Below are 113,234 nucleotides of genomic sequence, written 5' to 3' on the forward strand. Positions count from 1 at the left end.
CCATTTCAGACATTGGCCCGCAGCCACGAGACCACCTGATGTCCGACTCAAAAAGTCAACAAAATCAGGCATCTTCTGTCTGAAAATATCCCACGGGGTGAGGAGGATCAGAAAAAGGTCCAGCGGACCTTTTCCCACCGAACCCCCGGCCTTGAGGCGCTACCTAGCCGCGCAGCTCCGCCGCCATCTGGTCGCGCATGACGAATTTCTGCGCCTTGCCGGTCACGGTCATTGGCAGTTCCGCTTTGAAGCGGATATAGCGCGGCACCTTGTAATGCGACATCTGACCTTTGCAGAATTCGCGGATCTCGTCCTCGGTGGCGGTCAGGCCGGGTTTCAGCACGATCCAGGCGCAGACCTCTTCACCGAATTTCGCGTCCGGCACACCGAACACCTGAACCATCTGCACGGCGGGGTGGCGGAAGATATATTCCTCGATCTCGCGCGGATAAATATTCTCGCCGCCGCGGATCAGCATATCCTTGACCCGGCCAACGATGGCGCAATAGCCGTCGGCGTCGATGGTCGCCAGATCGCCGGTATGCATCCAGCCATCGTCATCCACCGCCTCGGCGGTTTTGCCCGGCTCGCCCCAGTAACCGCGCATGACGGAATAGCCACGGGTGCACAATTCGCCGGTTTCGCCAATACCGACGGTGCCGCCACGTTCGTTGACCAGCTTGACCTCAAGATGCGGATGGATGCGGCCCACGGTGGACACGCGCTTGTCCACCGGATCGTCGGTATGCGACTGGAACGACACCGGGCTGGTTTCGGTCATGCCATAGGCGATCGTCACCTCGCGCATGTGCATGTCGCGCTGCACGCGCTTCATCACCTCGATCGGGCAGGGCGCGCCCGCCATGATGCCGGTTCGCAGCGAAGACAGATCGTGGCGCACGAAACTTTCGGCATCCAGCATGGTGGAAAACATCGTCGGCACGCCATACAGGCCAGTGCAGCGTTCGTCGGCCACCGTCGCCAGCGTCACATCGGGGTCAAAGCCCTCACCGGGAAAGACCATGGTCGCGCCCTTGGTGACGCAACCCAGCACCCCCATCACCATGCCGAAACAGTGATACAGCGGCACCGGAATGCACAGCCGGTCGTTTTCGCTGAACCTGATCCGGGCTGATACAAAATTGGCATTGTTGACGATATTGGCATGGGTCAGCGTCGCACCCTTTGGCATCCCGGTGGTGCCGGATGTGAACTGGATGTTGATCTGATCCTCGCGGTTCAGCATCGCGGTCAGAATGTCCAGCCGCGCGGTATCGGCAGGGGTGGCGGCCAGATCGGGGAAGTTCAGCATCCCCGGCGTTTTCGTATCGCCCATGCGCACCACCATGCGCAGATCGGGCAGCTTAGCCGAAACCAGCGCACCGGGCGCCGATTGCGCCAGTTCCGGGCAGAGATCCTGCAAGATGCCGATGTAATACGACGCCTTGAACTTGTCCGCCGTAATCAGACAGCGCACCCCCACATGGCGCAGCGCGAATTCCAGCTCGCCAATGCGATAGGCCGGGTTCACGTTCACCAGAATCGCGCCGATCCGGGCGGTGGCGAATTGCGTCAGCACCCATTCGGGACGGTTGGGCGCCCAGATGCCCACCCGGTCGCCCCGCGCAATGCCAAGGTTCAACAGGCCCGTGGCCAGCCGGTCCACCGCGTCGGAAAATTCGCGCCAGGTCATGCGCAGATCGCGGTCGGTGAACACCAGCGCCTCGCCATCCGGGTTGGCGGCAACGGTGCGGGCCAGAATATCGGGGATGGTGTCGCGCAGCAGCGGCTGATCCGTGGCACCCTTGACCCTTGCCTCGCCGCCCGGACGTGGCGCTTCACCATAGATCATGATCTCCCCCTCTGCTGATCCGCGCATATGCTTGGCCGAACAGCACCAAAGTGCAAGAGGCTCAGCCCATCCCGCGCCGCATCAGGTAAATATCCATGATCCAGCCGTGGCGGGCGCGCAATTCGGCGCGGGTCGCGATGATCTGTGCCGCCACATCGGTCAAAGGCCCGGCGATCAGGGTTTCCTGCGCCATGCCGACATAGGCCCCCCACCAGATGTGGATGCCGGCCGGGTCCAGCACCGAAAACGCCCCGCCCGCATCCAGCATCACCGCCACGCTGCCCGCATCCCCCGGCCAGCCATGATCGCGCAGCCGACGCCCGGTGGTGATCGTCACCGCGCCCCCCAGCCCGTTCAGCGGCACGCGATGCGCTGCCGTCAACAGGTGCAGGCTGGTGATGCCGGGGACCACGGTCACGCGCAGAGCCTCCAGCCGCGCCGCGATGCGCAGCGTGCTGTCATACAGCGACGGATCACCCCAGACCAACAGCACCGCCTGCCCGCCCTGCGGCAGATGCGCGCGCAGCGCCGCCAGCCAACGCCGCGCGATTTCGTCGTGCCAATCGTCCACCGCGCCCCGATAATCGGCGCGGCCATCGCGTTCGGGCATGTCGAACTCGGCCACCGGCACCGAGGCGGTCAGCACAGTAGCCAACACCTGATGGCGCAGATCGGCCAGATCGCCACGCTCGCCCGCCTTGCGCGGAATCAGGATCAGATCCGCGCCGTTGATGGCGGCGACGGCGGCACGGGTCAGGTGATCGGGATTGCCCATACCGATGCCGATCAGTGCCAGTTCGATCATTCGCTTGCCCCTTGTGCCGCGCGGCCCTACCGTCCTCGCTATGCAATTCACCGACGCCGACCGCAACACCCTGTCCGCCGTCATGCGCTGGCGGCGCGACGTGCGCCATTTCCGCCGTGACCCGGTGCCCGGCGCGGTGCTGGACCGGCTGCGCGGGGCGATGGACCTATCGCCCTCGGTCGGGAATGCGCGCCCGTGGCGGGTGATGCGGGTGCAGACGGCGGCCCTGCGCGCCGGGGTTATCGAGGAATTCACCCGCTGCAATAACGAGGCAGCGGCGGGGTATGACGACGCGACGCGCGCCGAATATCTGCGCCTGAAACTGGCCGGGCTGATTGAGGCACCCGAGCATCTGGCGGTTTTCACCGACCTGAACCCGGCAGCGGGGCGCGGCCTTGGCCGCCAGACCATGCCCGAGACGCTGGCCTATTCAACGGTGATGGCGATCCATACGCTGTGGCTGGCGGCGCGGGCCGAGAATATCGGGCTTGGCTGGGTGTCGATCCTTGACCCTGTGCGGATGGCCGCGATCCTGAACGTGCCCGAGGGCTGGCGCTTTACCGCCTATCTGTGCCTTGGCTATGCGGCGCGGGGGGATGACACGCCGCTGTTGCATCGTGTGGGGTGGCAGGAGAATGCGGCGACGCGGTGGGATGAGGTTTAGCGTGTGCCGTGGCAGTCGATCTCGACTTCGGCATCATGCAGCATTTGGCAAAGCCGGGGCGACTCGCGGCCAAGGTCGGTTGCAATGTCACTGCACTCGCGCAGCTCACCATTTTTACAAATCCAATCAGAAATCAGATCCCAACCCTTCACTTTAAAGGGAATGCCATCTTTACAAACCATTTTAGCTTGGCGTCGGGTGATGTCCCCATTACACACCAGCCTCGCATTCCAAATCTTACGTTCATCCAAATTGCAGCTTGAGAAGTTTGAGCTATCACCACAATTCACCAAGACACCAATTATCTTGGCATTTATATTGGCGGCATCCGACATTTCACTCATTTCTTTAAAAAAATAAATTAACCCCAGCACGATCATGGGTATTGATAAAAAGCAGCAGATACGCCAAATAATCGCCCGAAGATGTGACAGATTATCCCACACCCAACTCAGCAATTCCCGACCTGCACGCAAGAAACTATTTAAGACCCGCACCGCAGCGCCCCCTCAAGCCCCACCATACAAAAACGGCGACCCAATCGGATTGCCGCTTCTTTTATACCTGACGCCACGCCTTATGCCGCGCGGTGCAGACGGTCCACGAACAGGCCCGAATCCTTGTGGCGGTGCAGGGCCTTGGCGATGGCCAGCGCGGCCAGATCGGCCAGCGGCTCGATCAGGATGACCAGCATATAGGCGGCACCAAAGGACAGCACATCGCCCATGACCTCGGACCCCTGACCATAGATCGCCCAAAAGGCGACCCAGGCCACGATCCCGCCCTGATAGGCGGCGGACAATTTCAGCACGTCGGTATAGCCCAGATCGACATAAGCCTTGTTCGCCGGGATGATGCGGCGGGCGATCATATGGATCGCGAACAGCGGGAACAGCAGCGTGGTGACATTAACGAAATACATCGGCAGGTCAGAGGGCGCAAAGAACAGCCCCTGCACCAGCAGACCGGCGGCCAGACCGACGGCGGCAGGCCCCGCCCCCAGAATCAGCAGCAGGGTGGTGCCAAGGATCATGTGAACCTCGGACACGCCGACAGCGAAATGCGGCAGCACTTCAAAGCAGACAAAGGTGCCGATCAGCGCCAGAACCGAGCGCGCCGCAAAGGACGGCAGGCTGTGGGTTTTCAGATCATCCGCGATCAGTTTCAGCGACACGCCCGCAGCGGCGGCGGCAGTGCCGTAAGCCAGGGCCATTTTCGCGCCATCAACGACGCCGGGTTCGATATGCATCACGCTCTCCTTGCCGTCCCACCGACGGCGGTTGCTGTTTCGGGCGTCGGGCCGGTCTCCTGGCTTGCGGGTCTTGGCGTGCTGCCGCCTTCCCACCTGATATGGCAGTGGCATGATGGCAGCCCGCTGTCCGCTTACAGTCGCGGGGGCGGCTGGGGAATCGGCAGATGCCTTCACCCCATTCCCGTTTCGCCCTTTCGGGCACCTGACAGGCCAGCTTTGGCAGGAAAGCCCCGTTGGATCAAGCTTTGACCGGGGCGATCAGGTGAAAGAACGTCCCCGTCACGGTGCCACGATGCGAGCCGGTTTCCGGCACGGCGGCGCCTTCGGCATCGGTAACGTGGGCCAAGGGCTGGTCGGGCTGGTCGATGATGGTGGAATAATGGAACTCATGCCCCGCCAGATGCGCGCCCGCCGGGTGGCCGGGCATGGGCGCGATCAGCTCGGCCCGGCGATAGCCCAGATGCATTCGGCGCTTTTCATAGCTGGTCACAAGGCCCAAAAGGCCCGCCATCCGGTGCCGGGTGCCGCTGGCGTCGATCAGCCCCTGACCAAGCGCCATGTAACCGCCGCATTCGCCATGCACCGGGCAGGTTTCGGCGTGGCGGGCAAGGGCAGCGCGGAAATTATCCGCCGCCGCCAACTTGCCGGCGTGCAGTTCCGGGTATCCGCCGGGCAGCCAGACCAGATCGGCCTCGGGCGGCGGTTCATCAGCCAGCGGTGAAAACGGGATAATCTCGGCCCCCGCCGCGTGCCAGCCCGCGACAAGATGCGGATAGGCAAAGGAAAACGCCGCGTCCTGCGCCATGGCGATGCGCTGCGCCGGGGGGCGCGGCAGGGTGCCGGGCGACAGGGGCGCAGCAGTGCGGGCAGCAGCGCGGATCGCGCCCAGATCGACATGTTCGCGCAGAAAGGCGGCATAGCCCGCGATCGCCGCATCCAGATCGGGGTGTTCAACCGCCTGCACCAGCCCAAGGTGACGCTCGGGCAGGGTCAGATCGCCGCGCCGGGGCAGCGCGCCCAGCACCGGCAGGCCCGCCTGCTCCATCCCCAGCCGCACCAGCCGTTCATGGCGCGGGCTGGCAACGCGGTTCAGAATGACCCCGGCAAAGGGCAGATCGCGGCCATAGGCGGCAAAGCCCATCGCCACCGCCGCCGCCGATTGCGCCTGACCGGACACGTCAATGACCAGCACCACCGGCCAGCCCATCAGCGCCGCCAGTTCCGCGCTGGACCCGCGCCCGGCCTGCCCCGACTTTGCCACGCCATCGTAAAGGCCCATCGAGCCTTCGGCCACGATCAGATCGGTGCCTGCCGCCTGCGCCGAGATAACCCCCAACAGCCCCGGCCCCATCGCCCAGGTATCCAGATTGAACGAATCGCGCCCGCAGGCCGCGCGGTGAAAGGCCGGGTCGATGTAATCGGGGCCGCTTTTGAACGGCTGCACGGTCAGCCCATCCTCGGCCAGCGCGCGCAGCAGCCCCAGCATCACCGTGGTTTTCCCGGTGCCAGAGGCGGGGGCGGAAATCATCAGGCCGGGCGTCATTCGCGGCTGTCCTTATAGATCGAGGTCGCGGATTGCGGCCGGAACCGGCGGTCGTAATCGGGGGCGTAGAGGCAGCTTTCCGCAAACCCCTCGGCCGCCAATGCCGGGCCGATGAGGATCAGCGCGGTGCGCTCCATGCTGCCTGCGACGGCGGTTTCAACGCCCGCCAGCGTGCTGCGGATGATGCGCTGATCGGGCCAGCTTGCGCGCCAGACCACGGCGACGGGGCAATCCGGCCCGTAATGCGGGGTCAGGTCAGCGGCGACCTGCGCCAGATTCTGGATCGACAGATGCACGGCCAGCGTCGCGCCGGTTGCGCCGAAAGCGGCCAGCGTTTCGCGCGGCGGCATGGCACTGGCCCGGCCCGGCGTGCGGGTCAGCACCAGCGATTGCGCGACACCCGGCAGGGTCAGTTCCGCCCCCAAGGCCGCCGCCGCCGCCGCAAAGGACGGCACGCCGGGGGTGACGGTGTAGGGGATGCCAAGGGCGCGCAGACGCCGCAACTGCTCACCCATCGCCGACCAGACCGACAGATCGCCGGAATGCAGCCGCGCCACATCCTGCCCTTTGGCGTAGGCGGCGCTGATTTCCGCGATGATCTGATCCAGCGACAAGGGCGCAGTATTCACGATGCGCGCGCCGGGGGGGCAATGGGTCAGCACGCCTTGCGGCACCAGCGATCCGGCATAAAGGCAGACCGGGCAGGCGGCGATCAGATCGCGTCCGCGCAGGGTTAACAGGTCGGGCGCGCCGGGTCCGGCGCCGATAAAATGCACGGTCATGGGCTGTCCTTTCGGGCTATGGCGCAAGTGGCGCGGCGGTCGGGCGAGATGACGCGCGGTGCCACCAGCCGCGCGCCGGGGCCTGCGGCGGCAAGGGCTGTGGCCTCGGCCACGGACCCGGTGGCGCGGGCGCGCAGGCTGGCGGGGGATTGCGTCGGTGTGTCGGCAGGCAGGTCGGTCACGGCGATCACCGGCAGACCAAGCGCGGCCAGCACGGCGGCCTTGTCGGCCACGGTGGCGGCATGGGTGGGCGTCAGGCCACTGGCCGCGATGGCCGCGCCCAATGCCCCGCGCAGGGATGCCGCATCCGCCGCCGAGGTAAAACCGAACCCCGCCACGATCACGACGACACCTGCCGATATACAGCACTGGCTGGCGCAGCCACGCCGCCCGGCAGCAGCGCGCCTTGGCGATGGCGCAGGTTGGCCGCGATGGTCAAGGGGGCAAAGCGCGCCACGATCACAGCAGCGCCTGCGGACCTGTGACAATGCGCAGTTGCGCCTGTCGCAACGCCCGGTCGAACCGCATAAGCCGCCCCGCCCCGCAGCGACACGGCTTGGCCGCCCCGCAGGCTGACCGCATCTGTCATATGTGCAAACACAGCACCACCCGCAGATATGCGCCAGTCGCGCCGATTGCCCGCGATGCCAGACACACACTCTGAACCCGTCGCAACGCGCGGATCTCGGACCGCACAGGCCGCCCTGCCCCAACGGCGCAGACTGGCCGCGAGGCACCCTTCAGCCCTGTTGCCACGCGGGTTGGCCGCCTCTGCCGCCCATGCAAGCCCCGCCATGATCACAGCACCACCGACCATTGCACGATGGGATAAGACGCGCGCCAGCCGCGCAACCGGCCCAGAGGCGCGGCCTCGGCCATGTCAACGCGCAGCAGCGCCCCGCCATATGCGGCCTGCGCCTGCACCAGCAGCGTTTCCGATTCCAGCGTCACCGCATTGGCCACGATCCGCGTGCCGGGACGCAGCGCCGTCAGCCGCGCCAGCAGCGCCGCCGACAAGCCGCCGCCGATGAACACCGCGTCAGGATCGGGCGCGCCGTCCAGAACCTCGGGCGCGCGGCCCTGACGGATTTCCAGCCGGTCCACGCCCAAGGCATCGGCATTGGCGCGGGCGCGGGCGGCGCGGGCGGGGTCGGCCTCAAAGCCGATGGCGCGGGTCGAGGGATGGGTCAGCAACCATTCGATCCCGACGGACCCCGACCCCGCGCCGATGTCCCACAGCAATTCGCCGGGACGCGGGGCCAGCGCGGAAAGGGTCAGCGCGCGGACCGGGCGCTTGGTGATCTGACCGTCATGATCGAACAGATCGTCCGGCAGGCCCGAGACGCGCGGCATCACCGCGCCATCGCCCGCCACCCGAACCGCCACGGCCACCGGATGCGCCGCATCCAGCGCATAATCCGCCGCGCGGGTGTGGCGCACCCGTTCGCGTGGACCGCCCAAACACTCCATCACCGTCAGATCACTGTCGCCAAAGCCCCGCGCCACCAGCAGTGCCGCCAGTTCCGCCACCGCCGCGCCATCGCGCAACAGCACAATCAGCCGGGCACCGGGGGCCAGATGCGGGCGCAGCCGGGCCAGCGGGGCGGCGTGCAGGCCAAGGCAGGTAACGCCTTCGATCCCCCAGCCCATCCGCGCCGCCGCCAGCGAAAAGCTGGACGGCGCGGGCAGCACGCGCCATTCCGCTGGCTCCAGATGCCGCGCCAGCACCGCGCCCGCGCCAAACCAGAACGGATCACCCGAGGCCAGCATCACCACCCGCCGCCCGCGATGCGCCAACAGCAGAGGGATGCCATCGGCAAAGGGCACCGGCCAGACCAGCTGTTCCCCCGCGCCAATACCCGCGATCAGGTCCAGATGGCGGGCCGCACCGGCGATGATTTCGGCGCCCTCGATCGCGGTGCGGCTTGCGGGGGGCAGGCCCTCGGGTGCATCTTCACCGATACCAATGATGGTCAGCCACGGATCAGCCATGCAACGCATCCTTATTCTGGGCGGCACGCTGGATGCCAGCGCCCTGGCCACGGCACTGGCTGAACGCGGGGCCGATGCGATGCTGTCCTATGCCGGGCGCACGCGCAACCCGCGCGCGCAGCCGCTGCCCATGCGCATCGGCGGCTTTGGCGGGGCGCAGGGGTTGGCCGATTACCTGCGGCGCGAAGGGATCACGCATCTGATCGACGCCACCCATCCCTTTGCCGCTGCGATCAGCCGCAATGCGGTGGCGGCGGCGCAGATCACCCAGACGCCGCTGATCGCGCTGACCCGCCCGCCCTGGCAGCCCGGCCCCGGTGACAACTGGCGCATCGTGCCCGACATCGCCGCCGCCGTCGCCGCGCTGAGCGGGCCACCCCGGCGCGTGATGCTGGCGCTTGGGCGGATGCATCTGCCCGAATTCGCCGCGCAGCCGCAGCACCATTATCTGCTGCGGCTGGTCGATGCGCCCGATCAGCCGCCGCCCCTGCCCCACCATCAGATCATCGTGGATCGCGGACCATTCACCGTGGCGGGTGATCTGGCGCGGATGCGCGACCACGGCACGGAAATCATCGTGGCCAAGAATGCCGGTGGCCGTGGCGCGGATGCGAAACTGGCGGCGGCGCGGGCGCTGCGCCTGCCGGTGATCCTGATCGACCGCCCCGTCCTGCCACCGCGCCCGCAGGCGGTCAGCGTGGCCGAGGTGCTGGCGTGGCTGGATCATCCCGCCGACCTTGGGGTGTAAAGCCAGCGGCCCACCATCCGCGTCTGCGACGACCCGACGATGACCATGGTGCGCATATCGGCCATCTCGGGGCGTGCCTCGGTCAAGGGAACCACGCGCAATTCCTCGTCCGGGGTGGTCACGGCGCGGGCGAACAGCACCGGGCGGGCGTCGGCGCATTCATCGCGCAGCACCTCCAGCGCGCGGGCAAAGCCTTGGGGGCGGGATTTCGAACGGGGGTTATAGAACGCCATGGCGAAATCAGCCTGCGCCGCCAGCCGCAACCGGCGTTCGATCAGCGCCCAGGGCTTCAGATTGTCCGACAGGTTGATGGCGCAGAAATCATGGCCCAAAGGCGCACCGGCCCGCGCCGCCGCCGCCAGCATGGCGGTGATGCCGGGCAGCACCCGCACATCCAGATCGCGCCAGTCCACCGGGCCGCGCTCGACCGCCTCGAACACGGCAGAGGCCATGGCAAAGACCCCCGGATCGCCCGAGGACACCACCACCACCCGCGCCCCATCCGCCGCCAGTTGCAGGGCGTGGGCAGCACGGTCCAGTTCCACCCGGTTATCGGTCGCGTGCAGGCGCAGCCCGTCGCGCGGGGCCACGCGGGCCACATAGGGGATATAGCCGATCACATCCGTCGCCGCCGCCAGTGCCCCGGCCACCTGCGGCGTGACCAGCGCCTCATCCCCCGGCCCAAGACCGGCGATGGCGACCCAGCCCCCGCTCATGGCCGCCGCCCCTGACCATGGATCAGCAGGATCGAGAAATAGGGCGCCACGCCATCAACCTGCGCCAGCGGGCGCACGGTCTGACCGGGCATTTGGGCGTATTCGATCAGCCAGGCCTGATCCATCCGCCCCGCCGCCACGATGGCGCGGCGCAGCTTGGGCAGGTTGCGGCCGATCTTCATCACCACCAGCGCATCGGTATCGGCGATACGGCGGGTCAGTTCAGCTTCGGGCATGGTGCCCATGGCGACGGTCAGCACATCGTCGCCCCATGTGATCGGCTGGCCGGTCGCCGTCCACGCCCCCGACATGCCGGTGATGCCCGGCACCACCTGCACCGGCACCAGATCGCGCAGCCGGGTATAAAGATGCATGAACGAGCCGTAAAAGAACGGGTCGCCCTCGCACAGCACCACCACATCCGCGCCGGATCGCGCCAGTTCCGCCAGCCGCTGCGCACAATCGGCATAGAACGCGGCCAAGGCGGCGTTATAGCGTGGATCGCTGACCGGGATTTCCGTCGTCACCGGGTATTCCATCGGATGTTCGGTCGCGCCCGCGTCCAGCATCCCCTCGACAATCCGCCGCGCCTGACCCATGGCTCCGGCCTTGCGGAAATAGGCGACATGGCGCGCGCCCCGGATCAGGCGATCGGCGCGCACGCTCATCAGATCGGCGGCGCCGGGGCCAAGGCCGACGCCGTGGATGGTGCCGTGAGTCATAACTGCGACGCTCATTCGGCGCGGCTCGCCAATGCGTTGATCGCGGCCACGGTGATGGCGCTGCCACCCAGACGCCCGCGCACGATGCAGCAGGGCACCGGCTGCGCATCCCACAGCGCATCCTTGGATTCCGCTGCGCCCACGAACCCGACCGGACAGCCGATGATGGCGGCCGGGCGCGGACAGACCGGATCTTCCAGCATGTTCAGCAGGTGAAACAGCGCGGTCGGCGCATTGCCGATGGCGACCAGTGCACCCGCCAGATACGGACGCCACAGCTCCAGCGCCGCCGCCGACCGGGTGTTGCCCATCTGCGCGGCCAGACCGGGCACGGCGGGATCGTGCAGCGTGCAGATGACGCGGTTGTCGGCGGGCAGGCGCGGCCGCGTCACCCCTTCGGACACCATGCGCGCATCGCACAGGATCGGCGCACCGGCCTGCAAGGCCCCCCGCGCCACCGCCACAAAGCCCGGCGACAGGAACACATCGCGTTCCAGCCCGACCAGACCGGCGGCGTGGATCATGCGCACCACCACCTGTTCGGCATCCGCGTCAAAGCGCGCCAGATCGGCCTCGGCCCGGATGGTGGCAAAGGACTGGCGATAGATGGCCGCGCCATCGGTTTCGTAGGTGTAAGGCATCAGTCATCTCCGAAACGGGCAAGCACTTGGTCGGGCGTCAGACCCGTTTCCACGGGCGGATCGCATGGGCGGGCGTTGAAGGCCAGATCGAACGCGCCGTCGCGGCCCGTTAAAACGACATCGGCGGCGCGGGTGCGGGCGCAGCCCTTGGCGCAGCCCGACACATGCAGCCGCCCCTGAATATGCGGCGCCAGCGCCAGCGCCATACCACGGGTTTCCACGCTGGCCTGCGGGCAAAAGGGCGCACCGGCGCAGGCATCCACGCGCATCGCGGCGGCACCGGGGGCGGCGAACAACCCGAACGGCATCGGCCCGGCATTGACGGCCGCTTCCAGCACCATGATGCGCCAGGGTGTGATCCGCAGCCCCAGGCAGACGCTGCGCGACATCATCGGGTTCAGCAGTTCAGCCTCGATCTGGCCAAAGGCCGCGCCGATGGCCAGTCCGGCAGACGTTTGCCCCGGCACCATGGTCGGGCGTGGCAGGTGCGGGCGCGCGCCGGTATCGGCCCATGCGGGCAGCGCGGCACAGTGGCGCGCCATGCGCCCCGCCCCGTCGCCGCCACTGTCCACGAACCAGCGGGCCAGCGCGATCAGAGCATCCACCTCGGCCCCTTTGGTCAGGGTGCAGCCGGTGGCGCGGCCATCGGCGCGCAGAATCAGATCGCCGTTTTCGCCGCGTTCGATACGAAAATCCGCCGAATCCTGCGTCAGAATCGGCGCGGGTCCGGCATCCACGGCAAAACCCACCTTGGCGGGCAGGCGCGGCAGTTCCGCCAGACGCGCCATCAATTCGGTCGAGATGCGTTCGCTGTCATCCCCCGCCACCCAGTCGGGCGCGGTCAGGATGTTGCGGCGCATCTCGGTTTCAACATCCGGGTCCAGCAGGTCCAGTTCGGCCAGCGTATCCTGTAACTGCGCCAGCTGGTCGGGCCGAACGCCGCGGATCTGCAAATTGGCACGGCTGGTCAGGTCGATCAGCCCGGCACCATGCGTCCGCGCCGCCACCGTCAGCCAGCGCGCCTGCCGCCGCGACAGCCGCGCCAGACGCGGGCGCACCCGCACCACCAGCCCGTCACCCGATTCCATCGGTCGCAACGCGCCGGGGCACCAGCCCTTGACCACGCCGTTCATCCCGCAAGCCCCGCAATGACCGAGTTGCGGCGCGTCTGCCACAGCCCGGCATCATACAAGGCCGCAAAGCGCGCCCGCATCGCGGCCAAAGCCTGCGGATTGGCCTGTTCCAGAAAGGCAAGGATATCAGGATCGCCCAAGGTGGCCTCGTGATACAGATCGAACAGATGCGGCGACACCGCCCCCGCCAAATGCGCAAAAGCGGCAAGATGTTCAAGCGTCGCCGCAATTTCCGCCGCGCCGCGAAACCCGTGCGGGATCATGCTGCGCAGCCAGGCCGGATTGGCGGCGCGGGCGCGGGTGACGCGGGCGATTTCCTCGGTCAAGGTGCGGGCGCGGGGGGCGGCGGGGTCGCGCGCATCCAGATGATACAATGCCGCCTGCCCGCCCGTCAGCGCCTGTGCCGCAGCAAAACCCGCCTCGTGCCCGGCATAATCGGCGGCCAGCAGCAGGTCGGTTTCGGGCAAATCCTGAATGTGGACAAAAGCCTGCGCCGATGCCACCCGCGCACGGATGCCCTGGGGGTCCGCCGCCGCGCCCTCGACCGGCCAACTGGACGCCGCCAGCCACGCCGCCCCTGCCTGGGCGCGGCCCGCATCGGTGTAATCCTCGGTGGCATCGCCCAGCCCCAGGCCATAGGTCCCCGGCGCGGGGCCATAGACGCGCGGGCCGGGCGCACGGGCATAGGGGTTCCAGTCGGCTGCTTCGTCCCGCGCGGCCAAAGCGCGCACCGCCTGCTCAAACAATGCCGCCAATTGCGGAAACACATCACGAAACAGGCCGGATACACGCAGCGTCACATCCAGCCGGGGCCGGTCCAGTTCCGCAAGCGGCAGGATTTCCACGCCCGACACCCGTTCCGACCCCTCATCCCAGACCGGGCGCGCGCCGATCAGATGCAAGGCCATGGCAAATTCCTCGCCCGCGGTGCGCATGGTGGCACTGCCCCACAGATCGACGATCAGCGCGCGCGGCCAGTCGCCGTGGTCTTGCAGATGCCGCCGCACCAGTTCGTCGGCCAGCCGCACAGCCTGCGCATGGGCCGACCGGCTGGGCACGCCACGCGGATCGACGGAAAACAGGTTACGCCCGGTCGGCACCACATCGCTGCGCCCCCGGTGCGGCGAACCAGACGGCCCTGCTGCCACCCGCCGCCCGGCCAAGGCGGCGCGCAGGCCCTCGGCCTCGCCGGGTGCCGCGCCGTAGATATGCAGGCCCTGCCCGAACTGGCTGTCCTTTACGTCGCAGACGAAACGGTCGATCCGGGTGATGGCCTCCGTCAGATCAGCCGCCGCGTCCAGTGCCAGATCATCGGCAAGGCCCACCGCCTCGGCCTCGGCGCGGATGTCGGCTTGCAGCCGGTCGCGGCGCGCCGGGTCCAGCCCGTCGGCGTTCGAGAACTCGTCCAGCAGCGATTCCAGCCGCCACAGGCCCGCGCCCTGCCCCGCCGTGACCTGCGGCGGCGGGATATGGCCCAAGGTCACCGCGCCGATGCGGCGTTTCGCCTGCGCCGCCTCGCCGGGGTCGTTGACGATAAAGGGATAGATCACCGGCAGACCGCCACTCAGCGCCTGTGGCCAGCAATTGCCCGACAGCGCCACCGATTTGCCCGGCAGCCATTCCAGCGTGCCATGCGCGCCGATATGGATGATGGCATCGGTGCGGCTGCGCAACCACAGGTAAAAGGCGACATAAGCATGACGCGGCGCGCGGGTCAGATCGTGATATTCGGCATCGCGCGCCTGCGGACGGCCGCGTTCGGGTTGCAGCGCGACCATCGCCCGCCCTGCGGGGATGGCGGCAAAGTGGAAAGCCCCGTCACGGCAATCGGGATCATCTTCGGGTTCGCCCCAGACCGCCGCCAGATCATCGCGCAACGCCTGCGGCAAACCGGCCAGCGCGGCGCGGTATTCGGCCAGCGGCCAGGTGATGCGCGCCTTGGCCAGCCCCGACAGATCGCCAGGGTCGGTTACGTCATAGCCCTGCCCGGCCAGATCACGCAGGATCGCGCGGGCCGATGCCGGCGCATCCAGCCCCACCGCATGGGCCATGTTCCAGCCCTTGCCGGGATAGGTGGACAGGATCAGCGCCGGTCGCCGCTGGCCCGGCGGGACAGCCAGCCGCAGCCAGCCGGTGACGCGATCCGCAATCGCCACGATGCAGGCGGGGTCAGGGTGATGTTCTGCGCGGGCGAACTCCAGCGCGGCATCGCGCGGGGCCAGCCCCTTAAAGCTGGCCACCCCGGCAAAGATGCGACCATCCACCTCGGGCAAAACCACATGCATGGCCAGATCGGCGGGCGACAACCCGCGCGCCGCGATCTGCCAACGGTCGCGGTCATTGGTCGCCAGCGCGATCTGAAACACCGGGGCGGGACCATCCAGCGGGGTCGCCCCATCATCACCGCGCGCCGAAAAGGCGGTGGCGTTGATGATTGCGACAGGGTTCAGGGCCGCAACCTGATCCGCCAGCCATGCGCGCGCCTGCGGTTGTTTCAGAGACGGCACAAACAGCGACAACACCGCATAGTTGCGCGATTCCAGTTCCGCCGTCAGCGCGGCAAAAGGGGCGGTGTCGGCGGCGGCCAGATAGGCGCGGTAGAACACCAGCAGGATCAGCGGTTTGCCGGATGGCGCAGGGTCGATCACACCACGATCCGGGTGCCAGCCGCCAAATTCAGGCAGCGCGGGCACAGATGCCGCCTGCCCCCCGGCCAGCAGGGTCAGCGCGGCGCGGGCGGCCTCGGCCCCGCCTGCCTCGCACAGACGGGAAAGCGCGCGCAGGGTCGGCACCGGCAGGGTGGACACCGCATCAAGCTGTGGATCAGGGCGGCCATCAGCGGGCAGCACCGCCAGCGCGATATTGTGTTCCACAGCCAAGGCCCGCACCACCTGCAAGCCATAGGCCCAATAGGATTGCCCCCCGATCAGCCGGATCAGGATCGCCCGCGCATGGGCCAGCACCGTATCGGCATAGGTATCGACCGACAGCGGATGCGCCAGCACCGACAGGTTCAGCAGCCGCGTGGACGGCAGCCCCGACCCCTGCCAGCCTGCCGCGAAAGCCCCCAGATCGCTGTCGGAATAGGACAGCACCACCAGATCGGCGGGGGTTTGCCCCGGATCGGTGGGAACCGCCGTTTCCTCAAGCCCGTGGCTTTCGCGAAAGACGACATGCATGGGCGGGTCAGGCCCCCAGCCCGGCGCGGATCGCGGCCTCGTCCACGCGGTCATGTTCGGCGATCACCACCAGCCGGGTGCGGCGCGGTTCATCGGCCGCCCAGGGCCGGTCAAACTGATAGCGGATGCGCGATCCGACCGCCTGCACCAACAGCCGCATCGGCTTGCCGGTGACGGCGGCATAGCCCTTGACCCGCAAAATATCGCGGGCGCGGGCCAGATCCTCGATGCGGCGGGTCAGATCGGCGGGATCGGCGATTTCGCCCATCTCGACCACCACGGTGTCGAAATCGTCGTGTTCGTGATCGTCATGGCCATCGTGATGGCTGGGACGAGCGTCCAGATCATCCTCGGCCGCGGCACCAAGGCCCAGCAGAACACGCGGATCGGCGGCGCCTTCGGCCACTTCGATCACCGGCACCTTGCGCTTCATTTCGGCGGCGATCACGGCGCGCGCCGCCACCACGCCATCAGGACCGGCCAGATCGGGTTTGGTCAGCAGGATCAGGTCGGCGCAGGCGATCTGATCCTCGAACACCTCGGACAGCGGGGTTTCGTGGTCGATGCTGTCATCGGCGGCGCGCTGCGCATCCACCGCCGCCACATCGGGGGCAAAGCGGCCCGCCGCCACCGCCTCGGCATCGGCCAGCGCCACCACACCGTCCACGGTGATGCGCGACCGGATCGCGGGCCAGTCAAAGGCGCGCAGCAGCGGCTTGGGCAGGGCCAGACCGGATGTCTCGATCAGGATGTGGTCGGGACGCGGGTCCAGCGCCAGCAGCGCCTCGACCGTGGGGATAAAGTCATCGGCGACGGTGCAGCAGATACAGCCATTGGCCAGCTCGACGATGTTTTCCGCCGGGCAATCGGGGATGGCGCAGCCCTTCAGGATTTCGCCGTCGACGCCCAGCGTGCCGAATTCATTCACCACGACAGCCAGCCGCCGCCCGCCGGAATTGCGGATCAGATTGCTGATAAGCGTCGTCTTGCCTGAACCAAGAAAGCCGGTGACGACGGTAACGGGGACTTTGGACAGATCGGACATGTCAAACCTCTGGTGGGATACGGGCGATGCAGTGTTTGCGAAACAGAACCGGGCGGGCACGCCATGGCACCAGCCCGTCAGGCGTATCGGCATAGGCGGCGGCACCGGCCAGCAGATCGGGCAGATCCCGCGCCGGGTCGATGTCGCCGTAAACATAGGTCCAGCGCCCCGGCCCGCGCAGCGCAATGGTGCAGCCCCGGTTGCAGTTGGACAGGCAGTCCACGGCGGTCACGCGCACACCGGGCGGCGGCGCATCGGCCAGCGCCGCCAGCAGATCGGCACCCGGACGGGTTTCACCGGCAAAGCCGGGGGTCTTGCAGGTGGCACAGACCAGAATTTCAACGCCGGACATGCGGCCCTCGGGGTCGGGGGACAAGGGGAACGATGGCGGGCGCCGCACAGGGAACGACCCGTCACCGGCACACCCCGTCCGGTTTGCGTCTTGCGCTGGCAGGTTTCCCGGCTTGCGGATTCAGGGGCGCATCTGCCCCAGCGGATCGTCGCCTTCCCAGCCGGATGGCCAGTGGCCCGAAGATCCTCTCCGGTCACGGTCGCGGGGGCGGCCCGGCTGCGGAGAAACCCCGCGCCTGTTCCCTTTCCACCTGTCTGCGACAGGTCATGCGCCAGCAATGTCTGCGCCGCCCCGCCGCCCAAGTCAAGCGCCGTCCACAGATTGGCGCCCACAGACGGGCAGGCGCGATCAGCCCCCGCGCAAGGCGGACAGGCCGACGCCGGTGGCCTCAAACCCGCCATCCGCGGCGATCACCTGTCCGGTGACATAGGCGGCGGCATCAGAACACAAAAACCCGATCACCGCCGCGATTTCGCGTTCCGAGCCATAACGGTTCAGCGGAATCGCATCGTGATAGGCGGCGCGGATCTCGGGGGTATGCACCGCCAGCGCCAGCTTGGTGTCCACCGGCCCCGGCGCGACGCAATTGGCGCGGATACCGCGTTCGCCCAGCTCGGCCGCCTGCTGGCGGGTCAGGTGGATCACCGCCGCCTTGGACGTGCCATAAGCTACCCGCAGCGTCGAGGCACGCAGCCCGCTGATCGAGGCGATGTTGACGATGGCCCCGCGCCCGTCGCTCAGATGCGGAATCACCGCCTGCGAGGTCAGAAACACGCCATCCAGATTGGTGTCCATCACTGTGCGCCAGGTCTGGAAATCGGTTTGCGCCATGGGCCGGAAATCGGCCACGCCAGCATTGTTCACCAGCGCATCGACGGCGCCGAACGCCGCCACGACCTGCGCCACCATCGTCGCCACCTGATCCGGCTGCGACACGTCGCAGATGACCGGCAGCGCGCCGTCCAGCCCCTCGGCCGCCTGTGCCAGCGCCTCGGCGTCGCGGTCGATCATGGCGACGCGGCGGCCCTCGGCCAGAAACGCTTGGGTGGTGGCCAGGCCGATGCCGCGCGCGGCGCCGGTGACGATGGCGGTCAGGGTCATGTCATGCTCCGATCAGGCGGACGAGGATTTGCGACATCTGCGGAAAGGCGGCGACGACCGCCAGCCCGATCAGGCTGGAAATCAGGAACGGCACCGCACCCCGCGCCACCTTTTCAATCGGCAGGCGGGTGATGTTGGCGGCGACATAAAGGTTGATCCCCACGGGCGGCGTGATCAGCCCGATGGCAAGGTTCACCATCAGCAAGACCCCGAACCAGACCGGATCCCAGCCCATTTCCCGCACCACCGGCATGAAGATCGGCAGCGAGATGAACATCACGGTCACCGCATCCATGAACATGCCCGCGATCAGCAGGATCACCATGATGACCAGTAGGATCACCCATTGGTTATCCGACAGACCCAGCAGCGCGCCGGAATAGGTGCCGACCAGATCCTCGACCGCGACGACCCAGCCGAACAGGCTGGCATAGGCGACGATCAGCATCACCACGGCGGATGAGGCCGCCGCATCGGCCAGCGACTGATACAGCCCGCCGACCGTCAGCGTGCGATAGATCAGCCCGCCGACCAGCAGCGCATAGACGGTGGCAACCAGCGCCGCCTCGGTCGGGGTGAAGATGCCCGAATAGATGCCGCCAAGGATGACGGCGGGCGTCATGAGCCCCCAAAAGCTGTCGCGGAACGACAGCCACAGCCGCGCGCCATAGCCGCGCCCGGCATAGGGATCGGGGCTAAGCCGGTCCAGCGCCGCACGCCCGGTGCCGGTTTTCTTGGCAAAGGGCAGCACGGCCAGCATCAGCAGGCCCATGAACAGCCCCGGAATGACCGCCGCTATGAACAGCCGAGAGATCGAGGTTTCCGCGATCACCCCATAGATCACCAGCCCGATGGACGGCGGAATCACGATGGAAAACGCCGCCCCCGTGCAAACCAGCCCGGCGGCGAAGGCGCGGTCATAGCCGTCCTCCTCCATCGCGCGGATCAACATCGGGCCGATGGCGGCGACAGATGCCGGGCCGGAGCCGCTGACCGCGCCCCAGAACAGGCAGACGACCGTGCCGACGACGCCCATCCCGCCAGGCAGATTGCCGATCAGCACGCGGAAAAACCGGATCATTCGTTCGGCGATGCCCAGACTGCCCATCAGCGACCCGGCAAGGATAAAGAACGGCACTGCCAGCAGCGAATATTTGGCGATGCCGGTGGCGATCAGATCGCCCGCCAGTTCCAGCCCAAAGCCGATCTGCCACATCGCATAGATCGCCGACAGCCCCAGCGCAAAGGCGACCGGCAGGCGCAGCGCCAGCAGCAGGAAAAAGGCCAGCACCATCTGCGTGCCAGCGGGGATGCCCAGATCAAACATCAGGCACCTCGTGCCGGGCATTGTCCGGGTCGCGGAGTTCGGTAATCGCGTGCTGGACATATCGCAACAGGATCAGCCCGAACCCAAACGGCACCGCCGCCTGATAATACCATGCCGGAACACCAAGCGCGTAGGATGTCATGCCGCTGCGCAGCAGGTTTTGCAGCACCTGCCACGAAAACCACGCCGACAGCACCAGCAGCAGGCAGGACAGCACCATCGCAACCACCACCGCCGCCTGACGCGCGCGTTTGGGCAGCATATCGACCAGCAGGCTCACGGCCAGATGCTCGCCCCGGCGGGCGGCGATGGCGGCGCCAAAGACGGTCAGCAGCAGAAAGCCATTGGTCAGCAGTTCCTCGCTGGCGGCCAGCGAATAATTGGTCAGATAGCGCACCACCACATTGGCAAAACCGACAGCGGTCATGCCCAGAAACAGCAGCGCACAGACGATCTTTTCCGCCTCGTTCAGCAGGAAACGCATGGTTGGTTCTGTCCCCACAGCGGCAGGCCTGAACGGCCCGCCGACATCAGATCAGGTCACAGGGTCAGTTCACGGCGGCAACCGTATCCTGAAACGATTTCACCAGTTCCGGCCCGACCCGCTCGGCCCAGGTGTCGAACGCGGGCCGAGTTGCAGCGCGGAAGGCGGCCAGTTCCTCGGGCGTGGGCTCATGCACCTCCATCCCATGTTCACGCAGGAAGGCGACGCCCTCGGCGGTGCCCTCGCGGCTGATCTGGCGCTGCCATGCCATCGCCTCGGTCGCGGCCTCTTGCATCTGGCCCTGAACCTCTGGCGTCAGCGAGTCCCATTTCGCCTTGGAAATGCCGAGGAACAGCGGGTCATAGGAATAATGCCAGGTCGTCATGTATTTCTGCATCTCGTAGACCTGCTGCGGGATGATGACCGCGCCGATGGGGTTTTCCTGCCCATCAACGACGCCCTGCTGCAAGGCGGTCAGGGTTTCCGACCATTGCATCTGCTGCGGATTGGCCCCCAGCGCGTTCATGACGTCGATATACATCGGCCCCGCCACGCGCAGGTTCAGGCCGCGCATATCCTCGGGCGAGCGGACGGGGCGCTTGTTATTGGTCAGTTCACGAAAACCGTTTTCGCCCCATGCCAGCACCTTGATGCCTTTGGACAGCAGGATGTCTTCGATCGGCCTGATCGTCTCGCCCTGCGTGGTGGCATCGACCTGATCGTAGTTCGCATACAGATAGGGCAGCGAAAACACCGCCATTTCCGGGGCCAGTGGCGTAACGTTGATGGCCGATGTCACCACCAGATCCAGCGCGCCGCGTCCGACCATTTCCGCCTGCCGCATCTGATCGCCGCCTGACAGTTGCGCATTGGGGAACACCCGCACGTTATAGGCCCCGCCGGTCTTTTCCGACAGCAGCTCCCCGAATTTTTCGGCCCCCTTCTGCCATGTCGTCGTATCGCCAACGTTATGCGACAGGCGCAGCGTTTCGGCCTGCGCGCTCAAGGCCATCAGCGCCGAGGCCGCCAGCGCAGCCAGACTGATCCGGGTCAGATTCATGCGGTTTTTCCTCCATCCATGCGGCGCTATGCGCCGTAGCGGACAGCATTCCCGATAGCAGCCCCGGCGACAAGCCGCAAAGACGCGATCCGCCACAGCCCACATATTGCGCACCGCCCTAGCGCGGCGACACCGCAAAGGCCGGCATCCGTTCGCCTGCGGCCACCGCCGACAGGAAACCGCGCGCGCAATCCAGCGCCTCGCGGATGGTGACATCCATATCCAGATAGCGATAGGTGCCCAGCCGGCCCACAAAGGTCACGCCCGGCGTGGTTTCGGCGAGGGCAATGTAATCGTCCAGCAAGGCTTTTTCCTGAACCAGACGGATCGGGTAATAAGGAATGTCATCCGGCCCCGCCGCCCGGCTGAATTCGCGGTAACAGACGCTGCCCTGATGGCTTTCCCACGGGCTGAAGTGTTTGTGTTCGGTGATGCGGGTAAAGGGCACCTCGCGGTCGCCGTAATTCATCACCGCGCAGCCCTGATAATCGCCGTCATAGTCGAACCGTTCAAAATCCAGCGTGCGATAGCCAAGCCGCCCCAGCCGGAAATCAAAGAACCCGTCCAGCGCGCCGGACCAGAAGACGTGATCCGCCTCGGCCTGCATGTCAGGGGTAAAGGGCGTGTCCAGATCGACGGTGATGCCCGGATGATCCAGTATCCCCGCGATCATATCGGTATAGCCGTCGCGTGGCATACCCTGATATTTATGAAAGAAATAGTTGTCGTCGTAATTGAACCGCAGCGGCAGCCGCTTGAGGATACTGGCGGGCAGATCGCGCGGCGAACAGCCCCATTGCTTTTCGGTATAGCCCTTGAAGAACGCCTCATACAGCGCCGGGCCGACAAAGCGCAGCGCCTGATCCTCGAACGTCCGCGGGTCGGTGATCGAGCGGTCGGCCTGTTCGGTTTCGATAAAGGCCCGCGCCTCGTCGGGGCGCATGGTGCGGTTGAAAAACTGGTTGATCGTCAGCAGGTTCACCGGCAGCGAATAAACCGCGCCCTGCGTAGTGGATTTCACCCGGTTCTGAAACGGCATGAAGGTGGCAAAGCGGTTGACGTAATCCCACACCTCGGCATCGTCGGTGTGGAAGATATGCGGGCCATAGACATGCATCATCACGCCGGTTTTCGCATCGCGTTCGGTGTGGCAATTGCCACCGATATGGCTGCGGCTGTCGATGATACGGCAGTTGTGCCCCGCCTCGGCCAGCCTGCGCCCGATCACCGCGCCCGACAGACCCGCGCCCACCAGCAGAATATTCATACCGCCCCCCGTTCTTTTACAGCGGCTTTCCCGCCCGTTCGCCAGCGGGGGCGACTGTGGCGCAATCGCGCGCCAAGCGCAATCGCCGCATCGGCAAAACCCGACCCCGACAGGCCGGGCAGCATTTCAGGATCGTTGCCTGACCACGCGGCGGCATGTATCCAACGCGGATGGCAAATAAAGGGCCGATATGTTTTCCTTTTTCAATGCGCCGGGCCGGTTCTGGCGCGGTAATCTGCATGGGCATTCCGACAGGTCGGACGGGCTGCTGACCCCGGCCGAGGTCTGCCGCCGCTATGCCGCGCAGGGCTATGATTTCACCTGTGTGACGGATCATTTCATCGGCTTTTTCGGCTATCCGATAACCGATACCACCGGCTGTCGCCGCGATGGTTTTACCACGCTGATCGGGGCAGAGCTGCATTCCGGCGCGATGGAAAACGGTGAGCTGTGGCATATTCTGGCCGTCGGCCTGCCGCCCGATTTCCCCCCGCCACAAGCCCCTGATCTTTCCGCCCGTCCGGGGATGGAAACCGGCCCGCAGATCGCCCGACGCGCACGGGATGCCGGGGCCTTTGTCGCCATCGCGCATCCGCAATGGTCGGGCATGACGCTGGCCGATGCGCGCAGCATCGACGCAGCCCATGCGGTCGAGATCTATAACCACGGCTGCGGCAATTGTCTGGATCGCGGCGAGGGCGGGGCCATCGCCGATCTGCTGCTGTCCGAGGGGCGCGACGTCATGCTGATCGCCACCGATGACAGCCATTTCACCGAACCCGACCATTTCGGCGGCTGGGTCATGGTCAAGGCGATGGACAACACGCCCGAAACGCTGCTGGCGGCGCTGAAGGCCGGGCATTTCTATGCCTCGCAAGGGCCGGAACTGCGCGGGATTACCATGGCTCCTGATGGCGTCACCGTGGATTCCAGCGCCGTGCGCAGCGTCATCGTGCAGGGTCAGGGCAGTGCCGCGGCCTCGGTGCATGGCGACAGCCTGACCCGCACCACCGTGCCGCTGGCCCGTCTGCGCGGATCAGGCTGGCTGCGGGTAACGGTGATCGACGCTGCCGGGCGGCGGGCGTGGTCGAACCCGTGGCGGCCCTGATGCACGACGCGATCGCCCATTAAAGCATCCCGCCATTAACCTGCAACATAGCCTGCGGCTTTGAAGTAGTTCCAGCATTCGTCCGGGCTGAAGAGATCGCAGACATGGCCGATGGCGCGGAAGATGTCGGTGAAGGTTCTGGCGCCGATCCTGCGCGGATGGGCCTTGAGCTTTGAAAATATGAGGGGGCGAACGCCACGCGTTCGAGTGAGCCCCCGATTGATCTCGATGGGGTTGAGATCGGGCGAATATGGCGGCAGGAACAAGAACCAGCAGCCGACGTCGCGCAGCGCCTTTGCGGCGGCGGCGTTTATTAGCACAGCACAAATGCCACGCGATTGCGGCTGATGCCGGGCGATCAGGTGCGGGACCGCCGCTGCCTGCCGCCGCTGACAGCGGAAGGCGGTGCGGGCCGTGGCGGCGGATTGGCCTGTGCCGCCGGTGATCGGCTGCGGCACAGGCGCGGGAACAGGCGCAGGGGCAAGCAGCCTGTGCCCGCCAAACCCGTGTTACGCCTGATCCGACAAACAGGCCCAAGGCATCCGGCAGCCCGATCCGCCGGGCCGGATGGCAAAGCTTGCCGCCATCACCGGCCTGCTGACCGCAAACCCCGGCGTGGACCTTGTGATCTGCCAGCCCGGCGCGGAAACCACATAGGCGCGTCTCGGCGGGTGACATTTGGCATTTTGCAGTCCGCTGGATCACCTGACGCCGCGCGCCGCTCTGACCCCGGAACCAGCAAAAGACAATCAGAACCATGCCGGTTTTGACAGCACGCCTGGCGCGGCGCCGGGGCAGCCACACCGCAGGGGCAATCAATCGGGCTGCTGATCGGCTGTGAACGGGCAGCGGCCAAACCCGATGGGCCGCCCCCGTATTGCCACCACTCATGCCCGCACCCTGACGGCGCAGGGCGTGTGGAACCAGCATCGGGGATCGCGAAATCGCGCTGCTGTCAGGGCTGATCCGCCCGTCAGGCCGTCGCGGGCTGAACCGCCCCAACCCCGCTTAACGGCGCGGCGAAACAGGCTGACACCCCGCCCGGCGTGGCGACGGGCGGCGGCAATTCGCGCTTGCAGCGGTCCATCACCAGCGGACAGCGCGGGTGAAAGGCGCAGCCGGGCGGCGGGTCGATGGGGTTCGGGATTTCGCCGGTGACGGGGGTGCGGCGTTTGCCCGACATCGCAAGGTCCGGCACGGCGTCCAGCAGCATCCGCGTATAGGGGTGCTGGGGCGCGCGGAACAGTTCCTTGCCGCCCGACACCTCGACCAGACGGCCCAGATACAGCACGCCGATGCGGCTGGCCATGTGGCGCACCACCGACAGATCGTGGCTGATGAACAGATAGGTCAGGCCCAGTTCGTCCTGCAAATCGCGCATCAGGTTCAGGATTTGCGCCTGAACCGAGACGTCCAGCGCGCTGGTCGGCTCGTCGCAGACGATGAACTCGGGCTTGGAGGACAGGGCGCGGGCGATGGCGATGCGCTGACGCTGGCCGCCCGAAAACTCATGCGGGAACTTGGCCGCGTCCGCCGCCGACAGACCCACGGTTTCCAGCAGGCGCGACACCTCGCGCCCCACATCCGCCCCATGAGCGGTGCCAAAGGTGCGCATCGGTTCAGCGATGATCCGGCCGACGCGCCAGCGCGGGTTCAGGCTGGCGAACGGGTCTTGAAAGATCATCTGGAACCGCTTGCGCAGCCGACGCATCTCGGACGGGCTGGCGGCGGTCAGGTCGTGGCCATCGAACAGGATGCGCCCCTCGCTGGCCGGAACCAGACCGACCAGCATCTTGGCAATCGTCGATTTGCCCGAACCGGATTCACCGACCAAGGCAAAGGTCTCGCCCTTGTTGATCTCGAAGGACACATCGGCGGCGGCGGTCAGAAAGGCGTGGCCTTCGCGTTCCAGCACGCGGTTCAGCCAGGGCTTCGACACATCGAACCGGCGGGTCAGCCCCTGAACTTGCAGCAGCGGCTTATCCATGTGGCACCTCGTCATAAAGCCAGCAGGCCACGCGCCGCCCGTCACCCCGGTTGATCGGGTCGGGGCGATCGACGCGGCAGCGGTCGAACACACGGTCGCAACGCGGGTTAAAGGCGCAGCCGGGCGGGATGGCGCTCAGGCGCGGCATGGCGCCGGGGATCTGCACCAGGCGGTCGCTTTCCTGCGCCAAGGTCGGAATCGACCCCATAAGACCGCGCGTATAGGGATGCTCGGGCCGTTCGATCACGTCATGGACGGGGCCAATTTCCGCGATCCGGCCCGCATACAGCACCGCCACCCGGTCGGCGGTTTCGGCGATGACGCCCATGTCATGCGTAATCAGCATGACGCCCGCGCCGCGTTCGGCCGTGACCTCTTTCAGCAGGTCGATGATCTGCGCCTGAACCGAAACGTCCAGCGCGGTCGTCGGCTCATCCGCGATCACCAGTTCGGGCTCAGCTGCCAGCGCCAGCGCGATCACCACCCGCTGCCGCATCCCGCCCGAAAAGTGATGCGGGTAATCGTCGATCCGCCGCGCCGCCGCCGGGATACCGACTCGATCCAACAGGGCGATGGCGCGCTGCCGTGCCTCACCCGCCGACACCGGCAGATGGGTGCGGATGGTTTCCGTCAACTGTCGCGCCACGGTGTAAAGCGGGTTCAGGCTGGTCAGCGGGTCCTGGAACACCATGCCGATGCGCTTGCCGCGTATCTTGCGCATCGCCTCGGGCGGCAGGTTGTTGATGCGTTCGCCCTTCAGCCGGATTTCGCCGCCCGCGATCCGGCCCGGAGGCTCCAGCAACCCGATGATCGCCGCGCCGGTCAGCGATTTGCCCGCACCGGATTCGCCAACGACGCCCAACACCTCGCCCGCCGCGATGTCAAAGGACACGCCGTCGATGGCGCGCAAGATGCCGCGACGGGTGGGAAACTCGACCACCAGATCGCGGACGGAAAGAAGCGGTTCGGTTTTTGCAGATTCAGGCATCAGCGCAGCCTCGGGTTCAATGCGTCGCGCAGCCAGTCGCCCAGCAGGTTGACCGACAGCGACAGGGCCAGCAAAGCCAGCGCCGGGAACAGCAGAATCCACCACTCGCCCGAGAACAGATAGCCTTGGCCCACCCGGATCAGCGTCCCAAGCGAGGGCTGCGTGGGCGGCACGCCGACGCCAAGAAAGGATAGCGTAGCCTCGGCGATGATGGCCAACGCAAGGCCGATGGTGGCGATGACCAGCACCGGACCCATGACGTTGGGCAGAATATGGGTGACGGCGATGCGGGCCGGATGCACGCCGATGACACGGGCGGCCTGAATGTATTCCTTGTTCTTTTCCACCATCGTCGCGCCGCGCACGACGCGGGCGAATTGCACCCAATCCGACAGGCCGATGGACACGATCAGCACCCAGATCGCCATCTGATCGCGCATCGCGGGCGGGATAAACCCGCGCGCCACGCCAAAGATCAGCAGCGCGATCAGGATCGAGGGAAAGGACAGCTGCACATCTGCGATCCGCATCAGCAGGTTATCGACCCAACCGCCCCGGAACCCGGCGATCAGCCCCAGCCCGATCCCCAGCACCATCGCAAAGATCACCGCCGAAAAGCCGACGAACAGCGAAATCCGCGCACCGTAAAGAATAGTCGAAAGGATGTCGCGGCCCTGGTTGTCGGTGCCCATGATGTAAACATTACCGGTGAAATCATTCGGCTGCATCGGGCGGCTGAACCCGTCCATCAGGTTCAGGCTGGCGGGGTTGAATGGGTCATGCGGCGCGATCCATGGCGCCAGCGCGGCGGCCAGAATGATCGCCAGCGCCACGACAGCGGCGACAATGGCCACCGGCGAATGTCGGAACGACCACATCACATCGCTGTCCCACATGCGGGCAAGTCGGGATTGTTCGGACATCTTGCCCCCTTAATGCGCTGACGCGCGATCCACGCGCAGGCGCGGATCGACGGCGTAATACAGCATGTCAACGATCAGGTTGATGACGACGAACACCAGCGCAATCATCATCAGATAGGCCGCCATCACCGGCACATCCACCGCCTGAACCGAGTTGATGAACAGCGCCCCCACCCCCGGCCATTGGAACACGGTTTCGGTGATGATGGAAAAGGCGATGATCGACCCCAGTTGCAGCCCGGTGATGGTGATGACCGGCACCAGCGTGTTTTTCAGCGCATGGCCGAAATGGATGGCGCGCTGCGACAGGCCCCGCGCGCGGGCGAATTTGACGTAATCGGTGCGCAGCACCTCAAGCATTTCGGCGCGGACAAGGCGCATAATCAGCGTCATCTGATACAGGCCCAGCGTGATCGCGGGCAAAATCAGCGATGCCCGGCCGGATGGCGTCAGAAAGCCGGTGGTCCACCAGCCAAGCCGCACGGTTTCCCCGCGTCCAAAGCTGGGCAGCCATTGCAGTTCCACCGCAAAAACCCAGATCAGCAAGACGCCGATCAGGAATGTCGGCAGCGACACCCCGATCAGCGACACCGACATAATCAGGTTCGACAGCCAGCCATTGCGGCGCAGCGCGGTATAGATCCCAAGGCCGACGCCCGCCAGAAAGGCCAGCGTGCCCGACACCAGCGCCAGTTCCAGCGTGGCGGGCAGGCGCGACAGGATCAGCGGCAGCACGGGTTCGCGCAGACGATAGGAAATGCCGAAATCACCCTGCACGGCGCGGGTGATAAAGTTCCAGAACTGCACGATGATGGGATCATTCAGCCCCAACTGGTCGCGCAGCGCGGCACGGTCGGCGACGGTCGCCTCTTGTCCCAGCATGGTGGCGACAGGATCGCCGACAAAGCGGAACAGCGAAAACGCCACCAGCGCCACGACCAGCATCACCAGAATGGATTGCGCCAGCCGCCGGATGGTAAATGCAAGCATGTTTGCCTCGGGGTAGGGGGCCGCATCAGCGCGGCCCCGCCTGGGTCAGATTGTCAGTCGATCGAGACCGCCGGGATCGACGGCTGGTTTTCAGGATGCACGTCGATATGGACGCCCTTGCGCGTGGCATAGGCCAGCACCTGATTATGCACGTTCAGCAACACGCGGTCATCCTGCACCTGTTTCCAGATCTCGGCGATGGTGTTGTTACGGTGCTGTTCGTCCACATCCGAGGACAGCGATTCGATTTTCGCATCCACATCCGCGTTGGAATAGTTCGACGCGTTCCAGCCGCCCAGCTGATCGGTGGTGGTGTGAACAAGGAAGTCGAACACATACTGGCTGTCGAACGGCGGCACGCCCCAGCCCATCAGATAGAAATCCGTATCGCCGTTCTGAACCAGCGGGAAATGCAGGTTACGCGACTGCGACACCAGATTGGCGCGCACGCCGATCCGGCCCAACATGCCGACATAGGCCTGACAGATCGCCTCGTCGTTCAGGTAACGGTCGTTGGGGCAGTGCAGATCAAGGCTGAACCCGTTGGGATAGCCCGCATCCGCCAGCAATTGCTTGGCGCGGTCGTAATCGGGGGCGCCATACGCGTTCAGTTCCTCGGTCCAGCCGTTCACGAACGGCGGCACGGCAACGCCCGACGGGTCGGACTGGCCGCGCATCACCACCTGCTTGATCGCATCGCGATCCAGCGCCAGCCAAAAGGCTTCGCGCACCTCGGGCTTTTTGAACGGGTTTTCCGTGGTATCGCCCGAACGCAGCTTGTCCGACCCCATGTCATAGCTGAAATAGATCGAACGGTTTTCCGGCCCGGTGGTCACGGTCACGCTGTCGGTCTGTTCCAGACGCTGGATGTCCTGCACCGGCACATCCTGCACAAAGTCGATCTCGCCCGACAGCAGCGCGGCCACACGGGTCGCGGCCTCTTTGATCGGGGTGTAGATGATGTCGGTCACCGGCGGCACCTCGGCCCAATGGCCGTCGAAATGGGTCATCACGGTGCGCACTTCGGGGTCGCGGCTGACCAGACGGTAAGGGCCGGTGCCGTTGGTGTTGCGGGCGGCAAAGTTATCTTCGCCCGCGGCAAAGTTCTGAACGGCGACGACATTGTTCGCCTCGGTCCAGCCCTTGTCCATCATGAAGGTATTGGTCAGGTTCTGCGGATACAGCGGCGCAGGGCCGTTCATCCTGACGCGGACGGTATGATCGTCCACCGCCTCGGCGCTGACGACGGCGGCGTGCAGCGCCTTGTAATCCGAGGTTTCCGACCGCGCGCGATCCAGCGAGAACACCACATCCTCGGCGGTGAAATCGGCGCCATCATGGAACTTGACCCCCTCGCGCAGCTTGAAAATCCAGACCGAGGGGTCTTCCGGGTCAACCGACCATTCCGTCGCCAGACGCGGCGACAGCGATCCGTCAAGGTTCCGCAGCACCAGCGTTTCATAGATGTTGTGCAGCAGGGTCGAGGTCGGCCCCTCGTTCTGCGCATGCGGGTCCATGGTCAGCGCATCGGCGCTGCGCGCCCAACGCAAGGTTTCGGCCTGCGCGGCCCCCAGCGTCAGCGCAAGGGCCATGGCCGAAGACGCGGCCAGCCGCGCGTGTTTGAACAGTGTCATCGTTGCTCCCCGTTTGTATTTGTTGTGATCGCGGATGCTAGGCCGAAACCGGGGATCAGGGCAAGGTGCACGACCCTGCGTCAATCCGGGCGAAAGCCGTGCCGCGCGAAAAAGCGGTCCAGTTCACGTTGCTGCGGCGGCTGGCCGGTAAAGATGGTGACATAATCGGGAATCCGGGCCATGCGTGTGGCCAGATCCTCGGCCGTTTGCATGGAAATATAGCCGATCTGCACCAGATAAATGGTCCGCGCCCGTGCATCCGCCACCCGCGCATCATGACCAAAGCGGCAAAACATCTTTGTCAGCGCCGCGATGCGCGCCTGATCCGCCGCCTGCACCTCGGTCAGAATGGCATCGGATTGCAAGGCCCAGCTGCGCACGGCAAATTCGAACCGGGCATCGAACAGCCGCGTATCCAGCCAGCAGTCGAAAACGTTCAGCATCGCCTCGGCCAGAGTTTCGGCATAGGCCCCCGCCTGACGGGCAATGGCGCCGGTATTGGCATCGCGCCAGCGCGCCAACAGCGCATCCAGCAATGCCTCTCGGTCCTTGAAGAACCAATAGAAACTGGTGCGCGACAGGCCAAGCCGTTTCGCCAACGGCTGCACCTTGACCGCATCGACGCCCGATTCCACCAGCACCTGATGGGCCGCATCCAGCCACCCCTCGGCCGAACCGCGCCAGCCGGTTCCCTGTGTTGTCACCTGATCCATGGACAGCAGATTATCCCCCACCCCACCGGGTCACAAGGAAAATGTGCGCGCCTGTCTTGCCTGTTTGACGATGATGTTTTGTTTATTGACATAAGTGAACATTTCATCCTAGCCTTGGCCTGCCCGCACGCAACAGGAGACCGGCCGATGTCGAATGACCCGCTGCTTCAGCCGTTTCAGTTGAAACACCTGACCCTTCGCAACCGCGTCATCATCACCTCGCACGAGCCTGCCTACCCCGAAGACGGGATGCCCAAGGATCGTTACCTTGCCTATACGGTCGAACGGGCGCGGGGCGGTGTCGCGCTGACCATGACGGCGGGATCGGCGGCGGTGTCGCGCGACAGCCCGCCGGTGTTCAACAACCTTCTGGCCTATAAGGATGAAATCGTGCCTTGGGTGCGGCGGATGACCGATGCCGTCCATGAACAAGGCGCGGCGATCATGATTCAGCTGACCCACCTTGGCCGCCGCACAAGGTGGGACAAGGGCGACTGGCTGCCGGTGCTGGCGCCGTCTCATCACCGCGAGGCGGCGCATCGCGCCTTTCCCAAAAAGATCGAGGATTGGGACATCGAACGGATCATCCGCGACTTTGCCGATGCTGCCGAGCGGATGAAGGCGGGCGGTATGGATGGGGTCGAGCTAGAGGCATACGGCCATCTGATCGACCAGTTCGTGTCGCCGCTGACCAATGATCTGGATGGTCCCTATGGCGGCGATCTGGATAACCGGATGCGGTTCTGCCTTGACGTGTTCCGCGCGATCCGGGGCCGCGTGGGCGCTGATTTCATCCTTGGCGTCCGCTATACCGCCGACGAACGCCTGCCCGGCGGCACCGCCCCCGATGAAGGGGTCGAGATTTCCCGCCGTCTGCGCGATTCCGGGCTGATCGACTATCTGAACGTGATCCGCGGCCATATCGACACCGATCCGGGGCTGACCGATGTGATCCCGATTCAGGGCATGGCCAGCGCGCCGCATCTGGATTTCGCGGGCGAGATTCGCGCCGCCACCGGCTTTCCCACCTTTCACGCCGCGCGCATCCCCGATCTGGCGACCGCGCGCCATGCGATTGCTTCGGGCAAGGTGGATATGGTTGGCATGACCCGCGCGCATATGACCGATCCGCATATCATCCGCAAACTGATCGCGCGGCGCGAGGATGACATCCGCCCCTGCGTCGGCGCCAATTACTGTCTTGACCGCATCTATCAGGGCGGCGCGGCCTTTTGCATCCACAACGCCGCCACCGGGCGCGAGGAAACCATGCCGCATCAGATCACCCGCGCGGGCAGCCGCCGCAAGGTGGTGATCGTCGGCGCAGGCCCGGCCGGGCTAGAGGCGGCGCGCGTCGCCGCCGAACGCGGCCATGACGTCACCGTGTTCGAGGCCGCAAGCCAGCCCGGCGGCCAGATCCGCCTGACCGCGCAAAGCGAACGGCGGCGCGAGATGATCTCGATCATCGGCTGGCGCATGGCACAATGCGACAAGCTGGGCGTCCGGTTCCGCTTTGACACATGGGCCGAGGCGGCGGATGTGCATGCCGAACGCCCCGATGTGGTCATCATCGCCACCGGCGGAATGCCGCATACCGATGTGTTAAGCTGCGGCAATGATCTGGTCGTCTCGTCATGGGACATCATCGCGGGCGACGTGAAGCCCGGCGCGGATGTGCTGCTGTTCGACGATGCGGGCGATCACGCCGCCCTGCAAGCCGCCGAGGTGCTGGCCCGTGCCGGTGCCAGGGTCGAGGTGATGACCCCCGACCGCAGCTTTGCGCCCGAGGTGATGGGCATGAACCTTGTCCCCTATATGCGGGCGCTGCAAAGCCTGAACGTGACCTTTACCGTCACCTACCGGCTGGAATCGGCGCGGCGCGAGGACAACCGGATCATCGCGCAAATCGGCAGCGATTACGGCGGCGTCAGCCAACAGCGCCATGTCGATCAGATCGTCGTCAACCACGGCACCATCCCCCTGGATGATCTGTATTTCGATCTGAAGCCGCTGTCATCGAACGGCGGCGAGGTGGCCTATGACGACCTGATCGCGGGTCGCCCGCAAACCGTGATCCGCAACCCGGACGGCGCGTTTCAGCTGTTTCGCATCGGCGATGCGGTGTCGGCCCGCAACACCCACGCCGCGATCTATGACGCGCTGCGGCTGGTCAAGGACATTTAGGCGCCGGTCCAGCCCTGTTCGACCACCGCCTCCATCGCGACAAAGCTGGAACTGGCGGCGACATGTGGCAGGGCCGAGATTTTTTCGGCCATCACCTGCCGGAACCCGGCCATATCGCGCGACCGGACTTTCAACAGATAATCGAACCCGCCCGCGATCATGTAGCACTCCTCGATCTCGGCGATCTTGCGCACCTGTTCGTTGAACTGCGCCAGCGCCTTTTCGCGGGTGTCGGTCAGCCGGATCTGCATAAAGGTCACATGCGTCAGCCCCAGTTTCAGCGGCGACAGCATGGCACGGTATCCGGTAATCAGCCCCATCTCTTCCAGCTGGCGGATGCGCAGGGCGACGGGGGTCTTTGACAGGCCGACCTTGCGGGCCAGTTCGCTGATGGGGATGCGGGCATTGGCGACCAGTTCGGCCAGTATCTTGCGGTTGGTGGGGTCAAGCTGGTCAATCATGGCTGATAATACCCGCAATAATGGTCGATTGACCTGCAATAATGATATGTTTTGGTCACATCGTCCAGTCGTGCCGCGCTATTCTGTCGCAAACGGGGAATCTGCCATGACCGATCTTGCCGCCTTTACCTGTGACGCCAAATTCCGCGACGAAACGTCACTGCTGGATGATCTGATCGCCCACGCCGCCCTATCCGCAGATCAGCGCGCCCGCATGTCGGCGCGGGGCGCCGATCTGGTCCGCCGCATCCGGGCCGAGGCCAAGCCATCGCTGATGGAGCATTTCCTGGCCGAATATGGTCTCTCCACGCGCGAAGGCGTCGCGCTGATGTGTCTGGCCGAGGCGATGCTGCGCGTCCCCGACGCCCACACCATCGGCGCGCTGATCGAAGACAAGATCGCCCCATCCGACTGGGGGCGGCATCTGGGCAGCGCCTCGTCTTCGCTGGTGAACGCCTCGACCTGGGCCTTGATGCTGACCGGCAAGGTGCTGGACGACGACCAGCCCGGCATCGCGGGCACGCTGCGCGGCGCCATCCGCCGTCTGGGCGAGCCGGTGATCCGCACCGCCGTTGGCCGGGCGATGCGCGAGATGGGGCGGCAATTCGTGCTGGGACAGACCATCGGCGACGCGCTGACCCGTGCCCGCGCGCGCGAGGCGCAGGGCTTTACCTACAGCTATGACATGCTGGGCGAGGCGGCGATGACCGCCGCTGACGCCGCCCGCTATGCCCATGATTACGCCGATGCGATCCGGGCGATTGCGCGCGCCTGCGACAAGGGTTCTGTGCAGGCCAACCCCGGCATTTCCATCAAGCTGTCGGCGCTGCACCCCCGGTATGAGGTGGCGCAGGAAGCCCGCGTCATGGCGGAACTGGTGCCGGTGGTGCTGGATCTGGCGCGGCAGGCCAAGGCGGCCGGTATGGGCCTGAACATCGACGCCGAGGAACAGGACCGGCTGGTTCTGTCGCTGCGGGTCATTCAGGCGGTGCTGTCCGATCCTTCGCTGGCTGGCTGGGACGGCTTCGGCGTGGTGGTGCAGGCCTATGGCAAGCGCGCGGGCGCGGTGATCGACTGGCTGCACGCGCTGGCGACCCGGCTTGACCGACGCATCATGGTGCGGCTGGTCAAGGGCGCCTATTGGGACACGGAAATCAAGCGCGCTCAGGTCGAGGGGCTGCCCGGCTTCAGCCTGTTCACCTCGAAAACCGCGACCGATGTCAGCTATATTTCGCTGGCCAAACGGCTGCTGTCCTATGCCGACCGCATCTATCCGCAATTCGCCACGCATAACGCCCATACCGTCGCCGCCGTGCTGGATATGGCGGGCGATACGCCGTTTGAATTCCAGCGCCTGCATGGCATGGGCGAACGCCTGCACGACATCGTGCTGACCGAGACCAAGGGCCGCTGCCGCATCTATGCGCCGGTGGGCGCGCATCGTGACCTGCTGGCCTATCTGGTGCGGCGCCTGCTGGAAAACGGGGCGAACAGCAGCTTTGTGCATCAGATCGTCGATGAATCGGTCAGTCCTGAAACCATCGCCGCCGACCCGTTCGAGGCGCTGGCAACCGCCCGCGCCCCTGCCGGGCTGCGCGCGCCGGATGCGATCTTTGGCGCGGGGCGGCGCAATTCCATCGGCTTTGATCTGACCGACGCCGACACGCTGGCCCGGATCGAGGCCGCGCGCGACGTGACCATTCCGGGCGCCGCCCCGATCACCGTGACGCCTGCGGACGGCGCGCCGCGCCCGGCGCTGAACCCCGCCACCGGCGCCGTGGTGGCGCAGGTGACGGATGCGAGCGCAGATCAGGCCACGCAGGCGATTGCCGACGCCCGCCCGTGGGACGCGCCTCCCGCCGACCGCGCTGACGCCCTGCGCCGCGCCGCCGATCTTTACGAGGAAAACTTCGGTCTCATCTTCGCAGCCCTCGCCGCCGAGGCGGGCAAGACCCTGCCCGACGCCGTGGGCGAGTTGCGCGAGGCGGTGGATTTCCTGCGCTATTATGCCGATCAGGGCGCGGGTGCCACCCACCGCCCGCGCGGGATCATCACCGCGATCAGCCCGTGGAACTTTCCTCTGGCGATCTTCACCGGCCAGATCGCGGCGGCGCTGATGGCGGGCAATGCCGTCTTGGCGAAACCGGCTGAACAGACCCCGCTGATCGCCGCCATCGCCGTGCGGCTGCTGCATCAGGCGGGGGTGCCGGTGACGGCGCTGCAACTGCTGCCCGGCGATGGCGCGACGGTGGGCGCGGCGCTGACCTCTGATCCGCGCATCAACGGCGTGGTGTTCACCGGCTCCACCGACACGGCGCAGATCATCGCGCGCAGCATGGCCGATCATATGACACCCGGCACGCCGCTGATCGCGGAAACCGGCGGGCTGAATGCGATGATCGTCGATTCCACCGCGCTGCCCGAACAGGCGGTGCGCGATGTGGTCGCCTCGGCCTTTCGGTCGGCCGGGCAACGCTGTTCGGCACTGCGCTGCCTTTATGTGCAGGCAGACATCGCCCCGCAGTTGATACAGATGATCCGGGGCGCGATGGATGATCTGCGCCTTGGCGATCCCAATGATCTGACCACCGATGTCGGCCCGGTCATCGACGCCGAGGCGCAGGCGGGCATCGCCGCCTATCTGGCGCAAGCGGCCGAGGTGCTGCACCAGATCGCCGCGCCCCCGACCGGGCATTTCATCGCCCCTACGATACTGCGCGTCAGTGGGATCGCTGATCTGGACCGCGAAATCTTTGGCCCTGTGCTGCATGTCGCGACCTTCCGCGCCGCCGACCTGCCGGGCGTGATCGCAGCGATCAACGCGCGCGGCTATGGCCTGACCTTTGGCCTGCACAGCCGCATCGACACCCGTGTGCAGCACATCGCCGAGGCGGTGCAGTGCGGCAATATCTATGTCAATCGCAACCAGATCGGCGCGGTGGTCGGCAGCCAGCCCTTTGGCGGCGAGGGGCTGTCGGGCACCGGGCCGAAGGCGGGCGGGCCGATGTATCTGCCGCAATTCAGCGCGCCCGTGCCCGCCCCCGCCGGAACGGGCGACGCATGGGCGGGGGATGCCGACCTGACCGCACTGGCCGACCGGCTGAGCACAGCCCAGCCCCCACGCCTGTCGGAAACCCTGATGCCCGGCCCGACCGGAGAGCTGAACCGGCTGGCCATCTATCCCCGCGCGCCGGTGCTGTGCCTTGGGCCGGGCGCGGATGTGGCGGCGGCGCAGGCACAGATGGTGCGCGATCTGGGCGGTCAGGCGGTCACGGCGGATGGTGCGGTGCCAGCCAGCGCGCTAAGCGATCTGCCCCGCCTGTCGGCGGCGATCTGGTGGGGCGATGACAGCTACGCCCGCGCCTGTGCGCAGGCTCTGGCCGCGCGCAAGGGGGCCATCGTGCAACTGCTGACTGCCGCCCCGGCCCCGGCGCAGGTGCTGCATGAACGGCATCTGTGCGTGGATACCACCGCAGCAGGCGGCAATGCGGCGCTGCTGGCGGGTTAGCCGTTTGATGCTGCGGTCCTTGAACATTGAAAAGGTGCCCATGGGCCACCTTCGACACGGCAGCGTCATGATCGAACCATAGGCTCACCACCGATCCAAGCGCCGCGTCTGGCGGGATCAGGCACCGCCCGACCAACCCCACCCGCCCCTGAACGAATGGCCGGGGTAAGCGGATGAACAAGGCAATCAGGAACACAACCGTCAAGCGCCTCTATTACGACAGCCATGATCCGCTGCGCCAACACCTCAGCGACGACATGACCGCCCATAACTTCACGCGCCGGCCCCAAGACCCTGAGTGGCCTCACCCCCTGCGAATACGCCTGCAAAATCTGGACATCCAGGCCAGACAGATCATCCGAAACCCGATCCGCCAGATGCCGGGGTTGAACAGCCGGGTCAGATCAGCCCGAAACAGCGCCCGGCGGCCATGTAATGAATCCGCCGCACCGCGACGGTATCGGCCATATGATGATCGAACTGCGCCGTGCGATAGTCATCGGCCAGACAGGGCACCCCCTTATCCGCATCGCGGTCACGCGTCTGTTCGACCACATCGAAATAGCGAACCCCCAGCCGCGCCGCCATATCGGCCAGCCGGTCGTTAAAGGCCAGATGCATCCGGTTCTGTTCGGTTTCAGTCAGGATCATCGGTGCAACCCGCTTTTCAGCATGAGCGCGGCGTATTGTCTGCCCGTCGCTGATGATCCGCGACACATAGCGGGCGGCAAAGCCGCGCGGGTGCAGCACGGTCAAATTCACGCCCTTCAGCGCCAGATCAACCCGCGCCGGATCGATCCCGGCAATGAAATCGGCATAAATCCCCGCCAGCCAGTCAACATAGCTATCAGGATCGGTCTGTTCCTGCTTGATCGCCAGCCGGTAATAATAGCCCAGCTCCAGATCGACCTGCCCAAAGGCAAGGATCAGACGCCCCCTTCCCCCTGCATCACATGTCTGCACCAGATCAGCCACCTGCCGCCTGACATTCAACCGGGATGCCTGCGGCCGGAACCCGGCAACCGAGGCCGCATTCACCGCCGTGCAATCAACCCGGAACGGCGGCGGATCAGGCAGATTCAGCCGCCCGTTGTAATACGGCATCTCGCCGAAAAAGGCGCTGTGGGAATCGCCGATGACATGGATAACGGGCTGCAAAGACAACATAAAGGCTCCGCTGCGGCAGTGCATCGGGGGTAAGCGCGCCCGCCCGCCGCGTCAACCGTGATCCGGGCGACAGGCGGGGCGGTGACACCACATCGCGCCCGAAACAGCGCCCCCATCACCCCACCCGCGCCAGCGCGCGGCGGGTGAAATCGACGATGGCGGCGGCGGGTCGTGCCCCTGCCTCACGCGCGACCTCGCGCCCATGGGCGAACAGGATCAGCGCCGGAATGCCACGGATGTTCCAGCGGACCGAGGCATCGGGGTGCCGTTCCGTGTCGATCTTGGCCAGCCGCACCTGCCCCTTCAGCGCGCGCGCAGCCTGTTCGAATTGCGGCGCCATCTGACGGCACGGCCCGCACCACGGCGCCCAGAAATCGACCAGCAGAGGCAAGTCATCGCCGCGCGCCGCCTTTTCCAGCGTGGCAAAATCGACCGCGACCGGGCGCGAGGGCAGCAAAGCCGCCCCGCAGACCCCGCATTTCGGCCCCTGATCCAGCCGATCATCAGGCACCCGGTTAGCCTGCCCGCAGTCCAGACAGATCAGCTTTTTCGGCATCTATTCCGCCGCCTCGGCGTAATCTTCCAGCGGCGGGCAGGTGCAGACCAGATTGCGGTCGCCATAGACGTTATCGACCCGGCCCACCGGCGGCCAATATTTGTCCACGCGGAACGCGCCCGCCGGAAAGCACCCCTGTTCACGGGAATATTCGCGGTCCCAATCGGCCACCAGATCCTCGACCGTGTGCGGGGCGTGGCGCAGCGGGCTGGCCTCGGGGGCGATGCGGCCTTCGGCCACCTCGGTGATCTCATCGCGGATCGCCAGCAGGGCGGTGATGAACCGATCAATCTCGGCCTTGGTCTCGCTTTCGGTCGGTTCCACCATCAAGGTGCCCGCCACCGGCCAGCTCATCGTCGGCGCGTGAAACCCGTTGTCGATCAAGCGTTTGGCGATGTCATCGACGGTCACGCCATGTTCGGCAAAGGGCCGGGTGTCCAGAATGCACTCATGCGCCACGCGGCCACGATTGCCCATGAACAGGATCGGATAAGCCCCGGCCAGCCGGCTGGCGATATAGTTGGCGTTCAGGATCGCCACCCGCGTCGCCTGCGTCAGCCCGGCCCCGCCCATCATCAGGATGTAGGCCCATGAAATCAGCAGGATAGAGGCCGATCCGAACTGCGCCGCAGAAACCGCCCCGCCGTCCTCATCGCGCGGATCGCCGGGCAGATGCGGCGCCAGATGCGCCTTGACGCCAATCGGCCCCATGCCCGGCCCGCCGCCGCCATGCGGAATGGCAAAGGTCTTGTGCAGGTTCAGGTGGCTGACATCGCCGCCAATCTCGCCCGGCTTTACGAGGCCCACCAGCGCGTTCATGTTCGCCCCGTCGATATAGACCTGCCCGCCATGCTCATGCGTGATGCGGCAGACATCGCGGACGGTATCCTCGAACACGCCATGGGTGGACGGATAGGTGATCATCACCGCCGCCAGCCTGTCGCCCGCCTTGGCGGCCTTGTCGGTGAAATCTTCCAGATCAATATCGCCATTCGGGGCGGATTTCACCACGACAACCTTCATCCCGCACATCTGCGCGCTGGCCGGGTTGGTGCCATGCGCGCTGACCGGGATCAGGCAGATGTCGCGCTGATCATCGCCATTCGCCTTGTGATAGGCCTGAATGGTCAAAAGCCCCGCATATTCCCCCTGCGCGCCGCTGTTCGGCTGCATGGAAAAGGCGTCATAGCCGGTAATCTCGCACAGTTTCACCGTCAGATCGGCAATCGCCTCGGCATAGCCCGCCGCCTGTTCTTTGGGCGCAAAGGGGTGCAGCGCGCCAAATTCCGGCCAGGTGATCGGCATCATTTCGGCGGCCGCATTCAGCTTCATCGTGCAAGAGCCCAGCGGGATCATCGCCCGGTCCAGCGCCAGATCGCGGTCGCTGAGCCGCCGCATATAGCGCATCATTTCCGATTCCGCCCGGTTCATGTGGAACACCGGATGGGTCAGGTAATCGCTTTCGCGCAGCAAATCGGCGGGGATGGCGGGCGCGTCGGCCACCTCAACCGCATCGGTGATCCCGAACACATCCAGCAGCCGCGTAATCACGCCCGCATCGGTCGTTTCATCCACGCTGATGCCCACGCGATCAGGACCGACCCGCCGCAGGTTCAGCCCGCGCTGTTCCGCCGCCGCCAGAATCCCCTGCTGGCCGACGCCAACCCGCACGGTGATCGTGTCAAAGAACGCCTCGGGCTCGACCTCGGCCCCGGCAGCACGCAAAGCATTCGCCACCGTCACCGCATTCAGATGCACCCGCTGCGCAATCGCGCGAAGCCCCACCGGCCCATGAAACACCGCATAGAAGGACGCCATCACCGCCAGCAATGCCTGCGCCGTGCAGACGTTGCTGGTCGCCTTTTCGCGCCGGATATGCTGTTCCCGCGTTTGCAGCGACAGCCGGTAAGCCTTGCGCCCCGCGGCATCAATCGAGACACCGACGATCCGCCCCGGCATGGTCCGCTTCAGATCATCGCGGCAGGCCATGAACGCGGCATGAGGCCCGCCATAGCCCATCGGCACCCCGAACCGTTGCGAGGACCCGACAGCAATATCCGCCCCCATCGCCCCCGGCTCTTTCAGAATGCACAAGGCCAGCAGATCGGTCGCCACAACCGCCAACGCACCAGCCCCATGCAGCGCCTCGATATCGCCGGTCAGATCGCGCACATGCCCATAAGTGCCGGGATACTGGAAAATCGCCCCAAACACCGCGCCGGGGTCCAGATCGCCCGGCGCACCCACGATCACCTCGACCCCCAAAGGCAAGGCCCGCGTTTTCAGAACCGCAATCGTCTGCGGATGCAAATTCTCATCGGCAAAAAAGTCGCGCGCCTTGGATTTAGACGACCGCAGCGCCATCGCCATCGCCTCGGCCGCCGCCGTCGCCTCATCCAGCAAAGACGCATTCGCCACCGGCAGCCCGGTCAGATCCGCCACCATGGTCTGATAATTGAGCAGCGCCTCAAGCCGCCCCTGCGCGATCTCGGGCTGATAGGGCGTATAGGCCGTGTACCACGCCGGATTTTCCAGAATATTGCGCTGAATCGCGGGCGGCGTCACCGTGCCGTAATACCCCTGCCCGATCAGGCTGACCATCACCCGGTTCTTGCCCGCCACCTCGCGCATCCGCGCCAGCAGAGCCGATTCCGACAGCGCCGGCCAGTCCAAGGCCCGCTCCTGCCGGATCGCCGCCGGCACCGTCTGCTCGATCAAGGCATCCAGGGACTCCGCCCCCACAACTTTCAGCATCTCGGCCATCTCGGCAGGCGAAGGCCCGATATGACGGCGGTTGGCAAAATCATCGGGGTTATAGTCCGTGCGGGTCCAGCGGGTCATGCATCACCTCTTGAAAACCCGGTCGCCACCGCAACCGGAATGGGCATCTTCTGTCCAGAAATATCTCGGGGGTCCGGGGGCTGGCCCCCGGTCCCGCCAGTGCCATCTCAGCCGATCATCGCCTGATAAGCGGCCTCATCCATGAACCCGTCCAGATCGGTGCCATCCGCAGGCTTGATGCGAAAAAACCACGCCGCCATCGGGTCGGCGTTCACATCACCAGGGCTGTCGGCCAAAGGCGCGTTCACCGCCGTGATGACACCGGCCACCGGGGCCACGATGTCAGATGCCGCCTTGACCGATTCGATCACCACGATTTCCTCGCCCGCCGCGACCTCGCGACCCTCTTCGGGCAACTCAATGAACACCACATCGCCCAACTGTTCGCTGGCGTGGCGGGTGATGCCGACGATCAGTTCGTCACCTTGGGCGCGCAGCCATTCGTGGTCTTGGGTATATTTCAGCATAGGGTCGCTCCTCAGCGTTTATAGGTCGTCTTGATGAAGGGCATCGGACTGACCAGCACCGGAATGCGCTTGCCGCGCAATTCGGCCCACAGCCGCGTGCCGTCAGGCAGTTCGGGGTCAAGGATGGCTACGGCGACCGGCCCCCCCACCGACGGCCCGAACCCGCCCGAGCGGACATGCCCAAGACTGCGGCCACCGGATTCAGCGTCGAACAGCTCGACCCCCTCGCGGATCGGGGCGCGGCCTTCGGGGCGCAGACCACGGCGGGCGCGCGACGGGCCTTCGGCCAGCTCCATCAGCACGCCGCCCGCACCGGGGAACCCCCCCTCGCGCGCGCCGCCGCGACGGCGCAGCTTGGGGATCGACCAGCCCAGCGACGCCTCGGCCGGGCTGACGGTTTCGTCCATGTCATGGCCATAGAGCGGCAAGCCCGCCTCCAATCGCAGGCTGTCACGAGCACCCAGCCCGGCGGGGGCCACCTCGGGCTGATCCAGCAGCGTCTCGGCCAGCGCGCTGATATGGCTGTCGGGCACAGACATCTCGAACCCGTCCTCGCCGGTATAGCCCGACCGCGACACCCACAGATCGGCCCCCTGCCAGTTCAGCACGCGCATATCCATGAACCTCATCGCCGCCACATCGGGCAGCAGCCGGGCCAGCGCCTGTTCAGCATCGGGTCCTTGCAGCGCGATCAACCCGCGATCCGTCACCGGCCTGACCTCGACCCCCTCAAGGCTTTGCAGATGGGCCAGATCCTCGGCGGCGCGAGCGGCATTGACCACCAGATAGAAATGATCGCCGCAATTGGCGATCATCAGATCGTCCAGAATCCCGCCTTCCTCATCGGTGAACAGCCCGTATCGCTGCCGCCCCTCGGCCAGCCCCAGCAGATCGGCCGGGATCAGCGATTCCAGCGCCAGCGCCGCCGCATCCATCCCGCCTTGGCCGGGGATGACCAACACCTGCCCCATATGCCCCACATCAAACAGCGAGGCGTGGGCGCGCGTGTGCAGATGTTCGCCCAGCACGCCGGTTGTATATTGCACCGGCATATCCCAGCCGGCAAAGGGCACCATGCGCGCGCCCTCGGCCATGTGAAAATCATAAAGCCCCGTCCGCCGCAGTTCATCGGCCATGTCGTCCCCCTGTCACAGCCGCAGATGCGGCATCGTTACCCGCCGGTCAGGCGACCGGCCGCGTCGATGCCCCCTCTGTCCCTGCCCCGTCAGGGGCGCCTGAGATCGTTATCCCTTCGGCGGGCGCGAACGCCACTCTCCAGAGTTTCAAGGAACGCGGTCTTTTTGCCTGAGAGTTTACCGGGGCGGTTGCTCCTTCGGCACAGGCCCGTCACTGGGCCAGCTTCTCCCGTCGTTCCGACCAAAGTGGTAACGGGCGGTCGCGCGGCTGGCAACAGTTTTGTGAGACTCTGATGGCGCAACCATGGCGCGTACCACTCGATTTTATGGCACGGATCGGCTAGGGCGGGTCATGGCTTTACGCTGCGCCTTGTTCCTGACCACTGTTCTGCTGGGTGCCGCGATCGCCGCCGCGCCCACAGTGGCGATTGCCCAGCAGGATGCGCCGGGACGGGTGGCGCTGACCCTGGCCTTTCACGGCAGGGCGCAGGAACCGGGCCAAAGCGCCGCCGACGCGCTGGCCGTCAGCCGGGCGGCAATGGCGGCGGGGTTCGATGTGCGGCGGATGGAATATCCCACCGCCCTGCCCGATGCGCCCGCCCTTGCGCCGCAGGTGGCGCTGGTGTTTCTGTCCGGCGACGCCGAGGACGGCGCGGTCGGCGGCTGGCCGCTGGACCGCATCGCCGCGCGCTGGCAAGGGGCCGGGTCGCTGATCCTGGTGGCCGAAAGCTGCCCGGCCACGCCCGGCACGGCCTCCGTTGCCAGCCTGCCTGAACCGCCGCCGCGCGCCCTGCTGGCCGCCCCCGCCGATTGCACCGCCACGCCGCGCCTGACCGATGCGCTGGCCACCGCGCTGACCACACCGGGGGCCGAGATTGCCGCCGCACTGCATCAGGCGGGCTTTGCGCTGCGGCAAGGGGCCGGCTGGCCCGGCCTGACCGCAACCCCGGCGCAGCCCGCCACCGCTGGCGCGGGTGCCGCCGACAGCCTGATCCTTGCCGCGCCGCTGCAACCTGTTGCGGCCCCGTCCTCACCCGCCCCGTCCTTGCCCGTCGCATCCTTGCCCGCACCGGCCCCGGTCGTGCTGTCAGCGGCGGCCTTGGCGCAGGATCGCATGGCCCGCCCGACAGCGCCGGGCCTGCCCGAACCCTCGGTCATCGTCGGCGATCCCGCGCCCGACATGCCCGACACCGCCAGCGCCGTCACCGTGGTCGAGGGGCAGGCCATCCCCACCGGCTTTGACGAACGCGAACGGCTGCGCCTGACCGATGCCAGCTTGTTCGCCAGCCTGCTGCAAGCGGGGGCCTTTGACCCGGCCCCGGCGGAACAGGTCAGTGCCATTCAGGCCGAACTGGCGCGGATGGGCTGTTATACCGGCACGGTCGATGGCCAGTGGGGGGCGGGGTCGCGCGCGGCAGCGCAGCGTTATTTTGCGCAGGCCGGGACCGCCGCGCCGACGCTGGCCCCCGAAACCGCGCTGTTTCGCGCGCTGGCCGCCCGCCCCGATCTGCGCTGCCCGGCCCCCACGCCGCAGCCTGTGGCGCAGCCCGCCCCGCGCGTCACCCCGGCCCCCGCCGCGCCGCGCCCGACCGCGCCCGCCGCAGCCACCAGCGCGCCGCGCCAGCCTGTCGCCCGGCAACCCGCGCCGCCGCCACCCGCCGCGACCCCGGCCCCGCGCCGGATCGACCCGAACGCCATCGGCTCGGGGGTTTTCCGCTGAGCCAGGGAAAGCGAACCACCTTTCCAGCTTGAGTGATTGCTTTTTGTTGTCCGCACCTTAGGATCACCGCGCGAAGACCCCCGAACAGGAGCATCCCATGAGCCGCCGCGACGAACTGATCGCCAAATACGCCTCTGACATGGAAACGAAACTGGGCATCAAACCCGATATGGACCTGCTGACCAAAGTCACCATCGGTTGCGGCCCCTCGATCTATCGCCCCGACAGCGAAACCGTCGCGGCGGGCGACCCCGATGAAATGGCCCGCGTGCGCCAGAATTATCTGGTGAAAAAGCTGGGTCTGACCGACGGGCCGGAACTGGACGCCGGACTGGATGCGGTAATGGAAAAATACGGTCGGTCAAACCGCAGCAAATACCGGGCCGTGGTCTATTACCTGCTGGCCGAGCATTTCGGAAAACAGTCGGTTTACGGCTGACACCTGTGCGGATCGTGATGTGTCCCGGTCGCCTGTGGCGTGGGGAACCCGCGATCCGCTATTGCGGGCACGGCAGCACGCCCTATCGGCTGACAGCAGCAGTCCCGCGTGACTGCCATGTTTATCAAGGGGCGTCTTACATCGCCACCTTTGAAACAATGGAATGGCGTGGCGATACCCTGCATATCGACCATTTCGCAGTTGATGCCGCGATGAAAGGACAGGGCAAAGGCGAAGCCGTGCTGCGCGGCTTTGCCCGGCTGGTGGCCGAACAGGCCCCCGACATCACCCGGATCACCTTTGATCTGTATCGCCATACCGAAGACCGTGATGTTGAAAAGCTGGCACAGGCGCGACGGAACCTGCTGGATCGAATCGGCGCCACCGAATTGAACCAACGCAAGACAGCCACCGGCAATATCTGCGTCAGCGCCGTCTGGGACAAACAGCACTGGACCCGATGACAACGGCACTGGCAAGGCCCCCGCCCGCCGCCACAGCCGCAAAGAATCGCGACAGGCTCAGACGATCATCGCCTTGATCGCCGCCACATGGCGGGTGCTGGCACTCAGGCAATCCGCCGCCAGTTCGCGCGCGAGGTTCAGCGGATCATCGCTGATGCGGTCGATCAGCCCCCATGACAGCGCCTCGGGGGATTCGACGCGCGCCCCGGCCATCAGGATCATCCGCGTCCGCGACGGCCCGATCAGCCGCATCATCCGGCCGGGATCGCTGGGCTGCGGCAGAAACCCCAGCCGCATCACCGGGTAAAAGAACCTGGCCCCCGGCACCGCCACGCGCAGATCGCAGGCCAGCACCATACCAAAGGCCCCGCCCGCCAACGTGCCGTTCAGCGCCGCAATCGTCAGGCAGGGCATGGCCGCGACCTGCCCCGACAGCGCCTCCCATTCGGGGGCGATGGCCAGCCCGGCGCGGGCCTCGTCGATGTCGGCCCCGGCGGAAAACACCTTGCCTGCCCCGGTCAAGATCACCGCCCGCACCGGATCGGGCCGGTCGGCGATGCGCACCAGATGCCCGGTCAGATCCCGCAGCATAGCGCGGGTCAGCGAATTGGCCTTGTCCTGCCGGTCGATGGTCAAAATCGCCAGACCCTCGGTTTCGGTGCAGTGGATCACGGATTTGCTCCTTTTCCTTGGGCGGTCATTATGCCATCACTCTTGCGAAATTTGCCGAATGTCCCGGAAAGGTATCAGGTATGATCCGTCTTCTTTCAACCTCGGCCGCCGCGCTGATGATCGCCGCCGCCCCCGTTTTCGCCGAAGTCACCCCGGCCCAGGTCTGGGAGGCATTGGTCCAGAACTATCGCGAAAGTGGCCTGACCCTGACCGAAGGCAGCCGCGATCAGGCCGGTGACACGCTGACCATCAGCAACGTGACCATTGATGCCGACACCATGATGCCCGCCCCGGTCGATGGTGCCGAAGCCGCAGTGACATTCGCGCTGCAAATCCCGCGCGTGGTTCTGACCACCACCGGCGACGGCAATGTGCGCACCGTATTCGAAGGCGACTGGACCGGCGCGATCAATGCCCCCGACCCCGAGGGGGAACCGGGCACCCCAATGACCCTGACCATCGCCATGCCGGGGAACGAGATGGTCACCTCGGGCAGCCCCGAGGCGATGAACCACACCCTGAACTATCCCGAAATGAACGGCACCATCACCCTGCGCGACCCGAACGGGACCGAGGTGCCGGTGAATTTCACCGTGACCGATACCAAGGGCACCTATAACACCACAGGCACGGCAGGCACCGGCACGCAGACCGATTACGACCTGACCAGCGCCGGGGCCACCATCAGCATCGACAGCGCCATCCCCGGCGAAGACGGGCAGCCCGGTGGCCATGTCAAAGCCGATCTGGCGCTGAAGGAAATGACCGGCACCGGCACGATGAACATGCCCGCAGGCGATCACGACATGAGCGCGAACGGCATGAACGCGGCACTGCGCGCCGGGGCCGAACTGACCGCCGATATGACCTTTGCCGGTTATGACGGCACTGCCGATTTCTCGGGTCAGGACGAAGACGGCAACGATCAGTCGGGCAATATCAGCTTTACCGCGGGCAAGGGCGGGCTGGCCGTCTCGATGAACAATCAGGCCATCAGCTATTCCGGCAATGCCGAATCCGCCTCGGTGGATATGACGGTGAACACCATGCCCTTCCCGATGTCCTATGCCGTCGGGCCGCAAAGCTTTGACGTGAAACTGCCGGTGATGGCATCGGATCAGGCACAGCCCTTCAGCGTGAAATACGCGCTGGAAGATCTGACCCTGGGCGATGCCATCTGGGGCCTGTTCGATCCGACCGCGCAACTGCCGCGTGATCCGGCCAGCCTGACGGTGGATGTCTCGGGCGATCTGCTGGTCACGCGCGACCTGATGGACCCGGAATTCGAACAGCGCATGATCGCGGCCACCACGCCGCAGGGCGACGCCACCGAACTGAGCGCCGAACAACTGGCCGAACTGGAAGCCCTGCAAGACGAGGCCGTGCCGTTCCAGCCGGTGAAACTGGCGCTGAACCAGATCGCGCTGCGCGCCATCGGCGCCACGGCGGATGTCAAAGGCGAACTGACCGCCGCCCCGGACGGCGATTTCAGTCAGCCGGTCGGCACGATCGACGGCAGCTTTACCGGCGTGAACACGCTGCTCGACCGGCTGGCCAGCCTTGGCCTGATCCCGCAGGAACAGGTCGCGGGCGCGCGCATGATGCTGATGATCTTTGCCAAACCCGTCGCCGGTCAGGAAGACGCGCTGGAAACCCATATCGAAATGCGCGAGGACGGTTCGGTCTTTGCCAATGGGCAGCAGATGCGCTAACACCACCGCAAGCGCCGCCTGGCGACGGGCGGCACACGGGCCGGGCGCTGCGTCCCGGCCCTTTGCATATCACGCGGGCCAAGGGCGGAACGAATGACGGATCAGGCAGAACTGGATCGGCTGACGGGCGCTTTGCTGACGGCGGCGCGGCGGGCGGGTGCCGAACAGGCCGACGCCATGGCGGTGCGTGGGCAGTCGGTGTCGGTCGATGTGCGCGGCGGTGCGCTGGAACATGCCGAACGGGCCGAGGGCACGGAAATCGGGCTGCGGGTGCTGATCGGCGGGCGTCAGGCCAGCGTGTCGGCCTCGGACCTGTCGGACGGCACGATCCGGCAGATGGCCGAACGCGCCGTCGCCATGGCGCAAGAGGCCCCGGTGGATGATTACGCCGGGCTGGCCGACCCTGACCAACTGGCCACCGCCCGCGACGCCCGCGCGCTGGAACTGGCCGACACCGCCCCCGACCCCAGCCCCGATGCGCTGGCCGAACTGGCGCTGCGGGCCGAAGCGTCAGCCCTGGCCCATGCGGGTATCACTCAGGTGGAATCGGCCAATGCCAGTTTTTCGCGCCGTGATTTCTGGCTGGCGGCGACCAATGGCTTTTCCGGTGGCTACAGCCGCAGCTCGCACGGTATTTCGGCGGTGGCGATCACCGGCGAAGGTCTGGGGATGGAGCGTGATTACGCCGGCGAGGCACGGGTCTGGGCCGCCGATCTGCCTGCTCCGGAATGGATCGGCGATCTGGCCGCCAGCCGCACGCTGGCCCGTGCCGGATCGCGCAAACCGCCGACCGGGGCCTTTCCGATCCTCTATGATCGCCGCGTGGCGGGTGGGCTGATCGCGCATCTGCTGTCGGCGATCAACGGCACCGCCATTTCGCGCGGGGCAAGCTGGCTGCTGCGCGCCAAGGATGAACCCGTGCTGCCCGCCGGGCTGGATCTGACCGAAGATCCGCATCTGCCGCGCTATCCCGCCTCGCGTCTGTTCGATGCCGAGGGGCTGCCGACCGCGCGCCGGGCCATCGTGGCCGACGGGGTGCTGCGCGGCTGGCTGCTGGATCTGGCCAGCGGGCGCAAGCTGGGCCTGCCCAGCACCGCATCAGCGGCGCGGGGGATGACCTCGCCACCGTCGCCCTCGCCGGGGAATATGGCGCTGACACAGGGCAGCGACAGTCCCGACGATCTGATCGCGCAGATGGGGCGCGGGCTGATTGTCACCTCGATGCTGGGGGCGTCGGTGAATGCGACCACCGGCGATTATTCGCGCGGCGCGGCGGGATTCTGGGTGGAAAACGGTCGCATCGCCTATCCGGTGAACGAATGCACCATCGCGGGCAATCTGCGCGACATGCTGATGACGATCCGCCCCGCCAACGATGCCGAGGACTGGCGCAGCCTGCGCGTGCCCAGCCTGCTGGTTCAGGGCATGACGGTGGCCGGTGCCTGATACCTGCTGCAAAGATACCGTCGATCTGGCGCTGCTGAAACAGGCCGCGCTGGATGCGGGCCGGATTGCCAGCCGCTTTTGGGGACAAAGCCCGCAGGTCTGGGACAAGGGCGGCGATGCCGGCCCGGTGACCGAGGCCGATCTGGCCGTCAACGATCACCTGTCATCGCTGCTGCGCGCCGCACGCCCCGGCTATGGCTGGCTGTCCGAGGAAAGCGAGCAAGACCCGGCGCGGCTGAACGCGCGGCAGGTGTTCATCATCGACCCGATCGACGGCACCCGCGCCTTTATCGACGGGCAAAAGGATTTTGCCCATTCGCTGGCCATCGCCACCGACGGGCGGATCACCGCCGCCGTGGTGCATCTGCCGCTGCGCGGGCTGACCTATACCGCCACCACCAATGGCCCCGCCCTGCTGAACGGCCAGCCGATCACGCCGCGCGACCACGGGATCGAGGGCGCGCGCATCCTGACCTCGCGCCCCAGCATGGACCCGCAGCACTGGCGCGGCGGGCGCGTGCCGGGCTTTCGACGCGAGTTCCGTTCGTCTCTGGCATGGCGGCTGTGTCTGGCGGCCGAGGGGCGGTTCGATGCCGCCCTGTCGTTGCGCCCGGCCTGGGAATGGGACATCGCCGCTGGCGCGCTGATCGCACAGCGGGCCGGTTGCGCGGTGACGGACCAGCGCGGCGCGGACATGCGCTTTAACAGCGCCGGGGCGATGGTGGATGGCCTGGTGATCGCGGCGCCGCGCCTGCACGGGCAGATCATCGCGGCGCTGGTCTAAGGCGGCGTATCGGGGCGGGCGACACGATCCGTCTGTTCGCGCGCGCCGGAACCGTTATCATGCACAGCGCCAAGATCAGCAACAAGGACAGCCAGATGAGCAAGACGATCCTGATCCTGAACGGTCCCAACCTGAACCGTCTGGGCAAGCGCCAGCCCGAAATCTATGGTGCCACCACCCTGCCCGAGGTCGAGGACATGTGCCGCGACGCCGCCTCGGTTCTGGGGCTGTCCGCCGAATGTTTCCAGACCAACCACGAAGGCCAGATGATCGACCGCATCCACGCCGCCTGTGACGGGGGCGCGGACGGGATCATCATCAATCCCGGCGCATGGACGCATACATCTGTCGCGGTGCTGGACGCGCTGAACAGCTTTGACGGGCCGGTGATCGAGGTTCACATCAGCAATATTCACAAGCGCGAACCGTTCCGCCATCATTCCTATGTCAGCGGCCGCGCCGATGCGGTGATCGCGGGATGCGGGGTGCAGGGCTATCAGTTCGCGGTGGCGCGGCTGGCGGCGCTGTTGGGACCACGCTAAGCCCCGCGCGCCCCAGGGGCGGGGGCACATCCCCATTCGACAGGAAAAGGTCCAGCGGACCTTTTCTGATCCACCTTGTCCCGCGGAATATTCAAGGACCAAAGATGCCACCCAAGATGCGGGGGCGTCTGGTCAGTGTGGTGTGGAAATCGGGGGGATTGCTGCCATAACCGCGTAACCCTGCCCTGACTATGGCAAGTTTCGCCGAAATGATCTATGTCGCGCGCAACGTCAAAAGGTGTGTCATGAAGATTTGTGTAGCAGGTTTGGGTTATGTCGGGCTGTCGATGGCTGTGCTGCTGGCGCAGCGCCATCAGGTCAGCGCGCTGGAAATCGACGCGGATCGTGCCGCGCAGGTGAACGCGGGCATCTCGCCCATCGAGGATGCCGACATCAGCGCCTTTCTGGCGGAACGCGATCTGAACCTGACCGCGACCACCGATCCCGTGCAGGCCATGGCGGGTGCCGATTTCATCGTCATCGCCACGCCGACAAATTACGACAGCAAGACCAATCGTTTCGACACCTCAAGCGTCGAGGCGGTGATTGCCTTGGCCCGGCAGCACGCGCCCAAGGCGATGGCGGTGGTGAAATCGACCATCCCCGTGGGCTTTGTTTCCCGCGTGCGCGCGGAATTCGGCACCGACCGCATCATCTTTTCGCCCGAGTTCCTGCGCGAAGGTCAGGCGCTGCACGACAACCTGCACCCTTCGCGCATCGTGGTCGGCGATCATGGGCCCGAGGCGCATCGCTTTGCCGAACTGCTGGTCGAGGGGGCCGAGAAAAAGGACATGCCGGTGCTGTTCACCGGCGCAGTCGAGGCCGAGGCGATCAAGCTGTTTTCCAACACCTTTCTGGCCATGCGCGTGGCCTTTTTCAACGAATTGGACAGTTTCGCGGTGGCCCGCGGGCTGGACACGCGCGAAATCATCACCGGCGTCAGCCTGGACCCGCGCGTGGGCACGCATTACAATAACCCTTCGTTCGGCTATGGCGGCTATTGTCTGCCCAAGGACACCAAGCAATTGTTGGCCAATTACGCCGATGTGCCGCAGAACCTGATTGCGGCGGTGGTCGATTCCAACCGCACCCGCAAGGATTTCATCGCCGAACAGATCATCGCCCGCCAGCCGCGCGTGGTCGGCGTGCACCGGCTGGTGATGAAGGCCGGGTCCGATAATTTCCGCGACAGTTCGATTCAGGGCATCATGAAGCGGATCAAGGCGCGCGGCATCGAATGCATCGTCTATGAACCCGTGCTGGAGGACGCGCATTTCTTTCATTCCCGCGTCGAACGCGACCTGGAGGCCTTCAAGCGCGATTGCGACATTATCATCGCCAACCGCCTGTCCCCGGAACTGGAGGATGTGGCCGACAAGCTGTTCACCCGCGACCTGTTCGGGGTCAGCTGAACCGGGCCGAAATCGCGGCACTGGAAACAGCCGCGCCGGATGTTTACAAGGCCACCGATCAGACGTGGCCGCCCGGCCCCGTAATACCCGCCGCCGACAAGGAGCAAACCGTGACCCAAAGCCCCGATGGCACAGGTGCCGCGCCGGACATCAGCTTTGTTGTGCCCGTGTTCAACGCCGCGCAGCATCTGGACAAGCTGACCGGCCAGATCCTGTCGCTGCGTGATCGCGGCCTGACGGTCGAGGCGATCTTTGTCGATGACGGATCGACCGATGGCAGCACCGCGCTTTTGACCAGTCTGGCGCAGCGGCATGATGAGGTGACGGCGCTGGTCAGCCCCGGCAACCGGGGCGCCGGTCTGGCCCGCAATCAGGGCTGGGATGATGTGCGCGGCCGCTATACCATCTTTTTCGATGCCGATGACGACCTGATGCCCGAGGTGATCGCCCCCGCGCTGGCCCGCATGGACGCTCTGCCCGAGGTGGATACCGCCATGTTTGCCTATCGTTATGAGCGCGAGGAAACCGCCACCTTCACCGCCATGGCCCATGACGACGAAGCCATCCTGCGCGAAGCCCTGAAAGGCGCGGACGAGGCCGTTATCACGCTGGAACAGGCGCCGCGCCTGCTGCGGTTCACCAATTATCCGTGGAACAAGATCATTCGCACCGCCCGTTTCCGGGAAACCGGCATCCGGTTCGGCTGCACCAAAGTGCATAATGATGTGCTGGGCCATTGGTATTCGCTGATGTTCGCGCGTCAGATCATGGTGGTGAACCGGGTGATCTGCACCCATATCGTGCATCCCTCGGGCGGGAACCTGACCAACCGCTTTGACCGCCAGCGGCTTCAGGTCTTTACCGCGATGAACGAACTGCTGGACCTGCTGGAACAGCACCCGCATCTGCGCCGGCGTTATTCGCATCATTTCTGGGGGCTGGCGCACCGGCTGGTCGTCTGGGCCCGCCCGCGAATGACCGGCGATCTGCGGCTGGAACTGGAAGACGGATTCGCCGATCTGATCGCCCGCATCAGTCTGGACGATCTGGCGCGGATGCGCACGAAACACGCGCCGGGCCTTGCCCGCGCATTGGTCAACCAGATGATTGCCTGAGGGAAAACGGAAACCGCCATGCCCAAAGTCTCGGTCATCGTTACCGCCTATAATATCGAAAAATACATCCGCGACAGTCTGGACAGTGTGATCGGCCAGACGCTGGATGACATCGAAATCATCGTCGTGGATGACGGGTCCAGCGATGCGACACCCGACATCATCCGCGAATATGCCGCCCGCGACAGCCGCATCCGCCCGATCCTGTTCGACCGCAACACCATCGGCGGCGTCGCCTCGGCCGCCAATGCGGGGATGGACGTGGCGACGGGCGATTATATCGGTTTTGCCGATGGCGATGATCTGTATGATCCGACCATGTTCGAAAAGCTGTGGCAGGCGGCGGAATCGACCGGCAGCGATCTGGCGATGTGCCGCTATACCCTGCTGGACGAATCCGACGGCAGCGAACATGAACCGGCGGAAACCGACCGCTGGCAGCCCTTTCCCCGGCGGACCGCGCTTGATCTGACCGACGCCACGCGCAAACAGATGCTGCGCTTTATTTCCGTGCCATGGCGCAAGATCTATCGCCGCGATCTGGTCGAGCGGATCAACCTGCGCTTTCCGGTCGGCGATTTCTTTTTCGAGGATAACCCGTTTCACTGGGCGGCCACCATCGGCGGCGAACGGATCGTGCTGCTGCCCGAACGGCTGTGCAAGCACCGCGTCGCCCGTGCGGGCCAGACCATGGCCACGGCGGATGAACGCTTGCTGCGGATTTTTTATCACCATGACATCATCCGCGACTGGCTGCGCCAGAACGATGCCCATGACGGCTATAAGGACGAATTGCTGCGCTGGATGGCGGCGCAACTGTCCTGGGTCAGTCAGCGCACCGAAGGCGAGGTGCAAAAACTGCTGTTCGACCGGCTGGTGCCGATTGTCGCGCAATATAATGACGAAGACATCACCGCCTTTGGCCATGCAAGCGGGCGCGGGCGGACCGTGCAGATGCTGGAACAGCTCAAGCACAAGGATTTCGCCGGGTTTTCAAAGGCCGCAGGCTGGACCGGCACCCGGCACCCGGCCAGATTGCCGGGCGCGGCACCGGGGGGCACGCTGCTGTCGCGCGGCTGGTATCACCTGCGTGCCTCGGGGCCGCGGCAGACCGCGGTGATGACCAGCCGTTATCTGTCAGAACGCTTTGGCCTTGGCCGGAACATGCCCGACAACGGTTCCCCTGACAGTTCCGATACGATTGACAACACCGACCTGATGGCCGCCATGGTCATCCTGCAAAAAGAACTGCGCCTGCTGCGCGCCGAAGTCGCCGAACTGCGGCGGCAATCCGCCCGCGATGACCGCGACCCATCCTGATCCATTCCTGTGACGCGCAGCGGCGCGCCTGAAACATAATGACCGACCAAGATCCGAAACAACCCGTCCTTTGGCTGGGTGCCCATAAAACCGGAACGACATTCCTGCAACGCGCGCTGGAACAGTCGGACACTGTTCTGCAAGCTGCCGGCTATCACTATATGCCGCTGACGGCGTTCCGTGACAGATACACCCGGCCCTTGCTGTATGATGGGGAACATGGCACGCCCGATGCCCCGCCCGTGCCGGGGCTGAGCCTGATCTTTGACGAAAACATCCCCGGTCTGGTTCAGGACGCGCTCAGCAGGGACGGTCTTTATCCGCAGGCCGCCGAACGCAGCCACAAGATGGCGGAATATCTCAGCCTGCATAACCCCGACATCTGGTTCGGGGTCAGGGATTATGTGTCGTTTCTGCCCTCGTTGTTCTGCGAGACGCTGAAATCCACGCCCTATAAACCGTTCGGGCGGTTCTATGACCCGAAACGTCACCCGCTGAACTGGAACGTTCTGATCGACCGATTACGTCTGGCCTTTCCGCAATCGCGCATCCGCATCTATCAGAACGAAGCCCTGCGTGGCCGCGAAGCGGCGCTGTTGTCAGCCGTGACCGGCATTGCCGCCGCAGCCTTCACCATTCCGCGCGGAACCGAGCGCCCCGGATTCTCGCACAAGGCGGTGCGGTCGCTGTATGATCTCAGCAAGACCCGCACGGTCGAACGGTGCGATGTGTTTGCCGCCGTGCGGCAATACCCCAAGGGGCCAGAATGGCCTGCCTTTGATCCGCTGAACGATCAGCGCAAGCAGGAATTGTCGGCGGCCTATCAGGCGCATTTGCAACGGCTGCGTGATCGTGATGATGTCGATTTTATCGACCTCGGTGCCGCCTGACGGGACAGGGCCGGGCCATCCGGCCTATGCCACCGGCGGCAGGCGCGACGAATAATCCTCGATCCCGTTCCAGCGGTGGCCAAAGTGCAGCACGCGCGCATCGGCACCGACCGGCCCGGCGATCTGCATCCCCATCGGCAGACGGCCCGCAGGCCCGCCAAAGCCCACCGGCACCGACAGCGTGGGCAGACCCGCCAGCGAGGCGGGCACCACGACCTCCATCCAGCGGTGATAGCTGTCCATCGCCCGGTCGCCGATCTGCTGCGGCCAGCGCCAGCCGGCCGGAAACGGCCAGGCCTGCGCGGCGGGCAGCGCGATCAGGTCAACCTGCTGAAACAGCCGGGCCAGACACTGATACCATTGCGTGCGGATCAGGCTGGCCTGATGCAGCGCGTCCAGCGTCAGGTGGCGGCCCTGTTCGATTTCCCACTGCATTTCGGGCTTCAGTTGCGCCCATGACGCCGGATCATCGGCCAGCGCACGCCTGCCGGTGGCGTTCAGAAAGGCGCGCAGCCCGGTCCAGCTTTGCCACAGTTTGTCGGCGGGAAAGGGCGGCGGCAGCGGGATGATTTCGGCCCCCAGATCATCCTGCATCCGGGTCAGGGCAGCCTCGCACAGCGGCAGGATGCCGGATTCGGTCGCATAGGCGCCGCCCCAGTCCCCCAGCCAGCCGATCCGCAACCGCCCCGGCGCGGGCGCATCCAGCGCGGCCTGAAAATCCGCGCCGGGGCGGTCAAAGGGCACCGCAGGGTCTGGCCCGGCGATCACGCTCAGCAACAGCGCCAGATCGCGCACCGTCCGCCCCATCGGCCCATTGGTGGCCAGCGTCGCCATAAAGCGGTCGCCCGGCCCGTCAGACGGCACCAGCCCCCAACTGGGCCGGAACCCATAAACCGCATTCCACGCCGCCGGGTTGCGCAGACTGCCCATCATGTCGCTGCCATCGGCAATGGGCAGCATCCGCGCCGACAGCGCCACCGCCGCCCCGCCCGACGAACCGCCCGCGCTGCGCGTCTGATCCCACGGGTTCAGGGTGGTGCCGTAAACCTCGTTGAAACTGTGCGAGCCGAGGCCGAATTCCGGGGTGTTGGTCTTGCCGATGATGATCGCCCCCGCAGCCCTGATCCGCGCCACCATCAGATCGTCGCGGGTCGGGATATGGTCGCGATAGATCGGGCTGCCCCATGTCGTCACCAACCCGCGCGTGGCGGCCAGATCCTTGATCGCAATCGGCAGACCGTGCAGCGCGCCAAGCGGGGTGCCTGACGCGCGGGCGGCATCGGCGGCACGCGCCTGAGCCATGATCTGATCGCGTGGACACAGCGCGACAATGGCGTTCAGCACCGGGTTCAGCGCCGCGATCCGGTCAAGACAGGCGGCGGCCAGATCCTGCGCCCCGAACCGGCCTGCGGCCATCGCAGCCATGGCATCGGTCGCGGGCAGCAGCGCGGGGTCAGTCATCACAGGCCCGCCTGTGGCCGCGCGCGCCCCACCGTTTCGCCGGGCCCCGTTTCAGCCATCGCCACCTGCCACACCACCTTGCGGCTGATCCAGATGCCCGGCAATCGCCCGGCCAAGGGCAAAGGCGCGCTGTTCCATGATGACTGGAGTTTCGCAGACATAGGTCAGCGACTGGCGGCGTTCGTCAAAGATCCGCTGATCCCAGTCCAGCGCCCGCTCGGCCTCGTCGATGGCATCGAAATCGGGCGGATCGGCCGATTCCAGCGCGGCCATGGTGGCGCGGCGGTCGTTGATCTTTTGCGTCAGCTCGACCTGCCGCACACCATAACGGGCGATGCCCTCGATCATGGCGGCACGTTCGGGCTGGATCAGATCGAACGCGGCCTGCATCAGCGCGGTCAGGCGGGTGTTGTCGGCATCCGCCGCGAAGCCGGCGATCATGGCTTCCGCCTGATCCATCGGAATACGGCGCAGCACCAGTTGCGCGGCCAGCGCATGGATCGCCGGATCGCGCGCCAGTTCCTGCGCCGCCTGATCCGGGGCCGGTCCGGTCCAGACCTGCGCCAGCGACAGCACCGGTTGTTTTCGCTGAACACAGGGCCATGTGGCGTCATGGGCCGGTTGCGCCTGCGCGGCACCGGCCAGCAGAACGGCGGCAATGACCAGATGTCTCATTTTCCCCCCTTGCGACGCAAGCGCATCCCCTTGGCCGGATCATACATGAACACCGCGCCGCCGAAAAAGACCGCCAAACAGCCTAGAACCACCGCCAGCGAGGTCCAGTTGACCTGCATGTAAAGCGCAAACCGGATCAGTTCGACCGCATGGGTGAACGGGTTCAGCGCGCAGATGTCATGCAACAGCGTCGAGGATTCGCGCATCCGCCACAGCGGATAAAGCGCGGTCGAGGCAAAGAACATCGGGAAGATGACAAAGTTCATCACCCCCGCAAAGTTTTCCAGCTGCCGGATCGTCGATGACAGGAACAGCCCCATCGCCCCCAGCATCAGCCCCGACAGGATCAGCGCGGGCAGCACCGCGACATAACCCCACAACGGCGGTTCCACCCGCCACAGATAGGCGATGCCAAGGAAAACATAAGCCTGCATGATCGACACCAGAACCCCCGCCGACAGCTTGGCCCCCAGCAGGAACCAGCGCGGGAACGGGCTGACCAGCAGCGTGCGCATGGCGCCGGTTTCACGGTCATAGACCATGCTCAGCGAGGATTGCATCCCGTTGAACAGCTGGATCATCGCCACAAGGCCGGGGGTCACATAGACCTCATACAGCACATAGGTCTGATAGGGCGGCGTGATCGACAGGCCCAGAACGGCGCGAAAGCCTGCGGCAAAGATGAACAGCCAGACCAGCGGCCGCACCAGCGCCGCCAGAAACCGCCCGCGCTGCTGAACAAAGCGCAGCATCTCGCGCCGGGTGATCCCGGCAAAGGCGGTGGCCCATGCGCGTGGCGGAAAGCGCACGGGCGTCATGCCGCCACCCCGGTCAGGTCAAGAAAGGCGCGGGTCAAACCATGCGCACCGGCGATGTCAGCGGCGCGGCCCTGCCTTAACAGGCGGCCCCGGTGCAGGATGAACAGGTCATCCTCGGGCTGGATTTCATCCATGATATGCGTGGCCCACAGCGCCGAAACACCGTGATCGGCAATCAGCGCGCGGGTCAGGGCCAGCACCTCGGCCCGCGATTTCACATCCAGCCCGACGGTGGCTTCGTCCAGCAACAGCAGGGCGGGACTGTGAATCAGCGCGCGGGCGATTTCCGCCCGACGCTGCTGGCCGCCCGACAGCGCACTGACCCGTTCACCCGCACGGTCGCTCAACCCCACTTGATCCAGCACTGCGGCGATGCGGTCGCGGGCGGCGTGCCCGCCGATGCCGTGCAGATTGGCGTGATAGGTCAGGTTCTGGCGCACCGTCAGATCGGCATCCAGCGCCCGCGACTGAAACACCACCCCCAGCCGGGCCAAGGCCTGCGCGGGCTGGCGGCGCAGATCAAACCCCGCCACCTCGATCACGCCCGAAGCATTGTCGTAAAGCCGGGTAATCAGCGAAAACAGCGTCGTCTTGCCCGCGCCATTCACCCCCAAGAGCGCGGCAAAGCGACCGGGCGGCACGGTCAGCGATACGTTATCCAGCGCGGCGGTGGCGCCGAAATGATGGCTGACGGACTGGATGGACAGGGCGGAGGTCATGATCCGTTCACTGGGCAAGGCGCGCGCGCGGGCGGCCATGGTGGGCCGCAACCGCGCCAGTTTCAATCCCGTTTTCAATCACTGAATATGGAACACGGCCTGCATCGTGTCGCCCGACGATCCGGGGACCGACAGCACATGACGTCCCGGCAAGATGGCGACAAAGCTGATCCGCGCCTCGCCCGCGGCGTCGAATTCGATGCTGTGAATGCCCATGGGGCGGATTTCGATGTCGTTGATGACCACCTCGTTCACCCAGATCGCACGAAAGAAATCGCCGCCCGACAGCGACAGTTCCTGCGTGCCGTCGGCCTGAATGGTGATGCGGTAATAGCCACCCGATTTCAGCTTGTATTCCCCGCCCGCCACCGGCTGGCCAGATGACAGGGTCAGCGGGGCCAGATCGGTGCGGTTCTGCCGCGCCAGCATCCCGGAAAAGCCATAGTCGAACTGGCCCCCCGCCTCGTAAACCGGGGTATCGGCCGTATCGGTTTCGCCTTGCGCCAGCGCGGGCAAGGCCAGCAGGGACGACAGCATTAACGCGCCAAACGCACGGGTCAGATCGGTTTTCATCGGTTTTCCTTTCAGTTAGGCGCGACAACAACACCCCAGGGCTGCTGCCCTACGGGGATGGATTTGATGACGCGGTTCGCGGCCACGTCGATCACCGAAATATCGTTGGAATTGCCGTTGGTGGTGTAGAGGTATTTCTCATCCGGGTCGAAAGCCAGCTGCCAGACCCGCTGGCCGACCAGCAGATAGTCGATGACCTCATCCGTCTGCGCGTCGATCACCGCCACGCGGTTCGCGGGGCCAAGCGCGACGAAGGCCTTGGTGCCGTCGCGGGTGACGCGCAGGCCGACGGGCTGGATCGCCTCGGGCAGAACGCCGGGGATCTGAAAGTCGATCTTCTTGGTGATTTCCTGCGTGGCCGGGTCGATGACGCTGACCGTGCCGCCGATTTCGCTGGTGACATACAGTTTCGACCCATCGGCGGTAAATTCGGCAAAGCGGGGGCGGCTGTCCACCAGCACATTGGCGGTGATTTCAAAGGTTTCGGTGTCGATGAAATGCGCCATATTCGTGGTTTCCGAGGTATTCACCACCACCCGGCCATCGGGTGACACGCCCATGCCTTCGGGTTCGACCCCCACCGGAATTTCGGCCAGCACCCGGCGTTCATGCACATCGACCACGGTGACAAGGTTGTCATCCTCATTCGCGATATACAGCGGATTGCCGGACGGGTGCAGCACGAACAGTTCCGGGTCGGGACCGGATGGCAGGGTGTGGGTTTCCTGCATGGTTTCGGGGTCGAACACCCGCACCAGATCGTCGTCACTGGCGCAGACATACAATTCCTTGCCGTCGGGACTGATGGTGATGCCGCGCGGGCGGTTGCCGGCGGGGAAATGGCCGATCACCTCATGCGTTTCGCCGTCCAGCACGGTCACGTCATTGCCGCGTTCGTTGGTGACAAAGATGCGGTTGGCCATGGCGGGCATGGCGGTGGCCAGCAAAAGGGCGGCGATCAGGGGCAGTTTCATCGTCATGCAGGGCCTCAGAATTGACAGGTGGTTTCGGGGCGGTCAGTCCCCAGCGTGTCCAGCGCGCTGGTCTGGTGCAGATACTGGTCCTGCGGGCTGACGCTGGTCATCAAAAGCCCCGTGGTCAGCAGCATCGGCTGGCGCAGTTGATGGTCCCAATCGCGCAGGGTCAGGCGCTGGCCCTTGAAGCCCGCCACCTCGAAATTATCCGACAGGATGAAGTCGCGAATCTCGGCGGGGTCGGATGTCTGGCCGCGCGTCGCCGCCTCGCCCACCATGCGCAGGGCCAGCCATGTCTGGTAATCTTCCTCGCGCATGTTGCGGTTTGCGAGCCGTTCAAAGCGGTTCTGGAACTGGGTCGCGCCCCATGCCTCCATCGCGGGGTGCCAGCTGCGCGGCACGAGGCCAGCAGAGCCGACGACCGGGCGCGCGTCCCATGTCTGATAGGGCAGATAGGCAGCAAAGACGCCCGCCTCATCCGCCGCGACGACGACATCATGGGCGGGCGCGCGCTGGGTAAAGACCGGTATCTGCGCCTGCACCTGAACATGGCCGGAATCGGTGCGACGGGCACCGCCGGTATCCTGAAACTCGCGGGTCTCGACGATGCGGGCGCCAAATTTGGTGGCGGCACGGCGATAAGCCTCGGCCAGATCGTGATCGGCCTCGTGGCTGCCGTGGATCAGAAACCAGTTGGACCAGCGTTTCCACATCAGGAATTGCGCCAGACCATCGGCCATCATCTGATGGCTGGGCGCGGTATGGATCATATTGGCGCGGCAATCGGCCCCGCGCAGGGCATCCCCACGCGCGCGGGCGTTAAAGACCGTCGCCCGGTCCCCGGCCTGATCGGCCAGCGCCAGCGTTGTGGGATCATCGGCCAGCACCACGATAAAGGGAATTCCCTCGGCCAGCAGCTTGTCCATCTCGGCACTGGCGGTGTCGGGGCTGGCCGTTACCTCGACCGCCTCGAAATCCTGCCCCATAAAGCGACCGGTGGTGTCGTTATCCTCGATCGCCAGCCGCGCCCCGGCAAAGCCAAGGTCTTCGGTCGGCAGGTCCAGTCGCGAAATCGGCGGCAGGCCGGGGTCATCGACGCGCAGAACGGCGGCGCGGATCAGCGCCATATCCTGCGCCACGGCGGGCATGGCCAGCAAAACGGCACCCACGGCGCCGATCAGAAATCTGTGCATTCTTCTCTCCCTTGGACCGGATGTTCGGCGAAAAAATCCGGGGCGGGCAAGACTGATATTGTTCCCGGCGGTTCGGGAAGATTTGGATCAGCCCTTTGTCGTATGGACGTGGCGTGCGGCGCTGACGCATGGTGACGCCATGCAAACCCTGCTGCGCCTGATCGCCACGCTGATATTGACCACCCTGCCCGCCATGGCCGAGGTGCTGTCCACGCCAGGGGCCGGTCAGATCCCGCAACCCGGCAGTGCCGCCTGGTTCGGTATTCATCTGATCGACACCTCGACCGAGGGGGCGATCAACGGTGCGCGCGCCGATGAAACCGCCCGAATCGCGGCAACCAACGCCTATATCGCCCAAAACCTGACAGAGCGTGGATTTCAGATCCGCGAACCCGATGCCGCCTTGCTGGCCGGGATCAAGAACCCGGCGCGATCCAATGGCCGCGACAGCGCCATCGCGCGGGATATGGGGGTCGATTACGCCATCACCGCCGAGGTGCAAAAGGTATCCAACCTGATTCTGGCGCTGAACCTGCATCTGCGCGACGCCCGAACCGGCCACATCCTGCGCAGCGGTTCCGTAGATATTCGCAGCAACACCGACGATTCATGGCAGCGCGGCTTTCGCTATTTGTTGAAAAACATCATTTTCCGGGAGGAGCAACCAAGATGATGACACGACTTTTCGCCGCGGCGCTGGCCGGGGCGATGCTGGTGGTCAGCGTGGCACAGGCCCACGGCCCGGTGCGGCTGCGCACCGAACACAGCGTGGTGCTGAACGCCACCCCTGACGAGGTATGGCAGGCCATCGGCCAGTTCGACGATATGGGCTGGCACCCCGCCATCGCCAGCACCGAGATCACCGGCGACGGGTCGGTTGACGTGCCCGAAGTATCGACCCGCGTTCTGCACCTGAAGGCCGACAGCGGCGATCCGACCATCACCGAAAAGCTGATCGGTCATGACCCGGCCAAGCGCAGCTATAAATACATGATCGAATCGGTTGACGTGGCGGTTCTGCCGGTCACGAACTATTCCGCGACGCTTCAGGTCAAGGACAAGGATGGCAAGGCCGAAGTTGTCTGGAAGGCCGGGTTTTACCGTGGCTATCCCAACAATGACCCGCCGCCCGATCTGAATGACGACACCGCACAGGCGGCGGTGGACGCCATCTATCAGGCCGGGATGGAGGCGCTGGCCGAACGGTTCGGCACGGCCGAGTGAGGCAACCCGCCCTGTTCGCAGCGGCGCTGCTGTGGTTCCCGGCGCTGGTGGTGGCCGGGGATCTGGCCTTCATCACCTCGCAGAATGCCGGGGCCGTCAGCATCATTGATCTGGACCGGGCCAAGGTCGTGGCCAGCGTGCCGGTTGGCGGCGGGCCTGCGCCGGTGGTCTATGATCCGGCGGCGGGACGCGTCTGGGTGATCGCGGCAGAAACCGGCCTGCTGACGATGCTGGACGAGGCTGGGCAGATCACCGGCACGGCCGCCTTGGGCGCGGGGGCCTTTGGTATCGCGGCCAGTGGCGACGGCGGGGTATTTGTCACCGATTGGTATGGCGGCAGGCTGACCCGGCTGGACGCAGGGTTGCGCCCGGTCTGGACCGCCGGAACCGGGGCAGCCCCTGCGGGTGTCGCGATCAGTGACGATGGCGCGCTGGTGGCCACGGCAGATCGCGACGACGATCAGCTCAGCATCTTTGACGCCGTATCGGGGCAGCGGCTGGCGCAGGTGAAAACCGCTGGCGCGCATCCCTTTGCCGTGGTGTTTCACGGCGGGCGGTTGTGGACGGCGGATGTGCAGGGCAACAGCGTCTCGGTGATCGACCCGCAGACCGGGCTGCTGATCGGGCAGGTCAAAACCGGCAGCCACCCCTATGGCGTGGCCTTTGCGGGCGGGCGCGGCTTTGTCACCAACCAATATGCGGCCAGCGTAACAGTGTTCGACCCCGAAACGCTGAGCGTCATTGCCACGATCCCGGTGGGCGATTACCCCGAAGGCATCGCCCCGCTGCCCGATGACAGCGGCGTCGTGCTGGCCGCATGGGAAGCGGATCTGGTGCAGATCATCGACGCGCAATCACTGACCATCCGGGCCGAAATCGACGTGCCCGCCGGGCCGCGCGCCTTTGGCAGCTTTACGGGTCGGCAGGTTCCGCCATGAGTTCCGCCGTGACCAGATCGGCCCCGCCCGCCGCCAGCCAGCCATCGCTGCCCGAGGGGAACCAGATCACCCCGCTATAACCCAGCTGCACCGCACGCCGCGCGGCATTCCAGCTTTGCCAGCAATCGGCGCGGCAAAAGATCACCATGGGCACCGATTTATCCCCGGCCGACGCCGCATCAAGACCCGATTCCAGCCGCACCTGTTCCGCCGGGGACAAGCGCTGATAGCCGGTGTCATACAGCCAGACCGCGCCGGGGATGGTCAGATGCCGGGGCTGACGCCAGATCGTGCCAGCAGGCAGCCCCTCGGGCCGGGTGGTGCGCGGCATGGTATCCAGAAACGGCACGCCCTGTTCGTGCAGGTCAATCGCCTGCGCGCCGTCGATCACCCGCGCCCCTTTCAGCGTGGCGGGAACGGGGGCGTGATACGGCTCGCCGCGAAAAACATCGGGCTCGGGCACCTGCGCCGCCGCCGGGCCTGCCCCGGCCAGCAGCAGGCCAAGGGCAAGGCGGCGGTGGATCATGGCAGCATCTCGCGCCCGTAATCGTCAGTCAGGGGCACGCCCGCCTCGTGCAGCAGAGCGGTTATCTCGTCCTGATTGCGGCGGATGATGCTGTTCAGCTCGCGCTTGAAGTCCTGTTCCGCCTGACGCACGCCCATGGTGATGCGGTAATACATACGCGGGGCGCCGGTTTCTTTCAGCAGCGGGGTGAATTGCAGGTCGGCGTCATCCTTGATGCGCGGCCCGGCAACCGGCCCCCAGATCACCGCCGCCGCCAGATCGCCAGACCGGACCTGATCCAGCAGACGGCCCACCGGGTCTTCCACGCGTCGATCCACGAACAGATCGACGCCACGCATATCCTTGGCCATACCCGCCCGAGTCAGAATCGAGGCGGGCGGCGTGCCCGCCACGATGCCGACGGGCTGACCGCGCAGCGCTGGGTCGGTCAGGTGATCCACAGCGGCCAGCGGGCTGCCGCGCCGCGTCACGATGCCATAGATCGAGGTATAATAATGGTTCGTGTTCTGAACCAGCTCATCCCCCTGAGCATAGCCCATGACCACATCACAGCGCCCGGCACGCAAGGTCTGGGTGATGAACCCCATCCCCGACGGGAACCATATATAAACCACCGGTAATCCCATCTTGTCCGCGATCAGGTCGGCCAGACGGTTTTCAAAGCCGCTGCCATCCCGCATCGACATCGGCGCATTGGCCGGATCGGCGCAGACGCGGAACTGCGTAGTCGAACGCATGTCGGGCACGAATTGCGCAGCCGCAGGCGGCGTCGCCACCGCCGTGGCCATCATGGCGGCGATTGTCGCGATGATCTGGCGCATGGGCAAGACCGGCATCAGCTTTCCATGCAGGTGGTTTCAAAGGCGGTGTATTCGTCAGGCTTGTCGGCACGCTTGGCCGGGCGGCCGCGCGGGATCATGCCGCTGCCATGAGCGACCAGATAGACATAGATGTCATCGACATAGCACCAGGCGTTCTTGTTGGTCCCAAAGGCGGGCATGACCTGATTGGCGGCGGCATTCACCACCGTCCGCCCCGAAGCGACGACCTGCTGATAATCCCAGTAATCCATCACCAGCACCGAATTCTTGAGCGCCGGGGCATAGGATGACCCCTCGCCATCCGGGCCATGGCACTGATGGCATTCGGAATTATAGCGGCGGAAACCGGAAAAAGTCGCCCAATCGACGGTGCCGTCTTCCTCGATTTTGGGCACCGGAATGCCTTCGGCGTTATACCAGCGGCCATTTTCCATGTGGTCGGGGTTCAGGTCCATATCCGCCAGATGCTGACGGTGCGGGGTGGTGCTGGCGGTCTGGCCGGGGGCAACCTCGCCCGCGCCGATAGCAACGGCGGAACCGGCGGCATTTGCCCGCATCTCGACCTGATTCTTGTCCTCCTCGGGCACCGCCCCGGCACCGCGCGCGGGCGGCGTCTCGGCTGATTGCGCCAGTGCCCCGCCCGCCATCGTCAGGCTCAGCATCAGTGCCGCGATGCCCGTCATCCATTTCATGCTCTTTATCCTCCCCAGGAACAGTTTTTGTCGTTTCCTCAGACGACTCCGCCCCAAGTTTAGGCTTGGGGCGGGCCTTGTGCAGTTCAACTTTGGTCCAAGGACAAAAGTCCTAGATCAGTTCGATGCCGCCGCCGTCTGGGTGCCGGGCAGTTCGAACACGGTCAGCTGACCGCCCAGTTCGGTGTAATCCGACAGCGCCGCATAGCCGCCGACCGCACCCAGACCTTCGTTCGGGTTAGTCAGACCAGCCGCCAGACCGATCCCGGCCCAGCCACCGATGCCCGACAGAACGGCGATATACTGCTTGTCGTTATGGGTGTAGGTGGTGACATTGCCGATGATGCCCGAGGGAGTCTTGAAGCTGTAAAGCTCTTCCCCGGTTTCCGCATCAACCGCCTTGAGGAACCCTTCCAGCGTGCCATAGAACACCACATCGCCCGCCGTCGTCAGCGCCCCCGACCAGACCGAGAACTTCTCGGGCAGGGACCATTTGATTTCACCGGCGACGGCATCCCAGGCGATAAAGTTCCCCATGCCGCCATGGCTGCCGGGCGCGGGATACATCGACAGCGTGGCGCCGACATAGGGCTGGCCCGCCGTATAGGCCACGCGGAACGGTTCGTAATCCATGCAGACATGGTTGGTCGGAACATAGAACAGGCCGGTTTTGGGCGAATAGGACGCGGGCTGCATGTCCTTGGTGCCCAGTGCGGCCGGGCAAATGCCGGTGGTGTTTTCATCCTCGCCGTTTTGCGCGGGCGAATATTCCGCAACCACCTGCGGGCGGCCATAGGTTTCGCTGTCGGGGTCCATATCGACATGGGTGGCCCAGTTCACCGCCGGGTCGAATTTCTCGGCCACCAACAGTTCGCCGGTCTCGCGGTCCATGGTATAGGCAAAGCCGTTGCGGTCGAAGTTGACCAGCAGCTTGCGCATTTCGCCGTTGAATTCCTTATCCACAAGGATGTTTTCGTTCACGCCGTCATAATCCCATTCGTCATGCGGCGTTTTCTGATAGAACCACTTGGCCACGCCGGTATCGGCATCCCGGGCCATGATGGTCATCGACCATTTGTTGTCGCCCGGACGCTGCGAGGGGTTCCAGGTCGAGGGGTTGCCGGTGCCGTAATAGACGAGGTTCAGATCCGGGTCATACGAGAACCAGCCCCAGATCGTGCCACCGCCGATCTGCCACTGATCGCCTTCCCAGCTGTTCAGGCTGCTGTCGGCGCCGATCGGCTTGCCCAGCACCATGGTTGTTTCGGGATCGACCAGCATTTCATCATCAGGCCCGGTGGAATAGGCTTTCCACGCCTCGGACCCGTCGGCCAGATTCAGGGCGGTCACGCGACCGCGCACGCCGTATTCACCGCCCGAGATGCCGACCATCAGCTTGTCATTGACCGGCATGGTGGCCATGGTCAGGGTTTCGCCAATCGCCGGATCGCCGATTTTGGTGGACCATTTAAGCTCGCCCGTCGCGGCATCCAGCGCAACGACGGTGGCATCGGCCTGCGGCAGAATAATCATCCCGTCAGCATAGGACAGGCCGCGGTTGACGGTATCGCAGCACATCACCGCGATCACCTCGGGGTCTTGCTGCGGTTCATAGCGCCAGATGATCCGGCCACTATCGTTCAGATCCAGCGCAAAGACATTGTTCGGGAACGGCGTGTGAACATACATGATGTCGCCGATAATCAGCGGCCCGCCTTCGTGCCCGCGCAGAACGCCGGTCGAGAACGTCCAGGCAACGCGCATATCACCGACGTTAGCACGGTTGATCTGGTCCAGTTCCGAATAACGGGTATTGGCATAATCGCCGGTCGGCAGCACCCATTGCCCGGCCTTGGCCTTTTCGGTCAGAACACTGTCATTGGCAAAGGCAGCGGTGCCAGACAAAAGCAGGGCGACTGTCGCGCCCTTCAGCAGATATTTCATGTGAGAGTCCTCCGCTCTTGGATCGGTCCCCGGCTTCCTCGGGTCGGGGTGTCCTGTTCACGATCTTTTGCGGCGGGCACAGATGCGTCAATCTGTCGCCCCGCCGGTTGCCCCTAAAGTATGGGACGTTTCGGCGGGGCGGTTCGGGAAAGATTGGCAGGTCAGCCCAGACGTTCAGCGTGCCACAGGATATGGTCGGCCATGAAGGTCTGCACAAAGAAATAGCTGTGGTCATAACCGGGCTGCATGCGGAATTGCCCCGGCTGACGGCGGGCCATCATCGCCTGCGCCAGCGATTCCGGTTTCAGCAGATCAAGGAACTGATCGCTGCTGCCCTGGTCGATCAGCACATCGCCGGGAAAGCCGCGCTCGCGCATCAGCAAGGTGGAATCATGCGCCTGCCATGCGGCGCGGTCATCGCCCAGATAGGCCGACAACTGCTTGCGCCCCCAATCCGATTCGGTCGGATTGGCAATCGGCGCAAAGGCCGAAACCGAGCGATAGCGTTCGGGATGGGTCATGGCGATGGTCAGCGCACCATGGCCCCCCATGGAATGCCCGGTGATGCCCATGGCGTCGCGGTCGATGGCGAAATTGTCGCTGACCAGTTCGGGCAGTTCATGAACGATATAGTGCCACATCTGGAAATGCGGCTTCCACGGGTCTTGCGTCGCATTGACATAGAACCCGGCACCCTGCCCCAGATCATAGGCGTCATCATTGGCCACCCCCTCGCCGCGCGGGCTGGTGTCGGGAAAGATCAGCGCCATGCCCGCCTCGGCCGCCCATTCCTGCGCACCAGCCTTGGTCATGGCGTTTTCATGCGTGCAGGTCAGGCCGGACAGATACCACAGCACCGGCACGCGGCCATGCTGCGCCTCTTCGGGCAGGAACACGGCGAAGGTCATATCGGTGCCGGTGGCCTGCGATTTGTGGCGGTAAACGCCCTGCGTGCCGCCAAAGCTGCGGTTTTCGGAAATCGTCTCAAGGGTCATGTTTTGCTCCTGCTGTGGGGTGACGCTGTGGGCGGTATGGAAACGTGGGGGCAAAGGGCCGACAAGCACAAAAACGATGATCTGCCACGAAGAGGGGGCGGACCGCAGCAGACAGACCGCCGACGCTCTCGAACCGGGCTGCCGCCTGTCAGAAAGCCCAGGGTTCCAACCGCCATCCCGCCAGCTGCGACGGCACGCAGAAACCCATACAGGTCCGTATCGAAAGATCGCTCAATCCCCGGTCGAACAGCAATAATTCTTGTGCCGAGATGTCGAGACATAAACCCCGGTGCCATCTTCGCTAATCGGCAGCAAGCCGGGTCGATCTGCGGTGATCCGGCCTCAAAGTTGCAGGGCCAAGGCGGTATCACTTTGCCACAGCGGCAGGCAAGCATCCCTGCCTTTGGTGGAACCATAGACCTTGCCCCCACGGACCAAGACCGCGCCCTGACACGGCGGGAATTTCCGATATTCGCCTGGAAAAGTTATGCCCGATCAGCCTTGGCCTGTGATGACCGCCTGATTGACAGGGCCCGAGATGCCCCCGCCTTGCAAAGCCCGTCAAAATCGTCCGTTTATCTGGCATGAATGTTTGGTCTGGCGCGGCGACTGCAAAACCATTTTCGTCTGCGGGATGGAGAGATTCCCACCCCGCAGACAGCGTTATTTCAGGTCGTCCACGCTGTTGATGACCCGGCCCAACAGACCGTAATCCAGCGCCTGCTGCGTATTCAGCCAGAAATCGCGCTGCGTATCCTGTTCGATCCGCTCAACCGTCTGGCCGGTCGCCTCGGCGAAGATCAGGTTCAGGCGATCACGCATCTGGCGGACCTGTTCGGCCTGAATCATCATATCAGACGAAGTGCCGCCGATGCCGCCGGACGGCTGGTGGATCAGGAACCGGGTGTTTGGCAGGCAGAAGCGGTTTTCCTTTTTCGCCGCCACAAAGATCAGCGCCCCGGCACTGGCCACCCAGCCGGAACCGATGGTGCGCACGGTCGGGTGAATGAACTTGATAACATCATGGATCATGTCGCCCGATTCCACATGCCCGCCGGGGCTGGAAATCAGCATGTTGATCGGCTTGTCGCTGTCTTCGGCCAGGGCCAGCAGATGCGCGACGGTGCGCTGCGCCAGCTTGTCATTGATCGGCCCGGCAACGATCACCGTGCGCGATTTGAAATACAGTTTGCCGATCTTGTCGCCTTCGGGCAGGCCAAGACCGCCATCCTTGTCGCCCTTGTCCTGACGGCGGTCGTCGTCATCATCGTCTTCGTCGTCACTGTCGAGCCACTGGTGGCGCATCGCCTGCCTCCTTTTTGTCATGGCAACGGCGGGACCCGCAGGCCCCGCCGCTTCTTACCTAAGCAGAGGTAAAGGATCAGTAAAGGACGACCGAGCGGATGGATTCACCTGCGTGCATCAGATCGAAGCCCTTGTTGATCTCGTCCAGGGTCAGGGTGTGGGTAATCATCGGGTCGATTTCGATTTTTCCGTCCATATACCAGTCGACGATTTTCGGCACATCGGTGCGCCCGCGCGCCCCACCAAAGGCCGAACCTTTCCACGCCCGGCCCGTGACCAACTGGAACGGACGGGTGCTGATTTCCGCGCCCGCAGGCGCCACCCCGATGATGATCGACTGCCCCCAGCCGCGATGGGTGCATTCCAGCGCCTGCCGCATCACATTCACGTTGCCGGTGCAGTCGAAGGAATAATCCGCGCCGCCGATCTGGTCGAACGGGGTTTTGGTCAGGTTGACGATTTCCTGCACAACATTTTCAACATCCTTGGGGTTGATGAAATGGGTCATGCCGAACCGTTCGGCCATCTCTTTCTTGGCCGGGTTCAGGTCAACGCCAATAATCATATCGGCCCCCGCCAGACGCAGGCCCTGAATGACGTTCAGCCCGATACCGCCCAGACCGAACACCACCGCCTTGGCGCCGATATGCACCTTGGCGGTATAGATCACCGCGCCGATGCCGGTGGTCACGCCGCAGCCGATGTAGCAGATCTTGTCGAAGGGCGCATCCTCTCGCACCTTGGCGACGGCGATTTCCGGCAGCACGGTAAAGTTCGAGAAGGTCGAGCAGCCCATGTAATGGTGGATCGGGGTGCCATCCAGCATACTGAACCGGCTGGTGCCGTCAGGCATCAGCCCCTGCCCTTGCGTCGCGCGGATCGCGTGGCACAGGTTCGTCTTGCCCGACAGACAGGACGCGCATTGGCGGCATTCCGGCGTATAGAGCGGGATCACGTGATCGCCGGGCTTGACGCTGGTAACGCCGGGGCCAACCTCGACCACCACGCCTGCGCCTTCGTGGCCCAGAATCGACGGGAAGATTCCTTCGGGGTCGGCACCAGACAGGGTGAATTCATCGGTATGGCAGATGCCGGTGGCCTTGATCTCGACCATGACTTCGCCAGCCTTGGGGCCTTCGAGGTTGACCTCCATCACTTCCAGCGGTTTTCCGGCCTCAAGGGCGACGGCGGCGCGGGTTCTCATCGTTTGCGTTCTCCTGTCTTGGGGGCGGATCAGATCATCAGCATATGCGAAAACTTGCGGCGGGGTGTGACCACCCCGGCAGCGGCTGATGCAATCCTCCCCGTCCGGTCACGCCAAAGGTTGCGCGACCGGGACAAAACGGCAAGTCAGAGGAAGGTTGTATTCCGCGCGGGTCAGCCCGGCGTCGAGGAGACACCGACCTTGGCCGGGCGCAGCAGCCGGTCGTGCAGGCGGAAGCCCTGATCCATCACCTGAATGATGTCACCGGCGCGGGTGTTCGGCACCGGCGCTTCGAACATCGCCTCGTGGTCGTTCGGGTCAAAGCGGTCGCCGATTTGCGGCGCGATAATGGTGATGCCGTGCTTGGCAAAGACGTTCGACAGTTCGCGCAGGGTCAGTTCGACACCTTCGATCAGTGCGGGCACGGCGGCGCGTTCCTGTTCGCCCGCGGCACCCAATGCGCGCGACAGCGCATCGTGAACCGGCAGCAGATCACGGGCCAGACGCGTGCCGCCGTATTGTTCGGCGTCGCGACGTTCCTTGTCGGCGCGCTTGCGGGCATTTTCGGCATCGGCCAGCGCGCGCAGGAATTTGTCGCGGAATTCGTCGCGTTCCGCCACCAGCCGGTCAATTTCCACCGCCGGATCGGCCAGCGGATCGTCAAAACTTTCGTCCAGATTGGGTTCGTTCTGTTCGTTCATCGTCATCTTCCCTTGCGGCCGGACAACACACGGCCCACCAGTTGCGCGGTGTAATCGACAATCGGCACGATCCGGCCATAGTTCAGCCGCGTCGGTCCGATGACCCCAACCGCGCCCACGATCTTTCGGTCGGAGTCCATATAAGGTGAAACCACCAGAGAGGAACCCGAAAGTGAAAAAAGTTTGTTCTCGGACCCGATAAAGATGCGCACGCCCTCGCCCTGTTCGGCCAGTTCCAGAAAGCGCACGATGTCCTGCTTGCGTTCCAGATCCTCGAACAGCTCGTGAATATGGTCGATGTCGGCGGCTTGCTGACGCAAGAGGTTGGCTCGGCCGCGCACGATCAGGCGCGGATCGGGGGTGGCGGTTTCCCACTGCGCAAGGCCCGATTCGATCAGGCTGGCGGCCAGCGTATCCAGTTCGGCGCGGCGGGCGGTCATCTGCGCGGCGATATGGCGGCGCAATTCGGACAGGGTGCGGCCTTCGGCCATGGCGTTCAGGAAATTCGCCGCCTCGCGCAGCGATGACGGGGTTTGGCCAGGCGGCGGGGCGAAGATGCGGTTTTCGACATGGCCATCGGCAAAGACCAGCACCACCAGCGCCCGGTCGGGGGCAAGGCTGACAAATTCGATATGCCGGATCGGTGCCTCGCGTTTCGGGGTCAGCACCAGCGAGGCGCCGCGGGTGATAACGGACAGCGCCGTTGAGACGCGATCCAAGAGCGGGCCGGGGTCGGCATCGCCATCGGCCAGCGATTGATCCAGCCGGGCGCGGTCGGTGGGGTCAACCGGGTCGATTTCCATCATCGCATCGACGAACAGGCGCAGGCCAAGCTGGGTCGGCATCCGGCCTGCCGAGGTATGGGGGCTGTCCAAAAGGCCCAGATATTCCAGATCCTGCATGACATTGCGCACCGTCGCGGCGCTGAGCTGTTCGGACAGGGCACGGGTCAGGGTGCGCGATCCGACCGGCTCGCCCGTTTCGAGATAAGATTCGACCACGCGGCGAAACACCTCGCGCGAGCGGTCGTTCAGTTCGGAAAGCTGCGGCGGCTGGCTCAACGGGGCCTCAAAGGGTTGCGTCGTGACGGGGCGGGCCTGTATCTGACGGGCAGATAGCGAAAGGATCGACCCATGCGCCCCTCTGGCCGGAATTTAAGCGAACTGCGACCGATTTCAATCGAAACAGGGGTGATGCGCCATGCCGAAGGGTCGTGCCTGATCCGGGTCGGCGATACGCATGTGCTGTGCAGCGCCACGATCGAGGAAAGCACGCCGCGTTGGTTGAAGGGAACCGGGCAAGGCTGGGTGACGGCGGAATACGGGATGCTGCCCCGCGCCACCGGATCGCGGGTGCGGCGCGAGGCCGCGGCAGGCAAGCAGGGCGGGCGCACGATGGAAATCCAGCGGCTGATCGGCCGGAGCCTGCGTGCGGGCGTGGATCGGCGCGCGCTGGGTGAGCGGCAGATCACCGTGGATTGCGACGTGATTCAGGCGGATGGCGGGACGCGCTGCGCCTCGATCACCGGGGGCTGGGTGGCGCTGCGGTTGGCGGTGAACAAGCTGCTGACCTCGGGCGTTTTGACCAGCGATCCGATTGTGGATCATGTCGCCGCCGTATCTTGCGGGATTTATGCCGGTCAGCCTTTGATTGATCTGGATTATGCCGAGGATAGCGAGGCCGGGACGGATGGGAATTTCGTGATGACCGGCGCGGGGCGGCTGATCGAGGTGCAGATGTCGGCGGAAGGCGCGACGTTCTCGCGTGATGAGATGGGTAAGTTGCTGGATCTGGCCGAGGGCAGCGTTGCGGCGCTGGTGGCAGCGCAGAAGGCGGCGCTATGAGGCGGCTTTCGGGCGAAAAGCTGGTCGTAGCCACCCATAACGCCGGCAAGCTGGAGGAAATCCGCGCGATGCTGGCTCCGTTCGGGGTGGATGTGACCAGTGCCGGTGAATTGGGGCTGGATGAGCCGGAGGAGACCGAGGACAGCTTTCTGGGCAATGCGCTGATCAAGGCACGGGCGGCTTGTGCGGCCACCGGGCTGCCGGTGCTGGCGGATGACAGCGGGATTACCGTCGATGGCTTGGGCGGTGCGCCGGGGGTCTATACCGCCGATTGGGCCAAGACGCCGAACGGGCGCGATTTCGTGCAGGCGATGACGCGCACATGGACCGAGCTGGATGCCGTGGGCGCGGCAGAGCCAAGGACGGCGCAGTTCCGCTGCACCTTGGTGCTGATGTGGCCGGATGGGCATTATGAAGTGTTTGAGGGGATCGCACCGGGGCGGCTGGTCTGGCCGATGCGGGGAGCACAGGGGCATGGCTATGACCCGATGTTCGTGCCGGATGGTTATGACATGACCTATGCCGAGATGCCGCCGGAGGAAAAGAACCGCATCAGCCACCGCGCTGACGCCTTTCACAAGCTGGAGGCGGCGCTTGCGTAGGATCAGCAGCGGATCGCCGTTCGAGGCGGCGATGGGCTATAGCCGCGCGGTCGTGAAGGGGCCGTGGTGCTGGGTTTCCGGCACCACCGGCTATGACTATGCGCGGATGGTGATGCCGGATGACGCGGCGGATCAGGCGCAGGCAGCATTTACCACGATTGATGCGGCGCTGCGCGAGGCGGGCTTTGTGATGGGTGACGTGGTTCGGGTGCGCTATGTCGTGACGGATGCGGCACTGGTGGAAGAGATCACGCCGGTTTTGGGCACATGGCTGGGCGAGGTGCGCCCGGCGGCCACCATGATCGTGGCCGATCTGATCCGGCCGGAAATGAAGGTTGAGATTGACGTGACGGCGTGGCGGGCATGACCGACGACTGGCGCGCGGGCGGATTTGGGCTGTATGTCCACTGGCCATTCTGCGCCGCAAAATGCCCCTATTGCGATTTCAACAGCCATGTGGTGGCGGGCGTGGATCAGGCACGATGGGCGCGGGCGCTGGTGGCCGAGGTGGAACGGCAGGCCGCCGAAGTTCCGGGGCGAGTGCTGAACAGCATTTTCTTTGGCGGCGGCACGCCCTCGCTGATGTTGCCCGAAACGGTGGATGCGGTGATTGCGGCGGCGCGGCGCGGCTGGGGCTTTGCCAATGACATCGAAATCACGCTGGAAGCGAACCCGACCAGTGTCGAGCGGGGGCGGTTTGGCGGATATGCGGATGCCGGGGTGAACCGGCTGTCGATGGGCATTCAGGCATTGAATGACCATGATCTGCAACGTCTGGGGCGGATGCATAGCGTGGCCGAGGCGCGAGCAGCCTTTGACGTGGCGCGGACGGTGTTCGGACGGGTCAGCTTTGATCTGATCTATGCCCGGCAGGGGCAGACGCGGGCAGCCTGGCGGGCAGAACTGACCGAGGCGCTGAACATGGCGGTGGATCATCTGTCATTGTATCAACTGACGATTGAGCCGGGCACGGCTTTTGGCGCACGTCATGCGGCAGGTGGTTTGCGTGACTTGCCAGATGATGATATTTCCGCAGATATGTATCTGGAAACACAAGAAATTTGTTGTAAATTTGATATGGCGGGTTACGAGATTTCCAATCATGCCCATCCGGGATCGGAAAGCCGTCACAATCTGATCTATTGGCGGCAGGGTGATTGGGCGGCGATTGGTCCTGGCGCGCATGGGCGGCTAACCGGGCCGTATGGCCGGGCCGCAACCGAGGCACATCGCGCACCGGGGGCATGGCTGGATGCCGTTGAAACTCAGGGCAGCGGCGAGGTAGCGCGCGAGATGTTGGGCTACACCGATCAGGCGACGGAATATCTGTTGATGGCAATGCGTCTGGCCGAGGGACTGGACATGGATCGTTATGCCCAACTGGCAGGTGCGCCGCTGAATGCGGATCGTATTGCGGAACTGATCGATCTTGGCATGGTTGAAACCGACAGCGCGCGGTTATGGGCCACTCGTGATGGGCGACCTGTGCTGAATGCGATTCTGCGGGAGTTGGCAGTTTAGGATGCGACGGATCTGGCTGGGAATAGGTTGGCTGTTTGTCGGGCTGGCTGCAATCGGCACTGCCCTGCCGGTGATGCCAACAGTGCCGTTTCTGCTGATCGCGGCCTGGGCCTTTGCCCGAAGCTCGCCCGCATTGCGGGAAAAAATCCGCAATGATCCACGCTATGGCAAAATGGTGCGCGACTGGGAAGATAACGGCGTCGTGCCGCGTTTCGCCAAGGTCTGGGCGATCACGGCAATGACGGCTGGCGTCGGCTTTTCAGCCTGGGTCGGCATGGCGCTGTGGGTCGTCGCGGTTCAGGCGATGATCTGTCTGGCGGTGGCGGCCTTTCTGATTAGCCGCCCCGAGCGCGTCAGTGAAGCGCCAGCATCCGGCACAGCTGATCCAGCTGATCCAGATCGCGATAAGTAATCACCATCTGACCACCATCCTGCCCGTGATGGTTGATCTGAACCTTCATACGCAGATGTGCGGACAGATCAGCTTCGAGCACGCGGGTGTCAGCATCTTTTTCCTGCCTGGGTGAGCGCGGGGCGGAAGGTTCGGCTTTCTTCCGTGCCAGCGCCTCGGTCTCGCGGACGGACAGGCCGCGGTCGATGACCTGACGCGCCATCTGCACTGGGTTGGGTGCGGTAATCAGGGCACGGGCATGGCCAGCTGTCAGCTTGCCTTCGCGAACGTAGGATTGCACCGGATCGGGCAGATTCAGCAGGCGCAGCAAGTTGGCGATATGGCTGCGGCTTTTGTTCAGCGCCTCGGCCAGTTGTTCCTGCGTGTGGCCAAAGCGGTCCATCAGTTGGCGAAACGACGCGGCTTCCTCGATCGGGTTCAGATCGGCGCGCTGGATGTTTTCGATCAGTGCGATTTCAAGAACTTCGGTGTCGGACAGATCGCGAATAATAACCGGCAGTTCATGCAGTTGTGCGATCTGTGCCGCGCGCCAACGACGTTCACCAGCAACGATCTGGTAAAGGCCCGCATCATTCGGGTGCTGGCGAACGATCAGCGGCTGCAACACGCCGCGCGTCTTGAGTGATTCGGCAAGTTCGTTCAAAGCTTCAGGGTCGAATTGGCGCCGGGGCTGATCCGGGTTGGCGGTCAGTTGTTCAATCGGTATCTGCCGACGATCCGGGGCGGGCGCCGACGTGTCATGCACCAGATCAACATCGGCCATCAGTGCCGAAAGCCCCCGACCGAGACCGCGTTTTGCAGGTTTGGATTCGGACATATCAGGCCTCTTGCAGATTGAGATGTAACCGGGCGGCAAATTCGCGCGCGAATTCGCGATAGGCCTGACTACCTTTGGATTGTGGATCGTAATGCAGAACCGGCTGGGCAAACGACGGCGCTTCGGACACGCGGACATTGCGGGGAATAACGGTCTGATAAACCAGATCGCCCAAGGTCGCACGGGCATCCGCCTCGACCTGTTGGGACAGGTTATTGCGGCTGTCTGACATGGTCAGCAACACACCGTTGATGCGCAGGTCGGGGTTGGCGTTTTGCCGGACCTGACGCACTGTGGCCAAAAGTTGAGACAGCCCTTCAAGCGCATAAAACTCGGCCTGGAGCGGAACAAGGATGGCATCCGCCGCGACCATGGCATTCACTGTCAGCAGGCCAAGCGCGGGCGGACAGTCGATCAGAATGATCCGGTTGTCGCGCGACGTCGTGATCTGACGGCGCAGCAGACGCACACGATCAGAGGTTTGCGACAGATCAACATCTGCCGAGGTCAGATCGGCTGTCGCAGGCACAATAGACAGGCGCGGCAGGCTGGTGACAAGAGCAGCACTGTCGAGATTGGTGGTGCCGGCCAGCAGATCATAGGTTGTTACCTCACGCTGATCCGGGCCAATGCCAAGGCCGGTTGAGGCATTTCCCTGCGGATCAAGGTCAATCAGCACAACCTCGTGCCCGGCTTCGGCCAATGCGGCCCCCAGATTGACGGTGGTGGTGGTTTTACCAACGCCGCCCTTCTGATTGGCAATGGCGATGATACGGTTGGTCATGTTTGTTGTATTCCGCTCAGCTTGAGGATGGCCGCACCCGGCTGGGTTTCGCTGGCATAAGGTGTGACCTGTATGGTGGGGTCCAGCCGCGCGGCTGTCAGCTCTGCCTGCCAGTTCTCACCCTTCATCAGCCATGCCTGCCCGTCCGGTTTCAGATGCCGCCTTACATATGGCATAAGCCGATCAAGCGGGGCAAGCGCGCGGGCACTGATGTAATCGGCAGTAAGCGGAGACAGGCTTTCGATGCGTGCCGTTTTGACTGTAGCGTTTTCAAGCCCAAGTTCGCGGATTGCGGATCGCAGGAAAGCGCATTTGCGCTGATCGCTTTCGACAAGAACAACCTGCGTGGCGGTCTTGGCGCTGGCGATGGCAATCACCAGGCCAGGCAGGCCGCCACCACTGCCCAGGTCTGCCCAAAGGCCGCCGACTGGCTGCGCTAATTGTGCCAGTTGCAGACTGTCACTGATGTGGCGTCGCTCCAGATCAGGCACCGTGGAGGGGGCAATCAGATTGATGCGGTCATTCCATTTGCGCAGCAGGGCAGCATATGCGGTCAGCCGGTCGCTTGTTTCACGTGAAACACTCATCTGCCAGCCCGTTTGACTGCGCGGCTATGGGCCAGCAAAAGTGTCAGTGCGGCGGGTGTCATACCTTCGATTCGGGCGGCGGCGGCCAATGTCTGCGGGCGCGTATCCGTCAGTTTGGTCGTCAATTCGCCAGACAGGCCGGGGATATTGCGGTAATCCTGAATCGCCGTCAGGTCTATGGCCTCATCCTGTCGCAGCAAGGCAGCATCACGGGACTGGCGTTCCATATACTGATGATAGAGTGCGTCATTCCTGATCTGCTGAAGCGTCTCATCAGGCATTTCAGCAAGTGCCGGGCACAGATCTACAAGACGATTCCCGATCAAATCAGGCGTAGCCAACAAAGCAAAGACAGATCGTTTTTGACCATCCTGACGGACCTGAAACCCCATCTGGTTCAATTCGGTAGGGGTAAACACCGTTTTATCAACCAAGGCGCGTGCCCGTTGATACAGATCGTTGCGCTGACCAAAAGCTGCGGCGCGTTGCGGCATTACGCAGCCAATCTTGATCGCACGCGGAGTCAGACGACGATCGGCATTGTCGGCACGCAACGTCAACCGAAATTCGGCGCGCGACGTGAAAACACGGTAAGGCTCGCTGACGCCGCGTGTTATCAGATCATCTATCATCACACCGATATAGCTGTCCGTGCGGCTGAACACCTCGCCCGGCCTGCCCTTCGCGGCAAGTGTCGCATTCAGCCCGGCAACCAGACCTTGGGCTGCTGCCTCTTCGTAACCCGTCGTACCATTGATCTGACCTGCAAGGTAAAGGCCGGGAACAGACTTGACCCTCAGCGTTGGTTCCAGTGCACGCGGATCGATATAATCATATTCGACCGCATAACCCGGTTGGGTGATAACAGCATTTTCCAACCCGCGAATACTGCGCACATAGTCAAGCTGCACATCCGCAGGAAGTGAGGTCGAAATGCCGTTTGGATAGACGGTATGGTCGTTCAACCCCTCTGGCTCGAGAAAGATCTGATGGGATTCCTTTTCGGCAAAACGAACGACTTTATCCTCGATCGACGGACAATAGCGTGGCCCACGTCCGGAAATCTTCCCACCATACATGGCAGAGCGGGACAGGTTAGATCGGATAATCTCATGCGTCCTGGCATTGGTGTGAGTCACACCGCAAGAGATCTGCCGTGTGACGGGGGCCATGCTGAGATAAGAAAACATCACCGGATTGGTATCGCCAGGCTGCATATCAACAGCCGTCCAATCGATAGTTCTGCCGTCTAACCGTGGCGGTGTGCCTGTTTTCAGTCGCCCAAGTGGCAAATCAAAACGCCGCAGATCAGCCGCCAACCCGACCGATGCATCATTACCCCAGCGACCAGCCGACCGGCTTTCGGTGCCGATATGAATAACGCCATTCAAAAATGTGCCGGTAGTCAAGACGACAGCACTGGCCGACAACGCGCCCTGCGCCGCCAAAGATACGCCTTGCACCCGATCAGTGCCTAGCAGGCCCACCACCTCATCATGAACGATTGTTAGCCCCGGTTGCGCCAGCATGATCCGTTGCGCCTCTTGCCGATACAACGCCCGATCCATCTGCGCCCTTGGTCCTTGAACGGCTGGCCCCTTGCTGCGGTTCAACAGACGAAACTGAATCCCGGCACGATCCGCGATACGACCCATCACCCCATCCATTGCGTCGATCTCTCGCACCAGATGACCCTTGCCCAACCCGCCAATCGCCGGGTTACACGACAGCGTGCCAATATCATCCTTTTTCATGGTGATAAGGGCGACATGCGCCCCCAACCGTGCCGCTGCCGCGCTAGCTTCGATCCCGGCGTGGCCACCACCAATGACAATCACATCATAATGTTTCACGTGAAACAGCCTCACTTGCCGATACAGAAAGATGAAAAGATAATATCCAGATAATCCTCTGCACCGATTCGGCCAACCAGCCGATCAAGGGAAAGTGATACCTGCCGGATAGCTTCGGCCAACATTTCAGGCGGCAGATCACGCAGATCATGCAGCGCCGCCATAGCTTCGATCAAAGCTTCAGCCTGACGCGCGTGGCTGGCAAGCCCGGCACCCGCAACCCGATCAGACAAAATCCGATGCAGATCATCCAACAGTTCCGCTATCCCCTGCCCGGTTTGCGCGGAAATCCCGACTCCACCCAAATCAGCCTTGCTTCGCACTACAAGATCGCCGTCGTGATACAGTTCCTGATCCGGTTCACCAGCCTCAGACAGATGAATCCGCAGATCCGCCGCCGCGGCCCGCTCGCGCGCACGGTTAACACCCATGGCCTCAACCCGATCATCCGTTTCGCGCAATCCTGCCGTATCCAGCAAAGTCACAGCTAAACCTCTCAGATCCAACCGCAGTTCAATGATGTCACGCGTGGTTCCAGCCAGATCGGAAACCAGGGCCACCTCACGACGCGCAATCCGATTCAGCAAGCTGGATTTTCCGGCATTCGGAGGTCCGACAATCGCCACCTCAAACCCCTGACGCAACCGTTCCGCAGCCGGAAAGCCCGACACTTCAGCCGCAATACTGTCGCGCAATTTATCCAGCAGATCAAACACTTCAGACGGAACCACATCCGGCACGTCTTCATCCGCAAAATCAACGCTGACCTCGACCAAAGCCCCTGCCCGGATCAACAGTTGCCGCCAGCCTTCTGTCTTTGCCCCCAAAGCACCACCAGCGGCCAACATAGCCTGACGACGCTGGCTTTCCGTCTCGGCTTCCAGCAGATCGGCCAACCCCTCGGCTGCGGCCAGATCAATTCGTCCGTTCAAAAAAGCGCGGCGAGTAAACTCCCCAGCCTCGGCACGCCGCAACCCCTGCCGCAGCAAAGCCGCCTCGACGCGCCTGACAACAACCGGCGCACCGTGCAAATGCAGTTCGGCCACATCTTCGCCGGTGAAACTAGCCCCGGCATCAAACCGGATCACCAGCGCCTGATCCAGCACATCGCCATCATCCCGCAACACACGCAGCTCAGCCCGGCGCGGTTCCGGCAAAGAACCCGCCAAGACCTCGGCCGCCTTGCGCGCATCCGGCCCACTGATCCTCAGAATGGAAACACCCCCGCGTCCGGCGGGGGTGGTTTCGGCAAAAATCGTATCCATTCCGGCCCCGTCTAGGCGTTCATCGAATCGAAGAATTCCGAATTGGTCTTGGTCTGCTTCAGCTTGGAAATCAGGAACTCTATGGCATCGGTGGTGCCCATCGGGTTCAGGATCCGCCGCAGCAGATAGGTTTTTTGCAGATCCTTGGCATCGACCAGCAATTCTTCCTTGCGAGTGCCGGATTTCAGAATATCCATGGCCGGGAACACGCGCTTGTCCGCCACTTTGCGATCCAACACGATTTCGCTGTTGCCGGTGCCCTTGAACTCTTCAAAGATCACCTCGTCCATCCGGCTGCCAGTGTCGATCAGCGCAGTGGCAATGATCGTCAGCGACCCGCCTTCCTCGATGTTCCGCGCCGCACCAAAGAACCGCTTGGGCCGCTGCAAGGCATTGGCATCCACACCGCCGGTCAGCACCTTGCCCGACGACGGCACCGTGGTGTTAAAAGCCCGGCCCAGACGCGTGATCGAATCCAGCAGGATCACCACATCACGCTTGTGTTCAACCAGCCGCTTGGCCTTTTCGATCACCATCTCCGACACAGCGACGTGACGGCTCGCCGGCTCGTCAAAGGTCGAGGAAACCACCTCACCCTTCACCGACCGCTGCATATCGGTCACTTCCTCGGGCCGCTCGTCGATCAACAGAACGATCAGATAGCATTCCGGGTGATTACGCTCGATCGAATGGGCGATGTTTTGCAACAGCACCGTCTTACCCGTCCGCGGCGGAGCCACGATCAGTGATCGCTGCCCCTTACCGATAGGCGCAACCAGATCAATGATCCGGGCCGAGCGATCCTTGATGGTTGGATCTTCGATCTCCATCTTCAGCCGTTCATTGGGATACAGCGGCGTCAGGTTGTCGAACGCAACCTTGTGCCGTGCCTTTTCCGGGTCTTCAAAGTTGATCCGCTCGACCTTGGTCAACGCGAAATAGCGTTCATTCTCGCCCGGCGCACGAATCACACCCTCGACCGTATCGCCGGTGCGCAGCGAATGCTGCCGGATCATATCGGGGCTGACGTAAATATCATCAGGACCGGGCAGATAGTTCGCCTCGGTGGACCGCAAAAAACCGAACCCGTCCTGCACCACCTCCAACACACCATCGCCGCCGATGTCCCAGCCATCTTCAGCATGCTCTTTCAGCAGCGAGAACATCATCTCGCCCTTGCGCATGGTCGAGGCGTTCTCGATTTCCCATTCCTCAGCCAAAGCCAGCAGTTCAGCCGGGCTTTTCGCTTTCAGATCGGACAGGTTCAGCCGTTCGGCACTCATCATCTTACCCGCAATGGCACAGGCAGCAACCTATGCACTTTTGTCATGTCAAAGGAAAATCCCGCGCCGGACGGCCGGGGTCGGCAGAACAATAGTCATCAAACCCGCGCGAGTCAACGCCTCAGAATTTCACAATCACCGCCAAAACAATGGCGATCATGAATAGCGTCGGCAATTCATTGGCAATGCGATAGCCGCGCCCGCTCAACCCGCGACCCGCCGCAATCGCTGCAGGCTGCCGTTCCAGCCACAGATGAAACCCGGTCATTCCCAGCAAGCCCACAGCCTTGACCCAGGGCCAAGACATCGACCAGACAACGATGCCCGGCGTCAGCACCAGCATCAGACCGGCCAGCCAGGCGGTTATCATCGCAGGACGCATGATAATCCGCAGCAGCTTGTCTTCCATGATGACAAAGCTGTCCGCCGGCTCGCTGCCCTCCTGCCCGCGTTCCATGTGATAGACGAACAGCCGGGGCAGATAAAACAGCCCTGCCATCCAGGCAATGACCGCCATCACATGAAGGGATTTCACCCAAGGATAAATTGTCGCCAGCAGACTGCCCATCGGACTCTCCGTTTCGTCCCTTAAAGAATAAAAAGAAGAAGAAAGAAATGATGATGTTATAGGTCTTGGGGATAACGGGATGGTTGTTGTTCACCTGATCTTATCCCTGACTGTGGCGGGTGCAGAAAAATATTCTTCTTCTACATGAAAATCATGTTATATCAATTATTTGTTCATGTATAACCCTGTGGATAGACTGGTCATTGTAGAACTGTCCACAGCCAGTCCCTGCCCGTCTGACGATTTGTCCACCTGTGGAAGAATGGGTCATGTTCTTGTTATGATCCGTGCGGTTATCCTCAGTCTATGGCAATCCACCCATTGATCCCCGGTTTTCACAACGCTTTCCCCACGGACTTACCCACAGGGACCGAGTCGTCCGTGCAACAGATGCGGCACATCGGCCACAGAACCCCTTTTCCCCGGACGCGGCCCCGCCTAATCTGACCAAGATCAGATCACATGGCGGCCACCCAAGCATGAGTGACGACGAATCAACCAGACCATCGCGCACCATTCCCTTGGCGGGTGTCATCGGAATGCCGGTTGCGCATTCGCGGTCGCCGCGTCTGCATGGGCACTGGCTGGCGCGTTATGGCATCCCCGGCCATTACGTGCCCCTGCATGTGCTGCCCGAACATCTGGCCGAGGTGCTGCGTATCCTGCCCCGCGCCGGTTTTGTCGGCGTCAATGTCACTATCCCGCACAAAGAGGCGGCGCTGACGCTGGCCGATGTCGTCACTGATCGCGCGGCATTGATCGGGGCGGCGAATACGTTGATCTTTCGCCCAGATGGCAAGATTCATGCAGATAATACAGATGGTTACGGTTTTATCGCCAATCTTCGTCAGAATGCCCCCGACTGGAACCCGGCCATAGGTCCGGCGGCGATTCTGGGGGCCGGTGGGGCGGCGCGGGCCGTGGTTGCCTCGCTGCTTGATTCCGGGGTGCAGGAACTGCGGATCACCAACCGCACCCGCATCCGTTCTGAACAGATCAAGGCCGAATTCGGCGCGCGCATCGTCGTTTATGACTGGGCACAGGCCGGAAATATGCTGGATGGGGCAGCAACGGTTGTGAATGCCACCTCTCTGGGGATGGATGGCAAACAGCCGCTGCGGGTGCCGTTGGATGCGCTTGACCCGGACGCCCTTGTTACTGATCTGGTTTATACCCCGCTTGATACCCCCTTCCTGTCCGAAGCGCGGGCGCGTGGCTGCACCACCGTCGATGGGTTGGGAATGCTGTTGCATCAGGCCGCGCCGGGGTTTGAACGCTGGTTCGGCACAAGGCCCGAAATCGACCAGGCCGCCCGCGACGCCGCGTTGTCATGACCTTCCGTCTGGGTCTGACCGGCGGTATCGGCATGGGCAAATCCACCACCGCCCGGATGTTTGCCGACCGTGGCGTGCCGGTTTGGGATGCGGATGCGGCAGTGCATCGTCTTTACGCCCCCGGCGGCGCGGCGGTTGCCCCGGTCATCGCGCTGGTCCCCGCTGCTGCCGCACCTGACGGTGGTATTGACCGCCCCGCGTTGAAATCCGCGCTGGCGGCTGACCCGGCGCTGTTGCCCCGGCTGGAAGCTGTCGTTCACCCGTTATTGCGCCATGATCGCGCTGTCTTTCTGGCTGCCCACCCTGATGCGCCTGTTGTGTTGTTCGACATCCCGCTGCTGTTTGAAACCGGCGCTGATGCCGAGATGGACGGAACCGCCACCGTGTCTGTCGATGCGACCACACAGTGCGCCCGTGTTCTGGCGCGCGGCACCATGGATGATGCGATGCTGAACCAGATCCTGTCGCGCCAGTTGACCGATGCTGAACGCCGCACCCGCGCCAGCTGGATCATCCCGACCTATACGCCCGAATCCGCCCTTGCCGCAGTGGATGCGATCCTGCAAGACATCCCCCATGCGTGAGATTGTTTTCGACACCGAAACCACCGGGGTTGAGCCGGACAAGGGCGACCGTATCGTCGAAATCGGCGCGATCGAGCTGGTGAACCACCTGCCCACCGGCAGACATTTTCATGAATATATCGACCCCGAACGCCCGATGCCGGCCGAAGCCTTTGCGGTTCACGGCCTTGGCGATGATTTTCTGCGCGGCAAGCCGAAATTCGCCCAGATCGCTGCTCGCTGGATCGAATTCATCGGGTCTGACACCAAGCTGATCGCTCATAACGCCCGTTTCGACTTTGGCTTCATAAATGCCGAATTTCGCCGCATCGGTCAGCCGCTGCTGGATGATCGCCGGATGATCGACACCCTGGCCATGGCACGGTCGAAATTTCCGGGTGCGGGCAATTCGCTGGATGCGCTGTGTCGCCGCTTTGGTATTGATAATTCCAACCGCGATTTGCATGGCGCGCTGATCGACACCCATTTGCTGGCCGAGGTCTATCTGGAACTGATCGGCGGTCGCCAGCCCGACCTGATCCTTGCGCCACAACCGCAGAAATCCGAACAGCGCACCATCGCCGCGCCGGTTGCAGCGGTGCCTGCCGGTCCGCGCCCCGCGCCCTTGGCCCCGCGCCTGACGGAATCCGAATCCGCCGCCCATGCCGAATTCGTGGCCAAGCTGGGCGAAAGCGCGATCTGGCGACGCTGGATGCCCGGCTAGAATCGGGCCGGGGTTGCGCCGCCCGGCAATAGCCCGCATCTTGGCACCAACAGCCGGAACGGGGGACAGGTGCTGAATCTGCTGCGTGATCTCTGGGCGTTCATTGCTGCCATCGGCGAACGGATCGACAAGATCCATATGGGCCTGATTGCGGCAGGCGTGGCCTTTTACGCCATGTTCGCAGTGTTTCCCGGCCTCGCCGCGATCATCGCGCTGTGGAGCCTGTGGTTCGATCCCAATGTCATCAATGAATACATGAATGTCGCACATGAATTCATTCCTGACAGCGCACAGGATATTCTGGATACCCAGATCAATGCATTGCTGTCAGCAGGACGCACGAATATCGGCTGGACGTCCTTTGTGTCCTTCATGATCGCCACCATTGCTGCCCGCGCGGGGATTGACGCACTGGTCAGGGGGCTGAACGCCGCCTATGGGGTGCGGTCGCATTCGACGATCTTTGGCTTTATTCTGGCCTATGGGTTGACGCTGGCCATTGTCGGCGTGGTGCTGATGGGGCTGGCCACCATCGTCATCGTGCCGATCATCATCAACTTCATGACCTTCGGCCCGCTGCGGGCGTGGCTGGTGACGGCCCTGCCCTGGGTGGCGATGTTCATGATCGTGATCCTGGCCATCGGCATCCTCTATCGCTATGGCCCGAACGTCAAAACCCCGCGCACGCCGATCTTTACTTGGGGGGCGCTGTTTGCCGCGTTGGCATGGGCGGCGGCCTCGATGGCGTTTTCGGCTTATCTGAGCAGTTTCAACAGCTATAACCGCATCTACGGGTCCATCGGTGCGGTGGTGGCCCTGCTGATGTGGTTTTATCTGGCCGGGTTTTCCGTGCTGCTGGGCGCACTGATTAACGTCGAGATCGCCCGCCGCCGCCGCATCAGTGCCGCGCGTCAGGCCCGGCAAAGCGCATTGGCGGCGGCGCGGAAAGGCTGATTCAGACGTTCATCCCCTCGGTCGAGGCAAAGAACATCGCCTGCGACACGGCCGAGCGGACCTGTTCTTCGGAATAGGGTTTGGAAATCAGGAACGCCGGTTCGGGCCGGTCGCCGGTCAGCAGCCGTTCCGGGAAGGCGGTAATAAAGATCACCGGCACATCGCCCAGCGTGCCCATCAGATCGTTGACGGCATCAATGCCCGACGATCCGTCAGCCAGTTGAATATCGGCCAGAATCAGATCGGGGCGCTTGGCCCCGCCCAGTTCGACGGCGGCGGTATGGGTGCGGGCCACGCCCGTCACCTCGTGACCCATGGTCTGAACGATGCCCTTCAGGTCCATGGCGATGATGGTTTCATCCTCGATAATCATTACCTTGCCGCGGATCGCCCGGCCCATCTCGTTCAGGGCGATCTGGATCAGTTCTTCCGCCTCGGTCTGTTCGATCTGCATCACCTGCGCGATCTGGTCATAGCGCAGTTCCTCGATGGTTTTCAGCAACAGTGCCTCGCGGGAATTGGGCGTCAGGCTGCGCAGATGTGCCTGTGCACGGGCCTCGCGCCCGTCGGCTGTGCTGTTTTCCACCGGCTGGCCGCTGGATTGCCAGATGGCGTGAAAGGTGCGGAACAGACCGATCCGCATGTCGGATTCGCCCTCGATCACGGAACGGTCGGTCAGAATTGCCTCCAGCGTCGCGGCCGCATAATTGTCGCCAGCGGTCTGGCTGCCGGTCAGGGCGCGAGCATAGCGGCGAAGATAGGGCAGTTCGCGTCCGATGGACTGGGCAAGATCTGCGGAAGACATGGTGCTTTGACCCCTGTTGAGAATTTTGTGGTCCGTCGGGAACCTTGGCAGGCTCCTACATGTTGGGCAAGGTGCGCACAAGAATTTCAGGACTAACAAACTTATGCCAACCAAACGGGATGAACGGCGGCGGGTCGCCATCGAAAAGCAGATCGACGAAAATCTGCGCCGCACCTATGAACAGGATGCGCAGCAGCAGGTTCCCGACAAACTGCTTCAGCTTCTTCAGAAACTGCGGGAACAGGATCAGGCATGACCGGAACCACCCGACGGCCCGATCAGGCCGCGAACACCGCCGATCCGCGTGATGAGTTGGTGGAACATCTGCCCGCCCTGCGCGCCTTTGCCCTGTCGCTGACCCGCGAAGGGGCGGCGGCCGACGATCTGGTGCAGGATACCATCGTCAAGGCATGGACGAACATGGATAAATTCCAGCCCGGCACCAATCTGCGGGCGTGGCTGTTCACCATTCTGCGCAACAATTTTTATTCCGCACGCCGCAAAACCCGGCGCGAGGTATCGGACAGCGATGGCATCCATGCCGCGCGGCAGGCCACCCGGCCTGAACATGACGGTCGTCTGGCCATGCGCGATTTCCGCGTTGCCTTCGACCAGCTTCCCGACGAACAGCGCGAGGCGCTGATCCTTGTCGGCGCCTCGGGCTTTTCTTATGAAGAGGCTGCCGATATGACCGGCGTTGCCGTGGGCACCGTAAAATCGCGGGCGAACCGGGGCCGCCGCCGGTTGGCAGAGCTGTTGCAGCTGGCCGATGGCGAGGAACTGGAAATGACTGACCGCGCGACCTTGGCGGTGATGGCCACAAATCAGCCCGTCAGCCGCTGACCGCACGGCATAACCTAACGACAGGGGTGATGCGTCGTGCTGAGGGCTTTACGCGAAAGGCTGGAATTCACCAAGGGTCTGGGCTTTCGTCTGGCCACGCTGTTGACTGTGGCGATCCTGCCGTTGGGTCTGATCTCGCTGGTGCAAACCCTGCATCTTTTGCGTGAAGCCGAACGCAGCGCTGAAATCGCGCTGTTGGGGCGCACCGCCTCGGCGGCGGCGGGGGAACGCGCCTTGCTGCAAGGTGCGCTGGGGGCTGCCGATGCGTTGGGTCCGGCAGTGCTGGAAACCATCGACAACCCCACCGCGTGCAGCGAGGTGATGCGCGGCTTTGTCGAACGCAGCGCGACGTTCATTTCTGCCGCCTATGTGCCGTTGTCGGGGGTTTCCGGCTGTGTCTCTTTGCACGGCTCTGCGGTGCTCGATTTTCAGGATTCCGAGGTTTATCAGATTTTCATGGAAAGCCGTGGCACCGTTGTCACCGCGCTGGAACAGGGCAGGATCACCGGGCGTCCGGTGGTGGTTGTGGCGCAGCCGCTGTATGATGATCGTGATCTGATTGGCTATGTCGTCGTCGGTCTGTCCAAGGAATTGCTGTATTCCACCCATTCACTGAATTTCGGCACCGAGGGCGCGCGCATTCTGACTTTTTCCAGCCGTGGCGATATGCTGACCGTGGACCGGCCCTTTGATCAGGATGTGTCGGGTATCCTGCCGCACGGCATGGTGCTGACCGACCTTCTGGATAACACCGACGCCACCTTTCGCGATGTGACCAGCACGGGCGAGGAACGTGCCTTTACCGTTGTGACCGTGGTGCCCGGTCTGGTCTATGCCCTTGGCAGCTGGAGTCCGCAGACCGCCGGTATTGCCGGGTTTAAAACCACCCGTCTTGCCGCCATCGCCATTCCCATCGCGCTGTGGGCGGTATCGCTGCTGGTGTCCTATTTTGCCGTTTACCGGCTGGTTCTGCGGCATATCCGTGAATTACGCGGCCAGATGCGCCGTTTTGCCATTGGCAATCGCGATGCCCCACCGCCGGTGCTGCGTGATGCTCCGGCGGAAATCGCGGATGTCAGCCAGACCTTCCACAACATGGCCCGCATTCTCATCCGTGACGAAGAAGCGATGGAGGAAGCCGTCGCCGAAAAAACCGTTCTGCTGAAAGAGGTTCACCACCGGGTCAAGAACAACCTGCAACTGATCGCCTCGATCATCAACATGCAAAGCCGGATGATCGACCACGAGGATGCCAAGCGGGTTTTACGATCCGTTCAGGACCGGGTGGCGGCGCTGGCCACGATTTATCGCAATCTGTATCAGGCTGAACATCTGGATGCGGTGAATGCCGACCGGCTGATCGGCGATATTATCAACCAGATGGTGAACATCTCGATTGCGCCGGGCACCGCACTGAAGGTCGAGACCGATTTTCAGCCGCTGACGCTGTTGCCCGATCAGGCTGTGCCCCTGTCGCTTTTGGCGACCGAGGCCGTTACCAACGCGTTGAAATACGCGGGCATCCCCCCCGGTGCCGATGCGGCGACGGTTCGCGTTATCCTGTCGGTGCCTGAAACCGGCCGCGCGCTGTTCGCCGTTGAAAACACCATGGGTGAAGCGATTATTGATTCCGAAAGCACCGGCCTTGGCAGTCAATTGATCGAGGCATTTTCAACCCAGCTTGACGGCGAGGCCGAGACCGGCATCGAAGGTCACCGCTATTTCCTGCGCCTGCTGTTCCGCGTCGATACCCAAAACACTCCCGAAGCGGGCGATGATCGCAAAGTGGTGCTGACCTCGACCCCGCGCGAGGGGGCGCGGCATTAACCGCGTTGCCGGCGATGGTATCGGCACGGTGTGCCAAGCCGTCCGTGTGCCGTCGGATGTGGCGGCCTAACCGGCCATCGGTCATGACCCCGGTTGGCAGCTGACAGGAAAACAGATCAAAGCCTCACTTGATCGCGGCCATGGCGCAGCTATGTTTGCGCCATGGATGCGACGCAGGCGAAACCGACTTATGATCTTTCGACCGGACGGGGGCTGATCGCCTGCCCTCGTTGCGATGCGCTGCATATCGAAGAAGATCTGGATCACGGCGAAACTGCCCGCTGCGTCCGTTGTCATACCGTGCTGGCCCGGCCCCGTGCGGGGGCCTTTGTGCAGTTGATCGCACTGTCATTCACCTCGATGGTATTGCTGATCGGAGCGGTGTTTTTTCCGTTTCTGGAAATCTCGCGCATGGGGATCGGCAATGCCACATCGCTGTTCGGGGTGGCGCTGGCTTTTGCCGATGGTGTGTTGCTGCCGCTGGTGCTGGCGGTGTTGGCGATGATTATTGCCCTGCCGGTGTTCAGGTCGTTTCTGCTGTTATATACGCTGATGCCGCTGGCGCAGGGGCGGCGGCCCTATGCCTATGCCGCTGATGCCTTCCGCATGGCCGAGGCGCTGCGCCCCTGGTCCATGGCCGAGATTTTCGTGATCGGCACCTCGGTCGCGCTGGTCAAGGTGGCGGGGCTGGCCAGTGTCCATCTTGGCCCGGCCTTCTGGGCCTTTTGCGGGCTGATCTTTGTCAATATCGCCGCCCGTGCCTTTATGTGCCAGACCACCGTCTGGGACGCCATCGAACAGGGCAACGCCCTGCCCCCCGCCGGTGATCCTGCATGAGCGGTGTCGCGCCCTTGCCAGATGGCCCTGATGCCGCCGATGCCGTCGCGCCGGTGATGACGGCGCGCCGCGCCGGACTGGTGGGTTGCCGCAGTTGCGGGCGGGTCTGGCCGGTGGATCAGGACCGCTGCGCCCGTTGTCACGCCGCGCTGGTGCGGCCCGACCGGCGCGGGCTGGCCGCCGTCTGGGCATGGATGGCCGCGGGGGTCATCTTTTACATCCCCGCCAATCTTTACCCGATGATGAGCACGCGCACCTTTGCCGGGCTGAAAGGCAGCGGCGAGGCGACGATCCTTGGCGGCGTGATGCAACTGATCGAACATGGAAATTACGACATTGCCATCATCGTCTTTGTCGCCTCGGTTATTGTGCCGATTGGCAAGTTCATTGCCATCGCCTGGCTGGCGCTGGTGGCGGGCAGCCCGGCCACCGTGCATGACGCGCATCTGCGGTTGAAAGTCTATGAGGTGGTCGAATTCATCGGCCGCTGGTCGATGATCGATGTGTTCGTGGTGGCGATCCTGTCGGCGCTGGTGCAGCTTGGCTTTGTCGCCTCGATCCATCCCGGCCCGGCGGCGGTCTGCTTTGCGCTTTCTGTTGCGTTCACCATGCTTTCCGCGCAAAGCTTTGATCCGCGATTGATCTGGCGCGGTTTGCCGCTGCGCACCCGCAGCACCTGATACCGACAACCCGCGCGGACCTGCATGACTGACACACCTCCCCCCCTGCAACCTGCCAGCCCGGTTCGCCGCACCGCCCGCCGCGCGGCCGAGGCGGGGGTGAACATCATCTGGCTGGTGCCGATCCTGGCGCTGCTGGTGACGCTGGCCATCGGCTGGAACAGTTATATGGGGCGCGGCACGCTGATCCATGTCGCGTTCAGGGACGCCACCGGCATCAATCCGGGCGAAACCCCGCTGAAATTCCGCGAAATCAATGTCGGCAAGGTCGAGGCGGTGCGGTTTACCGAAGATCTGTCCTCGGTCATCGTCGATATTCGGGTGGACCGCGATCTGGCGCAATATATCGACGATCAGGCCGAATTTTGGATCGTGCGCCCGCAGGTGACGGCGCGCGGGATCACCCGGCTGGATACGGTGCTGACCGGGGCCTTTATCGAAGGTTACTGGGATGCCGATGTTACCGAACCCAGCAGCGATTTCATCGGGCTGGACCGGGCACCGCTGACGCGTGAGGATGCCAAGGGCACCTGGGTGATCGTGCAGACCAATGATGCCGAGGGTCTGTCCGAAGGCGCGCCGGTGATGTATCGCGGCCTGCCGGTGGGACGGATGGAGAACCTGCGCATCTCGCCCGATGGCGAAGCCGTGCAGGCCGATGTTTTTGTCGAAGCCCCGCACGATCAGCGGCTGACCACGGCCAGCGTGTTCTGGGACAGCGGCGGGGTGTCGGTCAGCCTTGGCACGCAGGGGGTGTCGGTGGGTGTCAACTCGCTGGCGTCGCTGTTGCAGGGGGGTATCCAGTTCGGCACCTTCGTCAGCGGTGGTGCGCCGGTCGAACGCGGCCATGTCTTTGCGTTGAACGCTGATGAGGATGCGGCCCGCAGCAATATCTTTGCCGGGGACGAATCCGGTCAGACGCGGTTCACGCTGTTGCTGGAACAGGGGGTGCGCGGGCTGGAACGCGGGGCCGATGTGCAGTTTCAGGGCCTCAGCGTCGGACGTGTGACCGATCTGTCGGTGCGGGTCAGCACCGATCCGCCGCGCGAGGTGTTTCAACAGGTCACGGTCGCGTTATCGCCGGCACGGCTGGGTTTGCCCCCCGATACAAGCAGCGATCAGGTGACGGCATTCATTGCCTCTGCCGTGGAACAGGGCCTGCGCGCCCGCCCGGCCAGTGCGGGTTTTCTTGGCACTTCGCTGATGATCGAGCTGTTCGAGCTGCCCGAGACCCCGGAACAGCCGCTGATGCTGGATCTGGCGGGTGATCCCTATCCGATCATCCCTTCGGTGCCCGGCGATCTGTCCGATTTCAGCGATACGGCGCAGGGGATGCTGTCGCGCATTGGCAATCTGCCGATCGAAGACGTGCTGAAATCCGCCACTGACATGATGAACAGCATCACCCATCTGGCCAGCAATCCCGATACACGCGCCATTCCCGAAACCCTGCGCCGCACGCTGGATGATGCGCAAAGCACGTCGTCCGACATCCGCGATATGGTGCAGGATTTCAAAGACAGCGGCGCGGTAGACAATCTGAACACCCTGCTGTCAGAAGCATCGGCGGCGGCGCAATCGCTGCGCGAGGCGGCCGCGAATGCGCCGGACATGATCGAAAAGATGGATCGCGCGGCGGCCAAGATCGAGGAATTCAACTTTGCCGAGATCAGCACCCAGGCCGAGGGCATCTTGCAGGATCTGCGCGTGATGCTGGGGTCCGAGGATGCCGAACAACTGCCCCGCCATCTGTCGGATACCTTGCAGGCGGCCTCTGGTCTGCTGAACGATCTGCGCGATGGCAATGCTGCGGGCAGTCTGAATGCCGCGCTTGGTTCGGCCCGCGTCGCCGCGGACGAGGTTGCGGTGGCCGTGCGTGATCTGCCGCAGCTTGTCCAGCGTCTGCAACAGACCGCCGGACGGGCCGAGGCGGTGATCGCCGCCTATGGCGACCGTTCGACCTTTAACACCGAGGCGGTGACGATGCTGCGCGAATTGCGCCGGGCGACGGCGGCTTTTGGATCGCTGGCGCGCACCATCGAACGCAACCCCCGCGCCTTTATTCTGGGACGATGACCGCATGATCCGAACCGCCCTTGCCCCGTTTGCCGCGCTGTTGCTGCTGCTGGCCGCCTGTTCCAACCCGGAAAAGACCGGGCGCTATCTGGTCGATCCGCCGACCGCCGCGCGTGAACTGCCCAACCGGCTGGGCACCGCCGAATTGCGTGACGTATCCCTGCCTGAATATGCGGCGCATGATGAAATCGCCTGGCAGACGCCGGATGGTGCGGTGCGTTCGAACCCGCGTAACATCTGGGCCGATAATCCGCAGCGCGCTTTTACGCTGGTGCTGGCGCGGTCGATTTCCGAACTGTCCGGTGCAACCGTCATCGCCGAGCCGTGGCCGCTGATGACCGTGCCTGACCGCAAGATCGACGTGCGCGTGGAACGCGCGCTGGCGCAAGCGAATGGCACTTATCGTCTGGCAGGCAGCTATTACGTGTCGGATGAAAGCGGCACGGCGGGCGGCAATCATGCGCGCAGCTTTGATATTGTGGTGCCGTTGCAGGATCAGGGGCCGGGGGCCGTCGCGTTGGCGCAATCGGCGGCGATCACGCAACTGGCCCGGCAGATCGCCACTTTGGGCGGGCCGGGCAGCAGCTTTGTCACCCGCCGCCCCGCCGCGATCGATCCGTTTGATCTGCCGCCGTTGCTATAACGGAAACGGGCGGCCTTTTGGCCGCCCGTCCCGTTCCATGGGTGAAATGGTTGAGGACGAACTGATTACGCGGAATAACCCATGGGACGATTTTTACCGGAACGCTGTCTTGTGCCCCGGTCAGAGGCGAGCCAAGCCATTCGGTCGATAATTGGCCGGACGAATCTGGCAAACATAGCCGGGTCAGGATTGAAGGCCCCCGGCTGACCGACACCGCCGCAATCTTCACAATCCGGGATTGTGCCCCAACAATTTGGGCACGCCCCCAACGCACAAGCCAACATTTCGGCGTGGTCGGTCAGCAAGGTGTTTTCCCGCATAACCCTGCGGTAATCGTTCAGGTCCGGGTGGTCGGCGGCGGAACGAGCGCCCGCGACCGGCTGTCCGGTATTCACAGCCCAGCGCGCATTGTTATCGCTGACGACCCCCTCAGGAACCGCGCACAACGCCCTGAGGGCGGCAATCACAATATTGTCTTCCTTCCGATCCGTCATGGCATCCGACCCCCCTGATGTCCAAGACCGTGCGGGCTGTTTGTGGATTTGGCCGCGCGCCGTCTTTTGCCATGAGTGCAGCTATGACGGGTGGGCGTGAATGCAGCGTGAAAAATTCCGACCTCTGGCGTGAAAAATGCACAGAAAGCGAAAAAATTTTGCGTGGATCACGTCATACGGTTGTTATGTCTGTGTGATCGGGGGTCAGTATTCAGGAAATTTCGGCTGATATGGCAGCACGGGCACTTCTGCCAGGGGGGTTCCGGCTGCGGCATGGGTAATAACGCCATCGCGAGTCGCGGGACAAAACCCGGCTGCCATCTGCCCGGCTAGCCACCGTGCAAGCTGTGGCGCCGCCAGCGATGTGCCCGCCGTAATCCGCACCGATCCGCTGTCGCGCCCGGCAACCGCAATGCCGGAAACGGTGCCGCTGCGATCCGTCACCGCCTGAATGTCGCCGTTGCGCCCGCATGTCAGCAATCCGCTGTAGATCGAACCGGCCCCTGCCCCGTCGCGCGATGTCGCAGGCCGCAGTTGCACCGCCCCTGCCCGCAGCGTTTCCGCGCCGCCTGCATATGTGTTCAGCGTATGTCGCCGCCGCACCCGTGACCGGCTGCGCGGCGGATCGTCAGGCAGCATTCGGTCGACGTCATCGAAAATCCGGTAATGTGGGCAGATCAGCGCGCTTTGCCGCGCCTCGCGCGGATAGCCGGGCACCGCTTCGTCACGCTGCACGCTGATCTCATAAATGCCGTTCGGGGCCTGCGGGTCAATGCTGATCTGCCAGTCGCCCGGCGGTGCCCAGGGGTGGCCGGGCTTGTCCGGGCTGGTCGGCATGGCGATCAGGACGATCCCCTCGCGCCAGGTGCGGCCATCGCCGCTGCGCTGCACGATATAATAGGCGCGCGCAATTTCAGCCTCGGCGCTGTCACGCAGGATGCTGATCTGGCCGTCGGCGGTGAATGTGGTCGGCGCAGGCGGCTGGCCCGGCGCAGCCAGATGCAGCACAAAGGGGCGCGTCGGTGGTTCGGGCAGGCGCGGCCCCCATATCTCTACGGCGCTGTCGGTGTGATCGCCCGGTTGCAGCCGCCATGTCAGCTCCTGCCCCCGGCGCAGCCGCCCGCACAACATCGCCTGTCGGTGGTTGCCCATCGGCAGCACGAAACGGATCGGTCCCAGATCGCGCGGCCCGGATCGCGACAGCGCGTCCATGAACTGTTCCAGCAAGCTGGACCCGTCACGCGGCCCGGCGGTCAAGCCATAGCTGATGTTGATAACCAGCGGCATCCGCACCGTTCCCGATGCCAGCCCGTGCCGTTCCTCGGTAAAGCGGCAAAGCTGGCGCGCGCGCAGCACCACGAACAGGATCGCCGCCAGAATATAGGGCGGTGCCGATACGCCCATACTGTCCTCGGTCAGTTTCGAGGGCAGGCTGACGCCGATTACCGGATGATCGCGGCCCGCTGTGTCATCCGGGGCGAAACCGGCGGCCAGCATCGCCACCGCCGCGCCATGTCCGCCCGCATAACCGGCCGAGGGCCGCAGCCCGCGCCCGTAATCCAGCACCCCGGCGGCGCGATACAGCGAATCTTCGTCCGGCAGGCTGCCATTGCGCAGTTGGGCCAGCAGCCTGTCGATCCCCTGCCCGCGCCATTCGCGGCCAAAGGGCAGATCGCCGCCGGGGCCGGGCCGGGCATCCTGCGCCCAGATCGCGGCGACCCGGCTGTGATCCCCTGCCCGCAACATTTCATGCGCAAAGGGAATGGCGTCGTCGATCACCGCGATGATCGCGGCGCGGGCCGGATCGGCGGGCAGAACCGCATCGTTCAGAAAACCGCCTGATCTGGCGCCGCCCCAGGCTTCGTTCCCCGGATCATCACTCATCGCATCAGGGGGTAACAGGCCGCCCGGATCGGCCAGAAAGGTGGAAAAGGCCGAAACGATGGCCTGTGCGATCATGGCGCGGCCCCGGTCATGGTCGGATTGCTGTCAGGGGGTGATGCGCCATCGTGCCGGTCATGGCCAAGCGCACGGTCGATCAGATCGCAAAGTGCGGCTTCGATCTGGCTGAACAGGGGTGCTGCGGCATCACCCGGATCGGGCGTCAGTTCGCGGCGCAGATCCAGCCAGCGATGCACATAGGGCGACATGCCGGGCGGGTAATCCTCGAACGCGGGTTGTGGCGGTGAAAAGGTCAGCGCCGCAGCGGGTTTCAGCTCCATCGGTTGGTCCAGTCCTTGCGGGCCTGTGCCCACAGCCAACCCCACAGGGGTGCCGGGCGCACCGGGCTGGCGGCGGTGAATTCTGCGGCGGGGTCATCGCCCGTCAGCATCTGCGCAAATTCGCCCAGATGGAAATCGCGCGGCTGATTGCCCTGCACCCAGCGGGTGCCGTCCATCCGAACGCCGCCCGCCTGCCCCGCCGATACCGCCCGCGCCACCAGATAGCGCGCCAGCGTCATCCCCAGCATCGCCCCGGCGGCGCTGTCGGCGGGGTAATGCACCCCGGCAACCGTGCGGTTCGCGGCGATGCGGCTGGCCATGCGGAACAGTTGGCTGTCGGCGGCCAGCGTGGCCCCCGGATCGTCCAGAAGTGTCAGCAGCGTGGCCAGCAGAAACGCCTGCGTCGCATGGCCCGAGGGAAAGGCGGCATGGGCGGGCGTGTTGATCACCGGCTGAATCCGGTTGGAAAACTGGTTCGGGCGCGGGCAACCCAGCGCCAGCTTGACCCGCATCACTGCGCAATCCGACAGATCCAGCGCAATCGACAGCATATCGCCGATGCGGCGGCTGCGTTCGGGTTCCAGCGGCAGGATCGCGGTAAAGAACGGCATCAGGTCGGTGGTCTGGGCCAGAATTTCGGCCATGCGATCATCACGCAGATCGGCATATCCCCCGACCAGAGGAATGGCGCGGCGGAAATCCTCGGGCTTTGGGGCGATAAATTCGGCCAGCGGCATCAGATCGCCCGCGGTTGCCCGGCGCTGCCATCGGGCGGTATGGGCCACGGGCGATCCCGTGTCGGAAGCGGATTCAAAGGCCATATCCTCAAGCAATTCGGTCAGCACAACCGTGCTGCGATAATCAGCCGACAGGCGTGCCAGCCTCTCGCCCTGATCCAGAACCGGCGTTCCGGGCGCCTGTCCGGTGATAAGGCCCGACCCGACGATGCCATCACGGGCGCGCATCAAGGCTTCGGCCAGCAGGGTGTCAGCAGGGGCATTATCCCCTAATGCCTTGGCATTTTTTGCATTCTTGGCGTTTTTCGCATTTTTTGCGTTCAGGATCGACATATCTGCACCCGCCCTGCCCCAAAGAACAGCCTGAGCATTGATTATGCTGGCCTTCTTTGCGGTGCAGCAATAGCATGTTCGGGTCTGCGCAACAACATTTAACAACTGTGACACACCTGACACTCAGGCTTATCGGTTCTGTGACCATGGCTGGTTCTGACCGACGTGAACGGACGCCTCGCAGCATGAAAGGCCGCGGGTTGTTGGCGGTGTTGGGTATCTCGCGCGGGTTGCGGCAGACCAAGACGCATTTACAGGATCTGTTATATAGCCGCAGCGAACCGGAACAGGGCGCGGCCAGCATCCGACAGCTTTTGCGTGAAATCCGGCTGGCGCTGGATGACCGGCGCGATGTTTTGCGGTCCGGTCCGGGTTGGATCGGGCTGGATATGAACAGCGTCATCGTCGATCTGACGCCCCGGCCCGGTCCCGATGGTCGCCCGCTGGAATTCGCCGCCGATCTGGATATTCCCGACCCCGAATTCGAAAACTGGCTGCGTGATACGCGGATGCATGTCGAAAACCGGGCCGTGGCTCCGGCAGCGCCGCTGTCTGCTGGTCCGCCCCGGCTGATGGTTCAGTCCCCGGTTTCCACCGACCCGGATGCCGCGCTGCTGGCTGAAATGTTGATGATGGAGGCCGCCCTGCGTGCCTCGGACATCACGCCGCTGATCGTCATTCAGCCGGATGACGGCGCCGAGATGCAGGCCGATCTGGTGTTGCGGGTGCGGGCGCTGCGCGGGGCCGACCGCACCATGCTGTCGGCGTCGCTGGTGCAGACCGGCACCGCACATGTGATCTGGAACCAGTCGTTCCATATCGAAACCGGCAGCAGCCGTATGCAGACGCATCTGTGCGCCGCCGATATGACCTTTGCGATCCTCAAGGCGGCCGAGGCGGCGGATGCACTGAATCAGACGCGGCGTTTCCCGCTGGGTGATATTTTCAGCTATTCCCGACTGCCGCTGATGCGGGCGGATCAGGTGCTGGACACCAGCTATGACCAGCTTCGGCCTGCTGTTGCGCTGGCGCTGAGGGCCTATATCCGCAACACCTTGCTGATCGAACGGCTGACTGATGATCCCGCAGGCGCGCTGGACGAAGCCGACGAATTTTCCCGACGCGCGCTGGAACTGGCGCCGCATAACGCCACTGTTCTGGCGGTGGCGGCGGTGATCGCATCCTATCGCAACCACAAGGAAACCGAATACCGGCTGGTGCAGCAGGCGGTGCGGGCCGATCCGCTGAATCCGCTGGCGATGTTTGCGCATTCACTGGTGCTAAGCGATCTGGACCGCCACCAGGAGGCCGCCAGCATCGCCAGTGACGGCATGAACAGCGCGCTGTCGGCGCTGAACCCGGCGACCTGGCTGCTGCGGCGCAGCGCGGCATCGTTCCGGCATGGCGATCTGGAAGGGGCACAGCGGTTTTTTGCCGCCACGCATCAGATGGCCCCCGACAACCGCCCCGCGCTGCGGTTTCTGGCGGCCTTGCTGTATCACAACGGCGACCACGAAGGGGCGCGTCAGGCGCTGATAAAGCTGAAACAGATCGAGCCGGATTTCTCGTTGGATCTGATGGCCAGTGACGGCTATCCGGTTGATTCTCTGCGCAATGCCGGGATGCTGGCGATCACCCGCTCGGGGCTGATCTAGGCGGGTGATGCCCTCTGGCGCGGGTGGGGCAAAGCCGTGTAGCCTTGTGGTTGCAACAAGGAGCCGAGGATGCCGCGCAAGACCGCCCGTTATGTGATCGTCCCCGATGACAACGTGTTTAACGACAGCATGGACACGACCAGCTTTCGCCTGTTCCGGTCGATGCACCACACCCTGTTCAACAGGCGTGGCCTGCGCCCGATGGGCAGTCTGACGCAGGGCAGTGATGATGGTTCGGTCCCGGCGGTCCGCCCGCCGCTGCGGGTGATGGAGACCGATGTCGGGCGTATCCGTCTGATTGATTCCATCGGCGAGAACGAGGCATCGCTGGTCGCCATGACCGCCGATCAGGCGCGGGAATTGCAGCGCAACTATCCCGGTTTGCGGGTGCGGCGCGAATTGCAGCTGATCCCGCTGTGGCCTGGGGCTGTGAACCTGATCCGTCGTCATGCCCGGCCCGCGGCCTTTCGTTCGGCCAAGGAACTGGACCTGCGCTGCATTGATGCGGAAACCGGCCAGCCGGTGGCCGGGGTGCCGCTGGTGATCGTGCTGGACGCGCGGCGGGGTTTTGGCATTTCCGATGTGGTCACGGATGAGAACGGGCGCTACCGCACCCCGCTGCCTGCCGGGCAAAGCGTGATCGACGCGGTGATCTGTCAGCCCTTTTCCGGGCATTGGCCGGGCGGCGCGGAATCGGTTGCGGTGCACGATACCGGCGCCACCGAACTGACCATCGCTCTGACCCCGCTGGCCAAGGATTTCCGCGACGGGCTGGACCGGATGCTGACCCCGGCCCAGCCCATGGACGGGCAGGGGGTGCGGGTGGCCATTATCGACACCGGCGTTGATCCGGCACAGGGGCTGAATCTGGAAAAGGGCCTGAACACCACCGGATCGGAACCGGCGGATGAATGGTTTGACAATGGCAGCGGGCATGGCACGCATGTGGCTGGCATCGTCGCGCGGGTGGCCCCCGCGGTCGTTCTGCATTCCTATCGTGTCTTTGAAAAGGATGCCGGTGGGGCCAGCGAATTTTCTATCGCCCGCGCCATCCGCCAGGCGGTCGAGGATGGCTGCGACATTATCAACCTCAGTCTGGGGCAGGCGTCCGAACCCATCGCCATCTCGCGAGAGGTGCGGCGGGCGCGGGCCTTGGGCGTGGTCTGCATCGCGGCCACCGGCAATGATTACATGTCGCCGGTGTCCTATCCGGCGCGATCCGGTGTGGTGGTGGCGGTATCGGCGGGCGGGGTGCTGAACGCCTGGCCGGATGGCGCGTCCACCGGGCGCAATGTCGCCGCCGACCCGGCGCCGGTGAATGACCGCTTTTTCGCCTCTTTCAGCAATATCGGCCCAGAAGTGGACTTTATCGGACCGGGCGTTGGTATTATATCTTGGGTCAACAAGACCTCGAAGGGCGTGATGGACGGCACGTCGATGGCCTGTCCGGCGGTGGCCGGGCTGTTCGCGCGGTTGCTGTCGGCCAATGCGGAAATTTTGTCGGCAGAGCGAAACCAACAGCGATCCGACGACATTATCAGAATGGCGAACAGCCATGCGGTGCCGATCGGGTTCGGCAACAGATACGAAGGGGCGGGGCTGATCGGTTAGGGGAAAGATGATGAAGGCGCAACGCAAGAACATCCACAGCTATGTGCTGGTCTATTCCGATGACTGTGATCCCTCGCGCGAGGAAACGGCCGAGGTTCTGGATCATCTCAGCCCGCTGCCGGCCGAGGAAATCCTGCCCGGCACCATCCGCGTCCAAGGCCCCGCGCGCGAGGTGCGCCGTTGCGCCGGCGAACTGGCGCATTGGCGGCTGTCACAAGAAAAGATCCTGTCGCTGAATCCCCCGCACAAGGCGATGCGGCGCTGATGACCCGCCGTTTCGGCCCTGATGACGGGCTGGCCATGCTGCGCGTGACGGAATCGCAACTGCCGTTGGACAGTTATGCCACACGCGGCGGATACGATCCGGCCTTTGTTCAGCCCGACGATCCTTTGCCGCTGCCCGGTGCGGGCCGTTGGTCTGACGATCTGGTGCCGCTGATCCCCGATGCGTTGTCCCCCGGACAAGACCCGACGGAACTGCGCTATACCCATTTTTCCGTGCGCATGTCGCGATCCCGCGCGCTGCCCTTGTTCAGCGCCTGCAATATTGACGGCAGCCGATCCGACCGCACGATCCCGCGCAGCAACACATGGCGCCGTGATCCACGCATTGCCCCCGAATATCAGAACCTGCGGCAAGGTTATGGTCACGAGGGGCAGGGTCTGTTCAGCCGCGGCCACATGACCCGGCGCGAAGACCCGAACTGGGGCGACCGCGATACCGCGCGGCAGGCTGATGCCGATACGTTTCATATCACCAATGTCGCGCCGCAGCGGCAGGGGTTCAACGGTGGTATCTGGCTGCGGCTGGAAGATTACGTGCTGGACAATACCGACCGCGCCAACATGCGGGTGTCGGTCATCACCGGGCCGGTGCTGTCGCCCGATGATCCCGTCTATTACAACCGCCGGATACCGACCGCCTTCTGGAAGGTGATCGCCTTTGTTCACGCAGATTCGGGCGAACTGACCACCATCGGTTATCGGCGGTCGCAGATGGATTACCTGCCGCGGCCGTCGGGCGGCCGCTTTGTCTTTGCTGATTTCCACGATAGTCAGGTGCCCGTCGCCGCCATCGCCGCCGAAAGCGGCCTTGAGCTGACAGAATGGGCAGAATGCGATGTGATGGCCGGGGCATCCCCCGATCTGGAAATCCGCGTTACCGGGGTCGGCGACGTCTATCTGATGCGATAGCCTCCCGTATCCGGCCTGCCAGGTTTTCAGACAATCCCGAAAAAGGAAACGGGCCGTCCGAGGAGGAACGGCCCGCGAGATCCACGGAGATGGTCCGGTTAGGGATGGAAGTCCGCCCCGTCCCAATCAGGGTTTACGACCTTTGGGTTTGCCCTCAGGCCACGGCCCCCCTGACTGTTCCGACACCTCTCTCCAATATCACTCTCGACACTGGACCACCTCCTTTCAATAAGTTGCCGTTGCAAGGACAGGGTGCCACAGATCGAGAATCTGTCAATCAGGTTTCTTGCTGTTGTCGCAACAAATTGCGCACGATGATGCGGAACGGCACAAGAGCCAGTAGCGCCAGCAGCATTTTCACCAGCCAGTCGGCCACGCCCAAGGATTGCCAGAAGGGCAGTTCGGGACCAAATCCCAGCAGCGGCGCGGCTTCATTGGCCCAGCCGGTGTTGGCGTCATGGGGCAGGGCGGCTGTAAAGGCGATGGTAAAGAACAGCGCCGTATCGACCAGCGACCCCAGAGAAGACGACATCAGCGGTGCACGCCACCACGATCCTTCGCGCAGGCGGTTGAAGACGGCCACATCCAGCAATTGTGCGGTCAGAAAGGCGACGCCGGACCCGATGGCGATACGCAGCGTCGTCAGATCGAAGCCAAAGGCAATCAGCGAACAGGCAACCCCGGTGACAAAACCGGCATAGACAACGCGGCGCGCGGCAGCAGGTCCATAGACCCGGTTCATCACATCGGTCACGAGAAAGGTGAACGGATAGGTAAAGGCACCCCAGGTCAGATAGGCGCCGATATGATATTGAACAAGAATATTGGCGGCCACGACGATGATGGCCATGGCAATGATGCCGGGCAGAAAGCGGGTCATGCGGATTTCCGTTTTACAAGGTGGCGGAACAACTCGGCCCAAGGTCGGGCAAGGGCGGCGCATACGCGGGGGCGGGCCGTTGTGTCAAGGCTGTTCTGGGCGGCGCGGGGTCGCCCCAAGCCGTGTATTTAGACGAACAGCAAGCCGACAGGGTTATTCGGTCAGGCGATATTCGACGATTTCAGTGCGTTGCAGAATGTTGAAATTGTCGTCCGAAATCAGTGTCAGGCGCAGTCCGGTGCCGTCGTCCCAGACGCTGATGCCTTCGAGGTTGTCATATTGCAGCGGGCGCGTTTCCAGCAGCACCTGTTCGCCCGTGCCATCAAGGTTAAAGCGGCGGATGCGTGAGGAAAAGCCCAGAAGTCCGCGAAAATCCCGCTCTAGCAGGTAAAGGCGGCCATCCGGGCCGATGTCGGCCCCTGTCGGCAGGAACCGGCCCCGGCGCGGGATTGTGAAGGGCACGTCCCAGATGTCGTTTTGCCAGCGCAGCACCGGAAAGGGCTGGTCGGGGTGGCCGGATCGTTCGGGTATGGCGATGATCGCCCCGTCGGATGTGATGGCCAGCGCCTCCATTCCCGAATTTATCCGCAGATCGGCCAGCGCGCGCGGCGGCGGGATACGGCTGGCGCGCGATTGCGGGGTGGCATAGGCGGCGATACGGTCCAGCCCCTCGAAGCTGATCCAGATGGTGCCGTCAGAGGCGATGGCGATGCCTTCGGAATCGCCCAGCCGTCCGGGGGGCAGCGGATTGCCCCGGCTGTCGGTCAGATGGCTGCGGCCGGTGATGCTCAGCCCGGTGATGCGGCCATTGCCGTCGCGCTGCACCGTGCCCCAATACAGATGCGCCCGGTCGGTGACGGCGTGAAAAGCACTGCCATCCGCCGAAAGCGCGACCCCCGAAAAGCCGCCAAAATCCCGGTCGCCCGGAACGCGCCAGACATAGGTGCCGATATGATCCAGCCTTTGCGCCAATACGCCGGCGGGCAGGGCCGCCAGCGCAAAGGCGGCGATCAGCGCGCGCCAGCGACGTTGGTGCATTGGCGCGGCAGTTCGCTCAGCCGGAAAGTGCGGGGATGGCGGTAATCCGGGTCGGGGGTGCCGCGCGGGCGGGTGGACGGGTTGGCGCGATAGCGCAGCTCCTGCGCCGCCTCGCCGCAGCCGTTGTCATTGCCCGACAGTTGCGCCACCGGGGTTGCCGGATTGTTGCACGACCCGCTGTTGCAATGCAGGCGCACGTGGAAATGATAATCGTGGTTCGGCGTCGGGCGCAGCTTTTGCAGCCATGCGCCGCGATTGTTGTTCATCCGGCACATTTCCACCTTGATCGCGGCATCCAGAAAGATCCGGTCCACGCGCGGGTCCATGGCGGCGGCGCGGATCAGGGCGGCGTGGCTGGCGCTCCAGTGCCGCGACATGCCAAGGCCGTTCTGCGCCACCACCGACACCGACGAGATATTCTCGCGCTGTTGTGGTGACAGGTTCAGCGATTGCGGCGGCAGCATCCAGATGTCGGCATCCAGACCGATCTGGTGGCTGGCATGGCCCGATACCATCGGCCCGCCGCGCGGCTGCGACAGATCGCCGATATACAGCCCGGGCCAGCCGACCTGTGTGGCCGCCCGCGACAGTCCCACAAGAAAGTCGATCAGTTCGGGCTGGCCCCAGTTCCGGTTGCGCGACAGGCGCATGGCCTGCCATGTCGGCCCGGTTTCGGGCAGTTGCACATTGCCCGAGGCACAGCCGCGGGAATAGCTGCCGATGGCGCCCTTTGGTCCGGCATTGGCGCTGCGAAAGCCGCCGAACACATCCTTGGCCAGCGGGTCGGCATGGGCAGGCGGGGCGGCGGGGATAGCCAGCCCGACCAGGGCGGCAACGATCAGGGACAGTTTGCGGATCACGGGGTGTCCTCTCCTTCTGCTTTGACCCAGATTAGCAGCAACAGAGACAGCAGGAATATCACGATCAGCGGAGAGATTCCCATCCGCTGGTTGCCGGTCAGGTCGGTGGTCAGGGCAATCAGAAACGGCGCGGCAAAGGCGGTGGCCTTGCCGGACAGGGCGTAAAGGCCAAACCCTTCGGTGGCGCGTTCCTCGGTCGTGTGGCGGACCATCATCGTGCGGCTGGCCGATTGCAGCGCACCGCCTGCGCCGCCAATCGCCACACCGCAGCCAAAAAAGATCAGATCGGGCAGGGACAACCCGGCAAAAAGGGGTGCGCGCCCGACCGTCATGCCAAAGACAGTATCGCGATCCATGCTGATAACGATCAGGCAGACGCCGATCAGGATCACCGTGCAGGCGGCGATAACCGGTTTTGGCCCAAAGCGACGGTCGGCCCGCCCGCCCGCCCATGACAGGATCGTGGCCGCGATAACGCTGACGACACCAAACACCCCCGCCATAAACACCGGCCAACCCAGCACCGTCCCGGCATAAACGCTGCCGAACCCATAGAGCGCATTCAGCGCATCGCGCGACAGCATCGACGAAATCAGCCAGTTGCGCAGGCTGGTCCGGTGACGCAGCCCAAGGATCAGCGCCCACAGATCACGCAGCGCCGCACGGATGCGAACCGGCTGTCGCGACCCACGCGGTTCACGCACCCACAAAAAGAACGGCACCATAAAGACGATATACCACAGCGCGGTAAACGGTCCGACAAAGCGTGTGCCCTCGCGCCGGGCGGCATCCAGTCCCAGCACCGGGTCGATGCCGATCAGCGTCTTGCCCGAGGGTGTCTCGGCAAACAGCAGCAGCATGGCAACCAGCGCGATCAGCCCGCCCAGATAACCAAAGGCGAAACCGGAACCGGATACGCGCCCGATCTCGTCGCGTGGGGCAAGGCCGGGCAGCAGGGCGTTGGTAAAGATGGTGGCGAATTCGACGCCAATCATGCCGATGGCAAAAAACGTCACCGCCATCAGCAACGCGGGCTGGTCTGGCGACAACAGCCATAACCCGGCTGATCCGAACACGTAAAAGGCCGAAAACAGCCAGATCCACGCCATCTTGCGGCCCGAGGTATCGGCCACCGCCCCCAGAACCGGCGCCAGCAGTGCAATCACCGCGCCCGATACGGCCAGCCCATAGCCCCACAGCGCCTGCGCCTGTGCCCCGGCGGCCATCTCATCCAGCCCGGCGGCCATGAACTGCTGCCTGGCCACCTCGGCGAAATAGATCGAAAAGATAAACGTCACCAGCAGGGTGTGATAGGGCTGGCTGGCCCAGTCAAAGAACCACCATCCCCAGATACGCTTGCGGTCCATGACAGGCATCTTCTGTCCAAAAATATCCTCGGGGGTCCGGGGGTGGAAAACCCCCGGTTCAGCAGCGCCATAAGGCCCGGACGTGCCGCCGCTGTCCACCCTGTTCAATGGGTGGCGACAGCCTTTTCAGCCTCGGGTGGCAGGGCAGGGGGCCAGGGCCGGGTCGCATCGGCGGCAATCCACGCCTGCACCCAGTCGGGCAGGGCGGGGCTTTCGGGGTTTTCACCGGCGGCCTGCATCACGCGGGTGGGCGCGACGATCCCCTGATCCGAGGTGACGGCGGTGCGCACCAGCATCTGGTTGCAGCACTGACCATCCATCCACATGGATTGTTCGATGTAAAAGAACCGCTCGTCCCAGCCCATCGTCCGCGACACCATGGTAAAGCGGTGAAACAGCCGGATGCGGCGGCGATAGCGAACCGAATTGCCCGCCACGGTAATGCCCCAGCGGTTCTGGCGCAGGGTGTGGATCAGCCCGGTGCGGATCACCAGCGGAATCCGCCCCAGATCATACAAGGTCAGCGTGCGGCCGTTGTTCAGCTCGACCCAGGGGTCCAGATCCCAGGGCCAGCACATATGCGTGGAAATATGCACACCCGTCGGCGCCAGCGGCGGCGCCTTGCGGTATTTCAGCAGTTCCTTGACGTAGCGAACAAAGGGATACATGGCACACGTCCTTTCCCGCCCCGATTGGCCTGTGCGGCGCGGCGGGTCAAGCGGGGACGTGGCGGAAGGTTGACGGGGTAATCCACCATGGGTTGAATTGCATCAAAGCTGCTGATGCAAGGGGCAAGTCATGGGCTGGCTGACCAAAGAAACGATTGTGGCTGTGATAATCCCGGTGGTGCTGACCTCTTTGGGTTGGATTATGTTGTTTAACACGACATTGGCTCGCGATGATGAGCGGATCAAAGCGCTTGAGGCTCGGGCCAGTCAGTCCGGGCAAGATGTCGAGGCAAGACGCGACCTGAGATCATTGGAGGAGCGGATCAACGACACGCGCGCAACGCTGAATGATCTGACAAAAGCCGTGAATGATCTGGCAGGGATACAGGCAACGGCGGCAGCGGACAGATTGCCCGCCCGGCTGACGGTGATCGAGGGGCGGGGGCAGGAAACGGCCTCTCAACTGAACGCATTGGCCGCAGCCCTGAACGAATTGTCCGGTCGTGTAGACAGCCTTCCCCGCACCAGTTCATTTGATGATGAATGCGCGAATCTGATGAAAAACGCGGCGAATCCGCCCTCTCATGCGTTAAGCAGATATTCTTGGAACGAAAACCGGCATGAAAAGGCGGCGGATTCTTATCGTGCGATCCTTCGGGATGCGGGCTGTGCCGAAAAACCAAGAGATCGCGCCGGTCCCTGATCTCTTAACCCGCCCATTGCGCCGAATCCGCCCTTGCACTAGGTATGGCGCGATTTTCGATGAACGGACGTGATGCGATGCTGGGTGCGAATGGAAAGAAACCGCTGGTCGGGCTGGTTGGCTGGCGCGGGATGGTGGGTTCGGTCCTGATGGACCGGATGGAGGTCGAAGGCGATTTCGACCTGATCGAACCGCTGTTCTTTTCCACCTCGAACGCGGGCGGTGCCGCGCCGCGTGGCGATGCGCCTCTGGCCGATGCCTATGATCTGGGCGCTTTGTCCCGTTGTGATGCGATCATCACCTGTCAGGGCGGCGATTACACGACCGAGGTGTTCGGGCGTCTGCGGGCCGAAGGCTGGAACGGGCACTGGATCGACGCGGCCTCGACCCTGCGGATGCAGGGTGATGCCGTCATCGTGCTGGACCCGGTGAACATGGACGTCATCAAGGCCGCGATGGCGCGCGGCGGGCGCAATTGGGTCGGCGGGAACTGCACCGTGTCCTGTATGCTGATGGGCGTCGGCGCGCTGTTCAAGGCCGGGCTGGTGGAATGGATGTCCACGCAGACCTATCAGGCGGCCTCGGGTGGCGGGGCACAGCATATGCGCGAGTTGCTGACGCAATATGGCGCGCTGAACGGTTCGGTCGCTGATCTGCTGGCTGATCCGAAATCGGCGATTCTGGACATCGACCGTCAGGTTCTGGCGCGCCAGCAGGCGATGCTGGGCACGGACGAATCCAAACAATTCGGCGCGGTGCTGGGCGGATCCTTGATCCCGTGGATCGACAAGGATCTGGGCAATGGCGTGACCCGCGAAGAATGGAAGGGCATGGCCGAGACGAACAAGATCCTCGGCCTTGGCCCGGATGCGGTCGGCGGCTCGGACGCGGCGGCGATCCCGGTGGACGGGTTCTGCGTGCGCGTCGGCGCGATGCGCTGCCACAGTCAGGCGCTGACCTTCAAACTGAAACGCGACGTGCCGGTGGACGAGATCGAGGCGATGATCGCCGCCGACAATGACTGGGTGAAGGTGGTCCCGAACAACCGCGAGGATACCTTGCGCGATCTGACCCCTGTGGCCGTGACCGGCACGCTGACCATTCCGGTCGGGCGCATCCGCAAGCTGGCGATGGGGCCGGATTATGTCGGCGCGTTCACCATCGGCGATCAGTTGCTGTGGGGCGCGGCGGAACCGCTGCGCCGGATGCTGCGCATTCTGATTCAGGCATAAGGGGGCATCGCCATGGTCACGCTGTATCAGGCCCTGATGCTGATCCTGAACCTGGTCTGGTGGGTGATGATTATTCACATCATCATGTCCTGGCTGATTAACTTTCAGGTGCTGAACCTGCGTCAGCCGCTGGTCGCGCAGATCTGGGACGGGCTGACCCGTCTGCTGGAACCGATCTACACACCGATCCGTAATATGCTGCCCAATACCGGCGGTCTGGATCTGGCGCCGCTGGTCGTGTTCATCATCGTCATCATCCTGCAACGCGCGCTGGCCAATAACGCGGGCTTCTTCTACGGCTTCTGATGCCGGGCGATCTGCTGCGTCAGGTCTGGGGGTTCAGCGATTTCCGCCCCGGACAACAGGAAATCGTTCAGGCCGTGGCTGCGGATCGCGATGTGCTGGCGATCATGCCGACCGGCGGCGGCAAGTCGCTGTGCTTTCAATTGCCCGCGCTGATGCGCGAGGGGGTGACGGTTGTCGTCTCGCCGCTGATTGCGCTGATGCGCGATCAGGTCCGCGCCTTGGCCGAAGCGGGGGTGGCTGCCGGTGCCCTGACCAGCGGCAACAGTGCTGATGAAAACGACGCCACTTTGCGGGCGCTGTCAGATGGGCGACTGAAGCTGTTGTATCTGGCCCCCGAACGGCTGGCCCTGTCGGGCACCACCAGCCTGCTGCGCCGCGCCGGTGTCACTGCCATCGCCGTGGACGAGGCGCATTGCGTCAGTCAATGGGGCCATGATTTCCGCCCCGATTACCTGCGCATCGGTGATCTGCGCCGGTCGCTGAACGTGCCGCTGGCCGCCTTTACCGCCACCGCCGATCCCGAAACGCGGGCCGAGATCGTGCAGCGGCTGTTTGACGGCACCGATCCGGTAACATTCCTGCGCGGCTTTGACCGCCCCAACATCCGGCTGGAATTCCGCGCCAAGGATGGCCCGCGCCGCCAGATCCTCGATTTCGCACGGGCGCGGGCGGGGCAATCGGGCATTGTCTATTGCGCCAGCCGCGCGCGCACCGAAACACTGGCCGCCGCGCTGGAGGCCGAGGGTCTGCGCGCCACCGCCTATCACGGCGGCATGGAATCCGAGGCCCGCCGCACCGTCGAGGCGCGGTTTCAGCGCGAAGACGGTCTGATCGTGGTGGCGACCATCGCCTTTGGCATGGGCATTGACAAGCCTGACATCCGCTGGGTGGCCCATGCCGATCTGTCCAAAAGCATCGAGGCCTATTATCAGGAAATCGGTCGTGCGGGCCGTGACGGCGATCCGGCGGAAACGCTGACCTTGTTCGGCCCTGATGACATCCGCCTGCGCCGCACCCAGATCGACGAGGGGCTGGCCGATCCCACCCGCAAAGAGGCCGATCATGGACGGCTGAACGCGCTTTTGGGGCTGGCCGAGGCGATTTCCTGCCGCCGTCAGCACTTGCTGAGCTATTTCGGGGAAGACAGCGCGCCTTGCGGCAATTGCGACCTGTGTGAAACACCGCCCGTGACCTTTGACGGCACTGATCCAGTGCGGATGGCGCTGTCGGCGATGCTGCGCACCGGCGAATGGTTCGGCGCGGGGCATCTGATCGACATCCTGACCGGCACCGCCACGCCCAAGGTGCGTGAACGCGGGCACGAGGCGCTGCCGACCTTTGGCGTCGGCAAGGCGCTGTCCAAGGGCGAATGGCAGGCGGTGTTCCGGCAGATGATGGGCCGCGACCTGTGCCGCCCCGATCCGGCACGCCATGGTGCGCTGCATGTGACCGCCGCCGCTCATCCGGTTTTGCGCGGCGAAGAACAGGTCATCCTGCGCCGCGATCCGGCGGCACGGCGTGCGCTGGTGGCGGAACCCCGTGCGCTGGTCGATGACGAAGATGCGCCGCTGCTGTCCGCGCTCAAGGCCAAGCGCCGGGCTTTGGCGGAATCGGCGCGGGTGCCGGCCTATGTCGTGTTCCCTGACCGCACGCTGATCGAGATGGCGCAGGCCCGGCCGCAGAATCTGGATCAGATGGCGCGGATCAACGGTGTGGGCGCGAAAAAGCTGGAAAGCTATGGCGCGGCCTTTCTTGAGGTGATCGCCGGCGCGTCGCAGCCGATGCACCCCACGCGCCGCAAGCTGGCCGGTCGGGCCGAGGGCGATCTGTTCGACCGCCTGCTGGCCGCGCAGAACCGGCTGGCGCGCGGGGCGGACGGCACCGAAAAGCCGCTGTCCTGCACCCATTCCACTTTGCGCCTGATCGCTGAACGCAAGCCTGCCACGCTGGATCAGATGGCGCGACTGCAAGGTATGGGCGATCACAAGATCGACCGCTTTGGCGCGGCGTTTCTGGATGAAATCCGGGTGGAACAGGCCTGATGGCGCAGGCTAATTAATCTAATATCTGATAACATTAAGAAATTTTTAAGACAACGCAGGTAAAGCATAGCGAAGCCGCTGTGGTGGTGTTAGGCGCCAGCGCAGAAAACTGTTTCACAAGTGGTTAAGTCATGCGGTATCGCAAAGAAATCGACGGGCTACGCGCGTTTGCGGTGCTGCCTGTCATCCTGTTCCACGCCGGTGCGCCGGGGTTTTCGGGCGGCTATGTCGGGGTTGACGTGTTTTTCGTCATCAGCGGCTATCTGATTACCACGATCTTGCTGGGTGAACTGACGCGCGGCGATTTCTCGATCGCGCGGTTTTATGAGCGTCGGGCACGGCGCATCCTGCCGGCGCTGTTCTTTGTCATGCTGTGCTGTATTCCCTTTGCCTGGGCGTGGATGATGCCGGACGAGGCGCGGTTGTTCGGCCGCAGTCTGATTGCTGTGGTGCTGTTCGCCTC

At 64.1% G+C, this 113,234-nt stretch carries 112 protein-coding genes, 1 pseudogene and 3 riboswitches (1 of these 116 running past the window's edge); of the genes and pseudogenes, 45 read left to right on the forward strand and 68 right to left on the reverse strand.

Annotated elements, in window-relative coordinates; translation table 11 throughout:
* Positions 1-163: 163 nt before the first annotated feature.
* Together Q4G22_RS08315 and cobF are read right to left on the reverse strand one after the other, a co-directional pair.
* Complete coding sequence (locus Q4G22_RS08315) at positions 164-1,852, reverse strand: AMP-binding protein (RefSeq protein ID WP_303385440.1); 1,689 nt, start codon at positions 1,850-1,852, stop codon at positions 164-166.
* Between the two features lie 61 nt (positions 1,853-1,913).
* Positions 1,914-2,657, reverse strand: a complete 744-nt coding sequence (gene cobF / locus Q4G22_RS08320; RefSeq protein ID WP_303385441.1) for a precorrin-6A synthase (deacetylating) — start codon at positions 2,655-2,657, stop codon at positions 1,914-1,916.
* Positions 2,658-2,697: 40 nt separating this feature from the next.
* Here cobF and bluB point away from each other — a divergent pair, with 40 nt between their 5' ends.
* Positions 2,698-3,321 carry a 5,6-dimethylbenzimidazole synthase gene (gene bluB / locus Q4G22_RS08325; RefSeq protein WP_303385442.1) on the forward strand — a complete coding sequence of 208 codons (624 nt, stop codon included), beginning with the start codon at positions 2,698-2,700 and terminating at the stop codon, positions 3,319-3,321.
* Here bluB and Q4G22_RS08330 read toward each other — a convergent pair.
* The 7 genes from Q4G22_RS08330 to cbiE all read right to left on the reverse strand — a co-directional run bounded on the left by Q4G22_RS08330 (position 3,318) and on the right by cbiE (position 8,890).
* Entirely contained in the window at positions 3,318-3,701 is a 384-nt protein-coding gene (locus Q4G22_RS08330; RefSeq protein WP_303385443.1) for a hypothetical protein, read from the reverse strand. The genes bluB and Q4G22_RS08330 overlap by 4 nt on opposite strands.
* A 197-nt stretch (positions 3,702-3,898) precedes the next feature.
* Positions 3,899-4,570: an energy-coupling factor ABC transporter permease gene (locus Q4G22_RS08335; protein WP_303385444.1), complete on the reverse strand. Its 672-nt coding sequence runs from the start codon at positions 4,568-4,570 to the stop codon at positions 3,899-3,901.
* A 31-nt stretch (positions 4,571-4,601) separates the two neighbouring features.
* Positions 4,602-4,794, reverse strand: a riboswitch (cobalamin riboswitch).
* A gap of 17 nt (positions 4,795-4,811) precedes the next feature.
* Positions 4,812-6,116 (reverse strand): cobyrinate a,c-diamide synthase, encoded by a 1,305-nt coding sequence (locus tag Q4G22_RS08340; RefSeq protein ID WP_303385445.1) that lies wholly within the window; start codon positions 6,114-6,116, stop codon positions 4,812-4,814.
* Positions 6,113-6,898: a precorrin-4 C(11)-methyltransferase gene (gene cobM / locus Q4G22_RS08345; protein WP_303385446.1), complete on the reverse strand. Its 786-nt coding sequence runs from the start codon at positions 6,896-6,898 to the stop codon at positions 6,113-6,115. Before cobM ends, Q4G22_RS08340 begins: the two co-directional genes overlap by 4 nt.
* Positions 6,895-7,242 (reverse strand): cobalamin biosynthesis protein, encoded by a 348-nt coding sequence (locus Q4G22_RS08350; protein ID WP_303385447.1) that lies wholly within the window; start codon positions 7,240-7,242, stop codon positions 6,895-6,897. Before Q4G22_RS08350 ends, cobM begins: the two co-directional genes overlap by 4 nt.
* A complete protein-coding gene (locus Q4G22_RS08355; RefSeq protein ID WP_303385448.1) occupies positions 7,239-7,487 on the reverse strand; it encodes a hypothetical protein in 249 nt (82 codons plus the stop codon). The genes Q4G22_RS08350 and Q4G22_RS08355 overlap by 4 nt, the downstream gene beginning before the upstream one ends.
* A gap of 209 nt (positions 7,488-7,696) precedes the next feature.
* Positions 7,697-8,890 carry a precorrin-6y C5,15-methyltransferase (decarboxylating) subunit CbiE gene (gene cbiE, locus Q4G22_RS08360; RefSeq protein WP_303385449.1) on the reverse strand — a complete coding sequence of 398 codons (1,194 nt, stop codon included), beginning with the start codon at positions 8,888-8,890 and terminating at the stop codon, positions 7,697-7,699.
* On the opposite strand from cbiE, the gene Q4G22_RS08365 reads away from it, so the two are divergent.
* Positions 8,889-9,638 (forward strand): cobalt-precorrin-6A reductase, encoded by a 750-nt coding sequence (locus Q4G22_RS08365; RefSeq protein ID WP_303385450.1) that lies wholly within the window; start codon positions 8,889-8,891, stop codon positions 9,636-9,638. The genes cbiE and Q4G22_RS08365 overlap by 2 nt on opposite strands.
* Here Q4G22_RS08365 and cobJ read toward each other — a convergent pair.
* The 12 genes from cobJ to Q4G22_RS08425 form a co-directional block, all read right to left on the reverse strand.
* On the reverse strand, positions 9,614-10,354 hold the full coding sequence (gene cobJ, locus Q4G22_RS08370; RefSeq protein WP_303385451.1) for a precorrin-3B C(17)-methyltransferase: 741 nt from the start codon (positions 10,352-10,354) through the stop codon (positions 9,614-9,616). The two genes, Q4G22_RS08365 and cobJ, sit on opposite strands and share 25 nt — an antisense overlap.
* Entirely contained in the window at positions 10,351-11,091 is a 741-nt protein-coding gene (cobI, locus tag Q4G22_RS08375) for a precorrin-2 C(20)-methyltransferase (protein ID WP_303385452.1), read from the reverse strand. Before cobI ends, cobJ begins: the two co-directional genes overlap by 4 nt.
* The gene (locus Q4G22_RS08380) at positions 11,088-11,717 is read right to left on the reverse strand and encodes a precorrin-8X methylmutase (RefSeq protein ID WP_303385453.1); all 630 of its coding nucleotides are present in this window, start codon (positions 11,715-11,717) and stop codon (positions 11,088-11,090) included. The genes cobI and Q4G22_RS08380 overlap by 4 nt, the downstream gene beginning before the upstream one ends.
* Entirely contained in the window at positions 11,717-12,850 is a 1,134-nt protein-coding gene (locus Q4G22_RS08385; RefSeq protein ID WP_303385454.1) for a cobalamin biosynthesis protein CobG, read from the reverse strand. The genes Q4G22_RS08380 and Q4G22_RS08385 overlap by 1 nt, the downstream gene beginning before the upstream one ends.
* Complete coding sequence (cobN, locus tag Q4G22_RS08390; protein WP_303385455.1) at positions 12,847-16,029, reverse strand: cobaltochelatase subunit CobN; 3,183 nt, start codon at positions 16,027-16,029, stop codon at positions 12,847-12,849. Before cobN ends, Q4G22_RS08385 begins: the two co-directional genes overlap by 4 nt.
* 7 nt (positions 16,030-16,036) lie before the next feature.
* Positions 16,037-17,074, reverse strand: a complete 1,038-nt coding sequence (gene cobW / locus Q4G22_RS08395) for a cobalamin biosynthesis protein CobW (protein WP_303385456.1) — start codon at positions 17,072-17,074, stop codon at positions 16,037-16,039.
* A 1-nt stretch (position 17,075) separates the two neighbouring features.
* Positions 17,076-17,426, reverse strand: coding sequence for a DUF1636 domain-containing protein (locus tag Q4G22_RS08400; protein WP_303360526.1), 351 nt, complete (start codon positions 17,424-17,426; stop codon positions 17,076-17,078).
* Between the two features lie 79 nt (positions 17,427-17,505).
* A riboswitch (cobalamin riboswitch) is annotated at positions 17,506-17,717 on the reverse strand.
* Between the two features lie 57 nt (positions 17,718-17,774).
* Positions 17,775-18,527, reverse strand: a complete 753-nt coding sequence (locus tag Q4G22_RS08405; RefSeq protein ID WP_303385457.1) for an SDR family NAD(P)-dependent oxidoreductase — start codon at positions 18,525-18,527, stop codon at positions 17,775-17,777.
* Position 18,528: 1 nt separating this feature from the next.
* Complete coding sequence (locus Q4G22_RS08410; protein ID WP_303385458.1) at positions 18,529-19,854, reverse strand: TRAP transporter large permease; 1,326 nt, start codon at positions 19,852-19,854, stop codon at positions 18,529-18,531.
* Entirely contained in the window at positions 19,847-20,338 is a 492-nt protein-coding gene (locus Q4G22_RS08415) for a TRAP transporter small permease (protein WP_303385459.1), read from the reverse strand. Before Q4G22_RS08415 ends, Q4G22_RS08410 begins: the two co-directional genes overlap by 8 nt.
* A 64-nt stretch (positions 20,339-20,402) precedes the next feature.
* On the reverse strand, positions 20,403-21,398 hold the full coding sequence (locus Q4G22_RS08420) for a DctP family TRAP transporter solute-binding subunit (RefSeq protein WP_303385460.1): 996 nt from the start codon (positions 21,396-21,398) through the stop codon (positions 20,403-20,405).
* A gap of 118 nt (positions 21,399-21,516) precedes the next feature.
* Positions 21,517-22,665 carry a UDP-galactopyranose mutase gene (locus Q4G22_RS08425; RefSeq protein WP_303385461.1) on the reverse strand — a complete coding sequence of 383 codons (1,149 nt, stop codon included), beginning with the start codon at positions 22,663-22,665 and terminating at the stop codon, positions 21,517-21,519.
* A gap of 190 nt (positions 22,666-22,855) precedes the next feature.
* On the opposite strand from Q4G22_RS08425, the gene Q4G22_RS08430 reads away from it, so the two are divergent.
* Positions 22,856-23,773, forward strand: a complete 918-nt coding sequence (locus Q4G22_RS08430; RefSeq protein ID WP_303385462.1) for a CehA/McbA family metallohydrolase — start codon at positions 22,856-22,858, stop codon at positions 23,771-23,773.
* Positions 23,774-23,808: 35 nt separating this feature from the next.
* Here the strand turns inward: Q4G22_RS08430 and Q4G22_RS08435 are convergent.
* The 7 genes and pseudogenes from Q4G22_RS08435 to Q4G22_RS08465 all read right to left on the reverse strand — a co-directional run.
* A pseudogene (locus tag Q4G22_RS08435) lies at positions 23,809-24,045 on the reverse strand (hypothetical protein); the annotation flags it as partial.
* A gap of 701 nt (positions 24,046-24,746) precedes the next feature.
* On the reverse strand, positions 24,747-25,760 hold the full coding sequence (locus tag Q4G22_RS08440; RefSeq protein WP_303385463.1) for an ABC transporter ATP-binding protein: 1,014 nt from the start codon (positions 25,758-25,760) through the stop codon (positions 24,747-24,749).
* On the reverse strand, positions 25,753-26,748 hold the full coding sequence (locus tag Q4G22_RS08445; protein WP_303385464.1) for an ABC transporter ATP-binding protein: 996 nt from the start codon (positions 26,746-26,748) through the stop codon (positions 25,753-25,755). The genes Q4G22_RS08440 and Q4G22_RS08445 overlap by 8 nt, the downstream gene beginning before the upstream one ends.
* The gene (locus tag Q4G22_RS08450; RefSeq protein WP_303385465.1) at positions 26,748-27,671 is read right to left on the reverse strand and encodes an ABC transporter permease; all 924 of its coding nucleotides are present in this window, start codon (positions 27,669-27,671) and stop codon (positions 26,748-26,750) included. The genes Q4G22_RS08445 and Q4G22_RS08450 overlap by 1 nt, the downstream gene beginning before the upstream one ends.
* 9 nt (positions 27,672-27,680) lie before the next feature.
* Entirely contained in the window at positions 27,681-28,661 is a 981-nt protein-coding gene (locus Q4G22_RS08455; protein ID WP_303385466.1) for an ABC transporter permease, read from the reverse strand.
* Positions 28,662-28,714: 53 nt separating this feature from the next.
* On the reverse strand, positions 28,715-30,295 hold the full coding sequence (locus tag Q4G22_RS08460; protein ID WP_303385467.1) for an ABC transporter substrate-binding protein: 1,581 nt from the start codon (positions 30,293-30,295) through the stop codon (positions 28,715-28,717).
* 80 nt (positions 30,296-30,375) lie between these two features.
* Positions 30,376-31,008, reverse strand: coding sequence for a TetR/AcrR family transcriptional regulator (locus Q4G22_RS08465; RefSeq protein WP_303385468.1), 633 nt, complete (start codon positions 31,006-31,008; stop codon positions 30,376-30,378).
* 147 nt (positions 31,009-31,155) lie between these two features.
* Here Q4G22_RS08465 and Q4G22_RS08470 point away from each other — a divergent pair, with 147 nt between their 5' ends.
* Positions 31,156-33,192, forward strand: a complete 2,037-nt coding sequence (locus tag Q4G22_RS08470) for an NADH:flavin oxidoreductase (protein WP_303385469.1) — start codon at positions 31,156-31,158, stop codon at positions 33,190-33,192.
* Here Q4G22_RS08470 and Q4G22_RS08475 read toward each other — a convergent pair.
* Positions 33,189-33,653 carry an Lrp/AsnC family transcriptional regulator gene (locus Q4G22_RS08475; RefSeq protein WP_303385470.1) on the reverse strand — a complete coding sequence of 155 codons (465 nt, stop codon included), beginning with the start codon at positions 33,651-33,653 and terminating at the stop codon, positions 33,189-33,191. The two genes, Q4G22_RS08470 and Q4G22_RS08475, sit on opposite strands and share 4 nt — an antisense overlap.
* Before the next feature lie 106 nt (positions 33,654-33,759).
* Here Q4G22_RS08475 and putA point away from each other — a divergent pair, with 106 nt between their 5' ends.
* The gene (gene putA, locus Q4G22_RS08480; protein WP_303385471.1) at positions 33,760-37,161 is read left to right on the forward strand and encodes a bifunctional proline dehydrogenase/L-glutamate gamma-semialdehyde dehydrogenase PutA; all 3,402 of its coding nucleotides are present in this window, start codon (positions 33,760-33,762) and stop codon (positions 37,159-37,161) included.
* Positions 37,162-37,560: 399 nt separating this feature from the next.
* Here the strand turns inward: putA and Q4G22_RS08485 are convergent, their stop codons facing one another.
* The 5 genes from Q4G22_RS08485 to gcvT all read right to left on the reverse strand — a co-directional run bounded on the left by Q4G22_RS08485 (position 37,561) and on the right by gcvT (position 43,328).
* Positions 37,561-38,328: a hypothetical protein gene (locus tag Q4G22_RS08485; RefSeq protein ID WP_303385472.1), complete on the reverse strand. Its 768-nt coding sequence runs from the start codon at positions 38,326-38,328 to the stop codon at positions 37,561-37,563.
* 115 nt (positions 38,329-38,443) lie between these two features.
* A complete protein-coding gene (gene trxC / locus Q4G22_RS08490) occupies positions 38,444-38,884 on the reverse strand; it encodes a thioredoxin TrxC (RefSeq protein WP_303385473.1) in 441 nt (146 codons plus the stop codon).
* Positions 38,885-41,725, reverse strand: coding sequence for an aminomethyl-transferring glycine dehydrogenase (gcvP, locus tag Q4G22_RS08495; protein ID WP_303385474.1), 2,841 nt, complete (start codon positions 41,723-41,725; stop codon positions 38,885-38,887).
* A gap of 107 nt (positions 41,726-41,832) precedes the next feature.
* Positions 41,833-42,189 carry a glycine cleavage system protein GcvH gene (gene gcvH / locus Q4G22_RS08500; RefSeq protein ID WP_303385547.1) on the reverse strand — a complete coding sequence of 119 codons (357 nt, stop codon included), beginning with the start codon at positions 42,187-42,189 and terminating at the stop codon, positions 41,833-41,835.
* A 14-nt stretch (positions 42,190-42,203) separates the two neighbouring features.
* The gene (gene gcvT / locus Q4G22_RS08505; protein ID WP_303385475.1) at positions 42,204-43,328 is read right to left on the reverse strand and encodes a glycine cleavage system aminomethyltransferase GcvT; all 1,125 of its coding nucleotides are present in this window, start codon (positions 43,326-43,328) and stop codon (positions 42,204-42,206) included.
* 147 nt (positions 43,329-43,475) lie between these two features.
* Positions 43,476-43,571, reverse strand: a riboswitch (glycine riboswitch).
* 61 nt (positions 43,572-43,632) lie between these two features.
* On the opposite strand from gcvT, the gene Q4G22_RS08510 reads away from it, so the two are divergent.
* The 3 genes from Q4G22_RS08510 (at position 43,633) to Q4G22_RS08520 (ending at position 45,951) form a co-directional block, all read left to right on the forward strand.
* Complete coding sequence (locus Q4G22_RS08510) at positions 43,633-45,048, forward strand: hypothetical protein (RefSeq protein WP_303385476.1); 1,416 nt, start codon at positions 43,633-43,635, stop codon at positions 45,046-45,048.
* Between the two features lie 97 nt (positions 45,049-45,145).
* Positions 45,146-45,487, forward strand: a complete 342-nt coding sequence (locus Q4G22_RS08515) for a DUF2853 family protein (protein ID WP_303385477.1) — start codon at positions 45,146-45,148, stop codon at positions 45,485-45,487.
* Between the two features lie 17 nt (positions 45,488-45,504).
* Positions 45,505-45,951 carry a hypothetical protein gene (locus tag Q4G22_RS08520; protein WP_303385478.1) on the forward strand — a complete coding sequence of 149 codons (447 nt, stop codon included), beginning with the start codon at positions 45,505-45,507 and terminating at the stop codon, positions 45,949-45,951.
* Positions 45,952-46,008: 57 nt separating this feature from the next.
* On the opposite strand, the gene Q4G22_RS08525 is transcribed toward Q4G22_RS08520, so the two are convergent.
* Positions 46,009-46,623: an enoyl-CoA hydratase/isomerase family protein gene (locus tag Q4G22_RS08525; RefSeq protein WP_303385479.1), complete on the reverse strand. Its 615-nt coding sequence runs from the start codon at positions 46,621-46,623 to the stop codon at positions 46,009-46,011.
* Between the two features lie 80 nt (positions 46,624-46,703).
* Between Q4G22_RS08525 and Q4G22_RS08530 the strand changes: the two genes are divergently transcribed.
* From Q4G22_RS08530 to Q4G22_RS08565, 8 genes are all read left to right on the forward strand, one after another.
* Positions 46,704-48,335: a DUF2125 domain-containing protein gene (locus Q4G22_RS08530; protein ID WP_303385480.1), complete on the forward strand. Its 1,632-nt coding sequence runs from the start codon at positions 46,704-46,706 to the stop codon at positions 48,333-48,335.
* 93 nt (positions 48,336-48,428) lie between these two features.
* Entirely contained in the window at positions 48,429-49,781 is a 1,353-nt protein-coding gene (locus tag Q4G22_RS08535) for a TldD/PmbA family protein (RefSeq protein WP_303385481.1), read from the forward strand.
* Entirely contained in the window at positions 49,774-50,565 is a 792-nt protein-coding gene (locus tag Q4G22_RS08540) for a 3'(2'),5'-bisphosphate nucleotidase CysQ (protein ID WP_303385482.1), read from the forward strand. Before Q4G22_RS08535 ends, Q4G22_RS08540 begins: the two co-directional genes overlap by 8 nt.
* 95 nt (positions 50,566-50,660) lie before the next feature.
* Complete coding sequence (gene aroQ, locus Q4G22_RS08545) at positions 50,661-51,107, forward strand: type II 3-dehydroquinate dehydratase (RefSeq protein ID WP_303385483.1); 447 nt, start codon at positions 50,661-50,663, stop codon at positions 51,105-51,107.
* Positions 51,108-51,352: 245 nt separating this feature from the next.
* Positions 51,353-52,519, forward strand: coding sequence for a nucleotide sugar dehydrogenase (locus tag Q4G22_RS08550; protein WP_303385484.1), 1,167 nt, complete (start codon positions 51,353-51,355; stop codon positions 52,517-52,519).
* 110 nt (positions 52,520-52,629) lie between these two features.
* Positions 52,630-53,634 carry a glycosyltransferase family 2 protein gene (locus Q4G22_RS08555; RefSeq protein ID WP_303385485.1) on the forward strand — a complete coding sequence of 335 codons (1,005 nt, stop codon included), beginning with the start codon at positions 52,630-52,632 and terminating at the stop codon, positions 53,632-53,634.
* An 18-nt stretch (positions 53,635-53,652) separates the two neighbouring features.
* Entirely contained in the window at positions 53,653-54,954 is a 1,302-nt protein-coding gene (locus Q4G22_RS08560) for a glycosyltransferase family 2 protein (RefSeq protein ID WP_303385486.1), read from the forward strand.
* 38 nt (positions 54,955-54,992) lie between these two features.
* On the forward strand, positions 54,993-55,844 hold the full coding sequence (locus Q4G22_RS08565) for a hypothetical protein (RefSeq protein ID WP_303385487.1): 852 nt from the start codon (positions 54,993-54,995) through the stop codon (positions 55,842-55,844).
* 24 nt (positions 55,845-55,868) lie between these two features.
* Here Q4G22_RS08565 and Q4G22_RS08570 read toward each other — a convergent pair whose 3' ends face one another.
* The 7 genes from Q4G22_RS08570 to Q4G22_RS08600 all read right to left on the reverse strand — a co-directional run bounded on the left by Q4G22_RS08570 (position 55,869) and on the right by Q4G22_RS08600 (position 62,191).
* Positions 55,869-57,305, reverse strand: a complete 1,437-nt coding sequence (locus Q4G22_RS08570) for an amidase (RefSeq protein ID WP_303385488.1) — start codon at positions 57,303-57,305, stop codon at positions 55,869-55,871.
* A 51-nt stretch (positions 57,306-57,356) separates the two neighbouring features.
* On the reverse strand, positions 57,357-57,980 hold the full coding sequence (locus Q4G22_RS08575; protein WP_303385489.1) for a hypothetical protein: 624 nt from the start codon (positions 57,978-57,980) through the stop codon (positions 57,357-57,359).
* On the reverse strand, positions 57,977-58,798 hold the full coding sequence (locus Q4G22_RS08580) for an ABC transporter permease (RefSeq protein WP_303385490.1): 822 nt from the start codon (positions 58,796-58,798) through the stop codon (positions 57,977-57,979). Before Q4G22_RS08580 ends, Q4G22_RS08575 begins: the two co-directional genes overlap by 4 nt.
* Complete coding sequence (locus Q4G22_RS08585; protein WP_303385491.1) at positions 58,795-59,517, reverse strand: ABC transporter ATP-binding protein; 723 nt, start codon at positions 59,515-59,517, stop codon at positions 58,795-58,797. The genes Q4G22_RS08580 and Q4G22_RS08585 overlap by 4 nt, the downstream gene beginning before the upstream one ends.
* Before the next feature lie 78 nt (positions 59,518-59,595).
* Positions 59,596-60,090, reverse strand: a complete 495-nt coding sequence (locus Q4G22_RS08590; protein WP_303385492.1) for a hypothetical protein — start codon at positions 60,088-60,090, stop codon at positions 59,596-59,598.
* Positions 60,091-60,101: 11 nt separating this feature from the next.
* Entirely contained in the window at positions 60,102-61,070 is a 969-nt protein-coding gene (locus Q4G22_RS08595; protein ID WP_303385493.1) for a YVTN family beta-propeller repeat protein, read from the reverse strand.
* An 8-nt stretch (positions 61,071-61,078) separates the two neighbouring features.
* Positions 61,079-62,191, reverse strand: a complete 1,113-nt coding sequence (locus tag Q4G22_RS08600) for an ABC transporter substrate-binding protein (RefSeq protein ID WP_303385548.1) — start codon at positions 62,189-62,191, stop codon at positions 61,079-61,081.
* A gap of 205 nt (positions 62,192-62,396) precedes the next feature.
* On the opposite strand from Q4G22_RS08600, the gene Q4G22_RS08605 reads away from it, so the two are divergent.
* The 3 genes from Q4G22_RS08605 to Q4G22_RS08615 are packed head-to-tail and all read left to right on the forward strand — an operon-like array spanning position 62,397 to position 64,419.
* Positions 62,397-62,930 (forward strand): DUF3280 domain-containing protein, encoded by a 534-nt coding sequence (locus Q4G22_RS08605; RefSeq protein WP_303385494.1) that lies wholly within the window; start codon positions 62,397-62,399, stop codon positions 62,928-62,930.
* Positions 62,930-63,481, forward strand: coding sequence for an SRPBCC family protein (locus tag Q4G22_RS08610; RefSeq protein ID WP_303385549.1), 552 nt, complete (start codon positions 62,930-62,932; stop codon positions 63,479-63,481). The genes Q4G22_RS08605 and Q4G22_RS08610 overlap by 1 nt, the downstream gene beginning before the upstream one ends.
* Positions 63,478-64,419 (forward strand): YncE family protein, encoded by a 942-nt coding sequence (locus Q4G22_RS08615; RefSeq protein ID WP_303385495.1) that lies wholly within the window; start codon positions 63,478-63,480, stop codon positions 64,417-64,419. Before Q4G22_RS08610 ends, Q4G22_RS08615 begins: the two co-directional genes overlap by 4 nt.
* Here Q4G22_RS08615 and Q4G22_RS08620 read toward each other — a convergent pair.
* From Q4G22_RS08620 to hrcA, 9 genes are all read right to left on the reverse strand, one after another.
* Positions 64,394-64,945, reverse strand: a complete 552-nt coding sequence (locus Q4G22_RS08620; protein ID WP_303385496.1) for a PQQ-dependent catabolism-associated CXXCW motif protein — start codon at positions 64,943-64,945, stop codon at positions 64,394-64,396. The two genes, Q4G22_RS08615 and Q4G22_RS08620, sit on opposite strands and share 26 nt — an antisense overlap.
* A complete protein-coding gene (locus Q4G22_RS08625) occupies positions 64,942-65,766 on the reverse strand; it encodes a quinoprotein dehydrogenase-associated putative ABC transporter substrate-binding protein (protein WP_303385550.1) in 825 nt (274 codons plus the stop codon). Before Q4G22_RS08625 ends, Q4G22_RS08620 begins: the two co-directional genes overlap by 4 nt.
* Positions 65,767-65,780: 14 nt before the next feature.
* The gene (locus Q4G22_RS08630) at positions 65,781-66,458 is read right to left on the reverse strand and encodes a c-type cytochrome, methanol metabolism-related (RefSeq protein WP_303385497.1); all 678 of its coding nucleotides are present in this window, start codon (positions 66,456-66,458) and stop codon (positions 65,781-65,783) included.
* Between the two features lie 117 nt (positions 66,459-66,575).
* Positions 66,576-68,402: a methanol/ethanol family PQQ-dependent dehydrogenase gene (locus Q4G22_RS08635; protein WP_303385498.1), complete on the reverse strand. Its 1,827-nt coding sequence runs from the start codon at positions 68,400-68,402 to the stop codon at positions 66,576-66,578.
* A gap of 161 nt (positions 68,403-68,563) precedes the next feature.
* A complete protein-coding gene (fghA, locus tag Q4G22_RS08640; protein ID WP_303385499.1) occupies positions 68,564-69,397 on the reverse strand; it encodes an S-formylglutathione hydrolase in 834 nt (277 codons plus the stop codon).
* A gap of 663 nt (positions 69,398-70,060) precedes the next feature.
* Positions 70,061-70,702, reverse strand: a complete 642-nt coding sequence (locus Q4G22_RS08645; protein ID WP_303385500.1) for an ATP-dependent Clp protease proteolytic subunit — start codon at positions 70,700-70,702, stop codon at positions 70,061-70,063.
* Between the two features lie 76 nt (positions 70,703-70,778).
* Positions 70,779-71,906, reverse strand: coding sequence for an S-(hydroxymethyl)glutathione dehydrogenase/class III alcohol dehydrogenase (locus tag Q4G22_RS08650; protein WP_303385501.1), 1,128 nt, complete (start codon positions 71,904-71,906; stop codon positions 70,779-70,781).
* A 173-nt stretch (positions 71,907-72,079) separates the two neighbouring features.
* Positions 72,080-72,607, reverse strand: coding sequence for a nucleotide exchange factor GrpE (locus Q4G22_RS08655; protein WP_303385502.1), 528 nt, complete (start codon positions 72,605-72,607; stop codon positions 72,080-72,082).
* Between the two features lie 2 nt (positions 72,608-72,609).
* Positions 72,610-73,668 (reverse strand): heat-inducible transcriptional repressor HrcA, encoded by a 1,059-nt coding sequence (hrcA, locus tag Q4G22_RS08660; protein ID WP_303385503.1) that lies wholly within the window; start codon positions 73,666-73,668, stop codon positions 72,610-72,612.
* Between the two features lie 72 nt (positions 73,669-73,740).
* Between hrcA and rph the strand changes: the two genes are divergently transcribed.
* Genes rph through Q4G22_RS08685 form a run of 5 tightly spaced genes read left to right on the forward strand, consistent with a single transcriptional unit; the run spans position 73,741 to position 76,986 of the window.
* Positions 73,741-74,451, forward strand: a complete 711-nt coding sequence (gene rph, locus Q4G22_RS08665; protein WP_303385504.1) for a ribonuclease PH — start codon at positions 73,741-73,743, stop codon at positions 74,449-74,451.
* Positions 74,448-75,053 carry an RdgB/HAM1 family non-canonical purine NTP pyrophosphatase gene (gene rdgB, locus Q4G22_RS08670; protein ID WP_303385505.1) on the forward strand — a complete coding sequence of 202 codons (606 nt, stop codon included), beginning with the start codon at positions 74,448-74,450 and terminating at the stop codon, positions 75,051-75,053. Before rph ends, rdgB begins: the two co-directional genes overlap by 4 nt.
* Entirely contained in the window at positions 75,046-75,420 is a 375-nt protein-coding gene (locus tag Q4G22_RS08675; protein WP_303385506.1) for a RidA family protein, read from the forward strand. Before rdgB ends, Q4G22_RS08675 begins: the two co-directional genes overlap by 8 nt.
* Positions 75,417-76,574 carry a radical SAM family heme chaperone HemW gene (gene hemW / locus Q4G22_RS08680; protein WP_303385507.1) on the forward strand — a complete coding sequence of 386 codons (1,158 nt, stop codon included), beginning with the start codon at positions 75,417-75,419 and terminating at the stop codon, positions 76,572-76,574. Before Q4G22_RS08675 ends, hemW begins: the two co-directional genes overlap by 4 nt.
* A gap of 1 nt (position 76,575) precedes the next feature.
* The gene (locus Q4G22_RS08685; RefSeq protein WP_303385508.1) at positions 76,576-76,986 is read left to right on the forward strand and encodes a YbaN family protein; all 411 of its coding nucleotides are present in this window, start codon (positions 76,576-76,578) and stop codon (positions 76,984-76,986) included.
* On the opposite strand, the gene Q4G22_RS08690 is transcribed toward Q4G22_RS08685, so the two are convergent.
* The 7 genes from Q4G22_RS08690 to Q4G22_RS08720 all read right to left on the reverse strand — a co-directional run bounded on the left by Q4G22_RS08690 (position 76,928) and on the right by Q4G22_RS08720 (position 84,143).
* A complete protein-coding gene (locus tag Q4G22_RS08690; protein ID WP_303385509.1) occupies positions 76,928-77,803 on the reverse strand; it encodes a ParB/RepB/Spo0J family partition protein in 876 nt (291 codons plus the stop codon). The two genes, Q4G22_RS08685 and Q4G22_RS08690, sit on opposite strands and share 59 nt — an antisense overlap.
* A gap of 1 nt (position 77,804) precedes the next feature.
* The gene (locus Q4G22_RS08695; protein WP_303385510.1) at positions 77,805-78,587 is read right to left on the reverse strand and encodes a ParA family protein; all 783 of its coding nucleotides are present in this window, start codon (positions 78,585-78,587) and stop codon (positions 77,805-77,807) included.
* On the reverse strand, positions 78,584-79,174 hold the full coding sequence (gene rsmG / locus Q4G22_RS08700) for a 16S rRNA (guanine(527)-N(7))-methyltransferase RsmG (protein WP_303385511.1): 591 nt from the start codon (positions 79,172-79,174) through the stop codon (positions 78,584-78,586). Before rsmG ends, Q4G22_RS08695 begins: the two co-directional genes overlap by 4 nt.
* Positions 79,171-81,027 (reverse strand): tRNA uridine-5-carboxymethylaminomethyl(34) synthesis enzyme MnmG, encoded by a 1,857-nt coding sequence (gene mnmG, locus Q4G22_RS08705; RefSeq protein WP_303385512.1) that lies wholly within the window; start codon positions 81,025-81,027, stop codon positions 79,171-79,173. Before mnmG ends, rsmG begins: the two co-directional genes overlap by 4 nt.
* An 11-nt stretch (positions 81,028-81,038) precedes the next feature.
* Positions 81,039-82,292, reverse strand: a complete 1,254-nt coding sequence (gene mnmE / locus Q4G22_RS08710) for a tRNA uridine-5-carboxymethylaminomethyl(34) synthesis GTPase MnmE (protein ID WP_303385513.1) — start codon at positions 82,290-82,292, stop codon at positions 81,039-81,041.
* 11 nt (positions 82,293-82,303) lie between these two features.
* Complete coding sequence (gene rho / locus Q4G22_RS08715; RefSeq protein ID WP_303385514.1) at positions 82,304-83,575, reverse strand: transcription termination factor Rho; 1,272 nt, start codon at positions 83,573-83,575, stop codon at positions 82,304-82,306.
* Positions 83,576-83,696: 121 nt separating this feature from the next.
* Positions 83,697-84,143, reverse strand: a complete 447-nt coding sequence (locus Q4G22_RS08720) for a CopD family protein (protein WP_303385515.1) — start codon at positions 84,141-84,143, stop codon at positions 83,697-83,699.
* Between the two features lie 479 nt (positions 84,144-84,622).
* On the opposite strand from Q4G22_RS08720, the gene Q4G22_RS08725 reads away from it, so the two are divergent.
* From Q4G22_RS08725 to Q4G22_RS08740, 4 genes are all read left to right on the forward strand, one after another.
* Complete coding sequence (locus Q4G22_RS08725) at positions 84,623-85,477, forward strand: shikimate dehydrogenase (protein WP_303385516.1); 855 nt, start codon at positions 84,623-84,625, stop codon at positions 85,475-85,477.
* Positions 85,474-86,061: a dephospho-CoA kinase gene (gene coaE / locus Q4G22_RS08730; protein ID WP_303385517.1), complete on the forward strand. Its 588-nt coding sequence runs from the start codon at positions 85,474-85,476 to the stop codon at positions 86,059-86,061. The genes Q4G22_RS08725 and coaE overlap by 4 nt, the downstream gene beginning before the upstream one ends.
* Positions 86,054-86,764: a DNA polymerase III subunit epsilon gene (gene dnaQ / locus Q4G22_RS08735; RefSeq protein WP_303385518.1), complete on the forward strand. Its 711-nt coding sequence runs from the start codon at positions 86,054-86,056 to the stop codon at positions 86,762-86,764. Before coaE ends, dnaQ begins: the two co-directional genes overlap by 8 nt.
* A 69-nt stretch (positions 86,765-86,833) precedes the next feature.
* A complete protein-coding gene (locus Q4G22_RS08740; RefSeq protein ID WP_303385519.1) occupies positions 86,834-87,718 on the forward strand; it encodes a YihY/virulence factor BrkB family protein in 885 nt (294 codons plus the stop codon).
* Position 87,719: 1 nt separating this feature from the next.
* Here Q4G22_RS08740 and Q4G22_RS08745 read toward each other — a convergent pair whose 3' ends face one another.
* On the reverse strand, positions 87,720-88,523 hold the full coding sequence (locus tag Q4G22_RS08745) for a response regulator (protein ID WP_303385520.1): 804 nt from the start codon (positions 88,521-88,523) through the stop codon (positions 87,720-87,722).
* 103 nt (positions 88,524-88,626) lie between these two features.
* Between Q4G22_RS08745 and Q4G22_RS08750 the strand changes: the two genes are divergently transcribed.
* The 7 genes from Q4G22_RS08750 (at position 88,627) to Q4G22_RS08780 (ending at position 95,429) form a co-directional block, all read left to right on the forward strand.
* Complete coding sequence (locus tag Q4G22_RS08750; RefSeq protein ID WP_303385521.1) at positions 88,627-88,779, forward strand: NepR family anti-sigma factor; 153 nt, start codon at positions 88,627-88,629, stop codon at positions 88,777-88,779.
* A complete protein-coding gene (locus Q4G22_RS08755) occupies positions 88,776-89,366 on the forward strand; it encodes an RNA polymerase sigma factor (RefSeq protein WP_303385522.1) in 591 nt (196 codons plus the stop codon). Before Q4G22_RS08750 ends, Q4G22_RS08755 begins: the two co-directional genes overlap by 4 nt.
* 36 nt (positions 89,367-89,402) lie before the next feature.
* Positions 89,403-91,193 (forward strand): sensor histidine kinase, encoded by a 1,791-nt coding sequence (locus Q4G22_RS08760; RefSeq protein WP_303385523.1) that lies wholly within the window; start codon positions 89,403-89,405, stop codon positions 91,191-91,193.
* A 162-nt stretch (positions 91,194-91,355) separates the two neighbouring features.
* Positions 91,356-92,030 carry a paraquat-inducible protein A gene (locus Q4G22_RS08765; protein ID WP_303385524.1) on the forward strand — a complete coding sequence of 225 codons (675 nt, stop codon included), beginning with the start codon at positions 91,356-91,358 and terminating at the stop codon, positions 92,028-92,030.
* Complete coding sequence (locus tag Q4G22_RS08770; RefSeq protein ID WP_303385525.1) at positions 92,027-92,710, forward strand: paraquat-inducible protein A; 684 nt, start codon at positions 92,027-92,029, stop codon at positions 92,708-92,710. The genes Q4G22_RS08765 and Q4G22_RS08770 overlap by 4 nt, the downstream gene beginning before the upstream one ends.
* 24 nt (positions 92,711-92,734) lie before the next feature.
* A complete protein-coding gene (locus Q4G22_RS08775; RefSeq protein ID WP_303385526.1) occupies positions 92,735-94,786 on the forward strand; it encodes an intermembrane transport protein PqiB in 2,052 nt (683 codons plus the stop codon).
* A 4-nt stretch (positions 94,787-94,790) separates the two neighbouring features.
* Entirely contained in the window at positions 94,791-95,429 is a 639-nt protein-coding gene (locus Q4G22_RS08780) for a membrane integrity-associated transporter subunit PqiC (RefSeq protein ID WP_303385527.1), read from the forward strand.
* A gap of 65 nt (positions 95,430-95,494) precedes the next feature.
* Here Q4G22_RS08780 and Q4G22_RS08785 read toward each other — a convergent pair whose 3' ends face one another.
* A complete protein-coding gene (locus Q4G22_RS08785) occupies positions 95,495-95,923 on the reverse strand; it encodes a hypothetical protein (RefSeq protein ID WP_303385528.1) in 429 nt (142 codons plus the stop codon).
* A 17-nt stretch (positions 95,924-95,940) separates the two neighbouring features.
* Here Q4G22_RS08785 and Q4G22_RS08790 point away from each other — a divergent pair, with 17 nt between their 5' ends.
* Positions 95,941-96,120: a hypothetical protein gene (locus tag Q4G22_RS08790; protein ID WP_303385529.1), complete on the forward strand. Its 180-nt coding sequence runs from the start codon at positions 95,941-95,943 to the stop codon at positions 96,118-96,120.
* Between the two features lie 7 nt (positions 96,121-96,127).
* Here Q4G22_RS08790 and Q4G22_RS08795 read toward each other — a convergent pair whose 3' ends face one another.
* Genes Q4G22_RS08795 through Q4G22_RS08805 form a run of 3 tightly spaced genes read right to left on the reverse strand, consistent with a single transcriptional unit; the run spans position 96,128 to position 99,110 of the window.
* Positions 96,128-97,882, reverse strand: coding sequence for a hypothetical protein (locus Q4G22_RS08795; protein WP_303385530.1), 1,755 nt, complete (start codon positions 97,880-97,882; stop codon positions 96,128-96,130).
* The gene (locus Q4G22_RS08800; RefSeq protein ID WP_303385531.1) at positions 97,879-98,145 is read right to left on the reverse strand and encodes a hypothetical protein; all 267 of its coding nucleotides are present in this window, start codon (positions 98,143-98,145) and stop codon (positions 97,879-97,881) included. Before Q4G22_RS08800 ends, Q4G22_RS08795 begins: the two co-directional genes overlap by 4 nt.
* Positions 98,136-99,110, reverse strand: coding sequence for a phosphatase PAP2 family protein (locus Q4G22_RS08805; protein WP_303385532.1), 975 nt, complete (start codon positions 99,108-99,110; stop codon positions 98,136-98,138). Before Q4G22_RS08805 ends, Q4G22_RS08800 begins: the two co-directional genes overlap by 10 nt.
* A gap of 290 nt (positions 99,111-99,400) precedes the next feature.
* Between Q4G22_RS08805 and Q4G22_RS08810 the strand changes: the two genes are divergently transcribed.
* The 4 genes from Q4G22_RS08810 to Q4G22_RS08825 all read left to right on the forward strand — a co-directional run bounded on the left by Q4G22_RS08810 (position 99,401) and on the right by Q4G22_RS08825 (position 103,675).
* Positions 99,401-100,870, forward strand: a complete 1,470-nt coding sequence (locus Q4G22_RS08810) for a tetratricopeptide repeat protein (RefSeq protein WP_303385533.1) — start codon at positions 99,401-99,403, stop codon at positions 100,868-100,870.
* 69 nt (positions 100,871-100,939) lie between these two features.
* Positions 100,940-102,481: a S8 family serine peptidase gene (locus tag Q4G22_RS08815; protein ID WP_303385534.1), complete on the forward strand. Its 1,542-nt coding sequence runs from the start codon at positions 100,940-100,942 to the stop codon at positions 102,479-102,481.
* 10 nt (positions 102,482-102,491) lie between these two features.
* Entirely contained in the window at positions 102,492-102,746 is a 255-nt protein-coding gene (locus Q4G22_RS08820; RefSeq protein WP_303360646.1) for a hypothetical protein, read from the forward strand.
* The gene (locus Q4G22_RS08825) at positions 102,746-103,675 is read left to right on the forward strand and encodes a DNA/RNA non-specific endonuclease (RefSeq protein ID WP_303385535.1); all 930 of its coding nucleotides are present in this window, start codon (positions 102,746-102,748) and stop codon (positions 103,673-103,675) included. The genes Q4G22_RS08820 and Q4G22_RS08825 overlap by 1 nt, the downstream gene beginning before the upstream one ends.
* A 277-nt stretch (positions 103,676-103,952) precedes the next feature.
* On the opposite strand, the gene Q4G22_RS08830 is transcribed toward Q4G22_RS08825, so the two are convergent.
* From Q4G22_RS08830 to Q4G22_RS08850, 5 genes are all read right to left on the reverse strand, one after another.
* Positions 103,953-104,555 (reverse strand): VUT family protein, encoded by a 603-nt coding sequence (locus Q4G22_RS08830; protein ID WP_303385536.1) that lies wholly within the window; start codon positions 104,553-104,555, stop codon positions 103,953-103,955.
* A 153-nt stretch (positions 104,556-104,708) separates the two neighbouring features.
* On the reverse strand, positions 104,709-105,593 hold the full coding sequence (locus Q4G22_RS08835) for an esterase-like activity of phytase family protein (RefSeq protein ID WP_303385537.1): 885 nt from the start codon (positions 105,591-105,593) through the stop codon (positions 104,709-104,711).
* Complete coding sequence (gene mepA / locus Q4G22_RS08840; RefSeq protein ID WP_303385538.1) at positions 105,566-106,453, reverse strand: penicillin-insensitive murein endopeptidase; 888 nt, start codon at positions 106,451-106,453, stop codon at positions 105,566-105,568. The genes Q4G22_RS08835 and mepA overlap by 28 nt, the downstream gene beginning before the upstream one ends.
* The gene (locus tag Q4G22_RS08845; protein WP_303385539.1) at positions 106,450-107,820 is read right to left on the reverse strand and encodes an MFS transporter; all 1,371 of its coding nucleotides are present in this window, start codon (positions 107,818-107,820) and stop codon (positions 106,450-106,452) included. The genes mepA and Q4G22_RS08845 overlap by 4 nt, the downstream gene beginning before the upstream one ends.
* A gap of 104 nt (positions 107,821-107,924) precedes the next feature.
* A complete protein-coding gene (locus Q4G22_RS08850; RefSeq protein WP_303385540.1) occupies positions 107,925-108,488 on the reverse strand; it encodes a thioesterase family protein in 564 nt (187 codons plus the stop codon).
* A gap of 130 nt (positions 108,489-108,618) precedes the next feature.
* Between Q4G22_RS08850 and Q4G22_RS08855 the strand changes: the two genes are divergently transcribed.
* The 5 genes from Q4G22_RS08855 to Q4G22_RS08875 form a co-directional block, all read left to right on the forward strand.
* Positions 108,619-109,191: a hypothetical protein gene (locus Q4G22_RS08855; protein WP_303385541.1), complete on the forward strand. Its 573-nt coding sequence runs from the start codon at positions 108,619-108,621 to the stop codon at positions 109,189-109,191.
* 59 nt (positions 109,192-109,250) lie between these two features.
* Positions 109,251-110,423 carry an aspartate-semialdehyde dehydrogenase gene (gene asd, locus Q4G22_RS08860; RefSeq protein WP_303385542.1) on the forward strand — a complete coding sequence of 391 codons (1,173 nt, stop codon included), beginning with the start codon at positions 109,251-109,253 and terminating at the stop codon, positions 110,421-110,423.
* A 12-nt stretch (positions 110,424-110,435) separates the two neighbouring features.
* The gene (locus tag Q4G22_RS08865) at positions 110,436-110,729 is read left to right on the forward strand and encodes a YggT family protein (RefSeq protein ID WP_303385543.1); all 294 of its coding nucleotides are present in this window, start codon (positions 110,436-110,438) and stop codon (positions 110,727-110,729) included.
* Positions 110,729-112,771, forward strand: a complete 2,043-nt coding sequence (gene recQ, locus Q4G22_RS08870) for a DNA helicase RecQ (protein WP_303385544.1) — start codon at positions 110,729-110,731, stop codon at positions 112,769-112,771. Before Q4G22_RS08865 ends, recQ begins: the two co-directional genes overlap by 1 nt.
* Before the next feature lie 131 nt (positions 112,772-112,902).
* Positions 112,903-113,234 carry the beginning of an acyltransferase family protein gene (locus tag Q4G22_RS08875; RefSeq protein ID WP_303385545.1) on the forward strand. 1,576 nt of this gene lie beyond the right edge of the window, so 332 of the gene's 1,908 nt are visible here — the first part of the coding sequence; it begins with the start codon at positions 112,903-112,905; the stop codon falls past the right edge of the window.

It is taken from the genome of Paracoccus sp. (in: a-proteobacteria) (genome assembly GCF_030538655.1).
Taxonomy (GTDB): domain Bacteria; phylum Pseudomonadota; class Alphaproteobacteria; order Rhodobacterales; family Rhodobacteraceae; genus Paracoccus.

Bases quoted from the DNA above. Each gene is read 5' to 3' on its own strand.
- Q4G22_RS08315 (WP_303385440.1), bottom strand. From the start codon at position 1,852: ATGATCTATGGTGAAGCGCCACGTCCGGGCGGCGAGGCAAGGGTCAAG.
- cobF (WP_303385441.1), bottom strand. From the start codon at position 2,657: ATGATCGAACTGGCACTGATCGGCATCGGTATGGGCAATCCCGATCAC.
- bluB (WP_303385442.1), top strand. From the start codon at position 2,698: ATGCAATTCACCGACGCCGACCGCAACACCCTGTCCGCCGTCATGCGC.
- Q4G22_RS08330 (WP_303385443.1), bottom strand. From the start codon at position 3,701: ATGATCGTGCTGGGGTTAATTTATTTTTTTAAAGAAATGAGTGAAATG.
- Q4G22_RS08335 (WP_303385444.1), bottom strand. From the start codon at position 4,570: ATGCATATCGAACCCGGCGTCGTTGATGGCGCGAAAATGGCCCTGGCT.
- Q4G22_RS08340 (WP_303385445.1), bottom strand. From the start codon at position 6,116: ATGACGCCCGGCCTGATGATTTCCGCCCCCGCCTCTGGCACCGGGAAA.
- cobM (WP_303385446.1), bottom strand. From the start codon at position 6,898: ATGACCGTGCATTTTATCGGCGCCGGACCCGGCGCGCCCGACCTGTTA.
- Q4G22_RS08355 (WP_303385448.1), bottom strand. From the start codon at position 7,487: ATGACAGATGCGGTCAGCCTGCGGGGCGGCCAAGCCGTGTCGCTGCGG.
- Q4G22_RS08365 (WP_303385450.1), top strand. From the start codon at position 8,889: ATGCAACGCATCCTTATTCTGGGCGGCACGCTGGATGCCAGCGCCCTG.
- cbiE (WP_303385449.1), bottom strand. From the start codon at position 8,890: ATGGCTGATCCGTGGCTGACCATCATTGGTATCGGTGAAGATGCACCC.
- cobJ (WP_303385451.1), bottom strand. From the start codon at position 10,354: ATGAGCGGGGGCTGGGTCGCCATCGCCGGTCTTGGGCCGGGGGATGAG.
- cobI (WP_303385452.1), bottom strand. From the start codon at position 11,091: ATGAGCGTCGCAGTTATGACTCACGGCACCATCCACGGCGTCGGCCTT.
- Q4G22_RS08380 (WP_303385453.1), bottom strand. From the start codon at position 11,717: ATGCCTTACACCTACGAAACCGATGGCGCGGCCATCTATCGCCAGTCC.
- Q4G22_RS08385 (WP_303385454.1), bottom strand. From the start codon at position 12,850: ATGAACGGCGTGGTCAAGGGCTGGTGCCCCGGCGCGTTGCGACCGATG.
- cobN (WP_303385455.1), bottom strand. From the start codon at position 16,029: ATGCATGTCGTCTTTCGCGAAAGCCACGGGCTTGAGGAAACGGCGGTT.
- cobW (WP_303385456.1), bottom strand. From the start codon at position 17,074: ATGTCCGATCTGTCCAAAGTCCCCGTTACCGTCGTCACCGGCTTTCTT.
- Q4G22_RS08400 (WP_303360526.1), bottom strand. From the start codon at position 17,426: ATGTCCGGCGTTGAAATTCTGGTCTGTGCCACCTGCAAGACCCCCGGC.
- Q4G22_RS08405 (WP_303385457.1), bottom strand. From the start codon at position 18,527: ATGACCCTGACCGCCATCGTCACCGGCGCCGCGCGCGGCATCGGCCTG.
- Q4G22_RS08410 (WP_303385458.1), bottom strand. From the start codon at position 19,854: ATGTTTGATCTGGGCATCCCCGCTGGCACGCAGATGGTGCTGGCCTTT.
- Q4G22_RS08415 (WP_303385459.1), bottom strand. From the start codon at position 20,338: ATGCGTTTCCTGCTGAACGAGGCGGAAAAGATCGTCTGTGCGCTGCTG.
- Q4G22_RS08420 (WP_303385460.1), bottom strand. From the start codon at position 21,398: ATGAATCTGACCCGGATCAGTCTGGCTGCGCTGGCGGCCTCGGCGCTG.
- Q4G22_RS08425 (WP_303385461.1), bottom strand. From the start codon at position 22,665: ATGAATATTCTGCTGGTGGGCGCGGGTCTGTCGGGCGCGGTGATCGGG.
- Q4G22_RS08430 (WP_303385462.1), top strand. From the start codon at position 22,856: ATGTTTTCCTTTTTCAATGCGCCGGGCCGGTTCTGGCGCGGTAATCTG.
- Q4G22_RS08440 (WP_303385463.1), bottom strand. From the start codon at position 25,760: ATGGATAAGCCGCTGCTGCAAGTTCAGGGGCTGACCCGCCGGTTCGAT.
- Q4G22_RS08445 (WP_303385464.1), bottom strand. From the start codon at position 26,748: ATGCCTGAATCTGCAAAAACCGAACCGCTTCTTTCCGTCCGCGATCTG.
- Q4G22_RS08450 (WP_303385465.1), bottom strand. From the start codon at position 27,671: ATGTCCGAACAATCCCGACTTGCCCGCATGTGGGACAGCGATGTGATG.
- Q4G22_RS08455 (WP_303385466.1), bottom strand. From the start codon at position 28,661: ATGCTTGCATTTACCATCCGGCGGCTGGCGCAATCCATTCTGGTGATG.
- Q4G22_RS08460 (WP_303385467.1), bottom strand. From the start codon at position 30,295: ATGACACTGTTCAAACACGCGCGGCTGGCCGCGTCTTCGGCCATGGCC.
- Q4G22_RS08465 (WP_303385468.1), bottom strand. From the start codon at position 31,008: ATGGATCAGGTGACAACACAGGGAACCGGCTGGCGCGGTTCGGCCGAG.
- Q4G22_RS08470 (WP_303385469.1), top strand. From the start codon at position 31,156: ATGTCGAATGACCCGCTGCTTCAGCCGTTTCAGTTGAAACACCTGACC.
- Q4G22_RS08475 (WP_303385470.1), bottom strand. From the start codon at position 33,653: ATGATTGACCAGCTTGACCCCACCAACCGCAAGATACTGGCCGAACTG.
- putA (WP_303385471.1), top strand. From the start codon at position 33,760: ATGACCGATCTTGCCGCCTTTACCTGTGACGCCAAATTCCGCGACGAA.
- Q4G22_RS08485 (WP_303385472.1), bottom strand. From the start codon at position 38,328: ATGTTGTCTTTGCAGCCCGTTATCCATGTCATCGGCGATTCCCACAGC.
- trxC (WP_303385473.1), bottom strand. From the start codon at position 38,884: ATGCCGAAAAAGCTGATCTGTCTGGACTGCGGGCAGGCTAACCGGGTG.
- gcvP (WP_303385474.1), bottom strand. From the start codon at position 41,725: ATGACCCGCTGGACCCGCACGGACTATAACCCCGATGATTTTGCCAAC.
- gcvT (WP_303385475.1), bottom strand. From the start codon at position 43,328: ATGGCCGATGAACTGCGGCGGACGGGGCTTTATGATTTTCACATGGCC.
- Q4G22_RS08510 (WP_303385476.1), top strand. From the start codon at position 43,633: ATGGCGCGTACCACTCGATTTTATGGCACGGATCGGCTAGGGCGGGTC.
- Q4G22_RS08515 (WP_303385477.1), top strand. From the start codon at position 45,146: ATGAGCCGCCGCGACGAACTGATCGCCAAATACGCCTCTGACATGGAA.
- Q4G22_RS08520 (WP_303385478.1), top strand. From the start codon at position 45,505: ATGTGTCCCGGTCGCCTGTGGCGTGGGGAACCCGCGATCCGCTATTGC.
- Q4G22_RS08530 (WP_303385480.1), top strand. From the start codon at position 46,704: ATGATCCGTCTTCTTTCAACCTCGGCCGCCGCGCTGATGATCGCCGCC.
- Q4G22_RS08535 (WP_303385481.1), top strand. From the start codon at position 48,429: ATGACGGATCAGGCAGAACTGGATCGGCTGACGGGCGCTTTGCTGACG.
- aroQ (WP_303385483.1), top strand. From the start codon at position 50,661: ATGAGCAAGACGATCCTGATCCTGAACGGTCCCAACCTGAACCGTCTG.
- Q4G22_RS08550 (WP_303385484.1), top strand. From the start codon at position 51,353: ATGAAGATTTGTGTAGCAGGTTTGGGTTATGTCGGGCTGTCGATGGCT.
- Q4G22_RS08560 (WP_303385486.1), top strand. From the start codon at position 53,653: ATGCCCAAAGTCTCGGTCATCGTTACCGCCTATAATATCGAAAAATAC.
- Q4G22_RS08565 (WP_303385487.1), top strand. From the start codon at position 54,993: ATGACCGACCAAGATCCGAAACAACCCGTCCTTTGGCTGGGTGCCCAT.
- Q4G22_RS08570 (WP_303385488.1), bottom strand. From the start codon at position 57,305: ATGACTGACCCCGCGCTGCTGCCCGCGACCGATGCCATGGCTGCGATG.
- Q4G22_RS08575 (WP_303385489.1), bottom strand. From the start codon at position 57,980: ATGAGACATCTGGTCATTGCCGCCGTTCTGCTGGCCGGTGCCGCGCAG.
- Q4G22_RS08580 (WP_303385490.1), bottom strand. From the start codon at position 58,798: ATGACGCCCGTGCGCTTTCCGCCACGCGCATGGGCCACCGCCTTTGCC.
- Q4G22_RS08585 (WP_303385491.1), bottom strand. From the start codon at position 59,517: ATGACCTCCGCCCTGTCCATCCAGTCCGTCAGCCATCATTTCGGCGCC.
- Q4G22_RS08590 (WP_303385492.1), bottom strand. From the start codon at position 60,090: ATGAAAACCGATCTGACCCGTGCGTTTGGCGCGTTAATGCTGTCGTCC.
- Q4G22_RS08595 (WP_303385493.1), bottom strand. From the start codon at position 61,070: ATGACGATGAAACTGCCCCTGATCGCCGCCCTTTTGCTGGCCACCGCC.
- Q4G22_RS08600 (WP_303385548.1), bottom strand. From the start codon at position 62,191: ATGGCGCTGATCCGCGCCGCCGTTCTGCGCGTCGATGACCCCGGCCTG.
- Q4G22_RS08605 (WP_303385494.1), top strand. From the start codon at position 62,397: ATGCAAACCCTGCTGCGCCTGATCGCCACGCTGATATTGACCACCCTG.
- Q4G22_RS08610 (WP_303385549.1), top strand. From the start codon at position 62,930: ATGACACGACTTTTCGCCGCGGCGCTGGCCGGGGCGATGCTGGTGGTC.
- Q4G22_RS08620 (WP_303385496.1), bottom strand. From the start codon at position 64,945: ATGATCCACCGCCGCCTTGCCCTTGGCCTGCTGCTGGCCGGGGCAGGC.
- Q4G22_RS08625 (WP_303385550.1), bottom strand. From the start codon at position 65,766: ATGCGCCAGATCATCGCGACAATCGCCGCCATGATGGCCACGGCGGTG.
- Q4G22_RS08630 (WP_303385497.1), bottom strand. From the start codon at position 66,458: ATGAAATGGATGACGGGCATCGCGGCACTGATGCTGAGCCTGACGATG.
- Q4G22_RS08635 (WP_303385498.1), bottom strand. From the start codon at position 68,402: ATGAAATATCTGCTGAAGGGCGCGACAGTCGCCCTGCTTTTGTCTGGC.
- fghA (WP_303385499.1), bottom strand. From the start codon at position 69,397: ATGACCCTTGAGACGATTTCCGAAAACCGCAGCTTTGGCGGCACGCAG.
- Q4G22_RS08645 (WP_303385500.1), bottom strand. From the start codon at position 70,702: ATGCGCCACCAGTGGCTCGACAGTGACGACGAAGACGATGATGACGAC.
- Q4G22_RS08650 (WP_303385501.1), bottom strand. From the start codon at position 71,906: ATGAGAACCCGCGCCGCCGTCGCCCTTGAGGCCGGAAAACCGCTGGAA.
- Q4G22_RS08655 (WP_303385502.1), bottom strand. From the start codon at position 72,607: ATGAACGAACAGAACGAACCCAATCTGGACGAAAGTTTTGACGATCCG.
- rph (WP_303385504.1), top strand. From the start codon at position 73,741: ATGCGCCCCTCTGGCCGGAATTTAAGCGAACTGCGACCGATTTCAATC.
- rdgB (WP_303385505.1), top strand. From the start codon at position 74,448: ATGAGGCGGCTTTCGGGCGAAAAGCTGGTCGTAGCCACCCATAACGCC.
- hemW (WP_303385507.1), top strand. From the start codon at position 75,417: ATGACCGACGACTGGCGCGCGGGCGGATTTGGGCTGTATGTCCACTGG.
- Q4G22_RS08685 (WP_303385508.1), top strand. From the start codon at position 76,576: ATGCGACGGATCTGGCTGGGAATAGGTTGGCTGTTTGTCGGGCTGGCT.
- Q4G22_RS08690 (WP_303385509.1), bottom strand. From the start codon at position 77,803: ATGTCCGAATCCAAACCTGCAAAACGCGGTCTCGGTCGGGGGCTTTCG.
- Q4G22_RS08695 (WP_303385510.1), bottom strand. From the start codon at position 78,587: ATGACCAACCGTATCATCGCCATTGCCAATCAGAAGGGCGGCGTTGGT.
- rsmG (WP_303385511.1), bottom strand. From the start codon at position 79,174: ATGAGTGTTTCACGTGAAACAAGCGACCGGCTGACCGCATATGCTGCC.
- mnmE (WP_303385513.1), bottom strand. From the start codon at position 82,292: ATGGATACGATTTTTGCCGAAACCACCCCCGCCGGACGCGGGGGTGTT.
- rho (WP_303385514.1), bottom strand. From the start codon at position 83,575: ATGAGTGCCGAACGGCTGAACCTGTCCGATCTGAAAGCGAAAAGCCCG.
- Q4G22_RS08720 (WP_303385515.1), bottom strand. From the start codon at position 84,143: ATGGGCAGTCTGCTGGCGACAATTTATCCTTGGGTGAAATCCCTTCAT.
- Q4G22_RS08725 (WP_303385516.1), top strand. From the start codon at position 84,623: ATGAGTGACGACGAATCAACCAGACCATCGCGCACCATTCCCTTGGCG.
- coaE (WP_303385517.1), top strand. From the start codon at position 85,474: ATGACCTTCCGTCTGGGTCTGACCGGCGGTATCGGCATGGGCAAATCC.
- dnaQ (WP_303385518.1), top strand. From the start codon at position 86,054: ATGCGTGAGATTGTTTTCGACACCGAAACCACCGGGGTTGAGCCGGAC.
- Q4G22_RS08745 (WP_303385520.1), bottom strand. From the start codon at position 88,523: ATGTCTTCCGCAGATCTTGCCCAGTCCATCGGACGCGAACTGCCCTAT.
- Q4G22_RS08750 (WP_303385521.1), top strand. From the start codon at position 88,627: ATGCCAACCAAACGGGATGAACGGCGGCGGGTCGCCATCGAAAAGCAG.
- Q4G22_RS08755 (WP_303385522.1), top strand. From the start codon at position 88,776: ATGACCGGAACCACCCGACGGCCCGATCAGGCCGCGAACACCGCCGAT.
- Q4G22_RS08765 (WP_303385524.1), top strand. From the start codon at position 91,356: ATGGATGCGACGCAGGCGAAACCGACTTATGATCTTTCGACCGGACGG.
- Q4G22_RS08770 (WP_303385525.1), top strand. From the start codon at position 92,027: ATGAGCGGTGTCGCGCCCTTGCCAGATGGCCCTGATGCCGCCGATGCC.
- Q4G22_RS08775 (WP_303385526.1), top strand. From the start codon at position 92,735: ATGACTGACACACCTCCCCCCCTGCAACCTGCCAGCCCGGTTCGCCGC.
- Q4G22_RS08780 (WP_303385527.1), top strand. From the start codon at position 94,791: ATGATCCGAACCGCCCTTGCCCCGTTTGCCGCGCTGTTGCTGCTGCTG.
- Q4G22_RS08785 (WP_303385528.1), bottom strand. From the start codon at position 95,923: ATGACGGATCGGAAGGAAGACAATATTGTGATTGCCGCCCTCAGGGCG.
- Q4G22_RS08790 (WP_303385529.1), top strand. From the start codon at position 95,941: ATGTCCAAGACCGTGCGGGCTGTTTGTGGATTTGGCCGCGCGCCGTCT.
- Q4G22_RS08795 (WP_303385530.1), bottom strand. From the start codon at position 97,882: ATGATCGCACAGGCCATCGTTTCGGCCTTTTCCACCTTTCTGGCCGAT.
- Q4G22_RS08800 (WP_303385531.1), bottom strand. From the start codon at position 98,145: ATGGAGCTGAAACCCGCTGCGGCGCTGACCTTTTCACCGCCACAACCC.
- Q4G22_RS08805 (WP_303385532.1), bottom strand. From the start codon at position 99,110: ATGCGCGCCCGTGATGGCATCGTCGGGTCGGGCCTTATCACCGGACAG.
- Q4G22_RS08810 (WP_303385533.1), top strand. From the start codon at position 99,401: ATGAAAGGCCGCGGGTTGTTGGCGGTGTTGGGTATCTCGCGCGGGTTG.
- Q4G22_RS08815 (WP_303385534.1), top strand. From the start codon at position 100,940: ATGCCGCGCAAGACCGCCCGTTATGTGATCGTCCCCGATGACAACGTG.
- Q4G22_RS08820 (WP_303360646.1), top strand. From the start codon at position 102,492: ATGAAGGCGCAACGCAAGAACATCCACAGCTATGTGCTGGTCTATTCC.
- Q4G22_RS08825 (WP_303385535.1), top strand. From the start codon at position 102,746: ATGACCCGCCGTTTCGGCCCTGATGACGGGCTGGCCATGCTGCGCGTG.
- Q4G22_RS08830 (WP_303385536.1), bottom strand. From the start codon at position 104,555: ATGACCCGCTTTCTGCCCGGCATCATTGCCATGGCCATCATCGTCGTG.
- Q4G22_RS08835 (WP_303385537.1), bottom strand. From the start codon at position 105,593: ATGCACCAACGTCGCTGGCGCGCGCTGATCGCCGCCTTTGCGCTGGCG.
- Q4G22_RS08845 (WP_303385539.1), bottom strand. From the start codon at position 107,820: ATGGACCGCAAGCGTATCTGGGGATGGTGGTTCTTTGACTGGGCCAGC.
- Q4G22_RS08850 (WP_303385540.1), bottom strand. From the start codon at position 108,488: ATGTATCCCTTTGTTCGCTACGTCAAGGAACTGCTGAAATACCGCAAG.
- Q4G22_RS08855 (WP_303385541.1), top strand. From the start codon at position 108,619: ATGGGCTGGCTGACCAAAGAAACGATTGTGGCTGTGATAATCCCGGTG.
- asd (WP_303385542.1), top strand. From the start codon at position 109,251: ATGAACGGACGTGATGCGATGCTGGGTGCGAATGGAAAGAAACCGCTG.
- Q4G22_RS08865 (WP_303385543.1), top strand. From the start codon at position 110,436: ATGGTCACGCTGTATCAGGCCCTGATGCTGATCCTGAACCTGGTCTGG.
- recQ (WP_303385544.1), top strand. From the start codon at position 110,729: ATGCCGGGCGATCTGCTGCGTCAGGTCTGGGGGTTCAGCGATTTCCGC.